This is a genomic window from Mycobacterium sp. NGS24, from assembly GCF_059813065.1.
Window position 1 is genome coordinate 230,687 of sequence record NZ_JCALDW010000002.1, and the last position, 115,343, is coordinate 346,029.

At 67.3% G+C, this 115,343-nt stretch carries 80 protein-coding genes, 1 pseudogene and 1 riboswitch (2 of these 82 running past the window's edge); of the genes and pseudogenes, 35 read left to right on the forward strand and 46 right to left on the reverse strand.

Annotation, left to right across the window (positions count from 1 at the left end; translation table 11 throughout):
* The 4 genes from trpB to AC5Y6Y_RS04040 all read right to left on the reverse strand — a co-directional run.
* On the reverse strand, positions 1-607 hold the start of the coding sequence (gene trpB / locus AC5Y6Y_RS04025) for a tryptophan synthase subunit beta (RefSeq protein WP_463825212.1). 647 nt of this gene lie to the left of the window's left edge; 607 of the gene's 1,254 nt are visible here — the first part of the coding sequence; the start codon lies at positions 605-607; the stop codon falls past the left edge of the window.
* A gap of 35 nt (positions 608-642) precedes the next feature.
* Positions 643-1,461: an indole-3-glycerol phosphate synthase TrpC gene (trpC, locus tag AC5Y6Y_RS04030; RefSeq protein ID WP_463825211.1), complete on the reverse strand. Its 819-nt coding sequence runs from the start codon at positions 1,459-1,461 to the stop codon at positions 643-645.
* Positions 1,462-1,551: 90 nt separating this feature from the next.
* On the reverse strand, positions 1,552-2,205 hold the full coding sequence (locus tag AC5Y6Y_RS04035) for a TIGR02234 family membrane protein (RefSeq protein WP_499919103.1): 654 nt from the start codon (positions 2,203-2,205) through the stop codon (positions 1,552-1,554).
* Positions 2,198-3,748 (reverse strand): anthranilate synthase component I, encoded by a 1,551-nt coding sequence (locus tag AC5Y6Y_RS04040; protein WP_499919102.1) that lies wholly within the window; start codon positions 3,746-3,748, stop codon positions 2,198-2,200. Before AC5Y6Y_RS04040 ends, AC5Y6Y_RS04035 begins: the two co-directional genes overlap by 8 nt.
* A 64-nt stretch (positions 3,749-3,812) precedes the next feature.
* Between AC5Y6Y_RS04040 and AC5Y6Y_RS04045 the strand changes: the two genes are divergently transcribed.
* Positions 3,813-4,268: a peroxiredoxin gene (locus tag AC5Y6Y_RS04045; RefSeq protein ID WP_463825208.1), complete on the forward strand. Its 456-nt coding sequence runs from the start codon at positions 3,813-3,815 to the stop codon at positions 4,266-4,268.
* A 9-nt stretch (positions 4,269-4,277) separates the two neighbouring features.
* On the opposite strand, the gene AC5Y6Y_RS04050 is transcribed toward AC5Y6Y_RS04045, so the two are convergent.
* Positions 4,278-5,369, reverse strand: coding sequence for a calcium:cation antiporter (locus AC5Y6Y_RS04050; protein ID WP_463825207.1), 1,092 nt, complete (start codon positions 5,367-5,369; stop codon positions 4,278-4,280).
* A 332-nt stretch (positions 5,370-5,701) separates the two neighbouring features.
* On the opposite strand from AC5Y6Y_RS04050, the gene AC5Y6Y_RS04055 reads away from it, so the two are divergent.
* Entirely contained in the window at positions 5,702-7,198 is a 1,497-nt protein-coding gene (locus AC5Y6Y_RS04055) for a serine/threonine-protein kinase (RefSeq protein WP_463825205.1), read from the forward strand.
* On the opposite strand, the gene hisI is transcribed toward AC5Y6Y_RS04055, so the two are convergent.
* The 8 genes from hisI to hisD form a co-directional block, all read right to left on the reverse strand.
* Positions 7,195-7,539 carry a phosphoribosyl-AMP cyclohydrolase gene (hisI, locus tag AC5Y6Y_RS04060; protein ID WP_463825204.1) on the reverse strand — a complete coding sequence of 115 codons (345 nt, stop codon included), beginning with the start codon at positions 7,537-7,539 and terminating at the stop codon, positions 7,195-7,197. The genes AC5Y6Y_RS04055 and hisI overlap by 4 nt on opposite strands.
* Complete coding sequence (gene hisF, locus AC5Y6Y_RS04065; protein ID WP_463825203.1) at positions 7,536-8,297, reverse strand: imidazole glycerol phosphate synthase subunit HisF; 762 nt, start codon at positions 8,295-8,297, stop codon at positions 7,536-7,538. The genes hisI and hisF overlap by 4 nt, the downstream gene beginning before the upstream one ends.
* Before the next feature lie 83 nt (positions 8,298-8,380).
* Positions 8,381-9,181: an inositol monophosphatase family protein gene (locus AC5Y6Y_RS04070; protein ID WP_463825202.1), complete on the reverse strand. Its 801-nt coding sequence runs from the start codon at positions 9,179-9,181 to the stop codon at positions 8,381-8,383.
* Positions 9,182-9,187: 6 nt separating this feature from the next.
* Complete coding sequence (gene priA, locus AC5Y6Y_RS04075; protein ID WP_463825201.1) at positions 9,188-9,922, reverse strand: bifunctional 1-(5-phosphoribosyl)-5-((5-phosphoribosylamino)methylideneamino)imidazole-4-carboxamide isomerase/phosphoribosylanthranilate isomerase PriA; 735 nt, start codon at positions 9,920-9,922, stop codon at positions 9,188-9,190.
* On the reverse strand, positions 9,919-10,542 hold the full coding sequence (gene hisH / locus AC5Y6Y_RS04080; RefSeq protein WP_473139658.1) for an imidazole glycerol phosphate synthase subunit HisH: 624 nt from the start codon (positions 10,540-10,542) through the stop codon (positions 9,919-9,921). Before hisH ends, priA begins: the two co-directional genes overlap by 4 nt.
* On the reverse strand, positions 10,539-11,159 hold the full coding sequence (gene hisB, locus AC5Y6Y_RS04085; protein ID WP_463825199.1) for an imidazoleglycerol-phosphate dehydratase HisB: 621 nt from the start codon (positions 11,157-11,159) through the stop codon (positions 10,539-10,541). The genes hisH and hisB overlap by 4 nt, the downstream gene beginning before the upstream one ends.
* Positions 11,156-12,286, reverse strand: a complete 1,131-nt coding sequence (locus tag AC5Y6Y_RS04090) for a histidinol-phosphate transaminase (protein ID WP_473139657.1) — start codon at positions 12,284-12,286, stop codon at positions 11,156-11,158. The genes hisB and AC5Y6Y_RS04090 overlap by 4 nt, the downstream gene beginning before the upstream one ends.
* Positions 12,283-13,599 (reverse strand): histidinol dehydrogenase, encoded by a 1,317-nt coding sequence (gene hisD / locus AC5Y6Y_RS04095; protein WP_499919163.1) that lies wholly within the window; start codon positions 13,597-13,599, stop codon positions 12,283-12,285. The genes AC5Y6Y_RS04090 and hisD overlap by 4 nt, the downstream gene beginning before the upstream one ends.
* A 119-nt stretch (positions 13,600-13,718) precedes the next feature.
* Here hisD and AC5Y6Y_RS04100 point away from each other — a divergent pair, with 119 nt between their 5' ends.
* Positions 13,719-14,132 carry a nitroreductase family deazaflavin-dependent oxidoreductase gene (locus tag AC5Y6Y_RS04100; RefSeq protein WP_473139656.1) on the forward strand — a complete coding sequence of 138 codons (414 nt, stop codon included), beginning with the start codon at positions 13,719-13,721 and terminating at the stop codon, positions 14,130-14,132.
* Between the two features lie 24 nt (positions 14,133-14,156).
* On the opposite strand, the gene AC5Y6Y_RS04105 is transcribed toward AC5Y6Y_RS04100, so the two are convergent.
* Genes AC5Y6Y_RS04105 through nadA form a run of 4 tightly spaced genes read right to left on the reverse strand, consistent with a single transcriptional unit; the run spans position 14,157 to position 18,721 of the window.
* On the reverse strand, positions 14,157-15,182 hold the full coding sequence (locus AC5Y6Y_RS04105; RefSeq protein WP_473139655.1) for a zinc-dependent alcohol dehydrogenase: 1,026 nt from the start codon (positions 15,180-15,182) through the stop codon (positions 14,157-14,159).
* A gap of 49 nt (positions 15,183-15,231) precedes the next feature.
* The gene (nadC, locus tag AC5Y6Y_RS04110; RefSeq protein ID WP_499919100.1) at positions 15,232-16,089 is read right to left on the reverse strand and encodes a carboxylating nicotinate-nucleotide diphosphorylase; all 858 of its coding nucleotides are present in this window, start codon (positions 16,087-16,089) and stop codon (positions 15,232-15,234) included.
* The gene (locus AC5Y6Y_RS04115) at positions 16,089-17,678 is read right to left on the reverse strand and encodes an L-aspartate oxidase (RefSeq protein ID WP_499919099.1); all 1,590 of its coding nucleotides are present in this window, start codon (positions 17,676-17,678) and stop codon (positions 16,089-16,091) included. The genes nadC and AC5Y6Y_RS04115 overlap by 1 nt, the downstream gene beginning before the upstream one ends.
* Positions 17,675-18,721, reverse strand: a complete 1,047-nt coding sequence (nadA, locus tag AC5Y6Y_RS04120; RefSeq protein ID WP_463825193.1) for a quinolinate synthase NadA — start codon at positions 18,719-18,721, stop codon at positions 17,675-17,677. Before nadA ends, AC5Y6Y_RS04115 begins: the two co-directional genes overlap by 4 nt.
* A gap of 46 nt (positions 18,722-18,767) precedes the next feature.
* Here nadA and AC5Y6Y_RS04125 point away from each other — a divergent pair, with 46 nt between their 5' ends.
* Together AC5Y6Y_RS04125 and AC5Y6Y_RS04130 are read left to right on the forward strand one after the other, a co-directional pair.
* A complete protein-coding gene (locus AC5Y6Y_RS04125) occupies positions 18,768-19,484 on the forward strand; it encodes an NUDIX hydrolase (RefSeq protein WP_499919097.1) in 717 nt (238 codons plus the stop codon).
* 203 nt (positions 19,485-19,687) lie between these two features.
* On the forward strand, positions 19,688-21,028 hold the full coding sequence (locus AC5Y6Y_RS04130) for a lipase family protein (protein ID WP_463825191.1): 1,341 nt from the start codon (positions 19,688-19,690) through the stop codon (positions 21,026-21,028).
* A 3-nt stretch (positions 21,029-21,031) separates the two neighbouring features.
* Here the strand turns inward: AC5Y6Y_RS04130 and AC5Y6Y_RS04135 are convergent, their stop codons facing one another.
* The 3 genes from AC5Y6Y_RS04135 to bioB all read right to left on the reverse strand — a co-directional run bounded on the left by AC5Y6Y_RS04135 (position 21,032) and on the right by bioB (position 23,304).
* Complete coding sequence (locus AC5Y6Y_RS04135; protein ID WP_499919161.1) at positions 21,032-21,745, reverse strand: DUF2567 domain-containing protein; 714 nt, start codon at positions 21,743-21,745, stop codon at positions 21,032-21,034.
* Between the two features lie 282 nt (positions 21,746-22,027).
* Entirely contained in the window at positions 22,028-22,255 is a 228-nt protein-coding gene (gene bsaP, locus AC5Y6Y_RS04140) for a biotin synthase auxiliary protein BsaP (protein ID WP_463825190.1), read from the reverse strand.
* A complete protein-coding gene (gene bioB / locus AC5Y6Y_RS04145) occupies positions 22,255-23,304 on the reverse strand; it encodes a biotin synthase BioB (protein WP_499919095.1) in 1,050 nt (349 codons plus the stop codon). Before bioB ends, bsaP begins: the two co-directional genes overlap by 1 nt.
* 177 nt (positions 23,305-23,481) lie before the next feature.
* Between bioB and AC5Y6Y_RS04150 the strand changes: the two genes are divergently transcribed.
* From AC5Y6Y_RS04150 to AC5Y6Y_RS04175, 6 genes are all read left to right on the forward strand, one after another.
* Positions 23,482-23,625 (forward strand): hypothetical protein, encoded by a 144-nt coding sequence (locus AC5Y6Y_RS04150; protein ID WP_463825188.1) that lies wholly within the window; start codon positions 23,482-23,484, stop codon positions 23,623-23,625.
* Between the two features lie 65 nt (positions 23,626-23,690).
* Positions 23,691-25,520 carry a hypothetical protein gene (locus AC5Y6Y_RS04155; RefSeq protein WP_463825187.1) on the forward strand — a complete coding sequence of 610 codons (1,830 nt, stop codon included), beginning with the start codon at positions 23,691-23,693 and terminating at the stop codon, positions 25,518-25,520.
* Between the two features lie 4 nt (positions 25,521-25,524).
* Entirely contained in the window at positions 25,525-25,890 is a 366-nt protein-coding gene (locus AC5Y6Y_RS04160) for a hypothetical protein (protein WP_463825186.1), read from the forward strand.
* Positions 25,887-27,254 carry a hypothetical protein gene (locus AC5Y6Y_RS04165; RefSeq protein ID WP_499919094.1) on the forward strand — a complete coding sequence of 456 codons (1,368 nt, stop codon included), beginning with the start codon at positions 25,887-25,889 and terminating at the stop codon, positions 27,252-27,254. Before AC5Y6Y_RS04160 ends, AC5Y6Y_RS04165 begins: the two co-directional genes overlap by 4 nt.
* A gap of 30 nt (positions 27,255-27,284) precedes the next feature.
* Positions 27,285-29,468, forward strand: a complete 2,184-nt coding sequence (locus AC5Y6Y_RS04170) for an adenylate/guanylate cyclase domain-containing protein (RefSeq protein ID WP_499919093.1) — start codon at positions 27,285-27,287, stop codon at positions 29,466-29,468.
* On the forward strand, positions 29,455-30,849 hold the full coding sequence (locus tag AC5Y6Y_RS04175; RefSeq protein WP_499919091.1) for a mechanosensitive ion channel domain-containing protein: 1,395 nt from the start codon (positions 29,455-29,457) through the stop codon (positions 30,847-30,849). Before AC5Y6Y_RS04170 ends, AC5Y6Y_RS04175 begins: the two co-directional genes overlap by 14 nt.
* A gap of 41 nt (positions 30,850-30,890) precedes the next feature.
* Here the strand turns inward: AC5Y6Y_RS04175 and AC5Y6Y_RS04180 are convergent, their stop codons facing one another.
* From AC5Y6Y_RS04180 to AC5Y6Y_RS04200, 5 genes are all read right to left on the reverse strand, one after another.
* On the reverse strand, positions 30,891-31,592 hold the full coding sequence (locus AC5Y6Y_RS04180) for a GAF and ANTAR domain-containing protein (RefSeq protein ID WP_463825182.1): 702 nt from the start codon (positions 31,590-31,592) through the stop codon (positions 30,891-30,893).
* A 179-nt stretch (positions 31,593-31,771) separates the two neighbouring features.
* The gene (locus AC5Y6Y_RS04185; protein WP_499919090.1) at positions 31,772-32,275 is read right to left on the reverse strand and encodes a 2'-5' RNA ligase family protein; all 504 of its coding nucleotides are present in this window, start codon (positions 32,273-32,275) and stop codon (positions 31,772-31,774) included.
* Complete coding sequence (gene bioD, locus AC5Y6Y_RS04190; protein ID WP_463825180.1) at positions 32,275-32,949, reverse strand: dethiobiotin synthase; 675 nt, start codon at positions 32,947-32,949, stop codon at positions 32,275-32,277. Before bioD ends, AC5Y6Y_RS04185 begins: the two co-directional genes overlap by 1 nt.
* Complete coding sequence (locus tag AC5Y6Y_RS04195) at positions 32,946-34,091, reverse strand: 8-amino-7-oxononanoate synthase (RefSeq protein WP_499919088.1); 1,146 nt, start codon at positions 34,089-34,091, stop codon at positions 32,946-32,948. The genes bioD and AC5Y6Y_RS04195 overlap by 4 nt, the downstream gene beginning before the upstream one ends.
* Before the next feature lie 5 nt (positions 34,092-34,096).
* Positions 34,097-35,410 (reverse strand): adenosylmethionine--8-amino-7-oxononanoate transaminase, encoded by a 1,314-nt coding sequence (locus tag AC5Y6Y_RS04200; RefSeq protein ID WP_499919087.1) that lies wholly within the window; start codon positions 35,408-35,410, stop codon positions 34,097-34,099.
* 190 nt (positions 35,411-35,600) lie between these two features.
* On the opposite strand from AC5Y6Y_RS04200, the gene AC5Y6Y_RS04205 reads away from it, so the two are divergent.
* From AC5Y6Y_RS04205 to AC5Y6Y_RS04240, 8 genes and pseudogenes are all read left to right on the forward strand, one after another.
* Positions 35,601-36,035 carry a hypothetical protein gene (locus AC5Y6Y_RS04205; protein WP_499919086.1) on the forward strand — a complete coding sequence of 145 codons (435 nt, stop codon included), beginning with the start codon at positions 35,601-35,603 and terminating at the stop codon, positions 36,033-36,035.
* Between the two features lie 335 nt (positions 36,036-36,370).
* A pseudogene (gene ripD, locus AC5Y6Y_RS04210) lies at positions 36,371-37,051 on the forward strand (NlpC/P60 family peptidoglycan-binding protein RipD); the annotation flags it as partial.
* A 381-nt stretch (positions 37,052-37,432) separates the two neighbouring features.
* Positions 37,433-39,577 (forward strand): acetyltransferase SucT, encoded by a 2,145-nt coding sequence (sucT, locus tag AC5Y6Y_RS04215; RefSeq protein ID WP_463825175.1) that lies wholly within the window; start codon positions 37,433-37,435, stop codon positions 39,575-39,577.
* Between the two features lie 53 nt (positions 39,578-39,630).
* Complete coding sequence (gene glgX / locus AC5Y6Y_RS04220) at positions 39,631-41,811, forward strand: glycogen debranching protein GlgX (protein ID WP_463825174.1); 2,181 nt, start codon at positions 39,631-39,633, stop codon at positions 41,809-41,811.
* A gap of 3 nt (positions 41,812-41,814) precedes the next feature.
* Positions 41,815-44,115 carry a malto-oligosyltrehalose synthase gene (gene treY / locus AC5Y6Y_RS04225; RefSeq protein WP_499918251.1) on the forward strand — a complete coding sequence of 767 codons (2,301 nt, stop codon included), beginning with the start codon at positions 41,815-41,817 and terminating at the stop codon, positions 44,113-44,115.
* Positions 44,108-45,832 carry a malto-oligosyltrehalose trehalohydrolase gene (treZ, locus tag AC5Y6Y_RS04230; RefSeq protein WP_499918250.1) on the forward strand — a complete coding sequence of 575 codons (1,725 nt, stop codon included), beginning with the start codon at positions 44,108-44,110 and terminating at the stop codon, positions 45,830-45,832. The genes treY and treZ overlap by 8 nt, the downstream gene beginning before the upstream one ends.
* On the forward strand, positions 45,829-46,206 hold the full coding sequence (locus AC5Y6Y_RS04235) for a nuclear transport factor 2 family protein (RefSeq protein ID WP_463825171.1): 378 nt from the start codon (positions 45,829-45,831) through the stop codon (positions 46,204-46,206). The genes treZ and AC5Y6Y_RS04235 overlap by 4 nt, the downstream gene beginning before the upstream one ends.
* 358 nt (positions 46,207-46,564) lie before the next feature.
* On the forward strand, positions 46,565-46,852 hold the full coding sequence (locus AC5Y6Y_RS04240) for a DUF4190 domain-containing protein (RefSeq protein ID WP_463825170.1): 288 nt from the start codon (positions 46,565-46,567) through the stop codon (positions 46,850-46,852).
* Positions 46,853-46,856: 4 nt separating this feature from the next.
* Here the strand turns inward: AC5Y6Y_RS04240 and AC5Y6Y_RS04245 are convergent, their stop codons facing one another.
* Positions 46,857-48,182, reverse strand: a complete 1,326-nt coding sequence (locus AC5Y6Y_RS04245) for an aminotransferase class I/II-fold pyridoxal phosphate-dependent enzyme (protein WP_463825169.1) — start codon at positions 48,180-48,182, stop codon at positions 46,857-46,859.
* 40 nt (positions 48,183-48,222) lie between these two features.
* Between AC5Y6Y_RS04245 and AC5Y6Y_RS04250 the strand changes: the two genes are divergently transcribed.
* Positions 48,223-48,870: a pyridoxamine 5'-phosphate oxidase family protein gene (locus tag AC5Y6Y_RS04250; protein WP_473139651.1), complete on the forward strand. Its 648-nt coding sequence runs from the start codon at positions 48,223-48,225 to the stop codon at positions 48,868-48,870.
* On the opposite strand, the gene AC5Y6Y_RS04255 is transcribed toward AC5Y6Y_RS04250, so the two are convergent.
* Entirely contained in the window at positions 48,839-50,092 is a 1,254-nt protein-coding gene (locus tag AC5Y6Y_RS04255; protein ID WP_473139650.1) for an oxygenase MpaB family protein, read from the reverse strand. The two genes, AC5Y6Y_RS04250 and AC5Y6Y_RS04255, sit on opposite strands and share 32 nt — an antisense overlap.
* A gap of 76 nt (positions 50,093-50,168) precedes the next feature.
* Between AC5Y6Y_RS04255 and AC5Y6Y_RS04260 the strand changes: the two genes are divergently transcribed.
* The gene (locus AC5Y6Y_RS04260; protein WP_463825166.1) at positions 50,169-50,807 is read left to right on the forward strand and encodes a TetR/AcrR family transcriptional regulator; all 639 of its coding nucleotides are present in this window, start codon (positions 50,169-50,171) and stop codon (positions 50,805-50,807) included.
* Positions 50,808-50,838: 31 nt separating this feature from the next.
* Here the strand turns inward: AC5Y6Y_RS04260 and ilvA are convergent, their stop codons facing one another.
* The 6 genes from ilvA to AC5Y6Y_RS04290 all read right to left on the reverse strand — a co-directional run bounded on the left by ilvA (position 50,839) and on the right by AC5Y6Y_RS04290 (position 60,751).
* Positions 50,839-52,131, reverse strand: coding sequence for a threonine ammonia-lyase IlvA (gene ilvA / locus AC5Y6Y_RS04265; RefSeq protein WP_473139649.1), 1,293 nt, complete (start codon positions 52,129-52,131; stop codon positions 50,839-50,841).
* 33 nt (positions 52,132-52,164) lie between these two features.
* Positions 52,165-52,602, reverse strand: a complete 438-nt coding sequence (locus tag AC5Y6Y_RS04270; protein WP_463825164.1) for a nitroreductase family deazaflavin-dependent oxidoreductase — start codon at positions 52,600-52,602, stop codon at positions 52,165-52,167.
* Positions 52,603-52,630: 28 nt separating this feature from the next.
* Positions 52,631-54,397, reverse strand: coding sequence for an NAD-binding protein (locus AC5Y6Y_RS04275; RefSeq protein ID WP_473139648.1), 1,767 nt, complete (start codon positions 54,395-54,397; stop codon positions 52,631-52,633).
* Positions 54,398-54,703: 306 nt separating this feature from the next.
* Complete coding sequence (locus AC5Y6Y_RS04280; RefSeq protein ID WP_463825162.1) at positions 54,704-56,569, reverse strand: lysophospholipid acyltransferase; 1,866 nt, start codon at positions 56,567-56,569, stop codon at positions 54,704-54,706.
* Positions 56,570-56,705: 136 nt separating this feature from the next.
* The gene (gene dnaE / locus AC5Y6Y_RS04285) at positions 56,706-60,245 is read right to left on the reverse strand and encodes a DNA polymerase III subunit alpha (protein ID WP_473139647.1); all 3,540 of its coding nucleotides are present in this window, start codon (positions 60,243-60,245) and stop codon (positions 56,706-56,708) included.
* Positions 60,246-60,313: 68 nt separating this feature from the next.
* The gene (locus AC5Y6Y_RS04290) at positions 60,314-60,751 is read right to left on the reverse strand and encodes a type II toxin-antitoxin system Rv0910 family toxin (RefSeq protein WP_463825160.1); all 438 of its coding nucleotides are present in this window, start codon (positions 60,749-60,751) and stop codon (positions 60,314-60,316) included.
* A 77-nt stretch (positions 60,752-60,828) separates the two neighbouring features.
* Here AC5Y6Y_RS04290 and AC5Y6Y_RS04295 point away from each other — a divergent pair, with 77 nt between their 5' ends.
* The 5 genes from AC5Y6Y_RS04295 (at position 60,829) to AC5Y6Y_RS04315 (ending at position 68,532) form a co-directional block, all read left to right on the forward strand.
* The gene (locus AC5Y6Y_RS04295) at positions 60,829-62,685 is read left to right on the forward strand and encodes a serine/threonine-protein kinase (protein ID WP_473139646.1); all 1,857 of its coding nucleotides are present in this window, start codon (positions 60,829-60,831) and stop codon (positions 62,683-62,685) included.
* Positions 62,682-64,529 (forward strand): serine/threonine-protein kinase, encoded by a 1,848-nt coding sequence (locus AC5Y6Y_RS04300; protein ID WP_473139645.1) that lies wholly within the window; start codon positions 62,682-62,684, stop codon positions 64,527-64,529. The genes AC5Y6Y_RS04295 and AC5Y6Y_RS04300 overlap by 4 nt, the downstream gene beginning before the upstream one ends.
* Positions 64,529-66,175, forward strand: coding sequence for a hypothetical protein (locus AC5Y6Y_RS04305; RefSeq protein WP_473139644.1), 1,647 nt, complete (start codon positions 64,529-64,531; stop codon positions 66,173-66,175). Before AC5Y6Y_RS04300 ends, AC5Y6Y_RS04305 begins: the two co-directional genes overlap by 1 nt.
* A 66-nt stretch (positions 66,176-66,241) precedes the next feature.
* A complete protein-coding gene (locus AC5Y6Y_RS04310) occupies positions 66,242-66,874 on the forward strand; it encodes a hypothetical protein (protein WP_463825156.1) in 633 nt (210 codons plus the stop codon).
* On the forward strand, positions 66,871-68,532 hold the full coding sequence (locus tag AC5Y6Y_RS04315) for a coiled-coil domain-containing protein (RefSeq protein ID WP_473139643.1): 1,662 nt from the start codon (positions 66,871-66,873) through the stop codon (positions 68,530-68,532). The genes AC5Y6Y_RS04310 and AC5Y6Y_RS04315 overlap by 4 nt, the downstream gene beginning before the upstream one ends.
* 7 nt (positions 68,533-68,539) lie before the next feature.
* On the opposite strand, the gene AC5Y6Y_RS04320 is transcribed toward AC5Y6Y_RS04315, so the two are convergent.
* A complete protein-coding gene (locus AC5Y6Y_RS04320; RefSeq protein WP_463825154.1) occupies positions 68,540-69,343 on the reverse strand; it encodes an SDR family NAD(P)-dependent oxidoreductase in 804 nt (267 codons plus the stop codon).
* Positions 69,344-69,347: 4 nt separating this feature from the next.
* Positions 69,348-70,364: an SDR family NAD(P)-dependent oxidoreductase gene (locus AC5Y6Y_RS04325; protein ID WP_463825153.1), complete on the reverse strand. Its 1,017-nt coding sequence runs from the start codon at positions 70,362-70,364 to the stop codon at positions 69,348-69,350.
* A 70-nt stretch (positions 70,365-70,434) separates the two neighbouring features.
* On the opposite strand from AC5Y6Y_RS04325, the gene AC5Y6Y_RS04330 reads away from it, so the two are divergent.
* Entirely contained in the window at positions 70,435-71,112 is a 678-nt protein-coding gene (locus tag AC5Y6Y_RS04330) for an MliC family protein (protein WP_473139642.1), read from the forward strand.
* 10 nt (positions 71,113-71,122) lie between these two features.
* Here the strand turns inward: AC5Y6Y_RS04330 and AC5Y6Y_RS04335 are convergent, their stop codons facing one another.
* The gene (locus AC5Y6Y_RS04335; protein ID WP_473139641.1) at positions 71,123-72,007 is read right to left on the reverse strand and encodes an RluA family pseudouridine synthase; all 885 of its coding nucleotides are present in this window, start codon (positions 72,005-72,007) and stop codon (positions 71,123-71,125) included.
* A gap of 34 nt (positions 72,008-72,041) precedes the next feature.
* Complete coding sequence (gene lspA / locus AC5Y6Y_RS04340; RefSeq protein ID WP_463825150.1) at positions 72,042-72,656, reverse strand: signal peptidase II; 615 nt, start codon at positions 72,654-72,656, stop codon at positions 72,042-72,044.
* 52 nt (positions 72,657-72,708) lie between these two features.
* Between lspA and AC5Y6Y_RS04345 the strand changes: the two genes are divergently transcribed.
* A complete protein-coding gene (locus AC5Y6Y_RS04345) occupies positions 72,709-73,650 on the forward strand; it encodes an asparaginase domain-containing protein (RefSeq protein WP_473139640.1) in 942 nt (313 codons plus the stop codon).
* On the opposite strand, the gene AC5Y6Y_RS04350 is transcribed toward AC5Y6Y_RS04345, so the two are convergent.
* Complete coding sequence (locus AC5Y6Y_RS04350; RefSeq protein WP_473139639.1) at positions 73,615-75,015, reverse strand: DNA polymerase IV; 1,401 nt, start codon at positions 75,013-75,015, stop codon at positions 73,615-73,617. The two genes, AC5Y6Y_RS04345 and AC5Y6Y_RS04350, sit on opposite strands and share 36 nt — an antisense overlap.
* A gap of 180 nt (positions 75,016-75,195) precedes the next feature.
* Here AC5Y6Y_RS04350 and AC5Y6Y_RS04355 point away from each other — a divergent pair, with 180 nt between their 5' ends.
* Positions 75,196-76,848, forward strand: a complete 1,653-nt coding sequence (locus AC5Y6Y_RS04355; RefSeq protein ID WP_473139638.1) for a PE domain-containing protein — start codon at positions 75,196-75,198, stop codon at positions 76,846-76,848.
* A 25-nt stretch (positions 76,849-76,873) separates the two neighbouring features.
* Here the strand turns inward: AC5Y6Y_RS04355 and ileS are convergent, their stop codons facing one another.
* The 4 genes from ileS to AC5Y6Y_RS04375 form a co-directional block, all read right to left on the reverse strand.
* The gene (gene ileS / locus AC5Y6Y_RS04360) at positions 76,874-79,993 is read right to left on the reverse strand and encodes an isoleucine--tRNA ligase (RefSeq protein WP_473139637.1); all 3,120 of its coding nucleotides are present in this window, start codon (positions 79,991-79,993) and stop codon (positions 76,874-76,876) included.
* Positions 79,994-80,299: 306 nt separating this feature from the next.
* Entirely contained in the window at positions 80,300-80,521 is a 222-nt protein-coding gene (locus tag AC5Y6Y_RS04365) for an Rv1535 family protein (RefSeq protein WP_473139636.1), read from the reverse strand.
* 259 nt (positions 80,522-80,780) lie between these two features.
* Positions 80,781-80,950, reverse strand: a riboswitch (M-box (ykoK) riboswitch).
* Positions 80,951-81,282: 332 nt separating this feature from the next.
* Positions 81,283-82,401: an NAD(P)H-dependent flavin oxidoreductase gene (locus AC5Y6Y_RS04370; RefSeq protein WP_473139635.1), complete on the reverse strand. Its 1,119-nt coding sequence runs from the start codon at positions 82,399-82,401 to the stop codon at positions 81,283-81,285.
* Between the two features lie 24 nt (positions 82,402-82,425).
* The gene (locus tag AC5Y6Y_RS04375; RefSeq protein WP_463825142.1) at positions 82,426-83,010 is read right to left on the reverse strand and encodes a carboxymuconolactone decarboxylase family protein; all 585 of its coding nucleotides are present in this window, start codon (positions 83,008-83,010) and stop codon (positions 82,426-82,428) included.
* A gap of 173 nt (positions 83,011-83,183) precedes the next feature.
* Here AC5Y6Y_RS04375 and pks2 (AC5Y6Y_RS04380) point away from each other — a divergent pair, with 173 nt between their 5' ends.
* Entirely contained in the window at positions 83,184-89,366 is a 6,183-nt protein-coding gene (gene pks2, locus AC5Y6Y_RS04380; RefSeq protein ID WP_473139634.1) for a sulfolipid-1 biosynthesis phthioceranic/hydroxyphthioceranic acid synthase, read from the forward strand.
* A 66-nt stretch (positions 89,367-89,432) separates the two neighbouring features.
* The gene (locus AC5Y6Y_RS04385) at positions 89,433-90,875 is read left to right on the forward strand and encodes a condensation domain-containing protein (RefSeq protein ID WP_473139675.1); all 1,443 of its coding nucleotides are present in this window, start codon (positions 89,433-89,435) and stop codon (positions 90,873-90,875) included.
* Positions 90,876-90,881: 6 nt separating this feature from the next.
* Here AC5Y6Y_RS04385 and AC5Y6Y_RS04390 read toward each other — a convergent pair whose 3' ends face one another.
* Positions 90,882-98,966, reverse strand: a complete 8,085-nt coding sequence (locus tag AC5Y6Y_RS04390; protein ID WP_473139633.1) for a type I polyketide synthase — start codon at positions 98,964-98,966, stop codon at positions 90,882-90,884.
* A gap of 725 nt (positions 98,967-99,691) precedes the next feature.
* Between AC5Y6Y_RS04390 and pks2 (AC5Y6Y_RS04395) the strand changes: the two genes are divergently transcribed.
* The 4 genes from pks2 (AC5Y6Y_RS04395) to AC5Y6Y_RS04410 all read left to right on the forward strand — a co-directional run bounded on the left by pks2 (AC5Y6Y_RS04395) (position 99,692) and on the right by AC5Y6Y_RS04410 (position 112,370).
* Positions 99,692-105,967, forward strand: a complete 6,276-nt coding sequence (gene pks2, locus AC5Y6Y_RS04395) for a sulfolipid-1 biosynthesis phthioceranic/hydroxyphthioceranic acid synthase (RefSeq protein WP_473139632.1) — start codon at positions 99,692-99,694, stop codon at positions 105,965-105,967.
* Between the two features lie 211 nt (positions 105,968-106,178).
* Positions 106,179-107,468: a condensation domain-containing protein gene (locus AC5Y6Y_RS04400; RefSeq protein WP_463825137.1), complete on the forward strand. Its 1,290-nt coding sequence runs from the start codon at positions 106,179-106,181 to the stop codon at positions 107,466-107,468.
* Positions 107,469-107,525: 57 nt separating this feature from the next.
* Positions 107,526-108,797, forward strand: a complete 1,272-nt coding sequence (locus AC5Y6Y_RS04405; RefSeq protein WP_463825136.1) for a glycosyltransferase — start codon at positions 107,526-107,528, stop codon at positions 108,795-108,797.
* 87 nt (positions 108,798-108,884) lie between these two features.
* Positions 108,885-112,370, forward strand: a complete 3,486-nt coding sequence (locus tag AC5Y6Y_RS04410) for an MMPL/RND family transporter (protein ID WP_463825135.1) — start codon at positions 108,885-108,887, stop codon at positions 112,368-112,370.
* 6 nt (positions 112,371-112,376) lie between these two features.
* Here the strand turns inward: AC5Y6Y_RS04410 and AC5Y6Y_RS04415 are convergent, their stop codons facing one another.
* The 3 genes from AC5Y6Y_RS04415 to AC5Y6Y_RS04425 all read right to left on the reverse strand — a co-directional run.
* Positions 112,377-114,134: an AMP-binding protein gene (locus tag AC5Y6Y_RS04415; protein WP_463825134.1), complete on the reverse strand. Its 1,758-nt coding sequence runs from the start codon at positions 114,132-114,134 to the stop codon at positions 112,377-112,379.
* A gap of 53 nt (positions 114,135-114,187) precedes the next feature.
* A complete protein-coding gene (locus AC5Y6Y_RS04420; RefSeq protein ID WP_473139631.1) occupies positions 114,188-114,967 on the reverse strand; it encodes a glycosyltransferase family protein in 780 nt (259 codons plus the stop codon).
* A 75-nt stretch (positions 114,968-115,042) separates the two neighbouring features.
* Positions 115,043-115,343, reverse strand: the 3' portion of a protein-coding gene (locus tag AC5Y6Y_RS04425; RefSeq protein ID WP_473139630.1) for a glycosyltransferase. Its footprint extends 935 nt past the window's final position; the window shows 301 of its 1,236 coding nt (coding positions 936-1,236); the start codon falls outside the window, past its right edge; its stop codon occupies positions 115,043-115,045.

Genomic DNA, 115,343 nt, shown 5'->3' on the forward strand with positions numbered 1-115,343 from the left:
CGTTGGTCACCCAGTCCCGGAACGCTTCGTTGATGGCGTCCTTGAGGGTTCGCGATCCGGTCTCCACCGAGACCACCTGCGCACCGAGCAGTCGCATCCGTGCCACATTGAGCGCCTGGCGCGCGGTGTCGACCGCGCCCATGTAGATGATGCAATCCAGGCCCAGCAACGCGCACGCGGTGGCGGTGGCCACACCATGCTGGCCGGCGCCGGTCTCGGCGATCACCCGGGTCTTACCCATCCTGCGCGCCAACAGCGCCTGACCCAGGACATTGTTGATCTTATGAGAACCGGTGTGGTTCAGGTCTTCTCGCTTCAGGAAGATTCGGGCGAACCCGGCGTGCTCGCCGAGTCGGGCCGTCTCATACAGCGGCGACGGGCGACCCGCATAGTGCGCCTGCAGTTTGTCCAGCGTGTCCAGGAAATCCTGGTCCACGCGCTCCTTTTCGTAAGCGACCGTGACCTCTTCGATGACGGCCATCAACGCTTCGGGCACGTAGCGGCCACCGTATACGCCGAAATGCCCACCCTGATCAGGATCGTGATGGGTGCGTTCGACGACGGCCGCACTGGTGCGCGGAATATCCGGGTTGGACAAATCTGCCATCACAAAGACTCAGTGCGCCCGCGGCACATCAACGGCTAGCGAGACGGTTTCGGACAGGACGGATGGGTACCCGCGGTCACCAGGTCGGCGACCGCCGCGCGCGGGTCACCACTCTTGACCAAGCCCTCGCCGACCAGGACGGCGTCGGCACCTGCTCCGGCGTATGCCAGCAGGTCACCGGTATGACGCACACCGGATTCGGCGATCCTTATCACGTTGCTGGGCAACCCTGGGGCGATGCGCGCGAAGCAGTCCCGGTCGACCTCCAAGGTCGCCAGATCCCTGGCGTTGACGCCGATTACGTTGGCCCCGGCCTTCAATGCGCGGTCAGCCTCTTCTTCGGTGTGCACCTCGACGAGCGCGGTCATGCCGAGCGACTCGGTGCGGTCGAGCATGGACACCAGCGCGGACTGGTCCAGTGCGGCGACGATCAGCAACAACATGTCGGCACCGTGCGCGCGCGCCTCGTGGATCTGATAGGGCTGCACCACAAAGTCTTTGCGCAACACCGGAATCGACACCGCGGCACGCACCGCGTCCAGGTCGTCGAGGGAGCCGTTGAAGCGTCGTTCCTCGGTCAGCACGCTGATGATCCGCGCGCCGCCGTCCTCGTAGGCGCGGGCCAGCTTGGCCGGATCGGCGATGGGCGCCAACGCCCCCTTCGACGGGCTGGCGCGCTTGACTTCGGCGATGACTCCGATGCCCGGTTCGCGAAGTGCGGCCATCACATCAAGTGGTTTCGGCGCGGCGGCGGCGGCGGCCTTGATCTCGGAGAGACTCACCCGGGCTTCGCGCGCGGCAACGTCGGCCCGGACTCCCTCGAGGATGGAGTCAAGCACGGATGCCGGACTCATGCCTGCCGTGTTCCTTTCCCCGTGACCCAACGCTCGCCAGCACGTTTCGCCGACGTGCACAAAGGGTAGCGACCGTCGGGACAGGGTCCGTCACCGCCCCTCGGTGTCCGGCCCGTCGGGCCGATCGGTGGGGTCCTGACCTTCGTCGAGGGCGTCCCAGATCATGCGTTCCGACAGCGGCGTCTCATCGGGCTGCGCGGCGTCGCGCCGCGCGATTGACCGACGGGCGCCGGGCGCCAGATATTTTGTGCCGCCTGCGGGCGTCGGGCCGGCGGTCTTGGCCGCGCGCAGATACAACGCGGCCGCAATCAGCGTGCACACCGCGGTCAGAACCGTGATCACCGCACCGGTGTAGTGACGCGAGCTGCCCACCAGGGTGACCATCGGTACGTGCGCGAGATCCGCGGCGCGCGCCGCCACATCCGGAACCGCCCACAAGCTGACGCCGAGATAGCCGATGGCAAAGCTGGATATCGCCAGCAGCGCCGCCAGCGCCCGCAGCTGCCAGCCCCGTACCGCCAGTGCTGCGGCCGCGGCGGCCAGGTTGACGATCGCCAACGGCAGCAGCGCGGTCGACCAGGTAGCGCCGGTCAGCGCGACGTCGCGGGGCTGTCCCAGCCCGTCGAATGAACGGATGACCACCCACGTCAGCCGAGACGCCGCCCACAGCGCTGCGGCGGCGACTACCAGTAGCAGCTGCGCGATCCCGGTCGTCAACCGGGCGCGGCGGGCGGTCTCAGTCACTGCTACCCGGGTCGGGCGTCGTGTCGGGGACGGTCAGCGTCCCGGCGGCTGCGATGGCGTTGAGCACCGCCCGGGCCTTGTTCCTGGCCTCGTTGTATTCGTACTCGCCGTTGGAGTCGGCCACCACGCCGCCACCGGCCTGCACGTATGCCGTCCGGTCCCGCATCAGCGCGGTGCGGATGGCGATCGCGAAGTCGGCGTTGCCGGCGAAGTCGAGGTACCCCACCACGCCGCCGTACAGGCCGCGGCGGGTCTTTTCGACTTCCTCGATCAGCTCCATCGCCCGCACCTTCGGCGCGCCCGACAGGGTGCCGGCCGGGAAACACGCCGTCACCGCGTCGAGCGCGGTCCGGCCCTCAGCCAGCTGCCCGGTCACCGTCGACACCAAATGCATCACGTGGCTGTAGCGCTCGATGTGGCTGTAGTCCTCGACCCGCACGGTGCCCGGGGTGCAGACCCGGCCCAGGTCGTTGCGGCCCAAGTCGACCAGCATCAGGTGTTCGGCGAGTTCCTTGTCGTCGGCCAGCAGTTCCTTTTCCAGCAGGACGTCTTCCTCGTCGGTCTGTCCGCGCCACCGGGTGCCGGCAATCGGATGTGTCGTGGCACGGCCGTCCTGCACGGTGACCAATGCCTCCGGGCTCGATCCGACGATCGAAAAATCCACTGCCCCTTCACTATTGGGGACCTGTAACAGATACATGTAGGGGCTGGGGTTGGTGACCCGCAGCATGCGGTACACGTCGATCGGGTCGACGTCGGTGTCGACCTCGAAGCGCTGCGAGGGCACCACCTGGAACGCTTCCCCGGCGGCAATCTGCTCCACCAGGTGCTCGACGATCGCGCTGTACTCCTCGACCGTGCGCTGGGCGCGGTACCGCGGTTCGGGCTTGCTGAAAGTGGACACCGTCGAGGGCAACGGCTGACCCAGGGCCGCGGTCATCACGTCCAGCCGCGCCACCGCGTCGTCGTAGGCCTCGTCCACCCGCTCGTCGGTGGCGTTCCAGTTGACCGCATTGGCGATCAGGGTGATGGTGCCTTCGTGGTGGTCGACGGCGGCGACGTCGGTGGCCAGCAGCAGCAGCATGTCCGGCAGCCCCAGGTCGTCGACGGCCAGCTCCGGCAGGCGCTCCAGCCGGCGCACCATGTCGTAGGCGAAGAAGCCGACCATGCCGCCCGACAGCGGCGGCAAACCCGGCAGAGCGGCGGTGGCCAACACCTCCAGCGTGGCGCGCAGCGCATCCAGCGGGTCGCCCCCGGTGGGCGCGTCCTTGGGTGCGGCGCCCAGCCAGACCGCGTGCCCGTCTCGCACCGTCAACGCCGTGGGCGCGCCGGCACCGATGAACGACCAGCGCGACCACGACCGACCGTTCTCAGCGGATTCGAGCAGGAAGGTCCCGGGCCGGTTGGCGGCGAGTTTGCGGTACGCCGAGAGCGGAGTTTCGCTGTCGGCCAAGACTTTGCGAGTCACCGGAACCACCCGGTGCTCTGCCGCCAGCACGCGGAAGTCCTCCCGAGTGGTGGTGGCTGCGAGGTTGGCGTGCACCGAACCATCCAATCAGATGAGGTGGCTCAGACCCCGGGCCGACGGCCCGCGTAGCGTGACGGTCATGAAAATTGGTGACACCGTGGCCGACTTCGAGCTGCCCGATCAGACGGGTACGCCGCGCAAGCTCAGCGAGCTGCTCGCCGACGGGCCGGTGGTGCTGTTCTTCTACCCGGCGGCCATGACGCCGGGGTGCACGAAGGAGGCCTGCCATTTCCGTGACCTGGCCGCCGAGTTCGCCGCACTCGGCGCCAACCGCGTCGGCATCAGCACCGACGAGGTGCAGAAGCAGGCCAAGTTCGCTGATTCCCAGCGGTTCGACTACCCGCTGCTGTCGGACGCCGACGGCGCCGTGGCGACCCAGTTCGGCGTCAAGCGGGGCCTGCTGGGCAAGCTGATGCCGGTCAAGCGCACCACCTTCGTCATCGACACCGACCGCACCGTGCTCAACGTGATCGCCAGTGAGATCAGCATGGACAGTCACGCCGACAAAGCGCTGCAGACGCTGCGCGGCCGCTGACGCCTGCCGCTACGGGCTCATCGCGAGGAAGAAGCACGCGGCCAGCAGCACCAGATGCACCTCGGCCTGCAACCGCGTCGCCCGGCCGGGAACCACCGTCAGAACGCTCACCACGACGGTCAGCGCCAGCAACACCAGCTGGGTGGCGCCCAGTCCCAGCACCAGCGGCCCACGGATCCAGATCGATGCCAGCGCGATGGCCGGGATGGTGAGCCCGATGCTGGCGATCGCCGACCCGTAGGCCAGGTTCAGGCTGATTTGCAGCCGGCCCTGCGCCGCCGCACGCACCGCGGCGAGGGTTTCCGGCAGCAGTACCAGCGTGGCGATCACCACGCCGACGAAGGAATGCGGAAAACCCGCCGATGCCACCATCCGCTCGATGATGGGCGACTCCACCTTGGCCAGGCCCACCACCGCTACCAGCGCCACCAGCAGCAGGCCCAGACTGGCCAGCGCCGCCTTGGTGCTCGGCGGATCGGCGTGCTCGTTGTGGTCGTCACGCTCGTCGGCACCCTGCTGGCGCACCGGCAGGAAGAAGTCGCGGTGCCGCACGGTCTGGGTGAAGACGAACATCAGATACAGCGCCAGTGACGCGACCGCGGCGAAGGCGAGTTGGCCGGCGGAGAACTGCGGGCCGGGATGACTGGTGGTGAACGTGGGCAGCACCAGACCGAGCGTTGCCAGTGTCGCGATGGTGGCCAGCGCCGAACCGCTGCCCTCGGCGTTGAACGTCGTCACGCCGTAGCGTCGGGAGCCGACCAGTAACGACAAGCCGGCGATGCCATTGGTGGTGATCATCACCGCCGCGAAGACGGTGTCGCGGGCCAGCGTCTCCGCTTTGTCCCCACCCGAGGCCATCAGCGTGACGATCAGCGCCACCTCGATGACGGTCACCGCGACCGCGAGCACCAGCGACCCCAGCGGCTCACCGACCCGGTGCGCGACGACCTCGGCGTGGTGGACGGCGGTCAGTACAGCACCGCCGAGCAACACGGCCTCCACCGCGCCCAGCAGCGGCCCGATATCCTCACCCCAGGTGAGGGCCAGCGAGATGACGGCGATCAGCGGCGTCAGCACGTTCCAGGACACCAATCTGCGCATCTACCATCCTCTCGTCAGTGCAATCAAAGTGCTTGCTGCAGAACGTCATCAGCCCTGAGACCGCCGGGTGGACCCACTCACGTCACGGAATCACGTTGGGGCGCACTGCGCATCAGCGCAACACCGTCCGCCTCGTTCGAATCACTGACGAACAGAACAGATTTCACCCCATGAAAGGCATGTCACCGCCCCATCGACGCGCGCATCGGTGCAACTCACGGCGCCCCCGATCCTACCAGCGGAGCTGCGACGATCTTCCGCGCGCCGAAACGGGGCACACCGCTGCGGGCATTGCCCGGCGAACGGGCCGGGTCGCTCAGTAGCATGCTCACATGCCGACAAGCGACGGTCCCGGCGAGGGCTTGACAGCGGGTGAGCTGTTCGCCGGATACACCATCGTGCGACGGCTGGGCGCCGGCGGCATGGGCCAGGTCTACCTGGCTCAACACCCCCGCTTGCCGCGACGTGACGCGCTGAAGATCCTGCCCGCCGAGCTGACCTCGAATTCGGAGTACCGCCAGCGTTTCAACCGCGAGGCCGAGTTGGCAGCCAGCCTCTACAACCAGCACATCGTCGGCATCCACGATCGCGGCGAATACCAGGGGCAGCTGTGGCTCTCGATGGACTATGTGGAGGGCACCGACGCCGCGCGACTGCTGCACGAGCACTACCCCAACGGGATGCCGCTGCCGGAGGTGGTGCAGATCATCTCGGCCGTGGCCGACGCGCTCGACTACGCGCATTCCCGCGGCTTGCTGCACCGCGACGTCAAACCCGCCAACATCCTGCTCGGTGACGCCCAACCACGACGACGGATCGTGCTCGCCGATTTCGGTATCGCCCGCGAGCTCGGCGCGAGCAGCAATCTGACCGCCACGAATATCACTATGGGCACCACTGCCTACTGTTCGCCGGAGCAGCTGCAGGGTCTGGACCTCGACGGGCGCGTCGACCAGTACGCGCTGGGGTGCACCGCATACCAGCTGCTCACCGGTGTTGCACCGTTCGACCACACCAGTTCGGCGGTGATCATCAGCCAGCATCTGTCCGCGCCGCCGCCGTTGCTCGGTGCGCGACGGCCCGACCTCGCCTACCTCGACGGCGTCATCGTCAGGGCGATGGCCAAGGACCCGGCGGCACGCTTTGCCTCGTGCACGGAGTTCGCGGCCGCACTCGGCGCCCCGCCCGGCCTGGTGCCGGTGCCTCCGATGGCGATGAACCCGCCGGTGCCGATGATGCCCCCGCCCCCGCGCGGCGGCGGGCACGCGACGTTGATCGTGACGCTGGCGGCCATCACCCTGGTCGGCATTGCGGTGATCCTCGGTGTGTTCGTGATGACCGAGAAGCCCGGCAGCCGCGGGGCCGATGCGTCCAGTCAGACCAGCGTGACCTCGCGACCACCGGCCCCGCCCGGCAGTCCGGTACCAACGGCGGCCAAACAGGTGCCGCATCTGACCGGCCAGGTCACCGACGAGAACCACGTCTTGAACAAGAGCGAGCATTTCTCGGTGGAGGTCGCCCTCGACCAGCTCCACGCCCAGCGCGGCACCATGCTCTATGTGGTGTACGTCAGCAACTTCGGTGGTGTTGCCCCGGATGAGTGGGCGGCACGGATCATGCGCAGCAACAACTTCCAGGACCATGACGCCATCCTCGCCATCGCCACCGAATCGGCGAGTTTCGCCTTCCAGGTCCCACCGGCGGTCAGCAAAGGCGCCATCAATGTTGACGAGATTCGTCAGGAGCGCATCAAACCCGCGGTGGCGCAAGGCAAGTGGGCCAAGGCTGCACTCGAGGCCACCGCGGGCCTGAACGTCGGCTCCCGCTAATCGGATTCCAGCAGCACTTCGGCGTCGAAACAGGTGTGGTCACCGGTGTGGCACGCGCCGCCCACCTGGTCCACGGTCAACAGCACGGTGTCACCGTCGCAGTCCAAACGCACCGAGTGCACATGCTGGGTGTGCCCCGATGTCGCGCCCTTGATCCACTGCTCACCGCGCGATCGCGAAAAATAGGTGGCCTCACGGGTTTTCAGAGTTCGGGCCAGCGCGTCGTCGTCCATCCAGGCGACCATCAACACATCGCCGGTGCCGCGTTCCTGCACCACTGCGGCGATCAGTCCGTCGGCGTTGCGCTTGAGCCGCGCGGCGATTCGTGGGTCCAGGGTCATCGCACCGTGATCTCCCGCTCGGCCATCGCGGCCTTCACCTGGCCGATGGTCAACTCCCGGAAGTGAAAGACGCTGGCCGCCAACACCGCATCGGCACCTGCGGCGACCGCGGGTGCAAAGTGGTCTGCTGCTCCGGCGCCGCCGCTGGCGATCACCGGCACGGTGACCGCGGCGCGCACCGCGCGCAGCATGGGCAGGTCGAATCCGGCTTTGGTACCGTCGGCGTCCATCGAGTTCAACAGGATCTCGCCCACACCCAACTCCGCACCGCGGGTCGCCCACTCCACGGCATCGATGCCGGTGCCGCGGCGCCCGCCATGCGTGGTGACCTCCCAACCCGACGGCGTAGGTGCCGATCCGGCCGGCACCGTGCGCGCGTCGACGGACAACACGATGCACTGCGAGCCGAACTGTCTCGACATTTCAGCCAGCAGGTCGGGCCGGGCGATGGCGGCGGTGTTGACTGACACCTTGTCGGCACCCGCGCGCAACAACATGTCGACGTCGGCCACCGCGCGCACGCCGCCGCCCACCGTCAGCGGGATGAACACCTGCTCGGCGGTGCGGCGCACCACGTCGAGCATCGTGGCCCGTCCCGACGAGGAAGCGGTCACGTCGAGGAAAGTCAGTTCGTCGGCGCCCTCGGCGTCGTAGGCGGCCGCCAGTTCGACGGGATCACCTGCATCCCTGAGGTTCTCGAAGTTGACGCCTTTGACGACACGACCGTCGTCGACGTCCAGGCACGGGATTACCCGCACCGCGAGGCCACCTGTCCCCTCGCGAGCAGACGCAAAAGCTCCATTTTCATCGGCGTGTCGGGGACTTTTGTGTCTGCTCGGCATCAGAAGTCTTCCGGTTCGCCGGTGCCGCGCAGGGTCTCCAGCATCTCCCCGTGCACACCCGGTGCGGCGGCCAGGGCGGACCGCGACGACGGGGTCCACGGTTGGCCGGCCAGGTCGGTGACGACACCGCCCGCGGCCCGCACCAGCGCGACGCCCGCCGCGTGATCCCACACATGGCTTCCGAAACTTATTGCCCCGCCGAGTATTCCGTCGGCGACGTAGGCGAGGTCGAGCCCGGTGGAGCCGTGCATACGCAACCGGGAGGACACCCGGCTGAGGTTCTCCAGCACGGTCAGGCGGTACTGGCCGGGGAACCGGCCGCGCGAGTCGGCGCTGAAGGATCCCGCGGCAACCAGCGCGTCGCCCAGTTCGGAGTGCGCCAGCGGGGGCCGCGGCACTCCGTTTCGCAGCAGCGGACCGCCCGCCACCGCGGTATACCGCTGGCCGGTGAACGGCAACCAGGTCAGCCCCGCCACCGGCTCACCCTCGCGCAGCAGCCCCAGCAGAATCCCCGCCAGCGGCGACCCCGCGGCGTAGTTGAACGTCCCGTCTATCGGGTCCAGCACCCACACCCACGGCGAGTCGAAGTCCGCGCCGCCGAACTCCTCGCCGTGCACCTCGATTCCGGTGGCCGCGACCAGCGCGTCGACGACCTGCCGTTCGATCGCCAGATCCACCTCGGTGGCGAAGTCATTGCCCTTCTTGGCGACTGCCGAATCGGCACGGTGGCCGGCCAGGAACGGTTCGACCGCGTCGTCGAGGATGGCCGACGCTTGAACCACCAACGCGTCCAGATCCATTGCGAGTCAATCCTTTACCGCGGCGAGCGCCTGTGGCAGCGTGAAACGACCGGCGTAGAGGGCTTTGCCCACGATGGCGCCCTCGACGCCCCGATCGGTCAGGGTCGCGATGGCACGCAGGTCGTCCAGGCTGGACACCCCGCCGGAGGCGATCACCGGCGCGTCGGTGCGCTCGGCGACCCGGGCCAGCAACTCCAGGTTCGGCCCGCCCAGCGTTCCGTCTTTGGTGACATCGGTGACCACGTAGCGCGAGCATCCTTCGCTGTCCAGGCGGTCCAGCACCTCCCACAGGTCGCCACCGTCGGTCTCCCAACCGCGTCCGCGTAACCGGTGCTCGCCCTCCACAATCTGAACATCCAGGCCCACGGCGACCTTCTCGCCGTGCTCGGCGATCGCCCGCGCACACCACTGCGGGTTCTCCAGCGCCGCGGTGCCCAGGTTGACCCGCGCGCAACCGGTCGCCAGCGCCGCCGCCAGCGAGTCGTCGTCGCGGATACCGCCGGATAGCTCCACCTGCACATCGAGTTTGCCCACCACGTCGGCGAGCAACTCCCGGTTGGAGCCGCGACCGAACGCGGCGTCGAGGTCGACCAGATGTATCCAGTCGGTGCCGTCGCGCTGCCAGCCCAGCGCGGCATCCAGCGCGGAGCCGTATTCGGTTTCACTGCCGGCTTTGCCCTGGACCAGGCGCACGGCTCGGCCCTCGACCACGTCGACGGCGGGCAACAGGATCAGCGTCATCGCGACAGCCCCTCGACCCAGTTACCCAGCACGGCCGCGCCGGCATCGCCGCTCTTCTCCGGGTGGAACTGGGTCGCCGACAACGGCCCGTCCTCGACCGCGGCTAGAAAAGGCACCTGATGTGTCGCCCAGGTCAACATCGCTGCGGGTGATCCTTCCCACCGCTGTGCGGCGTAGGAGTGTACGAAATAGAACCGGGTGTCTTCGGCCAGACCGTTGAAGAGCGTGCTGCCGGGCGCGGCCTGCACGACGTTCCAGCCCATGTGGGGGATCACCGGGGCGTCCAGCCGGGTCACCGCGCCGGGCCACTGCCCGCAACCCGTGGTCTCCACGCCGAACTCGACGCCGCGGGCGAACAGGATCTGCATGCCCACGCAGATACCCAGTACCGGGCGTCCGGCCGCGACCCGCTCGGCGATGATGCGTTCCCCGTCGACTTTGCGCAGACCCGCCATGCAGGCTTCGAATGCCCCGACCCCGGGCACTACCAGTCCGTCGGCGGCCAGCGCTTCCTCGGCGTCGGCGGTCACCTCGACCCGGGCGCCGGTGCGCTCCAGCGCCCGCTGAGCCGACCGGAGGTTGCCCGAACCGTAGTCGAGAACAACGACTTGCGCTGTCACAGAACACCTTTGGTAGATGGCACGCCCGAAACCCGGGAGTCGAACTCGACGGCGTGACGCAGCGCGCGGGCCACCGCCTTATATTCGGCCTCGGTGATGTGATGCGGGTCGCGACCGTAGAGCACCCGCACGTGCAGCGCGATGCGGGCGTTCATGGCCAGCGATTCGAACACGTGCCGGTTGATGACGGTGTGGTACGGCACCGCATTGCCGGCAATCGTGAAGTGCTGCAGATGATCCGGCTCACCGGTGTGTACGCAGTACGGGCGGCCCGACACGTCGACAGCCGCGTGCGCCAGCGTCTCGTCCATCGGGATGAACGCATCACCGAACCGGCGGATGCCCTTCTTGTCGCCCAACGCCTCCCCCAGCGCCTGGCCCAGGGCGATCGCGGTGTCCTCGACCGTGTGGTGCGCCTCGATCTCGACGTCACCCTTGGTGCGCACGGTCAGGTCGAAGCTGGCGTGGCTGCCCAGTGCGGTCAGCATGTGGTCGAAGTACGGGACGCCGGTGTCGATGTCGACCTGGCCGGTGCCGTCTAGGTCGAGCTCGATGACGATGTCGGACTCTTTGGTGCGGCGTTCGATACGCGCGCGCCGAGGTTCGTGGACTGTCACGATGCTCCTATACAAGGCTGCGGGGCCGGGGCCAGTTCGGTGGCGGCGATCCGGGCGCTCGCCGCCAGGAAGGCGTCGTTCTCGTGGGCCAGCCCCGTGGTGGCGCGCAGATAACCCGGGATGCCGACGTCGCGGATCAGCACGCCGGAATCCAGGTAATGCTGCCACGCGGCCGGCGCGTCGGCGAATTCACCGAACAGCACGAAATTGGCGTCACTGGGGATCACCCGAAAACCCATGCCGGCCAACGCGGTCGACACCCGCTCGCGTTCGGCGATCAGGGCGGCGACGCTGCCCAGGGTGTCATCGGCGTGCCGCAGGGCGGCCCGCGCGGCGGCCTGGGTGACCGAGGACAGGTGATACGGCAGGCGCACCAGCAGCATGGCCTCAACCAGGGCGGGTGTGGCCACCAGGTAACCCAGCCGGCCGCCGGCGAAGGCGAATGCCTTGCTCATGGTGCGGGTGACGACGAGTTTGGTCGGGTACTGCTCGACCAGCGTCACCGCGCTGGGCTGCGCGGAGAACTCGCCATAGGCTTCGTCGACGATCAGGATCCCGGGCACCGCATCGAGCAGCCGGCGCAGTTGCGGCAGTGTGATGCTCTGTCCGGACGGATTATTGGGGCTGGCGATGAACACCACATCGGGTCGGCGGTCGGTGACCGCGGCGACGGCGGCTTCGATATCGAGGCTGAAGTCGTCGGCGCGGGCGGTTTCCAGCCATTCGGTGCGGGTGGCGTCGGAGATGATGGGATGCATCGAGTACGACGGCACGAATCCGATCGCGCTGCGCCCGGGGCCGCCGAAGGCCTGCAGCAGCTGCTGCAGGATCTCGTTGGATCCGTTTGCCGCCCAGACGCTTTCGGGGCCGACCGGAATACCGACCTGGGCGCTGAGGTAGGCGGCCAAATCGGTGCGCAGCGCCACCGCGTCGCGGTCGGGATACCGGTGCAGATCGGCGGCCGCTGCACGCACCGATGCTACGACGTCATCGACCAGCGCCCGGGTGGGGGGGTGCGGGTTCTCGTTGGTGTTCAGCCGTACCGGTACCTCCAATTGCGGTGCGCCGTAGGGAATTTTGCCGCGCAGGTCAGCGCGCAGCGGCAAGTCGTCCAGGGTCGGCTTCATGACTCGAACCGTCGCCGGACGGCCTCGCCGTGGGCGGGCAGATCCTCGGCCTGGGCCAGCGCGACCACGTGCCCGGCAACATCCTTCAGAGCTGATTCGGTGTAGTCGACGACGTGAATGCCGCGCAGGAAGGTCTGCACCGACAGGCCGCTGGAGTGCCGTGCCGAACCCGCGGTGGGCAGCACGTGATTGGACCCCGCGCAGTAGTCACCGAGACTGACCGGGGCATAAGGCCCGACGAAAATCGCTCCGGCGGAACGGATTCGGCTTGCCACTGCCGTTGCGTCGGCGGTCTGGATCTCCAAATGCTCGGCGGCGTAGGCATTCACGACCTGGACGGCGGCGTCGAGGTCGTCGGTCAGGATGATCTTCGACTGCGGCCCGGACAGCGCCGCCTCGACGCGTTGCCGGTGCACGGTGGTCTGCAGCTGGTTGGCCAGTGCGGCGTCGGTGGCGTCGGCCAGTTCGACGCTGGGCGTGACCAGCACGCTGGCGGCCATCTCGTCGTGTTCGGCCTGGCTGATCAGATCAGCGGCGACGTGCACCGGGTTGGCCGTCTGGTCGGCCAGGATCGCGATTTCGGTGGGCCCGGCCTCGGCGTCGATTCCGACCAGGGACCGGCACAACCGTTTGGCGGCGGTGACATAGATGTTGCCGGGACCGGTGATCATGTCGACCGGAACGAGCTCCGGTCCACCCGTGTCGAGGCCGCCGTACGCCAGCAACGCCACGGCCTGCGCCCCGCCGACCGCCCACACCTCTTCGACACCCAGCAGCCCGGCCGCAGCCAGGATGGTCGGGTGGGGCAGCCCGCCGAACTCCGCCTGGGGCGGGCTGGCGATCACCAGCGAGTCGACCCCGGCCGCCTGCGCCGGCACCACGTTCATCACCACGCTGGACGGGTAGACCGCGTTTCCGCCGGGCACGTACAAGCCGACCCGCTCCACGGGGACCCAGCGTTCGGTGACCGTCGCGCCCGGACCCAATGTGGTGGTGGTGTCGGTGCGGCGCTGGTCGGCGTGCACGGCACGCGCCCGCTCGATCATCACCTGCAACGCGTCGCGCACATCGTCGTCGAGTCCGACGATCGCGGCCTCCAGCGCACCTTCGGGTACCCGGACCGCCGCAGGTCGCACGCCGTCGAACTGCTCGGCGTACTCCAGGGCCGCCTCGACACCACGCTCAGCGACCGCCTGCACGATCGGGCGCACCCGGTCCAGCACCGATTCGACGTCCACCCCGGCGCGCGGCAGATCGGCCCGCAGCCGCGCGGCCGTCAGCTCCACACCCCGCAGATCGATACGGGACAGCAGCGCAGGCTCGCCGGTCGGTGTAGTCGTCACGCCCACCATTGTCCCAGAGCAGCTCACATCGATATTCCACCGGTAGTGTGCCCGGTGGAAGTCAGGCCCGGTAGCGGAGGGAGCCAGCTATGCCCGGTCGGGATCAACACCCCAACAACGCCCCCGGCGTCCCGATGATCTACCCGGTGTGGTTCGAGAACCTCCAAGTCAGATACCTCAACCCGGCGCTCAAACCGATCGTCCGCTACCTGCCCGGCACGGCGACGATCGAGCACCGCGGACGCAAGTCCGGCAAGCCGTACCGGACCATCGTTACCACCTACCGCAAAGGCGGTCTGTTGGCGGTCGCGCTGGGTCACGGCAAGACCGACTGGGCGAAGAACGTGCTGGCCGCCGGTGAAGCCGACGTGCATTACACCCGTCGGGTGGTGCACATCACCAATCCCCGGATCCTGCCCGCCGGTTCCGAGGCGGCCGGGCTGCCCTGGTTGGCGCGACTGCAACTGCGCCGGATGGCGGTCCTGGTCGGCGACGTCGCCTGAGCCGCAAGTGCCGAAGGCCGCGAGTCAAATCCTGGTGAAGACCGTCTTGCCGGTCATGGTGGGCCACGCGGCAGCGGCTTCTTCCCACGGCACCACGCGGTCGACGGCCGCCGACAGATCACATCCGTCGGCGATCAGCCCGAGCACGGACGGGATGGCCGCGCGCGCATTGACCCGGCCGGTGACGAACCTGACGCCCCGGGTATACAGGTGCAGCAGCGCCATCTCGACGTTCTGGTGATAGATGCCGGTGTCGGTGCACACGCCGTCCGCCCACGTCGCGCGCAACGTAGCGGCAAGTAGCTCCGGATCGGCCGAGGTGTTCACCGTCACCGGATAGGGATCCCACTCTTTGGCCGGTTTCGGCCGGTCGTGCGTAGTCGCGCCAAGCTGTTGTGCCGCGCTCAACCGCTGCGGGTCGGTGTCGACGTAGTCCACCTGGGCGCCGAGCGCTGAAGCGAACGCCACCGCATACAACCCGATGGACAACCGGCCGACCACCAGCACTCGCCGGTCGGCCTGGTCCAGCAGGGCTAGTTCGCTGGCGAAGGGACCGACTGTGCGCCAGCCGTCGGGAATGTTGTCCGACAGCGAGGCGACGGCCACCGGATCGACCCCGGCCGGAACCGGGATCAGCATCGCATCGGCGTAGGGCACCAACACCAGATCCGACATGAACCCGCCACCGTCCAGGCCGGCGATCGGTCCCATCCCGTACATCGCCATCAGCGGCAGCGAACCGCAGGAGCCGGTCGCCCCGCGGCGACACTCCCGACAGGTGCCGCAGCTGATCTGAAAAGGGACCACCACCCGGTCCCCGACTCGCACGCTGGACACCTCCGCGCCCACCGCGACGACCTCGGCCACGCCTTCATGACCCACCGCGTAACCCGGCGGAAGCGGGAGCCGACCAGCGCAGACAGCGACGTCGAGGTCGCAGCAGGCGACGGCCAGCGGACGTACCAAGGCCTGTCCGGGCGCTGCCAGCACCGGGTCGGCGACCTCGCGCCACGCGTAGTGCCCGGGCTCCGCATGTGTCAATTGCCGCATCGCACCATCCTTGCCCGGTCACCTCATGCGCTGAAGCCCATGCCCGGCGCTACATGTCCAGGCCGACGTCCAGCACGCGCACCGAATGCGTCAACGCCCCGACGGCGAGGTAATCCACGCCTGTGCCGGCGTACGTCGCGGCCGTCTCCAGGCTGAGCCCACCGGAGGATTCAAGGAGAACCTCTGGCGCGCGGGCGTCGCGACGCTGCACCGCCGTCTGCGTCTGCCACACCGGGAAGTTGTCCAGCAGGATCAGCTCGGGCTTCTCGGGCAGCACCTCGTCGAGTTGCTCGAGGGAATCCACTTCGACCTCGCAGCACATCTCGGGTGCGGCGGCCCGCACGGCGCGCAACGCCTCCACCACCGATCCGGCCGCTGCGACGTGGTTGTCCTTGATCAGCGCCGCATCGCCCAGACCGAGCCGGTGATTGACGCCGCCGCCGACGCGCACCGCGTACTTCTGCAATGCCCGTAGACCCGGCAGGGTCTTGCGGGTGTCGCGAATCTTGGCCTTGGTGCCGCTGACGGCCTCCACCCACGCTGCCGTCACCGATGCGATCCCGGACAGGTGACAGACCAGGTTCAGCATGGTCCGTTCGGCGGTCAGCAGTCCCCGCGTCTCGGCCCGCACCGTCAGAAACGGCTCGCCCGCGTCGACTTTCGCCCCGTCCTCCACCCGGTGCAGCACCTGGTACCCACGGCTGCCGATCACCTCGTCGAGCACCAGCAGCGCCACGTCCACCCCGGCGACCACGCCGGGCTCCCGGGGCACCATCGACGCGGTGGCCACGTCGTTCGCCGGCACGGTGGCCAACGTGGTGGTGTCCGGGCCGTAACGCAGGTCTTCGACCAGGCCCCGCCGGATGGTCTCCCGAGCGTCGATCAGCTCGGCGTCGTCCAGCATCATCAGCCCACCGCCGCCAACGCTTCGACCTGGACAGAATCGGTCGGCTGCTCGCCGTCGAAGGCCAGCCGGACCAGAATGCTGCGCCCGGTCTCGGTGGCGGCCGACGGATGTTCGGCGCGGTGGTGGCATCCGCGGCTTTCGGCGCGGGCCAGCGCGGCGGCGGTGACCGTCCGGGCGGCCAGCGCCAGGGCGACGTCCTCGGCGCCGCGCCGGTCTGTCACATCCCGGACCGGTGCGGCGCCCAGCTTCCCGGCCAGCGCCTGCAGCCCGGGGGCGTCGCGGACCACCGAGGCATCCCGGCTCATCGCCTGCTGCAGGTCGGCGCGCTCGGGCGCGGTGTGGACGATCGGTGCGGGCAGCTTCGCGCGCGGATGTCCCGTCGCCGCCGCGTGTGCGACGGCGGCAGTGCCGGCCCGTGCGCCGACCACCAGACCTTCCAGCAGGCTGTTGGAGGCCAACCGGTTGGCGCCGTGCATGCCGGTGCGCGCCACTTCCCCGGCGGCGAACAATCCGGGCAGTTCGGTCCGGCCGTAGACGTCGGTGACGACGCCGCCGCAGCTGTAGTGTGCGCCCGGAATGATCGGGATGGGTTGGCGCACCGGGTCGATGCCGGCCGCGCGGCACGCGGCGGTGACCGTCGGGAACCGTGCCGGGAAGCCGGCGATGGCTCGGGCATCGAGGTAGGCGCACGGCTCGCCGGTGGCTTTCAGCCGCGCGTCGATGGCCGCGGCGACGACGTCGCGCGGGGCCAGGTCGCCCATCGGGTGGATACCGGCGGTGATCGAATTGCCTTGTTTGTCAATCAGTTTCGCGCCTTCACCGCGGATCGCCTCGGTGATCAGCGGTCGCCGGCCCCCGCCGTCGGGGGTGTAGAGCATCGTCGGGTGGAATTGGATGAATTCGAGGTCGGCGATCGCCGCGCCGGCCCACAATGCCAATGCGATGCCGTCACCGGTGGAACCGACCGGGTTGGTGGTCGCGCTGTAGAGATGCCCGAGGCCACCGGTGGCCAATATCACCGACGGCGCATGGATGATGCCGCAACCATCGGCACGCCCGACCAGCACCCCGGTGACCGCGTCACCGTCGTGCAGCACCCGCAGTGCGACGTGGCCGTTGCGGATGTCCAGCAGGCGGGCCGCATGATCGAGGGTGCGCTGCACCTCAGCGCCGGTCGCATCCCCGCCGGCATGCACGACGCGTCGTCGCGAGTGCCCGCCTTCGCGGGTAACATCCCACCGGCCCGGCACCACCTCGTCGAATCGTGCTCCCGCGCAGACCAATTCGGTCACCGCCCGGTAGCCGTCGGCGACGATCGAATACACCGCCTCAGGGTCGCACAGGCCCGCGCCCGCGGCCAGGGTGTCGGCGACGTGGGCGTCGACCGAGTCGTCGTTGTCCGGCAGTACCACCGCGATGCCGCCCTGGGCGTAGTGGGTGGCGGTCACCGCCCGCGTCTGCGTCGCTTTGTTGAGGACCACGACGCGGCCTCCCGCGCGGTGCGCGGCCAGCCCGGCGGCCAGTCCCGCGACGCCCATGCCGATCACCACGACGTCGGCGGAGTCCTGCCAGACCGGGCCAGTCGTCATTCGCCACCGCCCGGCTGGCCGATCGCGATCATCCGCTGCACGCTGCGGCGCCCCGCCGCCGCGATGTCCGGGTCGACGTGGACTTCGTCGGCGCCGTCCAGCAGGCAGCGCAACAGTGCGGCCGGGGTGATCATCTTCATGTACTTGCACGACGCGCGGTCGTTGACCGCCTGGAACTCGACTTCCGGTGCGGCCCTGCGTAGTTGGTGCAACATGCCGACCTCGGTGGCCACCAGCACCTTGCGGGCGTGGGTCTGGTGGGCGGCGTCCAGCATTCCGCCGGTGGATAGGATCTTGACTCGGTCGGCCGGGAAAGCTCCTTCCCCGGCCAGATACAAAGCCGAAGTGGCGCAACCACACTCGGGATGAACGAACAGCTCCGCGTCCGGGTTGGCGCGGGCCTGCTCGGTGAGCTCGTCACCGTTGATCCCGGCGTGCACGTGGCATTCGCCGGCCCACACATGCAGGTTCTCCCGACCCGTCACCCGGCGCACGTGGGCGCCCAGGAACTGGTCGGGGCAGAACAGCACTTCGCGGTCGGGGTCGATGGAGGCCACCACCTCGACCGCGTTGGACGACGTGCAGCAGATGTCGGTGAGGGCCTTGACCTCTGCGGTGGTGTTGACATAGGAGACCACGACCGCCCCGGGATGGTCGGCTTTCCAGGCGCGCAGTTCGTCGGCGGTGATCGAATCGGCCAGCGAGCACCCGGCGCGCTGATCCGGGATGAGTACCGTCTTGGCCGGGCTCAGGATCTTGGCGGTCTCGGCCATGAAGTGCACCCCGCAGAACACGATGGTGTCCTCAGGCGCGTCGGCCGCGATGCGGGACAGGGCCAGCGAGTCCCCCACGTGGTCGGCGACGTCCTGGATCGCCGGCAGCTGGTAGTTGTGGGCCAGGACGGTCGCACCGCGCAGCCGCGCCAGGCGGCGGATCTCGGCAGCCCACTGCGCGTCGCCCTCGATCCCGGTGTAGCCGGTCGCCGTGCTGACGATGCGGGCTGCCAGCTCATCGGCGATGTCCATGCGATTCAAGACCGTCATGGGGGCTCCTTTCGCACCCGGAGGTTTTCGACTTATAATCGAAAACATGCCTCATGGTAGCACCGCACACGAAGTGCTTGCCGTCGTGTTCCAGGTTTCACTGGGTGCCGGCAGCACTGCAAAGGGGTTACAGGCACAAAAACCGCAGTTGAACGTCCTGCTGTGGCAGCGCGCACAGGAACCGCAACAGGGTGCGTGGTCACTGCCCGGCGGCCGGTTGCGCAACGACGAGGACATGACCACCTCGGTTCGTCGCCAACTCGCCGAGAAAGTGGATCTGCGCGAAATCTCGCATCTGGAACAGCTGGCCGTGTTCTCCGACCCCGAGCGCGTGCCGGGCACCCGCATGATCGCCTCCACCTTCCTGGGTCTGGTGCCCTCCCCTGCCACGCCGGAACTGCCGCCCGACACCCGCTGGCACCCGGTCAACTCGTTACCGGAGATGGCGTTCGACCACGGCCCGATGGTGGCGCACGCCCGCACCCGACTGGTGGCCAAGATGTCGTACACGAACATCGGATTTGCCCTGGCGCCGAGGGAATTCGCGTTGTCCACCTTGCGCGATATCTACGGTGCCGCCCTGGGCCACCAGGTCGATGCGACCAACCTGCAGCGGGTGCTGGCCCGCCGTAAGGTCATCACCCAGACCGGCACCATCGCCCAGTCCGGACGCAGCGGCGGCCGCCCAGCGGCGCTGTACCGATTCACCGACTCCCGGCTGCGGGTCACCGACGAGTTCGCCGCGCTGCGGCCGCCCGGCTGAGCGGCCTTGTGACGGGCACCACGGCGTGCTGACTTCGGATCGGCGTAACCGGCCTGTACTGTCTTTAAGAGTTGTTTAAGAAGCTACTGGCGCAGAGTGAGCATCAACGCTGCGCTTCGACAGGCTGACGGCGCGCCCGTCCCGCGGTATCGGGGCCGGTGGCACGCGTACACCGAAGCCGATCGGCCTCGAAGGGAGCCTTGATGGTGGAGCTGGCCAATGTGGCAGGCGCAACGGGTGCGGAGTGGATCGGCCGCGCTCCGCACGAGGAGTTGCAGCGCAAGACCCGCCCGCTGCTGCCGTCCGACGACCCGTTCTATCAGCCGCCCCCCGGCTTCCAGCACGCCGAACCCGGGACCGTGCTGCGTTCGCGCGACGTCGAACTGGCCTTCATGGGCCTGATCCCGCAGTCCATGACGGCTGTCCAGTTGCTCTTCCGCACCACCGATCTGAACGGCAACCCCGAGGCGACGGTGACCACGGTGCTCGTCCCGGCGGAGGTGGCGCCCGGCAAGACGACGCCGGTGCTGTCCTACCAGTGCGCCATCGACGCGGTGGCGTCGCGCTGCTTTCCGTCGTATGCGCTGCGGCGGCGGGCGAAGGCGCTCGGATCCATCAGTCAACTCGAGCTGCTGCTGATCACCGCGGCTGTGGCAGAAGGCTGGGCGGTTTCGGTGCCCGACCACGAAGGTTTGCGCGGCGCCTGGGGCGTGCCGTTCGAACCCGGTTACCGCATCCTGGACGGGCTGCGCGCGGCGCTGAACACCGAGCGGCTCGGTTTGTCGCCGTCGGCGCCGATCGGCCTGTGGGGTTACTCCGGCGGCGGGCTGGCCAGCGCGTGGGCAGCCGAGATGTGCGGTGAATACGCCCCCGAGTTGAACATCGTCGGGGCGGTCCTGGGCTCCCCCGTCGGCAACCTGGGCAATACGTTCCGCAGGCTCAACGGTGGCCTGTTCGCCGGTCTGCCCTCCCTGGTGGTCGCCGCGCTCACGCACACCTACCCCGGTCTGGACGCGGTGATCAAGGAGCACACCAGCGAAGAGGGACGTGCCCTGCTCGACCGGCTGGAGACGATGACCACGGTGGAAGCCGTCGTCAAGATGGCGCACAAGAACATGGGCGACTACCTCGACGAACCGCTGGAACAGACACTGTCCAGACCGGCGGTGGTGCACGTCTTCGACAACATCAAGCTCGGGGCGGCCATCCCCACCCCGCCGGTGCTGATCGTGCAGGCCGTCCACGACTATCTGATCGCCGTCGACGACATCGACGAGCTCGCCGAGACCTACATCGCCGGTGGCGCCAGCGTCACCTACCACCGGGATGCGTTCAACGAGCACATGTTCCTACACCCGCTGTCGGCGCCCATGGCACTGCGCTGGTTGATCGACCGGTTCGCCGACCGGCCGCTGACCGACCACCTGGTGCGTACGACGTGGCCCACGATGTTCAACCCGATGACCTATGCCGGCATGGCGCGGCTCGGTGTGATCGCGGCCAAAGTGATCACCGGCCGCAAGATCCACCGCCGGCCGCTCTAGTTCTTACGTCAGCGGGCCCTGCGGGGTCATCGGCTTCGGAGCGGGCGGGGGTCCCGCCGGGGGCATCGGCGCAACCCAGTGCACCCGGTGCTGCGGCGGGTAGCCGCCCAGGTCGTCGCGGATCGTCCCGGCCGCCAGGACCGCATAGACCAGGGCCACCGTCGCGGTCGGTGAGAGCAGGGTGACCACGATGTGCGCAGCCGAGTGGCCGAAGAACACCGGGGGCGCCTGCGTCACGTAGGTCAGCGAGTGGTCGGCCTTCGACAACGGAACACTGTCGAAATCCAACGCACCGTAACGCAAATGGACCAGCAGCGCCCCCACCCCGGCAGCGACCGCGGCCGCGCCGACCAGTCCGAGGCACAGCGCGGCGACCATCTGCGGACCGCGATGGTCGCGCCACTGCCACGCCGCCACCGCGGCCACTACCGCGACGACCCCCAGCAAACTCACCAAGAGCATCGGCGCGATGAAGAAGTTCCGCGGCTCACCGTCCAGGCCGCCCAGGTATTCGTGCACCCGCTCGCCCTTGCGGGTGACGGCCACCACGGCGTGGACAGCCGGAGCAATCCACGCCCACAGCGCGCCGACGAGCACGCCGGCCGCCGTCAGGACAGCCACCACGGTCAGCAGCGCGCGCCGGCGCGTGGTCCGCGGCGCGACCCGGCCGGGATCCGCACCCGACGGCTGCTGCGGCGTCACCGCCACTCCGTCCATCACCTGCACTCACCTCCGATCGCAGACGCCCCGCGAGCATATCGTTGTCGCGGTATCAGCCTGGGGGCGCGGCGTCGTCGGCTCCGGGCCTTTGCCGGTCCCCAGCGCCCTCATATGTGCGCTCATCAGCCCCATTTGCCGGCATTTCGGGGCCGGTCGCGCGAGGCGAGCGCCTCTCGCGCCCGGGGGCGGCACCGTCGACGACGCCACCGATTGCGGGCCTCACTGCGTCGGTGACGCCGGCCCACGGCTGCGCCGGCACAGCCAGAGACATGTGAGCTGTCAGCGCTGCACGTCCAGGTCGGCAGAATCCACCAGTCCGTGCCGCGAACACTTGGCCCACCAACCGTCGGGCCGAACCTGCACGATCATCCGCCGCCCGCACGCGGCGCAGAACCGGGGCGGTTCCAGGCCCAGTTCGGCTGCGGTGGGCACCGCGGTGCCGGCTTGCACACCGGTATAGACGTTGTAAACGCCCGCCCCCACCGGGTCCGGCAGATCGCGGCCCATTACAGACTTGCGTTGAGCGCCTTGAGCGGCATCTGCAGGTCGTTAAGCAACTCGAGGTCGGCTTCAGCGGGCCGACCGAGCGTGGTCAGGTAGTTGCCGACGATCACCGCGTTGATCCCGCCCAGGATGCCCTGCTTGGCGCCGAGGTCGCCCAGAGTGATCTCGCGGCCGCCGGCGAACCGGAGCATCGTGCGCGGCAACGCCAGCCGGAACGCACCGACCGCCTTGAGCGCTTCGCTGGCCGGCAACACTTCCAGGTCACCGAACGGCGTGCCGGGCCGCGGATTGAGGAAGTTCAGCGGCACCTCGTCGGGGTTCAACTCGGCCAGGTCGGCGGCGAACTCGGCGCGTTGTTCCAGCGTCTCGCCCATGCCCAAGATCCCGCCGCAGCACACCTCCATGCCGGCGTCGCGCACCATCGAGAGCGTCTGCCAGCGCTCTTCCCAGGTGTGGGTGGTGACGACATTGGTGAAGAACGACCGTGCGGTCTCGAGGTTGTGGTTGTAACGGTGCACCCCCATCGCCGCCAACCGATCCACCTGCTCGGCCGTCAACATGCCCAGCGAGCAGGCGATCTGAATCTCCACCTCGTTACGAATCGCCTCGATGCCGGCTGCGACCTGGGCGAGCAACCGCTCGTCGGGTCCGCGCACCGCGGCCACGATGCAGAATTCGGTGGCCCCGGACTTCGCGGTCTGCTTGGCGGCCTCCACCAGGCTGGGGATGTCCAGCCAAGCACTGCGCACCGGCGACTTGAACAAACCCGACTGGGAACAGAAGTGGCAGTCCTCCGGGCAGCCGCCGGTCTTGAGGCTGATGATGCCCTCCACCTCGACCTCGGGACCACACCAGCGCATCCGCACCTCGTGAGCCAGGGCCAGCAGCTCCTCGAGCCGGTCATCGGGCAACTGCAGTACCTGCAGCACCTGGTCCTTGCTGAGCCCCGCACCGCCCTCCAGCACCTGCCGGCGGGCGACGGCCAGGATGTCCGCGTCGGCGTCGCGATCCAGGCCGGCCTCGGTAGACGGTCGAATTGGCGCTTGGGTCACCAGGTACTCCCCTGCTTCTTGATCGGGCCCGCGCGCGTTCCGGCCGCGGCGGCCCGAATCGAAAGATGTTCAGGCTAGGTTAACGGTCCCGGCCCCGGCGGACCCGGAGCGGGCTCGCAGTGCCGCACTGACACAGTTGCCGGGATACAAGTCCATCCGGCAGGGTAGAGAACCACTATGACCGACGAAAACGTCATCTACCTGGCTGACCACGGGGTCTGGCTGGCGATTCCGGCACTGACTCCTGCGTTGATTGTCGTAGGCGTGGTGTTGTATATCGCAATGCGGAACCGGCGAAGCTCGAGCGAAAAGCAGGATTGACCAGTGTTGCAATGGGGCATTAAAGATTCGTCCTAATCAGCGGCGCAAAACGGGAGGCGATCGCGATGGAAATGGCAGTTGTGGCGGAGGCGCCGGCAGCACGCGGTGCGGAACTGAATCAGGTCATCGGCCTGTCAGTTGCCGCACTGGTGATCACGCTGATCATGCTGGGTATTGGTTGGGCTCATCGCACCCACCGGATCAGTTGGCTGGACAAGTTCGCCAACTGGCTCGGCGTCAAGTTCAAGCGTCCGGCCTGGGTGGCACTGCCGGTGTTGGTATACACCACGTCCATCATCTGCGCGCTGTTCGGCTTCATCTGGGACGTCAGCTGGCACATCGGTGAAGGTCGCGACCCCGGTCCGCTGGCAAACCCGGCGCACTACTTCATCATTATCGGGTTGTTCGGCATCTTCCTGGCCGGCATGACCGCGATCGCGCTCCCGTTCGACAAGCCCGGTCCCGCCCCGGTGCGGATCACCGAACACTGGCACGCCCCCGTCGGCGGCATCTTGATGGCCGGTTGTGGCATGTACGCCTTGTTCGGTTTTCCGCTTGACGACATCTGGCACCGCATCTTCGGCCAGGACGTCACTCTGTGGGGTCCCACCCACCTGATGATGATCGGTGGGGCGGGCCTGTCCCTGTTCTCCGTGCTCATGCTCGAGTACGAAGGCGGGCGGGCGCTGCCCGACGCGCCGCCGGAGAAGCCGTTCGTCCGGTTCCTGCGTTACCTGTCCTGCGGTGGACTGCTGATCGGCCTGTCGGTGTATCAGATCGAGTTCGACTTCGGCGTCCCGCAGTTCCGCCTGGTATTCCAACCGATGATGATCGCCGGCGTCGCGGCGCTCGCGCTGATCGTGGCGCGCATGACGCTGGGGAAGGGCGCGGCGATCATCGCAGCGCTGTTCGCGATCGCGCTGCGCGGCGCGGTGGCCTTCACGGTCGGTCCCGTCCTGGGCGCACCACTGAACTGGTTCCCGCTGTACCTCGGCCCCGCGCTGGTGGTCGAGATCCTGGCGCTCACCCCGCTGTTGAAGCGTCCCATCGTGTTCGGCGCGGTCACCGGCCTGCTGGTGGGCACCGTGGGCCTGTGGCTGGAGTCGCTCTGGATCGGCGCCGTCTATCACTACCCGTGGCCGGTCAGCATGTGGGGCGAGGCCCTGGCGATGGCAGTGCCGGTCGCGGTGCTGATGGGCGTCTGCGGAGCGATGACCGGAATGGTGCTGACCGGGCAGAAACTGCCCGGCCGTGCCATCGGCATCGGATTCGTCGCCGCCACGGTTCTGGTCATCGGAGTGGCGGTGGCCAACGGGTTGCACATCGTCATCCCGAGCCAGAACACCGCGACCATCACGCTCACCGACCTGCCCGGCGAACCCGGCAAACGGATGGTTTCGGCGGACGTGCTGATCAACCCGCCGGACCTGATCCAGGACGAGCCCTATTGGCTGTCGACCACATCGTGGCAGGGAAAAATGGTCAACGACCGCGGTCTGGTCATCAACCGGCTCGAGAAGGTGGGTCCCGGGCACTACCGCACCACCAAACCCATCCCGGTATGGGGTTCGTGGAAGACGCTGTTGCGCGTGCATGACGGCTACACCATGACCGCGGTGCCGATTTATGAACCGGCCGACGAGGCGATTCCTGCACCGGAGGTGCCCGCCCAGCCGGTCATCACCCGGCCGTTCGTCCTGGAGAACACCATCCTGCAGCGCGAACGCGACCCGAACGCGCCCGAATGGCTGTTCACCGGAGGCTCGATCCTGGTGCTGATCTTCACCCTGATGGTGATCACGGCGCTGACGTGGGGCGCCGGCCGGATCAACAACGAGACCACCAAGCCCCGGCAGCCGGAAGAGGAAAAGCACCCCCTTCCTGAAGCGGCATAGCTCGATGACAGTCAAGCGTGCCCTCGCCGCGGCGTGGGCGGGGTTGCTCATGTCGGCGCTGATCGCCTGCGGTGGCAATTCGACGAGCAATTCCGCCCCGGCGGCGCTGGAACTCAACGTGACCATCGCCAACGGACAGATCTCCCCGACCAACGCCACCCTGCAGGCCAAGGTCAAGCAGCAGATCACCCTGCACGTCACCAGTGACGCCACCGACGAGCTGCACGTCCACTCGGTCCCCGACCACAGGTTCCAGGTCGCGGCCGCGCCGAACCAGACGTTCCAGTTCAGCGTTGACGTGCCCGGCAGCGTCGACGTGGAGTCACACCACCTGCACAAGACGATCGCGACCATCCAAGTCCAACCGTGACCGACAGCCGCTCGGCGTCGGTGCTCGCGCACGGCCTCGGCGGGTCCAACGATCTCCCGGTTCCGTACACGTTCGCCCTCATCGGCGCGGCCTGGGCGCTGACGTTCACCTTCGCCCTGGTCGCGCTGGCCTGGAAGCGGCCGCGGTTCGATCCGGCCAAACCGGGTCGTCCGTTACCGGAGGCGGTGACCGCCGTGGTCGATGCCCGCATCACCCGGTGGGTGGCTGCCGGTCTGGCGTTGCTGTTCGCCTGCTGGGTGCTGGCCGCCGGGCTGTGGGGTCCGCAGACGCAGGCCAACGGCCTGCTCGGGGCGTTCTATGTGTTGCTGTGGGTCGGGTTGGTCGCGCTGTCGCTGTCCTTCGGCCCGGTCTGGCGAGTTGTCTCCCCGGTGCGCACGGTGTATCTGCTGGTGCGACGCTGCCTGCCGGAGCGCCTGCGTCGAACCCGACTGGCCTATCCGGAGAGCTGGGGGTACCGTCCGGCCGCGATCGGGTTGTTCGCATTCGTCTGGATGGAACTGGCGAGCCCGGATCCAGCTTCGTTGACCGCGGTGAAGACATGGTTGCTGATCTATGCGGTGGTGCTGTTCGTCGGGGCGTGGCTGTGCGGGCAGCGCTTCCTAGCCCGGGCCGACCCGTTCGGCGTGTACAGCATGGCGGTGTCGCGACTGTGCCCGTTCTGGCGCAACACCGAAACCGGCAAGATCGTGATCGGCAACCCGTTCGACCACCTGCCGTCACTGCCGGTGCGCCCGGGAGTGGTGATGGTGCTGTCGGTGTTGCTCGGCTCCACCGCCTTCGACAGCTTCTCGGCGGCGCCGGCCTGGCGGAATTTCGCGGACGGCATCGCCCGCGGTATGCACGGCGTGCCGGAGACGCTGACCTCCTCCGCGCTGCGGACAGCCGGGTTGATCATCTTCATTTCGATTGTCGCGCTTACCTTTTCGCTGGCGGCACGCGCGACCGGCGGGGTGGACGCCGGGCAGCGCCGCGAGTTGCCCGGGCAGCTGGCGCACTCGTTGATCCCGATCGTGGTGGGCTATATCTTTGCGCACTACCTCACTTACCTGGTGGAGCGTGGACAGCAGGCCGTCATCGCGCTCGCCGATCCGCTGGGACGCGGCTGGAATCCGTTCGGGCTGGCCGACCAGCACGTCGCTTACGTGTTGTCGATGCATCCGGCGGTGCTGTCGACGATCAAGGTGGCGTGCGTGGTCACGGGTCACATCGTGGCGGTCATCGCAGCGCACGACAAAGCGTTACGTCTGCTCCCCAAAGACCACCAGCTCACCGGTCAGCTCACCATGATGCTGGTCATGGTTGGTTACACCTTCATGGGCTTGTATTTGCTGTTTGGTGGTTGAGAGGGTGAGCGGCAAGGGAAAGGAACCTCATTGACCTCGCCGAGTTCGACCGAAGAGATTGCTGCGGGCGACCCGCCCCCGACCGGCCGACGATGGCGGCGCCCGCACGTCGCGTCGTGGTTCAGTCTGCAATCCAAGGTGATGGCGATGTTGCTGGTCGCCAGCTTGATGTCGTTGGGCGTGATCGGGGTGGTCGGATACATCGCCGCTCGCAACGCGCTGTTACCGTCGGCCTCGGACCGGATGACACAGTTGCGCGAGTCGCAGAAGCGAGCCGTGGAGACGCTGTTCTCCGATCTGGCCAATTCGCTGGTGATCTACAGCCGCGGGACGACGGCACTGGAGGCGGTTCAGGCGTTCACCGCGGGTTTCGACCAACTCGCGAACGCACCCGTGGATCCCGCACAGCAGCAGGCACTGGTCACCTACTACAACGATCGGGTGATCAAGCCGGTCGAAAGCGCGACCGGCACCAAACTGGACCTCGATGCCCTGCTGCCCGCCAGCAACGCACAGCGGTACCTGCAGGCCCATTACACGGTGGCGCCGAATGCCTCAGCGCTCGACGACGCCGGCGACGGCAGCGCCTGGTCGGCGGCCAACGCCCGCTTCAACGAGTACTTCCGCGAAATCGCAACCCGCTTCGAGTATCGGGATGCATTGTTGCTCGACGCGCGCGGCAATGTCGTCTATAGCGTGCGCAAGAATCCCTCGCTCGGCAGCAACATCGCCACCGGCCCGTACCGTCAGTCCAATCTGCGCGGCGCCTTCGAGCGGGCGATGGGTGCGAACTCATCGAATTTCGTGTGGATCACCGACTTTCAACCCTATGCGGCGCAACTCGGCCAACCCGTCGCATGGCTGGTGGCGCCGATCGGAACGCCCGGTAAGGCCGCGGGGGTGCTGGCGCTGCCGCTCCCGATCGCCAAGGTGAACCGCATCATGACCGCCGACCGCAACTGGCTGGCCGCCGGAATGGGCAAGACCGGTGAAACCTACCTCGCCGGCCCGGACAGCCTGATGCGCTCGGACTCGCGGTTGTTCCTGGAAGACCCGCAGCAGTACCAGACCGAGGCGATATCGGCAGGCACGCGGCCCGACACCATCGAAGAGGCGATGCGTTGGCGCGGAACGACACTGGTTCAGCCGGTGGCGACCGACGCGGTGCGTGCCGCGCAGCGCGGCGACACCGGCACCATGATTGACAGAGATTATCTGGGCCGGCGCGAACTGGTCGCGTACGCCCCGCTCTCGCTGCCGAATTCCGACCTGCACTGGACGATACTCGCGTCGCGAGAGACCTCCGAAGCTAACGCCCGGTTCCTCTCGCTCACCAAGACAATCGTAATCGCTACTGCGGCAATGGTTTTCGTGATATGCGTGGGGGCACTGCTGGTAGCCCAGATCTTCGTGAGACCCATCCGGCGGTTGCAGGCCGGAGCCCATCAGATCAGCGCAGGCAACTACGACGTCGCCATACCGGTGACATCACGCGACGAGATCGGCGAACTGACCGAGGCTTTCAACGACATGAGCCACAACCTGCAGATCAAGGAAGAGCTGCTCTCGGAGCAGCGCAAGGAGAACGACCGGTTGCTGGGGTCGCTGATGCCCGAGCCGGTTGCCCAGCGATACCGCGAGGGCGAACAGACCATCGCGCAGGAACATCAGGACGTCACTGTCATCTTCGCCGACTTCGTCGGACTGGACGAAGTTTCCAACCACCTGTCCGGAAACGAATTGGTCGGCATCGTCGACGACCTCATCCAGGAGCTCGATGCAGCAGCGGAAGCGCTTGGCGTGGAACCGATTCGAACACTGCACAACGGTTACCTGGCCAGTTGCGGACTGAATTTCCCGCGACTGGACAGCGTGCACCGCACCGTCGAGTTCGCGGTGGAGATGCAGGCCATCATCGAGCGGTTCAACAGCAAGACCGGTTACCACGTGTCGCTGCGCGCCGGCATCAACACCGGTCACGTCATCAGCGGGCTGGTCGGGCGGTCCAGCATCGTCTACGACATGTGGGGCGCGGCGGTCAATCTGGCCCACAGCGTGCGTGGCAGCACCACACGGTCGGGGATCTACGTGACCTCTCAGGTGTACGAGGCGATGCGCGACATCCGGCAGTTCACCGAAGCCGGCGTGGTCAGCGTCGGCGGCCGGGACGTGCAGATCTGGAAATTGTCGGAGGACTCTGATGACCAGCACTGACACGTCATTCCTCTGGTGGGCCACCGCACTGGTGGTCGGTCTTCCGCTGCTGCTGATCGCACTGACCGAGTGGCACCACAGCCTGGTCCGCGGCGCCAGCCCACTGGCCCGGCCGGTGTTGCTGCTGCGCAGCTACCTGGTGCCGCTGGGGGCACTGTTGGTGCTGCTGGTCCAGGTCGCGAAGCTGCCCGCCGACGTCCCCTCGGTTCGACTGCTGGCCACGGTCTTCGGCTTCGTACTGCTGGTGCTGCTGCTCTCCGGGCTCAGCGCGACCGTGTTCGAGGGGGCCCCGCAGGGGTCGTGGCGCAGGCGGGTGCCAGACATCTTCCTGGACGTGACCCGATTCCTGCTGATCGGCGTGGGGCTGGCGGTCATCCTTTCCTACGTCTGGGGAGTGCGCGTCGGCGGTATCTTCACCGCGCTGGGCGTGACGTCGGTGGTCATCGGCCTGATGCTGCAGAATTCCGTCGGCCAGATCGTGTCGGGTCTGTTCATGTTGTTCGAACAGCCGTTCCGCATCGGTGACTGGCTGGACACCCCGGCCGCGCGCGGGCGCATCATCGAGGCCAACTGGCGTGCCGTGCACATCCAGACCGGCCAGGGACTTCAGATCACTCCGAACTCGGTGCTGGCCACGACGTCGTTCACCAATTTGAGCCGGCCGGCCGGTGCTCACATGCTGGTCATCACCGCCGCGTTCGCGGCGGCCGACCCGCCGGAACGGGTGTGCGCGCTGCTGACCCGGACCGCCGATGCGCTGCCGCAGCGCCGGACCGACTTCGACAGCACCGCCCTGCCCATCGGCACCGGCCAGTACCGCGTCACCATCGGATTGCGCTCACCGGCCGACGACTCCGCAGCGCAAGCCACCTTTCTGCGCTGGTTGTGGTACGCCGCCCGCCGCGAGGGGTTGCGCCTCGACGAACAGGACGACGACTATTCGACGCCGGAAAGGGTCGACTGGGCGTTGCGCACGGTGGTGGCACCTGCGTTGCGCCTGACCCAGAACGACCGGCAGGCGTTGGGCACGTACGGCAGGATCGTGCGGTACGCGGCCGACGAGATCGTCGAACACGCTGATCGGGTGCCGTCGAGCATGACGTTCCTTATCGAGGGCAGCGTGCGGTTGACCGCGGTCGCCGACGACGGATCGCCCGTGGTGATCGGCACCATGGACGAAGGTTCGTTCCTCGGTGCGACCGCGCTGACCCGTCAGCCCAATCTGGCCGACGCACGGGCGATCGGCGAAGTGACCGCGCTGCAACTAGATCGCGAGCATCTCGCTCAATTCGTGATGGGCAGGCCGGTGCTGCAGCAGGAGCTGGGCCGCGCCATCGAGAATCGGCGCGCCAGAGTGGAACAGGCGTGCGCGCAGGCGTAACGCGCGATCGCTGTCACGATCATGCCGCTGCCGCGGACGCCTCAGGACGGACGGTCCAGTCCCGCCTCGTGCTGTTCGACGATCCACCGCGCTATCTCGATGAGTTTGATGTTTCCGCGCTGCGACGTCTTGATGAGTAAGTTGAATGCCTGCAGGCCAGTGAGATTCATCCGCTGCATGATGATGCCTTTGGCTTGGCCGATGATGTCACGGGTGGTCAAGGCCGCGTCAAAGTGGGTGGCGGCGGCGGAGCCGGCGAGCGCTATCGAGGCATGCTGGGCCAGCACGAGTCCTATGTGGACCGAATCTTCGCCGAACACTCCGGCTTCGGCGGCGTACAGATTGAGCGCGCCCAGGTTCTGCTGGTTGACGAACAGCTGGAACGACAGGACGCTACCCATCCCCCGGTCCCGTGCCGCCCGGGCGTAGCGCGGCCACCGTTTCTCGCTGCTCAAATCGTCGACGAGCACTGTGTGGTGCTCTCGTAGCGCGTCCAGGCACGGTCCTTCATTCAGTGCGGTCTGCATCTCGTCCAGTTCGGCGACCCGTGGATCGGTCGGAACTTCAGCGCGCACCGCGCCTGCCTCGATGAGTGAAATCCCGGCCCACCGAGTGCCCGGCACCAGCGCGACCGCGCCCTCGACGATCGCGGCAAGGGTCTCACCGACGTCGGTCTGACCCTGCATGTGGACCGCCAGGTCGCCGAGAAGCGACGCGAGATCCTGCGCAGCTTCTCCGGCCATACCAAAAACCCTAATCCACGTCGTAGAACGTCGCCTGGAGCGCCCCCGGCAGCCGGTTTCAGGACCGCCGAGGGCTGAGTGGTCCTGACATTCCGGACTGCCGTACCACCTGCCTGGCGGATACCCGGCTTCGGGACGAGTACGCCTGACGCAGGAGCCCCACGATCGCGGACGGTCCGCTAACCGAGCAGGTAGTCGACCCGCTGGTCGCCGTCCCAGCGGCGTAGCGCGGCGAACTGACCGACCAGCTGCGGTGGCCGGGTCACCAGGGGCAGCGCCTGCCCCAGTTGGGCGCTACCGACCCGGCGGGCCAACGTGACGTGCGCGGTCCACTGTCCAGGCAGGCTGTTGGGCATCGGGATCAGGTGCGCGTTGCACAACCGGTGCACCTCGGCATGCAGCCGCAGCAGCTCCCGGCTGGGCACCACCAGCCGGGTCAGCACCACCGGGTCCCGGCCGAACAACACCGGCGCACCGATCAAGCAGCGCAACGGCAACCGCCGCGCGACGGGTCGCAACAGTTCGTCGACGATGGGGTCGATGCGTTCGGCGACCACCACGGTGACATGCGGACGGCCCGGCGGGATGCGGACGTCGACGCTCGAGGCCGCCAGGTCGTCCCACATCCTGCGGAGGACGGCCTCGGTGTCGGGGTCGAACAGCAGCTCGATCGAATGGGCCATCAGCGCAACAGATTTCGTACCCATGCGGCATCGAACGCGGTAGTGCTGATGGCGGCGAAGTCGGCGCGCGACGCGGCTCCGGCGGGCAGCACCGCGCGAACAGTAGCCAGTTGGTTCAGCGCTTCCCGATTGGTTGTTTCCACCAGCCCCGGTTGCGCCGACCAGCTGCCGATCACCAGACCAGCGCACGAAATATGCTGTGCCGCAAGCGCTTCCAACGTCAATGCGGTGTGGTTGAGGGTGCCCAGACCGGCGCGGACCACGACCAGGACCGCGGCGCACAGATCGACGGCGAGGTCGCGCAGGGTGACGCCACCGGCTGCGAGTTCAACGAGCAGTCCACCGGCGCCTTCGACCAGGGTCAGACGTCCGGGGCGGTCCAGGTCGCGGATCAGACGCAGCACCTGATCACGGGTGGGCAACTGCAGACCCGCCTGCTGGGCCGCGGCCATCGGTGACATCGGCAACTCGTAGCGCGCCAGCCCGGCAAGTTCGGTCACCCCGGACAGCCTGCGGATCTCCGCGAGGTCGTCGTCACCGTCGCGGATGCCGGTCTGGGCGGGCTTGCACACCGCGACATCGATGCCGGCCTGGCGGGCGTGCGACGCCAGGGCGGCGGTGGCAACCGTTTTCCCGACACCCGTGTCGGTCCCGGTGACGACCAGAACGGTCAAGCGCGCGCCTGCAGCACATCGGCGAGCACGCGCCGCGCCAACTCCAATTCCTCGACGCTCAGCGACGCCCGGGCGGTCAGTCGCAGTCGCGACGTGCCGGCCGGCACCGTCGGCGGCCGGAAGCAGCCCACCTTGACCCCGGCGTCCAGGCACGCCGCCGCCGCGGCCACCGCCACCTCCGGATCGCCCAGGATCACCGACACCACGGCCGACTGCGGGACCTGCTGGACAGCGCAGACCCGGGCCAGCTCTGCTGCATGAGCAAGCACTGCGTCTGGTCGCCAGGTTTCCGTCTTGAGGAGTCGCAATGCCGCCAACGCAGCACCCACCGCTGCCGGCGCCAGGCCGGTGTCGAAGATGAACGGACGCGCCGCATCGATCAGGTGTGCGCGCACCTCGGCCGGACCGAGCACCACCCCACCCTGGCTGCCGAGTGCCTTGGACAACGTCGTGGTCACCACGACGTCGGGCGAACCGGCCAGTCCGACCTCGTGCACCAGCCCGCGGCCCCCGCCCCGCACGCCGAGCCCATGGGCCTCGTCGACGATCAGCAGCGCCTGGTTCCGCCGGCACACCGCGTGCAGCTCGCGCAGCGGGGCCAGTGCCCCGTCGGCGCTGAACACCGAGTCGGTGACGACGACAGCGCGTTCCTCGGTGCGCGACCCCAGCGCTGCATCCACCGCCGCGACGTCGCGACTGGGCGTGACCACCACGCGCGCCCGCGACAACCGGCAGGCGTCCACCAGGGAGGCGTGCGAGTAGGCGTCGGAGACCAGCAATGTCCCTGGGCCGGACAAGCTGACCACGGCTCCCAGGTTGGCGGTGTACCCCGAGGAGAACACCAATCCAGCAGCTGCGCCGACGTACTCAGCGAGCTCGGTCTCGAACTGCGCGTGCAATTCGGTGTCCCCGGTGACCAGGCGGGATCCCGTCGCACCGGCACCCCATATTCGCAACGCCTGCACGCCCCCGTCGATGACCGCCGGGTGCTGGGACAGTCCGAGGTAGTCGTTGGAAGCCAGATCGAGCTCGGTGCCCACCGCGGGGCGGGGACGCAGCGAGCGACGCAGCCCGGCCGCGCGGCGCTGCGTTTCCACCGCCGCCAGCCAGGCCAGCGGCGAGGTCTTGATGGGGGCCTGCATGGCGTTCAGCCTACGAGGCCCGCGACCTGCACCATCGCCGAGGTGATTCGCTCGATCTCGGCGGGGCCGCAGATATAGGGCGGCATGGCATAGACCAGGTTGCGGAACGGGCGCAGCCACACCCCGCAGTGCAGCGCCGCCGGCGTGGCCACCGCCAGATCCACGGACCGGGCGCACTCGATGACTCCGATTCCGCCGCACACCCGCACGTCCACCACCCCGGGCAGCGCCCGTGCCGGCTCCAACCCGGCCGTGAGGCCGACGGCGAGCTCGTTGACTCGGGACCGCCAGTCCTGGGCGAGCAGCAGCTCGACGCTGGCCACCGAGACCGCGCAGGCCAATGGATTGGCCATGAAGGTGGGCCCGTGCATCAGTGCACCCGCCGACCCGGTGCTGATGGTGTGCGCGATTTCGGTGGTGCACAGTGTCGCGGCCAGGCTGAGGTAGCCGCCGGTGAGGGCTTTGCCCACGCACATGACGTCCGGGCTGACACCGGCGTGGTCGGCGGCGAACAGTGCGCCGGTGCGGCCGAATCCGGTGGCGATCTCGTCGAAGATGAGCAGCACGTCGTGACGGGTGCAGATGTCGCGCAGGTCTGCCAGGTAACGCGGATCGTGAAACCGCATACCCCCGGCGCCTTGCACCAGGGGTTCGACAATCACCGCGGCCAGCTCGGCGGAGTGCGCGGCGAGCTGCTCTTCAAACGCTGTGCTGTAGGCGGCGTCGTGGTCGCGTGGCACCTGCGGGGCGAACACCTGGTCGGCCAGGACGTCGGTCCACAGCGAGTGCATCCCGCCGTCCGGGTCGCAGACGCTCATCGGGGTAAAGGTGTCGCCGTGGTAGCCGCCGCGCCAGGTCATCAGCCGGTGTTTGGCCGGCCGGCCTCGGCTGCGCCAGTACTGCAGCGCCATCTTCACAGCGACCTCGACCGACACCGAACCGGAATCGCTGAAGAACACCGTTTCCAGTCCCGGCGGGGTGATCTGCACCAGCAGCCGGGCCAGCCGGGCCGCCGGTTCGTGGGTCAGGCCACCGAACATGACGTGGTTCATCGTGCGCAGCTGGGCGGTCATGGCCGTGTCGAGCACCGGGTGGCCGTGGCCGTGTATCGCGGTCCACCAGGAACTCATGGCATCGAGCACCTCGATCGGGCGGCCGTCCCGGATCAATGTCAGCCAGGCGCCGCGGGCGGCGACGGCGACGACGGGCGGGATCGCTTCGCTGCCGATGGTGCTGTAGGGATGCCACAGATGAGCTGCGTCGATCGCGCTGATCTGCTCGGGAGTCAACCCCGGGCCGGGAAAATCGGCCGCTGCCACGGAGATCGACAGTAGTCCAGCAGTCCCGCCGGGTTTTGCGTCTGGTGTGCAGCCACGGCTTCGGTAGTGAAGTCAGGGCGCAGAATGTCCGATTTTCCGCCGTCACCTCACTGGCAAAGCCCTGACTTCACACTCAACACGTGACCGGACTCCCCGCGTGGAGTCGCGATATGCCCGGCCATCGGGAAGCATGCTTGGCGTGGCCGCACCGAATGAATCCCTCGACACGGGCGACGACGCGCCGCCGTCGTACGACGAATCACGCCCCCGCGTCATCCGGCTGCGCTTGGCCCCCTGGGACGTGGTCACCATGTTCGTGCTGCTGGCGTTGCTGATCGCCGCTCTCACGATGACCACCTGGCCGACGCGGCTGTTCGCCTTCACCGACAACGTCTGCCAGGGCGAGGACTGCCCGCCGGTGCCGTTCGGCGTGAATTACTACATTTTCCCGCTGGTGTGGGGTGGCATCGGCGCAGCCGGTACCGCGGCGTTGGTCGGTCCCTTCGTGTCGCTGGTGAAGGGCTGGTTCATGTCGTTCTGGCCGATCGTTGCGGTCGGCGTCCTCAGCCTGGCGTCGGTCCTGGGCCGGGCTCTGACCGATTTCAGCGCCACCTTCGGGCGCTGAGTTCCCGACGGCAACATCACGCCCCGGCAACACATCTGCCAGCGAAATCCTCACGGCTATTACGAGATTGGCCGGTCCCGTCACCGTCTGGTCACGTTCTCACAAATTCTCTTTCGGCTCCCTGGCCAACACTCTTCTCTGTTGTCAAAGTGGCTGTAGTGACTGGTGTGAATACAACGGGCTTACCGACTGGTTCACCGCACCAAGTGTCATCCAGCGGCGCTCGGCCCCGACGTGGCGGCCGGATCGCGTCCGTCGGGGAACGACGGCGGATGCGCGCGGTCACCGCGCTGAGGCACCGAGGGGCCAACGGGCCCCAGAAAAGAGGCAACGAGATGAAACGCGTTTACGCCTTCGCGATCGGCCTGATGATGCTGGGAGCGCCGATGGCAACCACAGCAGGACTCGCGTCCGCTGATCCGTATACCAGGCCGGCCGATTCCCAGCAGGCCGTCGACACGGTGATCGCCCGCGGTCTTTCGCAGCGTGGCGTGCCGTTCTCCTGGGCCGGCGGCGGTGTCACCGGGCCCACCCGCGGCACCGGTTCCGGGATCAACACCGTCGGCTTCGATGCCTCCGGTCTGATGCAGTACGCCTACGCCGGTGCCGGGCTCAAGTTGCCCCGGTCCTCGGGTCAGATGTACCGGGTCGGCGAGAGGGTCGCGCCGCAGCAGGCCCGCAAGGGTGACCTGATCTTCTACGGCCCTGAGGGCACCCAGGCCGTCGCGATGTACCTGGGCAACGGCCAGATGCTCGAGGTCGGCGACGTTGTCCAGGTTTCCCCGGTGCGCAGCAGCGGCATGGCGCCCTACCTGGTCCGGATTCTGGGTGCGCAAACGGCCCCGGCGCCGTTGGCCCCCGCGCAACAGGCACCCGTCCAGCAGGCGCCGCTGGCCCAGTCTCCGGCGCAACAGGCTCCGCTGCAGCAACAGCAGTTGCCCGCCCAGCAGGCACCGTTGCAGCAGGCGCCCGTCCAGCAGCTGCCTGGGCAGCAGGCGCCGGTGCAGCAGCTGCCTGGGCAGCAGGCGCCGGTGCAGCAGCTGCCTGGGCAGCAGGCGCCCTTGCAGCAAGCCCCGGTGCAGCAGCTGCCCGGCCAACAAGCGCCACTGCTGCAGGCTCCCGCGCAGCAGGCGCCACTGCAACAAGCCCCCGCCCAGCAGTTACCCGGGCAGCAGGCCCCGCTACAGCAGACCCCCGTGCAGCAGCTGCCCGGTCAGCAGGCTCCGCAGCAGCAGCTGCCCACCCAGCAGGTGCCCGGCCAGCCGGTACCGACGCCGCCCTTGCAGTTGGTGCCGGCTGCGCCCGCCCGGTAGCCTCCCCTCTCCCGGCAGGCTCCCGGCGACCGCCACTTGCTCCGGCAGGAGCAAGTGGCGGTTTTCGGTAAGTTAGCGGTGATCATGCAGACTTCGACCCCGCCTAGCGCACCGGCCGCCGACCCGGCGTCGGGCGCGATGGGCACCCGTTCGTCGGGGTTCTACCGCCACGATCTCGACGGTCTGCGCGGCATCGCCATCGCGCTGGTTGCCGTGTTCCACGTCTGGTTCGGCCGGGTGTCCGGCGGCGTGGACGTCTTTCTGGCCCTGTCCGGGTTCTTCTTCGGTGGCAAGGTGCTGCGCGCCGGGCTGGGCGGGTCGCTGTCGCCGGTGACCGAGTTCGTCCGACTGGTGCGCCGGCTGTTGCCGGCGCTGATCGTCGTGCTGGCCGCGTGTGCGCTGCTCACTGTGCTGGTGCAGCCGCAGACACGGTGGGAGACCTTCGCCGACCAGAGCCTGGCCAGCCTCGGCTACTACCAGAACTGGGAGCTGGCCAATTCGGCCTCGGACTATCTGCGTGCCGGGGAGGCTGTCAGCCCGTTGCAGCACATCTGGTCCATGTCGGTGCAGGGCCAGTTCTACGTCGCGTTCCTGATTCTGATCGCTGGTTGCGGTTATCTGTTCAGAGCCCCGCTGGGCAGACATCTGCGGACCTTGTTCGTGGTGGTGCTGAGCGCGCTGACGGTGGCGTCGTTCGTCTTCGCCGTCGTCGCTCATCAGGCGAACCAGTCGACCGCGTACTACAACAGCTTCGCCCGCGCGTGGGAACTGTTGCTGGGCGTGCTGGTCGGCGCCCTGGTGCCCTATCTGCGCTGGCCCATGTGGTTGCGCACCGGTGTCGCCACCGCGGCGCTGGCGGCGATTCTGTCCTGCGGCGCCCTGATCGACGGTGTCAAGGAATTTCCCGGCCCGTGGGCGCTGGTGCCGGTCGGCGCCACGATGCTGATGATCCTGGCCGGGGCCAACCTGGCCGCCGATCCCGCCACCGGCGGCAAGATGCCGCTGCCCAGCCGCCTGCTGGCGGCACGGCCGCTGGTGACGCTGGGCGCGATGGCCTACTCGCTGTACCTGTGGCACTGGCCGCTGCTCATCTTCTGGCTGTCCTACACCGGCCACAAGCACGCCAACTTCGTCGAGGGCCTGGCCGTGCTGCTGGTGTCCGGGGTCCTGGCGTACCTGACTTCCCGGCACATCGAGGATCCGTTGCGCTACCGGGCATCTCCTCAGCCATCTCACGAGGCCACCTGGCAGGTTCGACTGCGCCGCCCGACCATCGCGCTGGGATCGGTCGTGGCACTGCTGGCCGTGACGCTGACCGCCACGTCGTTCACCTGGCGCGAGCACCTGGTCGTCGAGCGGGCCTCGGGCAAGGAACTCAGCGGGCTCAGCGCCGCCGACTACCCCGGCGCCCGGGCCCTGACCGAGCACGTCCGGGTGCCCAGTCTGCGGATGCGGCCCACTGTGCTGGAGGTCAAGGAGGACCTGCCCGCCTCCACCCGCGACGGCTGCATCAGCGATTTCGTCAACCCGGCAGTGGTGAACTGCACCTACGGCGACACCGACGCGCCCCGCACCATCGCGCTGGCGGGCGGGTCGCACGCTGAACACTGGCTCACCGCGCTTGACCTGCTGGGCCGCATTCACCACTTCCGGGTGGTGACCTACCTGAAGATGGGTTGCGCGCTGTCCACCGAGCAGGTCCCACTGATCATGGGCAACAACGCGCCGTATCCGCAGTGCCGCCAATGGGTGGAGACGACGATGGCCAAGCTGGTCGCCGACCGTCCCGACTACGTGTTCACCACCACCACGCGCCCCTGGAATATCAAGTCCGGCGACGTGATGCCCGCCACCTACATCGGCATCTGGCAGACGTTGTCCGACAACAACATTCCGATCCTGGGCGTGCGGGACACCCCCTGGCTGGTCAAGGATGGCCAGCCGTTCAACCCGGCCGACTGCCTGGCCAAGGCCACCGGATCGCACTCGTGCGAGATCAAACGCTCCGAGCTGCTTTCCGAGCGCAACAGCACGCTGGACTTCGTCGGGCAGTTCCCGCTGTTGAAGCCTCTGGATCTGTCCGACGCGATATGCGAGCCGGACACCTGCCGAGCGGTCGAGGGCAACGTGCTGATCTACCGTGATCCGCATCACTTGACCCCGACGTACATGCGCACTTTGGCGCCCGAGCTGGGCCGGCAGATCGCGGCGGTCACCGGCTGGTGGTGAGGGGTCTTCCCGCATACCGTCCGGTGTGACCCCGACACCGTTAAGGTCGAGTGATGGCCGGGACCGACTTCGCGTTTGACGGCGCCGACGAGTCGCCGTCGGTGAAGATGGTGTGGCCCGGCGCGCCGTTTCCGCTCGGCGCCACGTATGACGGTGCCGGCACGAACTTTTCGTTGTTCTCCGAAGTTGCCGACCGGGTCGAACTGTGCCTGATCGCCCGTGACGGCACCGAGACCCGGATCGAACTCGACGAGGTCGACGGCTACCTCTGGCATTGCTATCTGCCGACTGTTACACCCGGGCAGCGCTACGGATTTCGCGTACACGGACCGTTCGATCCGGCGGCGGGCCATCGCTGCGATCCCAGCAAGCTGCTGCTCGACCCCTACGGCAAGGCGTTCGTCGGCGATTTCACCTTCAGCCAGGCGCTGTACTCCTATGATCTGGCCGTCGCGGCCCAGGACCCGTCGGAGACCGGAATTCCGCCGATGGTCGACTCGCTCGGCCACACGATGACCAGTGTGGTGATCAACCCGTTCTTCGACTGGGCATCGGACCGCGCGCCCTGCACGCCCTACCACGAGACCATCATCTACGAGGCGCACGTCAAGGGCATGACGCAAACCCATCCCGGCGTCCCCGCCGAACTGCGCGGCACCTACGCCGGGCTGGCGCACCCGGTGATCATCGAGCATCTCAAGTCGCTCAACGTCACCGCCATCGAGTTGATGCCGGTGCACCAGTTTCTGCACGATCACCGGCTGGTCGATCTGGGTTTGCGAAACTACTGGGGCTATAACACATTCGGCTTTCTCGCCCCGCACTACCAGTACGCGGCGACCCGCAAGCCGGGCGGCGCGGTCGCCGAATTCAAGTCGATGGTGCGCGCCTTCCACGAGGCCGGCATCGAAGTCATCCTCGACGTCGTCTACAACCACACCGCCGAAGGCAACCAGCTCGGACCGACCATCAACTTCCGAGGCATCGACAACGCCGCCTATTACCGGCTGGTCGACGGAGATCTGCGGCACTACAAGGACTTCACCGGCACCGGCAACAGCCTCAACATGCGCCACCCGCACACCCTGCAGCTCATCATGGACTCGCTGCGCTACTGGGTGCTCGAGATGCATGTCGACGGCTTCCGGTTCGACCTGGCGGCCACGCTGGCCCGCGAGTTCTACGACGTCGACCGGTTGTCGGCGTTCTTCGACCTGGTGCAGCAGGACCCGGTGGTCAGCCAGGTCAAGTTGATCGCCGAGCCGTGGGATGTCGGTGAAGGCGGTTACCAGGTCGGCAATTTCCCAGGTTTGTGGACCGAGTGGAACGGGAAATACCGCGACACTGTGCGCGACTATTGGCGGGGCGAACCCGCAACCCTGGGTGAGTTCGCTTCCCGGCTAACGGGTTCGTCGGACCTGTACGAGGCGACGGGGCGACGCCCTTCGGCCAGCATCAATTTCGTCACCGCGCACGACGGCTTCACGATGCATGATCTGGTGTCGTACAACGAGAAACACAACGCCGCCAACGGCGAAGACAACCGCGACGGTGAAAGCCACAACCGGTCCTGGAATTGCGGCGTGGAAGGCCCTACCGACGACCCGGAGATCACCGAGTTGCGGTGTCGTCAAATGCGCAACTTCTGGGCAACGCTGATGGTCAGCCAGGGTACGCCGATGATCTCGCACGGCGACGAGATCGGCCGAACCCAATGGGGAAACAACAATGTGTACTGCCAGGACTCCGAATTGTCCTGGATGGACTGGTCATTGGTGGAACACAACGCCGACCAGCTGGCGTTCGCCCGCAAAGCGACGACGCTGCGCAAGAGACACCCGGTGTTTCGGCGCCGACGCTTTCTGAAGGGACAGCCGATCCGCAGCGGTACCGGAGTGCACGACATCAACTGGCTGACGCCGTCCGGGCAGGAGATGACCGCCCAGGACTGGGACAACGACTTCGGTAAATCGATCGCGGTGTTTCTGGACGGTCAGGCGCTGGCCGAACCCAACCGTCGTGGCGAACGGGTGGTCGACGACTCATTTCTGTTGTGCTTCAACGCTTATCACGAAGAGGTGACCTTCGTAATGCCCCGCGAAGAATATGCCCGAGAGTGGATCGTGGAACTCGACACGACCTGTCCTACCGGCGCGTCCGAGCGGGTGTTCCGAGATGGCGAAGAGCTGGTAGCCCCCGGACGCTCCATGTTCGTGCTGCGTAAGACGTTGTGACGCATGCCTTTTCCAATTTCGGCAACGTATCGGTTGCAGTTGCGCGGCGAATCCAGCGGTTTTGCGTTCACCCTGGCCGACGCCGAGGACCTGTTGGACTACCTCGACGAACTCGGGGTGTCACACCTGTACCTGTCCCCCATCCTGACCGCAGCCACCGGTTCCTCGCACGGCTATGACGTCACCGATCCCACGACGGTGTCCGCGGAGCTGGGCGGGCCGGAGGGCCTGGCCCGGCTGGCCGCGGCGGCGCGCTCACGCAACATGGGACTGATCGTCGACGTTGTGCCCAACCATGTCGGCATCGACGATCCGCAGCAGAACGACTGGTGGTGGGATGTGTTGCGGCACGGGAAAGATTCGCCGTACAGCTCCTACTTCGACATCGACTGGTCGCTGGACGATGCCGGCCGAATTGTGCTGCCGCTGTTGGGTTCCGACGACGACGTCGCCGACTTGAGTGTCGACGGCGATCTGCTGCGGCTGGGCGACCTGGCGCTGCCGATCGCCCCCGGCACCGGCGACGGCGCCGGGCCGGACGTGCACGACCGGCAGCACTACCGCCTGGTGGGCTGGCGGCGCGGCGTCGTCGGCTACCGCCGCTTCTTCTCGATTACCTCGCTGGCCGGGTTGCGCCAGGAGGATCAGACGGTATTCGACGCCAGCCACGCCGAGGTGGCTCGCTGGTTCCGGGACGGACTCGTGGACGGGGTACGGATCGACCACCCCGACGGGTTGGCCGATCCGGCAGGATATTTGGCGTGGCTGCGCACGCTGGTAGGGCCCGAGGCGTGGATCGTGATCGAGAAGATCCTGGGGGTCGACGAGGCGCTGGAGCCGACCCTGCCGGTGGCCGGCACCACCGGATATGACGTGCTGCGGGAAGTGGGCGGTGTGTTCGTCGACCCCACCGGTGCCCCGGCGCTCACCGCGCTCGTCGAATCCGCCGGGATGTCCTACGCCGACATGCCCCAGATGTTGGCCGACCTCAAAATCCGGGCCGCCACCGACACGCTGGCCAGTGAACTGGCCCGGTTGCGGCGCAGCATCGTGGCGACCGCGGGGTCGGACGATCCGCTGCTGTCCGACGCGGTGGCGGCGCTGCTGACCCATATCGACGTCTACCGGTGCGACTACCGCGGGCTGGCCGCTCTGCTGCCCACCGCGCTGGCCGAAACCCAAGCCGCGCGACCGGAGTTCGGCCCGGCGCTGCAGGTGCTGGCCGCCGCACTCGCCGACGGCGGTGAGGCCGCCACCCGGCTGCAGCAGTTGTGTGGCGCGGTCACCGCCAAGGCGGTCGAAGACTGTCTGTTCTACCGCGATGCGAGGCTGGTGTCACTGAACGAAGTCGGCGGCGAGCCGCACCGATTCGGCGTCGGCGCCGGCGAATTCCACCAGAGCGCCGCGACCCGCGCCCGGCTGTGGCCACGCGCCATGACCACGCTCACCACCCACGACACCAAACGAGGCGAGGATGTCCGGGCCCGGATCGGCGTGCTGTCCCAGGTGCCCTCGCTGTGGACGGAGTTCGTCCGACGCTGGGAGGTCCAGGCCCCGTCGCCCGAGCCGGCGACTGGACAGTTCCTGTGGCAGAACATCTTCGGGGTGTGGCCGGTGACCGGCGAGGTGACCGACGAACTTCGCGACCGGCTGCACGGCTACGCCGAAAAAACGATCCGCGAAGCAGCGTGGCATACGACGTGGAACGATCCGGACACCGAATTCGAAGACGCCGTGCACCGGTGGGTGGACACCGTCCTGGACGGTCCGGTGGCCGGCGCGCTGACCGAACTGGTGGTCCAGCTCAATCCGCACGCCGCCAGCGACGCGCTGGGCCAGAAGCTGTTGGCGCTCACCGTGCCCGGCATACCCGACATCTACCAGGGCACCGAATTGTGGGACGACAGCCTGGTGGATCCGGACAATCGTCGCGAGGTCGATTACACGGCCCGCCGTGCTGCGTTGAAAGAGTTGCAACATCCAAAGATTCGGGTTGTCACCACCGCGCTCCGGATGCGGCGCACGCGGCCGGATTGCTTTGTGGACGGTGACTACGTACCGGTGCTGCCGGTCGGTCAGGCCGGCGACCACGTGGTGGCGTTTCGCCGTGGCCCCGACATTCTGGTTGCGGTGACCCGCTGGACGGTGCGGCTGGCCGACACCGGCTGGGGTGACACGGTCCTGCCGCTGCCCGACGGTTCCTGGACCGATCGGCTGACCGGCGCCATGGCCAGCGGTCCGACGTCGGCCGGTGAACTGTTCGCGGACCTGCCGGTCGTCCTGCTGGAGCGTGACCGTGGCTGAATTCCGGGTCTGGGCGCCCATTCCCGAGCAGGTGCGACTTGACGTCGACGGTGCCGTGCACGACATGGCCCGTTCCGACGACGGATGGTGGCACGCCGACGTAGCCGCGCCACCGGAAGCGCGCTACGGCTTCCTACTCGACGACGACCCCACCGTGCTGCCCGATCCGCGCTCACCACGCCAGCCCGACGGGGTACACGAACGCTCCCAGTTGTGGGATCCGGCGACGGCGGTCTGGACGGACAGCGACTGGGCCGGCAAACGGGTCGAGGGTGCGGTGATCTACGAGCTGCACATCGGCACTTTCACCGACGGCGGCACCTTCGACTCGGCGGTGGACAAGCTGGACTACCTGGTCGATCTCGGCGTGGACTTCGTCGAGGTGATGCCAGTGAATTCCTTTGCCGGAACCCATGGTTGGGGTTATGACGGCGTCCTGTGGTACAGCGTGCACGAACCCTACGGGGGGCCCGACGGGTTGGTCCGGCTGGTCGACGCCTGTCACGCGCGGGGCTTGGGGGTGCTGATCGACGCGGTGTTCAACCACCTCGGGCCGTCCGGTAATTACCTGCCGCGGTTCGGCCCGTACCTGTCGTCGGGCAGTAACCCCTGGGGTGAGGGCATCAACATCGCCGACGCCGACTCCGACGAGGTGCGCCGCTACATCATCGGCTGTGCGCTGCGTTGGATGCGCGACTTCCACGCCGACGGGTTGCGACTGGATGCGGTGCATGCACTGGTGGACACCACCGCGCTGCATATCCTGGAGGAGCTCGCCACCGAAACTGATTGGCTGTCACAGCAATTGGGGCGTCCGCTGGCACTGATCGCCGAAAGCGACCTCAACGACCCGCGGTTGATCACTCCGCGCGATCAGGGTGGTTACGGGATCACGGCACAGTGGGCCGACGACGTCCACCACGCCATCCACACCTCGGTATCCGGGGAACGGCAAGGCTACTACGCGGACTTCGGCGCGGTGGCCACGCTGGCGCAGACCCTGCGCCACGGCTTCTTCCACGCCGGCACGTATTCGTCATTCCGTCGCCGCCGGCACGGCCGTCCGCTCGATCCCGCCCGGGTGCCGGCAACCCGACTGTTGGCCTACACCTGCACCCACGATCAGGTGGGCAACCGTGCGCTGGGAGACCGTCCCTCGCAGAACCTGACCGCGGGGCAACTCGCCGTCAAGGCCGCTTTGGTGCTCGGGTCGCCGTACACGGCAATGCTTTTCATGGGTGAGGAGTGGGGAGCGTCGACTCCGTTCCAATTTTTCAGTTCGCACCCCGAACCCGAGCTCGCGCAGGCCACCCGCGACGGCCGCAAGGCGGAGTTCGCCGAACACGGCTGGGACGCCGACGACATCCCCGACCCGCAGGATCGGCAGACGTTCCTGCGCTCGAAGTTGGATTGGGCCGAAGTCACCTCCGAGCAGCACGCACGGCTGCTGGATTTCTATCGAGAGCTGATTGCGTTGCGGCACAACGAGGCCGATCTGTCCGACGCGCAGCTCGATCATCTCGTCACCGACTACGACGAAGAACAGCAGTGGATCGTGCTGCGCCGCAACCAGTTGGCCATCGCCTGTAACCTCAGTGCCGGGCCGGTGAGCGTGCCGGTGACGGGCGAACCAGTGTTGGCCTGGGACACGCCTGACGTCGGCACCGACGCGACCCGGCTACCCGGTCATTCGGTGGCAGTGCTGCGCTGTCCATGAACACCCGCACCGCGCGCGAGGTAGTCGAGCTGTACAACTTGGTCGTGTGGAATCAGCGTGACTTCGCGCTGGCCGAAGAGCTGATGGGCGCCACGGTGATTCGCCACGACGTGGGTGAGGCGACCACCCTCACTCACGAGCAGGCGGTCAACCGAATCGTCGAACACTGGGCGATGTTCGAGACCATTCGCTTTGACCTGAACCTGGTGATCGCCGGTGACGACGGCGAACACGTCGCGGTGGTCTACCAATCCCCGATGACATTGAAGGATGGCACCGCGGTGGACATCGGGAGCATCGAAATCTTCCGGGTCGTCGACGGCCGGATCACCGAAGTATGGAACTGCGGCTACAAGCAGGGCATCTGGGCATGACTCTGCCCGCCCGCCGCAGCGGATTTTCGCGGGCAACACATCTTTGCCCACCTCATCGCGACTTTCTCACCTACCAGCGACAATTCGCGTCCGAAAGTGTGCCGGTCGCGGTTGTGCGGATGGTCCCGCAGTCAGGCCACGACGGCGCATCGTCGCTGTGAGGTGGGATTGTCGCTCGGAGCTGGGCGAAGCCGAGCCCATTCCCGGCGCGGTGACGGCTGGGGCGCGTGGGGACAGTGAGCCGACCACCGACCACCGTCGACGGTCGCCCCCATCGGCCCCAATGCACCGCACGCGTTGCCCGCGACGGTGCGAAACCGCCAAGGATCTACCAAGCGCGGTGCCCGACGCTATTGGCATGACGACGATCGCCCCGCAACCGGCCACCGCCACGTTCGAGACCCGCTCAAGCAAGCGGTGCAAGACCAGCAACCTGGCCATCCTCAGCCTGGCCTTCGGCGTTCTGCAGTACTTCTTCCTATTCATTCCGTGCTGGCTGGTGACGATCCCCTTCGGGGTGAACGCGCTGTATGAGACCGACGTAAGCGACCGCACCGGGCGCCGGTTCGCCATCGCCGGCATCACGCTGTCGGCGGCCCAATTCGCTGTTTACGCGTTCGTATTCGTGTGGTTGCTGCTCACTTGATCGGTCACACGCTGGGTCGCCCGGTGCCCTGGACCGCATCGGCGATGGCATCCGCCAGCGGCTCGATGTCGTCATGGCTCAGCTCGGCGATGGTGACGCGCATCCCCGGCGGCGCGTCGATCCGGAACCGGGTGCCCGCAGCCGCCGCCCAGCCTGCACTGAGTAGCCGGGTGATGGCCGCCGTCTCGTCCGGAACCGGCACCCAGACATTGAGCCCCGATCGCCCCTGCGCGGCTACGCCGCGCTCGGCCAGGGCGTCGCACAAGGCGTTGCGGTTGTTGGCGTACCGGTCCCCGGCGGCGATCACCAGGTCCGTCACCTCCTCGTCCAGCCACATGCGCACGGCCAGGTCCTGCAGCAGATGACTGACCCAGCCCGGCCCCAGCCGAAGCCGCCCATGCACCCGTTCGACGGTGCGGCGGTCCCCCGCCATGACCGCCAGGCGCAGGTCCGGCCCGTACGCCTTCGACGTCGACCGCACGAACGCCCAGCGGCGCGTCGCACCGGCCAGCGGGTGCAACCGGGCACCGGAGATGCCGGCGCAATGGTCGTCCTCGATCACCAGCACGTCGCTGGTCTTGCCCGCCAGCAACCGGCGCAGTGCGGCGGCACGCTCCTTGGACAGCGCCGCCCCGGTCGGGTTCTGCGCACGGGGGGTGACGATGACCGCCTGCACCCCGCGGCGCAGCGCGCGCGCCATGCTCAGCACCAGTGGCCCGTCGTCGTCGACCTGCACCGGCTCGGCCGAAAGACCAAGAGCTGCAATCAGATCGAGCAAGTTGGCCCACCCCGGATCCTCGACGGCAACCCGGTCGCCCGGGCGCAGATGAGCGGTCAGCGCCCGCTCGATGCCGTCCAGCGCACCGCTGGTGACCGCGAGGTGCTCGGCGCTGACACCATCGGCGGACAGGTCGGCGCGGGCGTGATCGAGCAACGCGCTCGACATGGCCGGCTTCCCGTACAACACCGGTGCACCCGGCGGCGGGGCCAGCTGGGCCGCGGCGATCGGCAGCAGCTTGGGACTGGGGTTGCCGCTGGACAGGTCGCGCGCGCCGTCGGGAACCTCGATGCCGAGCAACGAACGGGAGGTGGTCGCGGGACGGTGCCGCACCCGGGTGCCGCGCCGCCCCGCGGTCTCGATCGCGCCGCGATCGCGCAGCAGCCGGTAGGCGGCGGCCACGGTGTTGGGGTTCACGCCCAACTGGGTCGCGACTTCCCGGATCGACGGCAAGGTGTCGCCGGGGGCCAGGGCGCCTTGCGAGATGCCCTCTTCGACGCTTGCGGCAATCGAGTCGGCGCCGGTTCCGGATATGTTGTATCGTACTGGCACGTTAATCATTATGTACTAGTACAACATTAAAGGCAAGCCGATGGCCACCGCATATCAACCTGCTCCGCACACAACTCCCAGCCGGTACCGGGATCGGGCCCGCTACGACCACGAGACCGTGCACCGCATCCTGGACGAGTCGCTGATCTGCCACCTGGGCTACGTCACCGACGGCCGTCCGGTGGTGCTGCCGACCACCCACGCGCGGGTCGGACAGACCCTCTACCTGCACGGGTCATCCGGTGCCGGTCCCATGCTGGCCGCCCGCACGGCCGGGATCGGCGTCTGCGTCACCGCCACCGTGGTCGACGGGCTGGTGCTGGCCCGGTCGGCGATGCACCACTCGCTGAACTACCGCTCGGTGGTGGCGATGGGCACCGCACGCCTGGTGCACGACCCGACAGAGAAAGCACACGCCCTGACCGCACTGCTGGACCACATCCGACACGGCAGGGCCGCGGACTGCCGGCCCCCGAACGCGCGTGAACTCGCCGCCACCGCGGTGCTGGCCCTCGACCTGGTCGACGTGTCGGCCAAAGTGCGCGCCGGCGGAGTGGCCGACGAGCCGGAAGATCTGGTCCTGCCGCACTGGGCCGGGGTGATACCACTGTGCCTGGCCACCGGAACACCGGTACCGGCCGCCGAACTCGATCCGGCTACCCCACTGCCGCCGTATCTGCGGCCCTGACCCCGGCCGTCAGGTGCGCGGCGGCTCCGCCGATGGTGACCCCGCCGTCACCGATGATGGTGCGCAACAACGCTTCCTGCTCGCGCTGGCCGCGGGCGGCCGCACGGTCGAGGCCGTCCGGCCGGGTCAGGGCGAGGACACTGCGGACCAGATTGACCGGCAGCCGCAACAGCGGGAACCACGGCGGCATGTACACCGGCAAACCCAGCGCGCGCATGGCGCGCGGCCCCAGGAACCCGCTCGTCAGCGACAGGTGTTGGGCCCAGGCCAAGCGGCGGCGCAGGCCCGGCAGCGTGCGATAGTGCCAGGTCAGCGGGTCATCGACCATCGGGACCGCGAGCTGTTTGGTGGACTCGTCGGGATCGGAGAGCGCCGTCAGGGTGTGGAAGAGCACCCGGATCCCATCGCGAAAATTCCTTGGCAGCCAGTCGTCGTCGACCCCGATCAGCCAGCCGGCGTAGCGGGTCAGATGCGCGATCGCGTCGAGGTCACCCGGCGTCTGCAGAATGCCCATGCCGAGGGCACCGGCAGTCGGGGCGATCAGGGCGCCCACCAGCGTGGCGGCCATATCGGTCTGGTTGACCGGCAATCCCCAGTCCGCTGCTCGCCAGTCCGGCATCGCCGCCACGTGTCGACGAACCAGGGCGTGGATCAACCGGACCCGAAGCGTCGAACAGTAGCCGACACCGTGCGGGACCATTTCCCCGTCGTCGATGACATCGATGGCCCAGCGCATCGTCTCGGCGAAGCGCCGGTTCGAGCCTTTCTCCAGCGCGCCGGTGCGCACCAGAGTCTTATTGAATCCCGAGAACTGGTACCCGCCGAGCAGCGAGACGTCGCGCGCGATGTACATGCCGTCGGCGCCGCCTCGGCGCAGCGCGCGCTGCCCACGGCGCATCACTTCCCAGTCGACCCAGTCCGGTGTCGCCTCTACCTGAAAAAAGAAGTCGCGCAACGGTTCCGGTGCTTGCGGCACATTCGCGATGCCCTCGGTGAGGGCACGTTCGAACAACGAGCGCCCGTGCGTCAGATCCGTCGACGCCATCCAATCGACCAAGCGGTCCATCGGCGGGTCACCGACGGTCAGCCGTTCACCGAGATGGCGCCATTGCTGCGGCGACGGCCCCCGCACTCCCAGCGCCATCGCCAACAACCGAACGGCCGCGGGGACACTTCGGGGCCGGTCGGGGTGGCGGGTGGGAATGGGCGTCTGGGCAGTCATTTCGCCCCTCCTGAGGGAAACCGAGTTTTGGATAACGGCTGTGATCCGAATGTAGAGCGCGGGTAAGGTGCTGTCAATGAAGCGCGCGGGGGTGGTTCGCGACTACGGCGGGATCAGCGCCGACGACCGTCGCGCCGAACGCCGTCGCAAACTGCTGGCAGCAGGCCGGCAGATCTGGGGTGAATCGGGAGTCGCGGAGGTGACCGTGCGCGGCGTGTGTACCGCGGCCGGCCTCATCCCCCGCTACTTCTACGAGCAGTTCAGCAACCGGGAGGCACTGCTGTTCGCCGTGTCCGACGACGTGCGCGATCAGCTCCTCGATGCGCTGCTCCTGGCCGGCGTGGCCAATCCCGGCACCTTGACGGACAAACTGCGGTCCGCGCTGCAGGCCTTCCTCGACATCATCGCCGCCGACCCGCACATCCACCGCATCGCCACCGGCGACGTGAGCACCGTCGCCGGGCTGGCCGAACACCGCACCAGCATCCTGGAGATGATCACCGATTCGGTCATCGAGCAGGCTCCGCGGGTGCTCGCCACGCAGCCGCCCCCGCCTGACCAATTGCGCCGCGGCGCCCAGTTCATGGTCGGCGGCGTCAATCAGATCATCGATGCCTGGCTGCGCGAGCCGGTCGAGAGCACCGACGGTTTGGCGACGATCTGCGCCGATCTGTGCGTCGCCGTGGTCCGCGGCGTCGTCACACCCGCGGACTGATCGTCACGCCCGCGGACTCGCCGGAACGGCCTCAGTGCACCAGGTAGCGGAAAGCCGGTGAACCGGGCAGCAGCGTTTCCACGTGCATCTCGGTGTCGCGGATGCGCGCCAGCAGACCATCCAGATCCGCGGCCGATCCCAGCTGGATGCCGACCAACGCCTCACCCGTCTCGCGGTTGTTGCGTTTGACGTACTCGAACAGGGTGATGTCGTCACCTGGGCCGAGCACCTGGTCGAGGAACCGCCGCAGCGCCCCGGGTTCCTGCGGGAAGTCGACCAGGAAGTAGTGCTTGAGACCGAGATGGACCAGCGAACGCTCCAGCACCTCACCGTATCGGGAGACGTCGTTGTTGCCGCCGGAGATCAGGCACACCACCGTCGAGCCGGCCGGGACGTCGGCCTCCAGCAGGCCGGCCACCGACAAGGCGCCCGCGGGCTCGGCGATGATGCCTTCGTTCTGATACAGGTTGAGCATCGCGGTGCACACTGCGCCTTCGTCGACGGTGGTGATCGACACCATGTCGCCGGCCGCCGCCAAAGCCGCATACGGCAGGGCGCCCGCGCGCGCCACCGCAGCGCCGTCAACGAACTGATCGACGGCATCCAGCGTGACCGGCGCACCCGCGGCCAGCGCAGCCATCATCGCAGCGGCACCGGCCGGCTCGATCCCCAGCACCGACGTGGTGGTGGTGCGTTCGGCGAGGTAGGTGGTGATGCCGGCGATGCAGCCGCCGCCGCCCACCGGAACCACCACCAGGTCGGGTTCAACTCCCAGCGCGTCCAGGATCTCGACGGCGATGGTGCCCTGGCCGGCCATGGTGCGCAGATCGTCGTACGGCGGCACCAGGGTGGCGCCGGTGCGGGCCACGTCCAGGCGGGCGGCCTCGGCGGCCAGGTCGTAGGTGGACCCGCCGACGATCAGCTCGATGAACTCGCCGCCGTGATAGAGGATCCGGTCGCGCTTCTGCTTGGGCGTCTTGGCGGGTACGTAGACGCGGCCGTGCACCCCCAGCGACCGGCAGGCGAAGGCAAAGCCCTGGGCGTGATTCCCGGCCGACGAGCACACCACGCCGGCGGCCAGCTCCTCCTCGGACAGCTGCACCAGCAGGTTGTAGGCCCCACGCAGCTTGTACGAGCGGACCACCTGCAGGTCTTCGCGTTTGAGAAAGACCGTGGCGCCGGTGATCTGGGACAGCCGGTCGCTGAGCTGCAACGGAGTGGGTGTGACCACCGGCGCGATCCGCTTGGCCGCGCCGTCGATGTCGGCCGCACACAGCGGCAGACCGGTGGGGTCAGACAGGCTCCTGCTCAGTTCGGCGGACACCGGTCAATGGTGCCATGCCACGGCAACGCCAGCTCAGTTCACCGGGGTGAGCACAAACACCGGAATCTGGCGGTCGGTCTTGGTCTGGTAGTCCGCGTAGTCCGGGTACGCCGCGACGGCACGCTCCCACCAGACGGCCTTCTCGTCGTCGAAAACCTCGCGGGCGTCGTAGTCGCGCGTGACGGTGCCGTCCTGCAACTCGACCCGGGGGTTCTTCTTGACGTTGTAGTACCAAACCGGGTTCTTCGGGGCGCCGCCGAGCGAGGCGACGATCGCGTACTCGCCGTCGTGCTCGACGCGCATCAGCGGAGTCTTGCGCAGCTTGCCGGTCTTGGCGCCGACCGTGGTCAGCAGGACGACTTTCATGCCCTTGAGTTCGGTGCCTTCGGTTCCGCCGGATTCGGCGATCTTGTCGGCCTGCTCGCGGGACCAATCCCAGGGGCTGGGTTCGTATTCACCTTCTAACGGCATGCACCCACTCTAGGCCCGCGCCCGACCGTCATCGCAGACTGCGCACCCCGGCCATCTCGGCACGGGTCGCCGGTCGCGCCGCGGCAGCGACTCGATCGGGTTGCCCCTTGCGCAGGGTGGCCAGCAGTTCCCGGTAGGGCCCCACCAGGTACACGGTGTCGCCGGCGATGAGCCGGGCGTCGCGGCGCGGCAACAGTTGCGCCGCTGCGTCGTCCCGGGTGATCGCAATGACGCGGATCTGGTTCGACATCTCGAACATCTGCTGACCGTCGAGTTCGCTGCCCGGCTGCACGTGCATTCCGCCGACCAGAAACGACCGGTTGCCGACCGAGAACGTGCCCAGCACCTGCAGGCCGATCGCTGCGCCGACGAACCACGGCACCGCCATTTCGACGGTGGATCTGACGTTTTCGAAACCGAAACGCTGCGCCACCGCAGACCCGAGCTCGTGGTCGTAGACGCGGAGCACCAAAGGTACTCGGCCCCAGCGGTTTCGCCCGCCCTCCCCCTGCGAGCCGAACAACCCGCGCAGCACAATCCCGGTCTCGATGTTGATCATGTCACTGCGGGTCAACACCGCCACCGCACGGGCGCGATCAGCACGCGCCGCAGCCAGGACCTTCGGCATGGTGGCGTCGCCGAAGATGACGGGCACGTCGAGTTCGTTCATCGCCGACAGATACGGGTTACCGGGGTCGCGTTCGATCACCGCGACGTCGTGACCGGCCGCGGTGAGGTCGCTGACCACCCGCATCCCGAGCCCGCTCAACCCGACGACGATGACGTGGCTGCGCAGATGCCGGGCCCGCGGCCGCCCGGACGCCATCACGAAGCGGCGCGACAGCAGCACATCGGCGACGAACGCGACCAGCAACGCGGTGGTCGTCACGCCGCCCAACATCAACATGGCGGCGAAGATCCGCAACCAGGTGGGCTGCTGCGCGAAGCTGAAGTCCCCGTAGCCCGTGGTGGTGATGGTCTCGTTGGTGAAGTAGAACGCGTCGACCCACGACATTCCGGGATGGGTGTAGGAGAAGTGCAACAGCGTCGTCGACCCGGCGATCAAGCAGACCAGCGCCGCGATCACCGGGTAGAACGCCGGGTTGACGTCGCTGGGCAGAGCGCGCAGCGACGCCAGCGACCGCCGTAGGCGCGACGGGCGGGTACGTGTCGTCTCGGTCCGAGGCACCCGGATGCCGTAGGCGGCCGCATCGTCCCGAGTGCCGATCATCGACATCCAGTCGCCGGCACGCACCGTCAAGTCGCGGCCCGGGCAGGCCACGACATCGCCCGGGGTGCAACTGTTCTCGCCGCGGACGACGGCGACGGGCGCCAACTGCCCGAAGATGTCGCGGATGGTCGCGTCGCGGGTCGCGTCGGCGCCGAACACAACGAAGTCGATACCTGCCACCTGCAGGGGATGTGTGGTGCGCGCCAGGCACGCTTCCACGACCGCGGGTGCGGTGAGGGTCGCGACGTCGAAGATCGCGCTCGGCCCCTCGTCGGCGGCCACCGCTTCGCGCAGCACGTCGTTGGTCAGCCGGGCCACCACGCGTACGTCGGGATTGGCCCGGCGGGCCAGCAGCGCGATTTCCAGATTGATCGCGTCGTCGTCACCTGCACAGACCACGGCGGTGGCCGTCGCAATTCCGGCCCTGGCCAGTTCACCGTTGACCTGCTTACCGGCCAGATCTGCAGCGCTGAGCCGCACGACGCTGGCACCCGCGCGTACCAGTTCGTCGATGACCGTCGTAGCCAGCGCGTCGTCGCCGCTGACGATCACGAGCTCGTGCATGGGAACCTCCTCGACGCGCCGGCCTGGCTCATCGTCGCGCGAGATATACCGAGATCCGAGTGGCTCCGCTTCGATTACGCTGCAGGCGTTAGCTTTTGCCGTTCATGTGCTACTGGCGGCTTTCACCACTGCTGTTGCCGCGAGACTACCAGCGGGATTCCCCGCGGACAGTTCCGGCGCTCGTCGGGTTTGCCTGCTCAATTACGTTGCACCGCAGCACCATTCGATAGCTCGACGCACGACTCACCGCCAACTGGGGATCGCCTGCGGGTTCCCTGCCACCTTGCTGACGAGAGCGCAGGACGATCAGCGCGTCCGGGCCAGTTCGGCGATCACGTTGACCCGCCGGGTCGCAGTGGCGATCTCGTCGGCGAACTCCCGGCGTCGCTTGGCCAGGTCGGCCTGGTCGGGACCGTCCACCAGCTCCCGATGCCGCGCCAGCCGCAGTGCGGTCTTGAACAGCTCCATCGACCGGGACTCGGCGTTGGCGATGCGGCGCTGCAGTTCCCACTGCTTGCCCACCTCCAGGCATTCGGTCAAAAACGCATCCTCGTCCAGCGCTTCGTCTTCGAGGGCGGCCAACCGGTCGGCGACGATGTGATAGGCGTCCAGGAACGGGCGCAGCACCAGGTGCGCCAACAGCAGATCCGCCGACTCCAGCAAGTGCCGTACCTCGGCGGCGCTGACCGCTTTGGTGGTGTCTTCGACCGGGCCGATCAGGCGCACTTCGGCGGCGAGTTCCATCTCGAACTGCGCGCGCGCCGAGAACAGGAACTCGAACTTCAGCAGCTCGCGCAGTTGCAGCGCCTCGTCGCGGACAGATGCCGGCGAAACCGTGCCCTCGGTCGGGCATTCCGAGGCCGCCAGCAACGCCAGCTCGGCGATGGCCCGGTCGACCAGGATGTGGATGGCGGTGTTGCGGTAGAACGCCGCGACCAGGTGCTGGTCGGCGCCGATCCCCCACACCGCCTCGGTGCCGGCGTCGTACACGCTGACCACGCCGGAAGCCACCATCTGGTGCAGGGTCCAGCGGATCGTCGACTTGTTGGTCAGGTCCGCCGCCCCGGCCACCGCCCATTCACGGGCGGCGATGTAGCTCGCCAACGGCCGCACCGTGGCGAGTACCTCGCTGATCGACAGCGAACGGTCCGCGCCCAGCAGGGCCAGGCTCACCACCGCAGTCGGTGTGACCGGGGTGGCGCGGTTGATCCGGTGTTCGACGTCCAGCGCGATGCGTTCCACGACGGTGCCCGTGCCCGACGGGTCCGCCCGCAGCTCCTCGAGACGCTTGCGCAACGGCAACGGTTCGCCGAAGTCGAGATAGGCCCGGCCCAGTCGTTCGCCCTGCTGGCGGGACAGCCGGACCAGGAACCGGAAGTCCTCGGGACGTTTCGCCGCGCCGTAGGCCTCGGTGGTCATCGCTTCGACCTCGTGCAGCTGGTCGTACACGATCGACGTCGGCACCAAATACACTTCGGGTCCGTCGATTTCGTCGACGGCGTCGGTGAGGTAGCGCAGGATGCCGAACACCGGCGGGCGCAACTTGCCGGTGCGGGTGCGTCCACCTTCGATCGACCAGGTGAGGTTGGTGTGGTTCTGCACCAGCTGCGCGGTGTAGGCCCGCAGGACGAACCGGTAGACCGGAATGTCCTTGGTCTGCCGGCGGATGAAGATGGTGCCGGTGCGCTTGGCGAAGCCGCCCATCGGGAAGAAGTTGAGGTTGGCGCCGCCGAAGGTGAAGGCCGACGACAACCGGTTGGCCGCGATCTCCTCCGGCAGCAGCATGCCGTCCAGGTAGGAGCGGTGCGAGAACGCGAACGCCAACGTGGCCTTGCGGTCCAGAGCGCGCAGCTGCGCGATCTGGTCCTCGTCGACCAGCACGTCGTAGGCCCGCATCAGCCAGCGGCTGAATCCCCGCCAGGCCTGCACCGCGCGCTCGTCCAGGGACGCCGCCACTTCGCGCAGGTAACCCGCGGCCTCCACCCGCACGCTCTCCGGGTCGCGGCCCAGCTCGCCGGCCAACGCGTCGAGCCGCTCGCCGAACCACTGCGCATCCAACAGCTGGGTAACCGCGTCCGGGTCGGTCGCCAGCGGCGTCGTGGCTTCGTCGACAAGCCCGGTGCGCTGCAACAGCTTTCGCACCCCGCTGCGACCGACTTCGCGTGCAGTCACTCTTACTCCCTCGCTGTCAGGCCGGTTGCGGCGCGGTCATAACGGTGAGCGTACGTCCGTGGCCCGCCGAATAGGGGCTCAATCATCCCGCCGAGTCCGTATCCCGCGACGCGTCAAGGCGTGTCCCGGGGTCGGTCTAACCACCCAGGCAACCGGGGCCGAGCAACTCCTTGAGGTCCCCCATCAACGCCGGCGACGGCGTCACCCGCAGCGACTGGTCCAGTTCCAGCGTGGTGATCCGCTCGCCACTGATCAACCGCAGATGCACCTGCGAGGTGCCGGGGTGGCGGGTCAGCACCTGCTTGAGCGCGCTGACCTTGTCCACCGTGCACTGCCGGGTCGGCAGGCTCACCGCCAGCGGCCGGTTGGGTTGGGCGTTCGAGAAGTCGGGCACCACCAGCTCGTTGGCGATCAGGCTGATCCGGTCGTCACGCACCGCGACCTTGCCGCTGACCAGCACCACCACGTCGTCGGCGATCTCGGCGCCGAAGTTAGAGTACGTGTGCGGGAAGAACATCACCTCGATACCGCCGGTCAGGTCCTCCAATTGTGCTGATGCCCAGGGCATTCCGTTCTTGTTCACCCGTCGGTTCACCGACGCCAGGATGCCGCCGACCCGCACCTGCGCGTCGTTGGGGACGTCGCCGTCCAGGATCGCCGGGATCGCGGTGTCGACCTGGGTGGCCAGCAGGTGCGCCACCCCGTTGAGCGGGTGGCCGGACACGTAGAGCCCCAGCATTTCGCGCTCCAGCGCGAGCTTGTGTTTGTCTTCCCATTCGTCGTCGGGCACTTTGATGGCGAAGACGGCGTCGCCGGCACCGTCGCCGTCGGCGCCGCCGAACAGGTCGAACTGGCCCATCGCCTCGGCCTTCTTGGTGCCCAGCACACTGTCGACGGCGTCGGTGTGCACCAGGAAAAGGCCCTTGCGGGCATGCCCGAGCGAATCGAACGCGCCGGCCTTGATCAGCGACTCGGTGACCTTCTTGTTGCAGGCCGAGATGTCGATCTTGTTCAGGTAGTCCGAGAAGTCGGTGTATTTGCCCTTCTCGTTGCGGGTCTTGATCAGCGAGCCGACGACGTTGGCGCCGACATTGCGCACCGCGCCCATCCCGAAGCGGATGTCCTTGCCGACCGAGGCGAAGTTCACCAGCGACTCGTTGACGTCGGGCGGCAGCACGGTGATGCCCAACCGGCGGCAGTCGGCGAGGTAGACCGCGGCCTTGTCCTTGTCGTCGCCGACGGAGGTGAGCAGACCCGCCATGTATTCGGCGGGATAGTTGGCCTTGAGATAAGCGGTCCAGTAGGAGACCAATCCGTAGCCGGCGGCGTGCGACTTGTTGAAGGCATACCCGGCGAACGGAAGGATGGTGTCCCACAACGCTTTCACCGCTTTTTCGGAGAAACCGTTGGCGGTCATGCCTTCGTAGAAACCCTTGTACTCGGCCTCGAGCACCTCGAGTTTCTTCTTGCCCATCGCTTTGCGCAGCGCGTCGGCCTTGCCCATCGTGTAGGAGGCGACCTTCTGGGCGATGAACATGATCTGCTCTTGGTAGACGATCAAACCGTAAGTCTCGGAGAGGATTTCGCGTAACGGTTCCTCGAGCTCGGGATGGATCGGTTTGATCGCCTGCCGATTGTTCTTGCGGTCGGCGTAGTCGTTGTGTGCGTTCATGCCCATCGGTCCGGGGCGGTACAGCGCCAGTACCGCGACGATGTCGTTGAACTCGGTGGGCTGCATGCGGCGCAGCAGGTCGCGCATCGGGCCGCCGTCGAGCTGGAACACGCCGAGCGTGTCGCCGCGGCCCAGCAGTTCGTAGGTCAGCTTGTCGTCCAGCGGCAGCGTTTCCAGGTCGAGGTCGATGCCCCGGTTGGCCTTGATGTTCTCGATCGCGTCGCCGATGATCGTCAGGTTGCGCAGGCCCAGGAAGTCCATCTTCAGCAGGCCGATGGCCTCGCACGACGGGTAATCCCAGCCGGTGATGATGGCGCCGTCCTGCGGTCGCTTCCACAGCGGAATCGCCTCGGTCAGCGGCTCGCTGCTCATGATCACCGCGCACGCGTGCACCCCGGCGTTGCGGATCAGCCCCTCCAGGCCGCGCGCGGTCTGGTAGATGGTGCGCACGTCGGGGTCGGTCTCGATCAGGCTGCGGACCTCAGCGGCCTCCTTGTACCGCTCGTGGGCCGGGTCGGTGATGCCCGACAGCGGGATGTCCTTGGCCATGATGGGCGGCGGCAGCGCCTTGGTGATCCGGTCGGCGATCGCGAATCCGGGCTGCCCGTAGTGGATTCGCGCCGAATCCTTCAGCGCCGCTTTGGTTTTGATGGTGCCGAAGGTGATGACCTGGGCGACCCGGTCCTGACCCCACTTGTCGGCGGCGTAGCGCACCATCTCACCGCGCCGCCGGTCGTCGAAGTCGATGTCGATGTCCGGCGCCGACGGGCGCTCGGGGTTGAGGAACCGCTCGAACAGCAGACCGTGCGGGATGGGGTCGATGTTGGTGATGCCCATCGCGTAGGCGACCAGCGAACCCGCCGCCGAACCACGGCCCGGCCCGACCCGGATGTCGACCGACCGCGCGTAGTTGATCAGGTCCGCGACGATCAGGAAGTAAGCCGGAAAGCCCTTGTCGCAGATGACTTTGATCTCGTAGTCGGCCCGGTCGAGGTAGTCCTGGCCCACGCCGGCCGGGAAGCGCCGCTGCAGGCCGGCCATCACCTCGTGGCGCAGCCACGACGCCTGGTCGTGCCCCTCGGGCACCGGGAAGACCGGCATCCGGTCCCGCGGCGTCCACACGTCGGCGTAGGACTGGACCCGTTCGGCGATCAGCAGGGTGGAGTCGCAGGCCCCGGGCACCTCGTCGTCCCAGAGTCGGCGCATGTCGGCGGCGGACTTGAGGTAGTAGCCGTCGCCGTCGAACTTGAACCGGTTGGGGTCCGAGAGCGTCTTGCCGGTTTGCACGCACAGCAGCGCCTCGTGGTTGTGCGCGGCGTCACGGGTGACGTAGTGGCAGTCGTTGGTGGCCAGGGGCGGGATACCGAGCTGACGGCCGATGTCGAGCAGACCTTGCCGGACCCGCTGTTCGATCGAGATTCCGTGGTCCATCAGCTCGAGGAAGAAGTTGTCCGCGCCGAAGATCTCGCGCCACTTGGCGGCGGACTCCAGCGCTTCGCGGTCATGGCCCAGCCGCAACCGGGTCTGCACCTCGCCGGACGGGCAACCGGTGGTGGCGATGATGCCCTCGGCATGCTCGGCGATGAGTTCGGCGTCCATGCGCGACCATTTGCCCAGCTGGCCTTCAAACGACGCCAGGGACGACAGCTTGAACAGGTTGCGCAGGCCGGTCGCGTTCTCGGCCATCATCGTCATGTGGGTGTAGGACCCGCTGCCGGATACGTCGTCGCCCTTCTGCCCGGGATCGCCCCAGGTGATGCGACGGGTGTCAAAGCGCGAGCCGGGCGCGATGTAGGCCTCGACCCCGATGATCGGCTTGATCCCGGCCTTGCACGCCGAAGTGTAGAACTCGCTGGCGCCGAACATGTTTCCGTGGTCGGTCATGCCGATCGCGGGCATGCCCAGCCGGGCGGCCTCAGCGAACATCGGGGAGATCTTCGCGGCACCGTCGAGCATCGAATACTCGGTGTGGTTGTGCAGGTGCACGAACGACGACTCACTCATAGGGAGGCAAGTCTATGACCGCGCACCGACACGGTCCCGGCGTGTCGCAGCACGTGTCTTGGCCGGTTTCAGCCGTACAACTCGACGAAGTTGTCGAGCGACTTTTGCACGTCACCCTTGGCCGCGCGGGCCGCGACTTTGCCGATCGGACCGAACAGCGCGGGGCCGCCCAGGTCAACGGACAGGCCAAGGGTGGCGCCGTCCTTGGATTGCGTCACCGTCAGCGTGACCTTGTACTTTGCTCCGCCCTTGCCGTCCCCGGCCATCGCGACCTTGTGCGGCGGATCCCACTTGGTGATCGTCCAGGTCACCCGGTTGCGCAGGCCTTTGGAGCGCGCGACGCCCACCACCTGCGTGCCTTCGGTGATGTCGTCGACGTCGGGCAACTCGCTGCGCCAGCCCTCGTGCAAGACCAGCCAGTCGCCCAGGGTCGACAGGTCCGAGACGTGCTCCCACATTTCCTGCGGGGTCATCGGTACGTCCAGGGTCAGGTCAACGGATGCCATAGCGGTGAGCGTAACGCCAGCGCGACCGGCGGCCCTCCACCCCGGATACGCTCAGCGGCGAAGCGGAGGGCAGGTCGGTGGTCGAGAATCGGGCGGGGTCGCAGTTCGGGCCGTATCGGTTGGTGCGGCTGCTGGGTGCCGGCGGTTACGGCGAGGTGTACGAAGCTGAGGACACCGCCATGCACCGCGTGGTGGCGTTGAAGCTGCTGAGCAGCACCTATTCGCAAAACCCGGTGTTCCGCGAGCGGCTGTTCCGGGAGGCCCGCACCGCCGGCCGGCTGCGGGAACCACACGTGCTGCCGATCCACGGTTGCGGCGAGATCGACGGCCAGGTCTACATCGACATGCGACTGGTGCGCGGCGTGGATCTGGACACCGTGCTGCGCCGGGACGGCCCGCTCCCGCCGGCGCGGGCAGTGAATCTGGTGCGCCAGGTCGCGGCAGCCCTGGACGCCGCGCACGCCGAGACGGTGTTACACCGCGACGTCAAACCGGCGAACATCCTGCTCTCCGGTGACGACTTCGCCAGCCTGGTCGACTTCGGCCTGGCCAGCGCGGCCGGCGACGCCCGGCTGACCGGCACCGGAAAGGCGGTCGGCACGTTCGATTACGTTGCTCCGGAACGGCTTTGCGAGAATCCAGTGATCGACCCGCGCTGCGACGTGTACTCGCTGGCGTGCGTGCTCTATGAACTACTGACCGGGGCACCACCGTTTGCCCAGCACCAGGATCTGACCGCGCTGATCAACGCCCAGCTGACCGCCCCGATCCCGCGGCCCAGCCAGCAGCGGGCCGGCATCCCCGCCGGGTTCGACGAGGTCATCGCGCGGGGCATGGCCAAGCATCCCGACGACCGTTATTCCAGCGCGGGTCAGCTGGCCGCCGCCGCGCACAACGCACTGGGTCCGGCCGCGACCACCCGCGAGTGGACCACCGCGCCGCCGCCGGTGCCGCTGCCCCCGCCCGTGCCGGCCGCGCCACCGCCGTGGGTGCCACCCGAGCGCCGAAAACCGCGCCGTCGCAGGGTGGTCGCCGTCGCGGCGGCCATCATCGTCGCGGTGGCGGCCGCGGCGGCCGTCGTTGTTGTCACGCGCCGGGATGCTGCCACCGGGCGCGCGGCGACCAGCACGCCGCGGCCGTCCTCGACGGTCCCGACGGTGCTGAAATTCCCGGACCTGGTGCAGGCCCGCGGGGTGGCCGTCGGTCACGACGGCAGCGTCTACGCGGTCGAGCTGAGCAGCCACTCCCCCAATGGCCGGGTGCTGAGGTTGCCACCCGGCCAGCCCTCGCCTACCGAGCTACCGTTCGGTGAGCTGTACGGCGAAGGGGTCGCGGTGGACCCGGCGGGTGCGGTCTACGTCGCCGACTTCCACGCATCCGCGGTGTGGAAGTTGGCGCCGGGCGGTCGTGGGCCTGCTCCGCTGACGTTCGGGCACCTGGGCAGACCGGTCGGGGTGGCGGTCGGCGCCGACGGCACCGTCTATGTCACCGACGCCACGCTTCGGCAGGTGCTGAAGCTGGCCCCCGGCGCGACGAGTGCCACCGCCCTGATGCCGACCACACCGCTGAACATGCCAGCCGGAATCGCGGTGGACAGCACCGGGAACCTTTACATCGCCGATGTGGAGGAGCGGCGGGTGTTGAAGCTGGCTGCCGGTGCCGACACCCCCGCCGAACTGCCGTTTCCCGGCCTGCAGCAACCGTACGGTGTGGCTGTGGACAAGAACGGCAACGTCTACGTCACCGACATCGACGGCCGCGGGGTCTTCAAGTTGGCCAGCGGTGCGAGCACTGCCACCCAGGTCGCCTTTCCCACCCTCAACTACCCGTTCGGTATCGCCGTGGACGACGCCGGCGATCTGTTCGTCGTCGACTGTCACCGCGGCGACGACTGCGCGACCGGCAAAGTCCTCGAATTGGGTGCCGCGCAATGACTGCCAGCTTCCTCCCGGGGTCGCGGTTCGGCCCGTATCAGCTGCGCCGGCTGCTGGGCAGCGGCGGATTCGGTGAGGTCTACGAAGCCGAGGACACGGTCATGCACCGGGTGGTGGCGCTGAAGTTGCTGTCCAGCAGCTACTCGCAGAACCCGGCTTTCCGGGAGCGGCTGTTCCGGGAGGCCCGCACCGCCGGACGGCTGCACGACCCGCACGTGGTGCCCATCCACGGCTGCGGTGAGATCAACGGTCAGCTCTACATCGACATGCGCCTGATCGACGGTACGGATCTGCAGAGCACCCTGGAACGTGGCGGCGCGCTCAGCCCGGCCCGGGCGGTGCACGTGGTGCGGCAGATCGCCGCGGCACTGGATGCCGCGCACGCCGAAACGGTGATTCACCGCGACGTCAAGCCGGCCAACATTCTGCTCGGTCCCGACGACTTCGCCTGCCTGGTGGACTTCGGCCTGGCCAATGCCGCCACCGACACCAAGCTCACCAGCGAGGGCACCACCATCGGATCGTTCGCCTACCTGGCACCGGAACGTCTGGCGTCCGGCCAGGTCACGCCGGGTGCGGACATCTATGCACTGGCCTGTGTGCTGTATGAATGCCTGACCGGGGCCGCACCGTATGAGAGTCGCACCGAAATACCCGCTCTGGTCGCCGCGCACCTGACCTCCCCGCCGCCGCGCCCCAGCCAGGACCACCCGGGGATCCCGATCGGTTTCGACGAGGTGATCGCGCGTGGAATGGCCAAGGACCCGCAGGTTCGCTTTCGCAGCGCCGGTGAACTGGGTGCGGCCGCTCAGCACGCGCTGAGCACCCCGGTGCAGCCCTGGACTCCGCCGCACGCGGTCCCCACCCAACCGTGGACACACCCGGGCGCGCCCACTGCGCGCACGCCAATGAAGTTGCACCGCAAGCCCCGTCGCCGTGCAGTGCTGGCCGTGGGCGTGATCGCGCTGGTAGCCGCCATTGTCGGCGTCGTCGCGGTCGTGGCCACGCCCGACACGACCCGGCATGCTGCGCCCAACACCAGCGCATCGCCGACGCCCGGCGGCTCCGGCTCGCCGTCCACCAGCGCCGCCCCCGCCCTGAACGCCACCCGATTGCCGATTATCGGAACCGGTCAGCTCGCGGGCGTGGCGATCGGCCCGGCCGGGGAAATCTACGTCGTCGACACCAGCAGCCCCAGGGTGTACAAGCTGACCGCCGACTCCGATGCGCCCGCTGAGGTGCCGTTTCGCGGACTGGTCCGGCCCAAACGGGTGAGCGTGGACGCAGCCGGCAACGTCTATGTCGCCGATGTCCCCCGGGACGGCGCCGGGAGGATTCTGAAATTGGGGCCCGGCGCCGGTGATCCGGTCGAGTTGCCCTTCGGCCGCATGCTTCCCCATGGCGTCGCAGCTGATGCTGCGGGGACTGTCTACGTTGCCGCAAACGACCGGGTGCTGGCGCTCGCGCCGGGTGCCGCGACCCCCACCACGCTGCCGTTCGGTACCGGCATTTTCGAGGACGTGGCGACGGACGGCGCCGGCAACGTCTACGCCCTGCAGGCGGGCCGGGTGCTGAAGTTGGCCCTAGGCGAGAGCAACCCGACCCAGCTGCCGTTCGGACAGCTGGGCAGGGCGCAAATCGTCGTGGTGGACGCCAAGGGCGACGTATACGTGGCCGACAACGCCGACAACATGGGTCGGCTGATCAAGCTGTCCGCGGGTGCCTCGTCCCCGACCCTGCTGTTCGCGCCGGAGAATCAGTCCTTCGGTGGTATGGCGATCGACGCGGCGGGCGGCATCTACGTGACCGAGAACAACCGGCTGCTCAAAGCCGCGGTGGGCTGATGACGGAGCCCAGCGATCTGAAATCGCTACTGGCACAAGGTGGCCCGCTCGATCCGGTCCGTGCGGTGCACCTGGTAGGCCAAGTCGCGGCGGCGATCGACGATGCGCACGCCCACCGCAGAATCCACCGCGACGTCAGCACCGCCAACATTCTGCTGGCGCGCGACGGTTCAGCCTATTTGGCCGACCTCGGCGGAGCGACGCCCTCGGCAGACCGGACCCGGGTGCTGGTCACCGACACCGACGCGGTCTACCGCGCCGACATCGCCGCGCTGGCCGGGGTGCTTTACGAGTGCCTGACAGGGCAACCGTTCGACCCGGCGACGCCGGTCGAGCGGCGAGCCGGAATCCCGGCTGAGTTCGACGCTGTCATCGAGCGCGCAACGGCAGCCGATCCCGCCAACAGGTACCGCAGCGCCGGCGAATTCGCCGCTGCCGCGCAGCGCGTCCACCCGCCGATCCCGCCCCCTGCGCCGCCGAACAGCAACCCGGCACCGCCGTCCGCGGCGGCCACCCGCACGTTCACCCTCCCGCCTCCTGGCCAGTCATCCAATAATCATGTCCCGCAACCTATTCCGATGTACGGACAGTCACCTACCGTATCGTTTCCGCACTCCCGGCCGATGCAGCTGCCGATACCGCCACCACGACGGCGCCGCTACATCGGCCCGGCTGTCGCCCTCGTCGCCGTGATCGCCGTGGTGGTGACCGGCGCAATCGTGATCCCCAAGGTCGTGCACCGCAACGACTCGACGGCATCCACCACCAAGGCCGCCCCGCCGCGGCGCACCTACACGGCGCAGCCGACTGTGCTGCCATTTCCCGAGATGTTCCCGACGAAAAGTGTCGCTGTCGACGGCTCCGGCAACATTTACGCGCTGGCCGCGGTGATCCCGCATCCGGGCATCAGCATGTTCGAACCCGGCCCGCTGCAGCTCTGGAAGCTGGCGCCGGGGGCCAGCGCGGCGACCCCGGTGGAAGTTCCCGGGGTGAATTTTCGCTCCGCGACGGACCTGGCGGTCGATAAGGCCGGCAATCTTTTCTACAGCGAAGGCGCCCAGGTTTACCTGTTGGAGGCGGGCAAATCCAGCCCGATTCGGTTGCCGTTTCGGGGATTCACCTCGGTCAGTGGCATCGCGGTCGACGATGCGGGCAACACCTACGCAGTCGGTGCACTCATGGACGAGGGCCCGAATGTGAAGTACGGGGCGCGCAAGCTCGCACCGGGACAAAACCGACCGACCGACTTGTCTTTCGAGGGGCTCCATCTGCCCCGTGGAATTGCGGTCGCCAAAGACGGCACCGTCTACGTGTCCTCGAATATCAGAGGTACCGGACGTGGCCAGGTCTTCAAACTCCCCGTCGGCGCCACCGCTGCCGTCGTGGTGCCCATCCCCGGACTCATCGAGCCGAATCACATCGCGTTCGACGACGCCGGGGACATCTTCGTCGGCGACGGCTTCGGCAAGGGTTTCTTCCAGTTGCCGCCCGGACGCGATCCGGTGCAGGTGGCGCTGGGTTCTCATGCCATGAGTGTGGCGGTGGATTCCGCAGGTGCGGTCTACGCGCTGACCGCGGCGCGCACGAACCGGTCCGATCAGCTGGTGAAACCCGGACAGGTGCTCAAGATCGTGCCGGACCGATAGCCGCTGCGCTCCCACCGCGATTTTTGCCGCGATTTTTATCCGGGCCCGTTTGATACGGTCCGAGCCATGAGCTTGCACGAGCGTCATTTTGTGGCGGAAGGGGCCCTCCCTCCCGCGCGCGACTTCCTGACGTCGGCGGGATTCGGCGGTGTGGCTGCCCTGACGGTGGCGATCATTCTGGCGGTCATCGCATTCATCGCCGCGCGCCGGGCCGCCAAACGTGAAGCGCTGCAGCAGGACCAGCGTGACCGGCATCATCAGGAGCTTCGCGAAGACGCGCAGCGCAGCGCGGCCCTGGACCGCTGCTGGCAACGGCTGGTGTGGGTGGTGGAGACCGCGGGGATCGAACCGGCAGCACACGAGAACGCCACCCTGGGTCTGGGGCCCGAGCTGGCACTGGAGATGCTGCGCGGGCTGCTGCGTGACGCCGAGTTCCTCGGGGACGAGACGCTGGCCCGGTCGGTGACGGTGTACCTCAACCAATTCTCCCTGGTGTTGGCGCAGCAGGCTGGACCGCTGTCTCAGCTCGCGGCGCGGCAATCTCCGCCGCGACGGGACGCGCCGGCTGCCCGCGAGCCCCGGGAATCCCAGCCGTCGGTCCCGCCCGCTGACCAGCCCCCCGCCCCCGACCAGCCCCCGGCACCCACCGATGAGGCCGCTATCGAACCGGCCGGCAAAGGAAGGCGCCGGCACGGGTGAGCACCACACGACAACACATCGAGGATCTCGACCCCGCGGAGTGGGCGGCGTTGACGCTGCGCGCCGCCGCGGATTCGGTCGCCGCCGCCGAGCGGCTCGGACAGCAACCGCCCGCGGCATTGCTGGCGCTGGCGGCGATGAGCGAGCGCGACCTCGTCGAGCACCGAAATCGATCCGGCCCGGCACGCAAGCGGCTCTCGCCGGTGATGCGACTGGTCGAGGCCGACCACATGCGGGTCGCGGCCGAGGCGCACGCGCGGGAGGCGCAGCAAGGCCGCAAAGACGCCGAGGCGGCCGTGGCGATGGCCCGGGCGCAGGCTGAACAATCGGCGCGGGTGGCCACCGCGGCGCGCGAGCGGGCACGCGAAGTGCAGGCCCAGGCCGCGCGGCAGGAAGAGCAGTGGGCGGCCGAGCGGCAAGCCGCGCAGCAGGCCTTCGAAACAACATTGGAAACAACAAAGGCTGAACGCGCCGCCGAGCGGGCCGCCGCGCAGCGGGCCCTGGAACAGGTACGCGCCGAACTCGCTCAGGTGCGCGCCGACACGGCCGCCGAACTCGCCACGGCCACCGAGCAGGTCACCGCCGCGGAAAGCCGCGCCGAACAGCGCATCGCCGAGCGCACCGCGGACCGGGCGACCGGGCGCCAGGCGTTCGAGCAGGTGCGCGCCGAGCTGGAACGGGTGCGCGCCGATGCCGCGGCCGAGATCGCCGCAGCCAACGAGCGGGCCACAGCCGCCGAAGCCCGTGCTGAGCAGCGCATCGCCGAGCGCGCGACTGCCCGGGAAAGCGCCGAGCGCGCGTTGGAGGAAGTGCGCCGCGAACTCGACCAGATCCGGGCCGATGCCGCGGCCGAAGTCGCCTCGGCCCGCGGGCAGGCCACCGGTGCGATCACCGCCGCGCACCGGGCAGCCGAAGCTGAGGTGGCCCGGGCCAAGGCAGAGCTCGAGCAGCTCCGCACCGCCGCCGCGGCCGAGATGACCCGGCTCAAAGCGGAGACCGAGCAGGTGCGCACCGCGTCGGCCGCAGAGTTGACTGAGGCGCGCGCGCAAGCCGGCCAGCAGCTCGCCGCCCTGCGCGAAGCAGCGCAGGCCGAGGTGGCGCGTGCCCGCGCCGAGGCCGAGAATGCCGGCGCGGCCGTGGCCCGCGCTTACAGCGAGATCGAGCAGTTGCGCGCGACTTCGGCGACCGAACTGGCGGCGGCCCGCGAGCAGGCCGCCGCTGCTCAGGAAGCGGCGCGGGTGCGCGAGCCCGGTGTGGCGGCGGCGAACCTGTTGGCGCTTCCGGTGCCCCCGCTGGGGGTGGCCGCCCACACCAGGTCCATCGAGTTGGCGCTGGCCACCGTGCGCGAACTCGACCGCATTCTGGAAGCGGGCCCGGCCGAGGATGTCGAGACGGTGCGCAACCTGGTGGATACGGCGCAGGCGGAGGCACGAGACCTCGCCGAGCAACTGCACAACCTGCCCTCGCACTACTCCGCGTCCTGGCAGGCCGAGGCGGCAGAAGAGTACGCAGGCGCCGCAGCCGCAGCTTATGGTGCTCTGCTGCAACGCATTTCGGTTTTGGTTGACCAGCTACGCCAGCAGGACGAGAACGCGAACGCCGAGGTGATCTCGACGGTCACCAACTGGCTGGACGCCCACCCGTGGCGACAGGGCTGACGCCCGGTCAGTGACTCGGGCCGCCGCGCAGCCGGTTGCCGATCCGGATGCCGGGCAGCAGCAGGCTGCGCGGCAGAATCCTGCCGCCGGTGCTGACGATCTTGGGCACCACACCGGGCACCACCCCGCGCTTGCCGGCGAGCATGCCCGCAATGGCCTGCTCGGCGACGTCCTTCGGGGACACCTGCGCGATCGGGATGCTGAACCGCTCGGCGCTGGCGATTTCAGCCCACTCGGTCGGAACCGGGCCCGGGCACAGGGCGGTCACCGACACGCCGGTACCGTGCAGCTCCTCCTGCACGGCCTCAGAGAACGTCAGCACGAACGCCTTGCTCGCTGAATACACCGCCATGAACGGAATCGGCTGGAAGCCCGCGATCGAGGCGATGTTGAGCACCGCACCGGCGCCCCGCTTGACCATTCCGGGCAGCACGGCGCGGGTCAGCTCCATCAACGCCAGTGCATTGAGGGTGACCTGCTCGCTTTCCCGCTCCTCCGGCAGCTCGTAGAAGCGCCCGCTGGTGCCGAAGCCCGCGCTGTTGCACAGCCCGGCGATCGGCTCGTTGCGCAGCCGTTCGGCCAGCTTTGCGCGGGATTCGTTGTCGGACAGGTCAAGTGGGAAGACCTCCACGTCGACGCTGTGTTCCGCACGCAGTTTTTCGGCCAGCTCGTCGAGGCGTTCGCGGCGCCGCGCGACCAGGATCAGCGGAAAGCCCCGGCGGGCCAGCCCGTTGGCCAGTTCGGTGCCGATGCCTGAGGAGGCGCCGGTGATGACGACGGTCGATTGCTTGCTCGGTTTGGGAAGGCTCACGACATCACCAGTGGATTCCGCGGGTGGCCTGCAGGAACGTTTCGCTGCGCTTGTCGAGATCCTTTGTGTCGGTATCGCTTTCGCTGCCTTTGGCAGCAGACGAGTCGTCGAACATGCCGAATGCGCGGTTGCGCACCCGGTCCATGACGGCTGGGTTGACGGCGTCGGCGACGGCGGCGAACTGCCCGAACGGCGAGCTGGCCCGCCGCGGCCGGTGGATCAGCGCGTCGGTGATCACGCCGGCGGCCTGGTCCGGCGTGAGTGCCGGGAACTTGTCGTACATCTTGGTCGGGCTGATCATCGGCGTGCGCACCAGCGCCATGTGCACGGTGGTGAACCGGACGTTGTCGCTGACGGTCTCGGCCTGCAGCGCGTCGCACAGGCTGTCCAGCGCGGCCTTGCTGGCGATGTAGGCGCCGAACCGCGGTGCCCGGGTCTGGACGCCGACCGAGGACACGTTGAGGATGTGCCCGAAGCCGCGTTCGCGCATCCCTGGGACGAATTTGAGGATCAGCTGCACCGCGCCCAGGTAGTTCAGCTGGATGGTGCGCTGGTAGTCGTGGATCCGGTCGTACGACAGGGCCAACGATCGCCGAATGGACCGGCCCGCGTTGTTGATCAGGATGTCGACGCCGCCGAGGTCCTCGATGACCTTATCGGCCATCTCGGCGATGGCGTCGACGTCGGACAGGTCGCACGGGTAGACGTGGGCGGTACCGCCATTGGCGCGGATGTCGTCGGCGACTTTGTCCAGGTTCTCTTTGGTGCGCGCGACGAGCGCCACGATGCCGCCCGCCTCGGCGATCTTGTGTGCGGCCGCCTCGCCGATGCCCGAGGACCCGCCGGTGATCAGCGCGATCTTTCCATCGACCGCCTCTTCGAGTGTGCGGCCTTGCACGGCGTCGCGCAGATTCCGCCAGTAGAAGGGCCGATATCGCCCGGCGGAGTTCGGCGTGTTGATGATGTTCGACACGGCCGCGAACGGTTTTTCAACCAGGTTCGTGAGATCACCGAGGTTCATTGACAGTTGCTCCTGAGGGCAGTGTGGACGGTGTGACACAGGTCATAAAGCCAACCTAGGATATCGACCGATGAATAGGTACCGAATGCCGATGTCGGGCAAGCTCGTCTCAGTCGTCGCCGTGATCGCGGCCACCGTGCTGCTCGGCGGGTGCGGTTCGCGACCGTCGCACCCGGACTCGTCGACCGCGAGCGCCGCACCGGGCCTGTCGGCCAGCATCACCACCACCTCGCCGACACCGGCCCTGGACTGCGCCCGATCCACCGTCAAAGCTCAGCAGCTGGTGTGTAACGACCCGGAACTGACCGTCCTGGACCGCCGGGCGCAGACGGCGTATCAGCAGGCACTGGCACGCCCCGGGGCTGACCAGTCCACGCTCGCGACCGCGCAGAACGCTTTCATGACAGTGCGCGACGGCTGCACCGACCGCGTCGACGTCCGGACCTGCCTGGTGGAGGCCTACCAGACGCGGCTGGTCGAGTTGGCGATCGCCGACCCGGCCACGGTCGCCCCGCCGGTCGTGACCTACAACTGTCCGCCCGGGGACGGTCCGTTGACCGCACAGTTCTACAACGATCTGGATCCCAAGGCGGCGGTGTTGAACTGGAAGGGCACCCGGATCATCCTGTTCGTCCAGCCGTCGGGCAGCGGCGCCCGCTACAGCCGGCAGGGCTCCGAGTACTGGGAGCACCAGGGCGAGGTCAGGCTGAACCTCAACGGCATCAACTTCGTGTGCCACACCCAGTGAGCGGGACGTGTCAGCCCTCAGCGCGTAACACGCTCAACGCGTGTTCCAGGTCGGGCGGATAGGGGCTGACGATCTCGACACGCCGGCCATCGGCCGGATGCGCGAAAGCCAACGACCGCGCATGCAGCCATTGACGTTGCAGGCCAAGCTTTTTCGCGAGTTTCGGATCGGCGCCGTAAACCAGGTCACCGCAACAGGGGTGGTGCAGCGCGGCGAAGTGCACCCGGATCTGGTGGGTGCGGCCGGTTTCCAGGTGCACGTCGAGCAGGCTGGCGGCCACGTGTGCTTCCACGGTGTCGTAGTGGGTGATGCTGTGCCGGCCGGTGCTGGTGACCGCGAACTTCCACTCCGGGCCGTGGTGCCGGCCGATCGGCGCATCGATGGTGCCGCTGGAGGGGTCCGGATGTCCTTGCACCAGTGCGTGATACCGCTTGTCGACGGTGCGCTGTTTGAACGCGCGCTTGAGCACGGTATAGGCCTGCTCGGAGCGCGCCACCACCATCACCCCGGACGTGCCGACGTCCAGACGGTGCACGATGCCCTGCCGCTCGTGCACCCCCGAGGTGGTGATGCGGTAGCCCGCGGCGGCCAGGCCGCCCAGCACGGTGGGCCCGGTCCAACCGACCGAGGCGTGGGCGGCCACCGCGGCGGGCTTGTCGACGGCCACGATGTCGTCGTCGGCATACAGCACTGTCAAGCCCTCGATGTCAACGGGCCTGTTTTCCAACGGTTTCGGCGGTTCGGGTAGCCGCACCTGCAGCCAGGCACCCGAAGTGAGTCGGTCGGATTTCCCGGCTGGTACGCCGTCGAGTTCGACACCACCGTCTTCGGCGATGGCCGCCGCGGCACTGCGCGACAGTCCCAGCAGCCGGGCCAGCCCGGCGTCGACGCGCATGCCCGCCAATCCTTCTGGGACCGGCAACGTGCGCTCAGTCACCCGCGTTCTCGGGTTCCGGCGGAATAGCGTTGTCGCCGTTGACTTTCCGTCGACCTGTGGTGTCGAAATCGAAGCCGAAGATGGACAGCACCACCAGCAGGATGGCGCCACCCACCACCGACGGGTCGGCGACGTTGAACACCGGCCACCAGCCCACCGACAGGAAATCCACCACATGTCCGCGCAGCGGGCCCGGCGCCCGGAAGAAGCGGTCGACCAGGTTGCCCATCGCACCGCCCAGGATCATCCCGAGCCCCAGCGCCCACCAGGGCGAGACCAGCCGCCGGCCCATCCAGAAGATGCCGACCACGACACCGGTCGCGATCAAGGTAAGCACCCAGGTGTATCCGGTCGCCATCGAGAACGCGGCACCGGAATTGCGCACCAGCGTCCAGGTCACCGTGTCACCGATGATCGACACCGGCTGACCGGGAGGCAGCAGTTTGACCGCCAACACCTTAGTCACCACGTCCAGCGCGAGCACCACAGCCGCAACCGAGACGAGCAGCCGCAACCGCCGCGGCGCGGCAGCCCCGGGTGCGCGCGGTTCCTCGGCGTCACCGGCTGAAGTCAGCGGATCTGCGGATCCGGTTGGTTCGTCAGGCACCTCACCATCATCCCCCAGCAGTGCCGGGGCGGGCGTGCGGGATGATGCCGGGATGGGGCGCGTCGCCGTGATCACCACCGGAGGGACGATTTCGACGAGCACCGGCGCCGACGGGGTGCGCCGGCCCGCCCGCTCGGGCGCGCAACTGTTGTCGGGATTCGACGTCGATATCGACCTCGACGTCGTCGACGTGCTGGCGGTCGACAGTTCCGAACTCGTTCCGCCGGACTGGGATCTGATGCGCGCGGCCATGCATCGGGCGGTCGCCAGTGGAGCCGACGGGATCGTCGTCGCCCATGGCACCGACACCATGGAGGAAAGCGCGCTGTGGCTCGAACTGACCCACGCCGGCCCCGTCCCAGTGGTACTGACCGGCGCGATGCGCAGCGCGGACGCGCCGGACGCCGACGGCCCGGCCAATCTGCGCGACGCCGTCGCGGTGGCGGCCAGCCCGGTGGCTCGCGACCTGGGGGTGCTGGTGTGCTTCGCCGGCCGGGTGTTGCAGCCGCTGGGTTTGCGCAAGGAGGTCACCCAGGATCTGAGCGGTTTCGCCGGGCAGCTGGCCGGCACCGTGTTGGACAACGATCTGGTTTTGACGCACCCCAAGCAGCGGACGTTTCTCGGCGAGCTGGCGGCCGCTGACGCGCCGCGCGTCGACATCGCGGCGGCCTACCTGGGCAGCGACGCGGTGGCGCTGGACGCCTTCGCCGCCGCGGGTGCCCGCGCGGTGGTGCTGCAGGCGCTGGGATCCGGCAACGCCGGACGCGCGGTCGTCGACGGTGTCCGGCGCCTGTGCCGCGCCGGGGTGACGGTCGCGGTGTCCACCCGGGTGCCCAACGGCGGGGTGAGCGCCGGTTACGGCCCCGGCCACGATCTGGTGCAGGCCGGCGCGGTGCTGGTGCCGCGGCTGGCACCGCCGCAGGCCCGGGTGCTGCTGATGGCGACGCTGGCCGCCGGCCTACCCGTGGGCGACATCCTCGACCGCTGGGGTTGACCGAACGTGCTCGCGCAGTGCCTCGACGTAGTCGGGCCAGTCCAGGCTGTCGACCGGGTTGGCGGCCGCGAGGTCGGCGGTGTCGAGGGGGAAAGTTCTGGCCTGGCCCGGTCCCGTGCCGCGCGTTTCGAACCGCACGGTGACGACGCCGTGGCCGGCGCCCTGCACCCAGCCGTGCCCGAAGTCGCGGTGCGCAACGTCATCACCGATCCGCCAGGACCCGCCGTCCTGCCCGGTCAGCAGCACCGCACGCAGGGTCTCGAAATCCTGATGCGCTTCAGCCGGTTCCGGCGGCAGGTCCAGGTCGGGAAACAACGACTGCTGGCGCACGTCGCTGAGGCCGGAAAAGCCCACACCGAGCAGACGAATGGGCCCGATCTGCAACGGATCGAGCAGCAGCCGGCGGGCCACCGACACCAGCGCACCGGGTTCGGTCGTCGCGTAGGGCAGCGTCGCCGAGCGGGTCAGCGTGCTCATGTCCGACTTCTTCAGCTTCACCGTGACCGTGCGGGCGCCGCGACCGTCTTTGAGCAGCCGACGGTGCGCGTGCTCGGCGATCGGCTCGATCGCGTCGCGCAGCTGGTCCAGCGTGGTCAAGTCGGCCGCGAAGGTGGATTCGGCGCTGATCTGCTTGGCCTCGGCACGCTCGGCGACGGGACGGTCGTCGATGCCCTGCGCTAACCGGTGCAGCGCGGGCCCCACGGTGGCACCGAGGATGTCGGCGACCTCCGCGTCAGCCAGCGCTGCGAGCTGCCCGATGTTCTCGATGCCCAGGCGGTGCAGTTTCTCCTCGGAGACCGGGCCGATCCCCCACAGCCGCCGCACCGGTAATCCGCTCAGCAGCTCTTGCTGCTCGGAGCGGCGGACCACCCGGACACCGTCGGGTTTAGCCAGATCGGAAGCGATCTTGGCGATCTGCTTGCCTGACCCAGCACCCACCGAGGCGACCAGACCGGTCTCCTCACGCACCCGTCGGCGCACCGTTGCACAGAACGTCTGCACCTCGTCGGCCGACGCACCGGCCAGCTGGGCCGGTTCGCCGAACGCCTCGTCGAACGACAGTTGCTCGACGACGGGGACCAGACTGCGCACCGCGTCGAAGACACGGCGACTGGCCACGCCGTACACCACGCCGCGGGGCGGCAGCACCACCGCGGCCGCACCGACCTGCCGGCGAGCCTGATGCATCGGCATCGCCGAGCGCGCGCCGAACACCCGCGCCTCGTAGCTGGCACCGGCCACCACTCCCCGACCGCCCAGCCCGCCGACCAGTACCGGCCGGCCCTTGAGGGTCGGCCGGGTCAGCTGCTCCACCGATGCGAAGAACGCATCCATGTCCAGGTGCAGCACCCATCGGGACTCCACGGTTGTCGATGCTATGGGGCTGAGCGCGAGCGCTCAGAACGGCTCGGCGCGGCCGCGGTGCCGGGAGGTCTTTAGTTAACCTAAAATATAATATTAAACGCATGTTTAATTAGCTTTATCGATGGTGATCCCCCCTCAGCGGATGCCGGTTAACGTTGACACGGGTCGAGGGAGATCGCTATGTCACTTGTCGTTGTGCCGGAATGGGTCCAAGCCGCCGCTCAAGATCTCGCAGGCGTGAACGGATCACTATCCGAAGTCTCCCAATCGCTGGCCGGCTTCACGACCAATATCGCGCCCGCGGCCACCGATGAAGTATCAGGTGCGGTCGCCGCGCTCTTCGCCGAATTCGGCGAGGAATACCAGGCGGTCAGCGCCCAGGCGCGCGCGTTCCACGCGGAGTTCGTCCGGGTGCTCAACGCGAGTGTCGGCGCCTACCTGGGTACCGAAGCTGCCGCAGCCGCCGCGTTGCCGGCAGCGTCCATTCTGGATGGCCTGACCGGTGCGCTGGGCAACCCCGCCGCGCTGCTGGGCGGCTCCGGCGGATTGCTGGGCGGACTCGGTCTGTTCAACCCGGGCGGGTTACTCGGTGGTCTTGGTCTGCCGTCGCTCAATGCGCTGCTGCCCGGCGTTTTCGGGCCGGCGCCCGGTCCGACGCCGGTGAGCCTGACGGCGATCACCGGACCGTACGAGAGACTGTTCGCCAACACGATCGCCAACCTGCAGAGTCTCGGAAACGGCTTGGCCGCCAACCCGTTCCCGTTCTTGCGCCAATTCATCGCCAATCAGATCAGCTACGGCCAGATAATCTCCACCGCGTTTGCCAATGCCGGGCAGCACTTGAGCAGCGGGGCCGCGAATATGGTATTGGCGGACCTGGCACCCATCGCGTCGATACCGGCACGAATCGGGCAGAACTTCGTGAATGTGCTGGGCACGCTTACCGACTTCTCGTATTCCGTCGGAACAAATATCAACCCGTTGACATCACCGATCGCCCTCAGCCAGTTGGAGCTTGGCGCCGCGTTCTTCGGGTTCCCGATCGCGCTGGGTATAGATTTCATCGGCTCACCGATCACCACGGCCAACGCGATGTATTCCGTCGCGTCGGCCTTCGGCAGTGCAATACAGAGCGGCGACGGTTTCGGGGCGTTAGTTGCGGTCCTCACCGCCCCGGCGGTCGTCACCGACGGCTTCCTCAATGGTCAGGTGATGTGGAGTGTCGGCCTACCGGGGGTCACCCTGCCGCTCGGGCTCGGTGCGCTTAGCGGCGTGACTGTGCCGCTGACCGCGCAGATTCCGCTCGGCGGAATCCTGACCCCCCTCGACGTCACGACGCTTGTGGTGAATCCGCTGGGCAGTCCGACCCCGCTGCTGTCGGTGCCCCTCGGCGGGACGCCGACCGGCGGCATCCTGCCCGGTCTGCTGCTCTACGCACCGCAACAACTGGCCGAAGCCATCGGCGCACCGCATATCAGCGGTCCGCTGGTGCCCCTGCCGGAAGTCGTGTTGCCGGGCATCGGTTCCCTGCCGAACCTGGGCGGTCTACTGGACGGGGTGCGCAGCCTGCTGCCCGACGTCGCCCTGCCGGACTTGGGCGGGCTGCTCGGCGGGCTGGGAGGCCTGCTGCCGGGTCTCGGTGGCCTGCCAAACCTGGGCGGCCTGCTGCCCGGTCTCGGCGGCCTGCTACCGGGTCTCGGCGGCCTGCCAGACCTCGGTGGCCTGCTCGGCGGCGGTGGCCTGCTCGGGACCGGCGGCCTGCTCGGCGGCGGTGACCTGCTCGGGACCGGCGGCCAGACGGGCGGGGGCGGCCTGCTCGGCCTCCTCGGCTAACACGCCCCCCGCACCGGCGCGGAACCTATCCGGTCGCGCGGGTTATCGCCACCCGCACCCCGTCGCCGATTTCCGTCGCATCCGCGGGCTCACCGAATTCGAACCTGGTAGCCAGGATCTCGCCCGCGATCAGGTCCCGGTGCGTGGCGGCCCACTCCTCGCGCTCGGCAGGTACCGCAATCACCACGCTGATCCGGTCGGACACGTCCAGCCCGGTCGACTTGCGCAACTCCTGTAGTTCCCGGATGCGGTCCTTGGCCCAACCCTCGGCTTCCAACTCCGGGGTCACGGTCCCGTCGAGCACCACCAGGCCGGCGCCGCCGGGCAGCGCCGCGGTGAATTCCGGGTCGGCCGCGACGAGGCGCGAACTGTACTCCTCAGGCTGCAGCACCGCCGGACCCGCCGTCAGCGTGCCGTCCGGGTTCACCACGCCCTGGCCCGCTTTGACCGCCTTGATCGCAGCCTGCACGTCCTTGCCCAGACGAGGTCCGGCCACCCGGGCGTTGACGGTCAGCTCGAACCGTCCGTAGGTGTCGATCGCGTCGGTGAGCTCGACCTGTTTGACGTTCAACTCGTCGCCGATCAGGTCGGTGAACGGCGCCAGGGTCTCCGGATGCTCCACTGCCACGGTCAGTTTCAGCAGTGGCAGGCGTACCCGCAGCTTCTTGGCCTTGCGCAGCGAGGACGCCGCCGAACACACCTCCCGGACCTGGTCCATCGCCGCGACCAGGTCCGGATCCGCGCGCAGCTCACCGGCCTGCGGCCAATCGGTCAGGTGCACCGAGCGCCCGCCGGTCACGCCTCGCCAGATCATCTCGGAGATCAACGGCAGCAGCGGCGCGGCCAACCGCGCGGTGACCTCCAGCACCGTGTGCAGCGTGTCGATCGCATCGGCCTCTTCGACCCAGAACCGCGAACGCGACCGTCGCACATACCAATTCGTCAACGCCTCAGTGAACTGGCGCAACTGTTCGCAGGCGCCGGAGATGTCGCAGACATGCAGCGCCGCGGTCAGGTCCTCGCGCAGCACCGCCAGCTTGGCGAGGATGTAGCGGTCCAGCACATTCGCCGAATCAGTGCGCCAGACACCGACTTTCGGCGCGTACAGCGCCAAGAAGCTGTAGGCGTTCCAGAACGGCAACAGCACCTGGCGCACCCCGTCGCGGATACCCTGCTCAGTGACGATCAGGTTGCCACCCCGCAGGATCGGCGAAGCCATCAGGAACCACCGCATCGCGTCGGAGCCGTCCCGGTCGAACACCTCGGTCACGTCGGGATAGTTGCGCAGCGATTTGCTCATCTTCTGGCCGTCGGAGCCCAACACAATCCCGTGTGCCACGCAGGTTTTGAACGACGGCCGGTCGAACAGCGCGGTGGCCAGCACGTGCAGCGTGTAGAACCAGCCGCGGGTCTGCCCGATGTATTCCACGATGAAGTCACCGGGATAGTGACCGTCGAACCAGTCCTGGTTCTCGAACGGGTAATGCACCTGCGCATACGGCATGGAACCGGAGTCGAACCACACGTCGAGCACATCGGAGATGCGGCGCATCGTCGATTGCCCGGTCGGGTCGTCGGGATTGGGTCGGGTGAGCTCATCGATGAAAGGGCGGTGCAGATTCGACGGCCGCACCCCGAAATCGCGTTCCAGCTCATCCAGGCTGCCGTAGACGTCGATGCGGGGATAGGCCGGGTCATCGGACTTCCACACCGGAATCGGGGTGCCCCAGTACCGGTTTCGGGAAATCGACCAGTCGCGCGCGCCCTGCAGCCACTTGCCGAACTGGCCGTCCTTGACGTGTTCGGGGTACCAGGTGATCTGCTGATTCAGCTCGACCATGCGGTCCCGGAACTGGGTCACCCGCACGAACCACGACGACACCGCGCGGTAGATCAGCGGGTTACGGCAGCGCCAGCAGTGCGGGTAGGGGTGCTCGTAGGTTTCGTGCCGCAGCAGCACCGCGCCATTCACCGCAGCGGGCCCGCTCTGGTTCTTCAGATCGCGGATGATCTGCGGGTTGGCGGCAAAGACGTGCTGGCCCTGGTAATCCGGCACGGTCGCATCGAATCGGCCTTTGGCGTCGACCGGGGTGACCGCCCTGATCCCGGCCGCATCCCCCACCGCCATGTCGTCCTCGCCGTACGCCGGAGCCATGTGCACCAGACCGGTGCCGTCCTCGGTGGTGACGAAGTCGGCCGGCAAGACCTGAAAGGCGTTGGGCGAGTCCAGGAAATAGGCAAACGGCGGTAGATAGCGGGTGCCGAGCAGCTCCGAGCCACGCAGTGTCCCAAGCACTTCGGGCTCCTCGCCCAGTTCGCGCGCATAGGCGGACAGCCGCGGCTCGGCCAGCAGGTAGCGTCGCTCGCCGGCCTGCACATGCACGTATGTCACGTCCGGGTGCACCGCGACCGCGAGGTTGGAAGGCAGCGTCCACGGCGTCGTCGTCCAGATCAACAGATAGGTGCCGTCCAGCGGGCCACCCTGAACGCGGAACCCGACCGTCAGAGCCGGGTCCTGCCGGCTCTGGTAGACGTCGTCGTCCATCCGCAATTCGTGGTTGGACAGCGGGGTCTCGTCGCGCCAGCAGTACGGCAGCACCCGGTAGCCTTCATAGGCCAGGCCTTTGTCCCACAGCTGTTTGAACGCCCAGATCACCGACTCCATGTAGCTGAGGTCCAGTGTCTTGTAGTCGTTGTCGAAGTCGACCCAGCGGGCCTGGCGGGTGACGTACTGCTGCCACTCGTCGGTGTAGCGCAGCACCGACGCGCGGCAGGCGTCGTTGAACGCGGCGATCCCCATCGAGTCGATCTGGGACTTGTCGGTGATGCCCAGCTGTCGCTCAACCTCCAGCTCGGCGGGCAATCCGTGGGTGTCCCAACCGAATCGGCGCTCCACCTTGTCGCCGCGCATGGTGCGGTAGCGGGGCACGATGTCTTTGACGTAGCCGGTCAGCAGGTGTCCGTAGTGCGGCAGACCGTTGGCGAACGGCGGACCGTCGTAGAACACGTATTCGGTTGCGCCGTCCCGATTTGCGATGCTGGCACGGAAGGTGTCGTCGCGGAACCAGTAGTCGAGCACCTCGAGTTCGAGGGCCGGAAAATCAGGCGCCCCGGCAGCGAGTTTCGGATAAACCCGATCGGTCACGTACGTCGTCTCCCTCTAGCCACCTCTGGCCGGGGACGACGATGCGCTGGTGCGCAAGCGCCGCGGTACCACCCCGCTTGCCACGCTGGCGCGTGACCGCTCAAGAGGGCTGTGACGGGCCCACCCGTTCGGTTCTACTGGGCCGTACCGGCTGTTCTTCCGAAGGCTCCCCGGTGATGGCCGGATCAACGCCAATTGGATTCTAATGGCGAATGGAACTGCACGACTCCGAGGGACTGGCTCACCGCAGGACGCGCCTGCAGTCGGCTAGTCCCTCGGAGTCCGCGGTTGGTCGATATCCATGCGTCACGCCTGGACTTCGAGCACACCAATGCGCCACAGTGCGGCGTAGACGTGCCGCAGCGGCACGGTGAGCAGGCGGGCGGCGCCGTCGACCAGTGGGTCGTTGCCGGCGCCGGCGACGTCGATGCGGCGGGCCGGCTTCGTGGGCGCGGGTACGTCGCGCACGAGGTGCAGCCGTGGTGCGGCGGTGAGGGTGGTGACTTCGTCGTACAGTGCAGCGGTCATGATCGCCTCCTAGCGGTTGACCAAACGTTGACAGGTGGACCTCAAAGGAATCTTGGTAAGTCCCGTCCCGCAACGGTTCCGGTCGGAGGAAGTGAGCGACTCAGCCGCACACGTCGCGCCGAAGACCGGTCAGGGACGAAACATCCGGATCTCGACCCGGACTGCCACTGGAACTCATGCGTCCCTCACCTCCTCTCAGCCACGACACACATGTTGTCTGGGTGCACGAAGGAGAACAGAATCCGACCATCGTCGGATATCCGCACCCCTCTCGTCAGAGCTTTGGCACTACCCGACGTGTCCGGTAAACCGGAAGCCACCTGGGCTCAACCCTTAAGCCGGGAAGAGCTGTCCTGACCCGGGGCGTCTTTCGACGTTCGGGGTCAGTGGCCTATGTTCGTGTAGCCGCCTCACCTAACGAGGTGCTTGCCTGACCGATAATGCACCACAGGCCCTGCCCGGTCAACGCGCCATCCCGCAGTTTCGCGATCTTTATGTCATCTCCATGCGGGCACACAGCTGTCTCGCAGCCTTGAGGCACCCTGACCTGGGGCGACTGCGACGTGTTCAATGTCACAGTGCGGGTCCCTGTTGGGCGCGAGCGCCCTCAGATGTGCGGTCAGAGGCCGCACTTTGCGGCATTTCGGGGACGCTCGCGCTGAGCGGGTGAGCGGCCCCGTGTCAGGCCACGAGCGACCCCATATGTGCGCTCAACGCCCGCAATCAGCGGCATTCGAGGGACGCTCGCGGCAAGGATGGGGTCAGTCGGCCAGGCTTTCCAGCCGCCCGACGGTGTCGATGTACTCCTCGACCATGTCCAGCACCACCGCGCGGGTGGGCCGCACCCGGTCCAGGGAACCGACCACCTGTCCGACGAAGTAGGTCGCCAACTCGCGTGCCTTCGCGCCCGGATGTGCCGCGGCCTGATTGATCCGCACCTGCGAATCGGTGACCAGGGCGGTCTGCAGTGGCATTCCCAGCGGCGCGGGGGTGTCGGGCCGCTCCCATTCATCGGTCCAGGCGGTGCGCAGCATCCGCGCCGGCTTGCCGGTCATCGAGCGCGACCGCACCGTGTCCGAGGAGGTGGCGGCCAGGAACTTGTCCTTGACCACCGGCGCGGTCTCAGCTTCCTCGGTGGTCAGCCACACCGATCCGCACCACACGCCTTCGGCGCCCAAGGCCAGCGCCGCGGCGATCTGGCGGCCCCGGGCGATGCCACCCGCGGCCAGTACCGGAGTGGGCGCCACCGCGTCGACCACTTCGGGCACCAGCACCATGGTGGCCACGTCACCGGTGTGTCCGCCGGCCTCGGTGCCCTGGGCAACGATCAGGTCTACCCCGGCCGCGGCGTGCCGGCGCGCATGTTCGGTCGTTCCAGCCAGCGCGGCGACCAGCACGTCGTGGCGGTGCGCCCGCTCGACAAGGTCGCGCGGCGGCGGCCCGAGCGCGCTGGCGATCAACCGGATGTTGTGGGCGAACGCGACCTCCAGCAGAGGCTCGTAGCCCTTGGGCGAGATGTTCAGACCGCCACGCACCGGTTCGTCGTCGGCGGCCTGACCTACCTCGTACCGGTTCAGCAGCTCATCGACGAAGGCGCGATGCTCCTCCGGCAGCAGGTCTTGGGCCTGCCTGGAGTTGATCCCACCGGTGTCGGCGCCGACGTACTTGGGCGGCAACAACAGATCGACGCCGTAGGGCTTGCCGCCGGTCTGCTCCTCGATCCAGGTGAGTTCGCTGTCCAGACGTCTGGGACTGTGCGCGGTGGCGCCCAGGACGCCGAACCCGCCCGCATTGGTCACCGCGGCCACCACATCGCGGCAGTGGCTGAAGGCGCAGATCGGAAACTCGACGCCGAGCATCTCGGCAACCCTGGTTCGCATGCCGCCGACGCTACGCCGCGACCACTACCCGTTCGAGGGCGCTACGCCGTCCGGTGGCCAGCTGGCCACGCCCTCTTCCAGGGGCACCTGCAGGCTCCGCAGGACGGAGGCAACCATCCGCCATGCGCCGATGGCGGTCACGAGTTCGATGAGAACCGTTCTGTCGGTGCTCAATTCGGCCTCGCAGGCCGCCCAGCTGGATTCGCTGACCACGCCGTCGGTCACGATGTCGTCGGTGGCGGCGAGCACCGCCCGCTCGGTGGGCCCGAACCCGTTGTAGGCCTGCCAATCCCGGACGCCGAGCAGATCCTCGGGCGACACTCCCAGGCGGGAGGCGACCCGCCAGTGCTGGGTCCACTCGTAGTCGCATCCGGTGAGCCAGCCGATACGCATGATCACCAGCTCACGCAGTCGGCGGTCCAGGTCGCCGTGCCACAGCATCATGGCCAGCATGTCGTTGAATACCCGCGCCAGCCGCGGATGGTTCAGCAGCGTCTGGAAGATGCTGAGTTCGGCCATGTAGTCGGGTACGCCCGCCTCGTCGGCGGCGGCTTTGGCTTCGTCGACGGGCAGCAGGGGGATGCGGGCGGGCTTGTCGGCGCGGGTCATCTGAACTTCACGTATTCAGCGGGGACAGCAGCGCCAACCACGGCTGGAACACTACTCGCCCGAAGTGACGCGGTGCGCGAATCAAACCATCGGCGCGTTGATCCCGACGACGAGGTCCCTGCGCACGGAAGATGGCCACGAAGCCCGGTGCAGGACGGCGAGGTGGCACGACGATGGAGCCCAGACAGGTCACTCCGGTGGCTGTCATCGGCATGGCCTGCCGACTCCCCCGCGGCATCGATTCCCCGGCCAAGTTCTGGGACGCGCTGCTGCGCGGCGACGACCTGGTGGGCGAGGTGCCCGCCGACCGCTGGGACGCCGACGCCTATTACGACCCCGAGCCGGGGGTGCCCGGCCGGTCGGTCTCGCGCTGGGGTGGCTTCCTGGACGACGTCGGCGGTTTCGACCCAGAGTTCTTCGGCATCAGTGAACGCGAGGCCACCGCGATCGACCCGCAGCACCGGCTGCTGATGCAAGCCTCGTGGGAGGCTGTCGAACACGCCGGGCTGCCCCCGACGTCGCTGGCAGACTCGCTGACCGGCGTCTTCATCGGGATGTGTCACGACGACTACGCCCACGTTACCGACGCGGCCGGCGCCCTGGGCGACGCGTACGGGTTCACCGGCACCGCGTTCAGCATGGCTTCGGGCCGGGTGTCCTACGCCCTGGGTCTGCGGGGGCCGTCGATCACGGTGGACACCGCGTGCTCGTCGAGTCTGGTTGCGGTGCACATGGCGTGCCGCAGTCTGCATGAATACGAGAGCAACCTGGCCCTGGCCGGCGGGTGCATGGTGATGCTGGAACCGCAGATGTTCGCCTCCGCCTCCGGGCAGGGCATGCTCTCTGCCACCGGACGGTGCCGTCCGTTCGACGCCGGCGCCGACGGGTTCGTCCGTTCCGAAGCGTGTGCGGTGGTGCTGCTCAAACGGCTGCCCGACGCGCTGCGCGACGGCGACCGGGTCCTGGCCGTAGTGCGCGGCACCGCGACGAATCAGGATGGCCGCACTGAGACGATCACGATGCCGTCGTTGCACGCGCAGGTCGCGGCGTACCGCGCGGCGTTGTCGGCGGCCGGCGTCGACCCGGGCACCGTCGGGATGATCGAGGCGCACGGCACCGGCACACCGGTCGGAGATCCGATCGAATACCGCAGTCTGGCAACCGTGTACGGGGTTGACGGGCATCGGTGCGCGCTGGGTTCGGCGAAGAGCAACCTCGGGCACACCGAGGCGGCCGCCGGCGTGGTGGGGGTCCTCAAAGCGGTGCTGTCTCTTCAGCACGCAGTGGTGCCACCGCTGGCGCACTTCACCGCACTGCCCGACGACCTGGCTGCTATTGACACCGGACTGTTTGTGCCACAACAGGTTACGCCGTGGCCCGGCGGTATGCCACGGCGGGCCGCGGTGTCGTCGTACGGCATGTCGGGAACTAATGCGCACGCCATCCTCGAGCAAGCGCCTATGGTTTCGGTCCCTGCTCGGGAGGAGTCACGCTCGCGGATCTTCGCGTTGTCAGCCAGCTCACCCGACGCGCTGCGCCAGACAGCGCGCCGGACCGCGGATTGGGTGGCGACGCAGCAACCCTCAGCCACGGACTTGGCCTACACGCTGGCGCGGCGGCGCGCGCACCGCACGGTGCGCACCCTGCTGTCGGCCACCGACAACGCCGAATTGGTCGCGCGGCTGCGTGCCGTGGCCGGTCGCGATGACCCGCTGCGACCTGCGGCGGGCCGTGATGACCGCGGTCCGGTGTGGGTGTTCTCCGGGCAGGGTTCGCAGTGGGCGGCGATGGGCGCGGACCTGTTGGCTACCGAACCGGCTTTCGCGGCGACGGTGGCCGCCGCCGAACCGCTGATCGCCGCCGAAGCGGGTTTCTCGGTGACCGCGGCCATGACTGAAGACATGGTGACCGGCATCGACCGGGTGCAGCCGACCCTGTTCACCATGCAGGTCGCGCTGGCCGCGGCGATGCAGGCCTACGGTGTCCGGCCGGGTGCGGTGATCGGGCATTCGTTGGGTGAAGTGTCGGCCGCCGTTGTCGCAGCGGCACTTTCGCTCGAGGACGGTGTCCGCGTCATCTGTCGCCGCTCGCGGCTGTGTATGCGGCTGGCGGGTGCGGGCGCGATGGCAGCGGTGGAGTTGCCCGCGCCGCAGGTCCGCGACGAGCTTGCCCACCGCGGCATCACAGATGTGGTGATCGCCGTGGTGGCCGCACCGCAGTCCACCGTGATCGGCGGCGCTACCGACGTGGTGCGTCGACTGGTCGCGGGGTGGGAACAGCGCGACATCCTGGCCCGCGAGGTCGCCGTCGACGTGGCCTCGCACACTGCGCAGGTCACCCCTATCCTCGACGAACTGGCCGAGGCACTGGCCGAGCTGAATCCGCAGCCACCGCAGCTCCCCTACTACTCGGCGACCTCCTTCGACCCACGCGAACGCCCCAGCTGCGACGGGCGCTACTGGGTGGACAACCTGCGCCACACCGTGCGGTTCTCCGCCGCGGTCAAGGCTGCGCTCGCCGATGGGCACCGGGTATTCGGCGAGCTCTCACCGCACCCACTGTTGACCCGAGCCGTCGAGCAAACCGCGCAGAGTCTCGACATGCCCGTGGCTGTGATCCCGGCGATGCGCCGTGAAGTGGCCATGCCCGACGGGTTACGCGGCCTGCTGGCCGATCTGCACGGCGCGGGTGCCGCAGTGGATTTCGCAACGCTGTGCCCCGAGGGGCGTCTGGTGGACGCGCCGCTGCCGGTCTGGAGCAACCGGCGTTTGCTCATCACCGCCGCGAAACCAGCCGCCAACACCGTTGCCGCACATCCCCTGCTGGGTGCACACGTGCGCCTGATGGAGAGACCGGAACGGCACGCGTGGCTGGCAGAACTCGGCACCGACGCATTGCCGTGGCTGGGTGATCATCGAATCAACGGCGTGGCGGCCATGCCGGGTGCGGCGTATTGCGAGATGGCTTTGGCCGCGGCCACCGCGGTGCTGGGTGGGCGGGCCGAGGTCCGTGACATCCGCTTCGAGCAAATGTTGTTGCTGGACGGCGTGACACCCGTCGGAGCTTCGGCGACCGTGGAACCTGGCGGCGCTGTCACGTTCGTCGTCGAAACGGAGTCGGGCGGTGACAAGTCCCGCCGGGCCACCGCGACCCTGCACCGTACCGAGGACGACTCACCGCAACCGCACGACCTCGACGCGCTGCTCGCGGCCCACCCACAACGGGTCGAGGGCACCAAACTCCGAGAATGGTTCGGCGAGCGAGGGATTCGGTTCGGCACGGCATTCACCGGTTTGGATGTGACACACGTCGCCGCGGGTGTCGTCGGCACCGTCCTGGGTGAGATCGCCGTGCCCCATCCGATCCGCACGCGGCAAGCGGGATACACGATGCATCCCGCCTTGCTGGATGCCTGCTTTCAGTCGGTGGCAGCGCATCCCGCCGTGTACGGCATGGATTCTGGCGGGCTGCTGCTGCCGCTGCGGGTACGCCGGTTGCGTGGTTACGCTTCGTCTTCGATGCCGCGGTACTGCCTGACCACGGTGACGACCTGCGTCGCCGGTGTCGAGGCCGACATCGACGTGCTGGATGACCGCGGCGTTGTGCTGCTGGTGGTCCGCGGGCTCCTGATGGGCACCGGAAACTCGGCGGCCGCCGACCGAGACCGGTTGCTCGACCAGCGACTGCTGGCCATCGACTGGCAACGACAGAAACTGCCCGAACCCGCAGGCGCCGGTGGAACCTATTTGCTCCTAAGCTTTTCCGACGACGACCCGCTGCCCAGCGAGTTGGCCGACACCTTGCGACAACGCGGAGCGCGATGCACCGTCTGCCGATGGACGGACGACCCCGCGCCACTGCACAGTGAGTTGGCCGCCGACGAAACTGGCAGTGTCGTGGTGATCGCCGGACCTGAAACCACCGACCCGCTGAAGACCGAACCCGTCCGCCGGCTCGTCCACGTCGCCCGCGAACTCCCTGAGGTCCGCGGTGCTGCGCCCCGGCTCTATGTGGTGTCCCGGAATGCCCTACCGGTTCTGGACGGCGACGCCGTCAACCTCGCTCAGGCCGGCCTGCGCGGGTTGCTGCGGGTGATCGGCGCCGAGCACCCTTATCTACACCCCACCCAGATCGACCTCGACGACAAGACCGCTGCGGACCTGGTTACCTGTCAACTGCTTTCGGGCACAACCGAAGACGAGACCGCGTGGCGGGACAACGTATGGCTGACGGCACGATTGTGCCCGGCGCCGCTGCGCCCGGACGAGCGGATGACGACGGTGATCGACCCGCGGCACGACGGCATGCGGTTGCGGGTCCGCATCCCGGGCGACCTGCAAACCGTCGAGTGCGTCAAAGACGACCGCAGACCGCCGGGAGCCGGGCAGATCGAGGTCGCGGTCCGCGCGTCCAGCGTCAATTTCGCCGACGTGCTGGCGGCGTTCGGACGTTATCCGTCTTTCGACGGCGAGCAGCCGGAATTAGGTCTCGACTTCGTCGGCGTGGTGAGTGCGGTCGGAGCCGGAGTGACCAACCTGGAGGTCGGTGATCGAGTCGGCGGTATGGCGCCGGGTGGGTGTTGGGGAACCTTCGTCACCTGCGATGCCCGGCTCGCCGCGAAACTGCCGCCCTGCCTGGATGACGGCCAGGCCGCTGCCGTCACCACCGCCTATGTCACCGCGTTCTACGGTCTGAACGAACTCGCTCGCGTGCGCGCCGGCGATAAGGTGCTTATCCACTCCGCCACCGGCGGTGTCGGCCAGGCCGCGGCGGCGCTCGCCCGTGCTGCCGGAGCGCAGATCTTCGCTACGGCCGGCAGCCCACAACGCCGGGAATTGCTGTGCGGCATGGGGATTGAGTATGTCTACGATTCGCGCAGCACGGATTTCGCCGAGCAGATCCGAGCCGATACCGACGGCTACGGTGTTGATGTCGTGCTCAACTCGCTGACAGGTACCGCGCAGCGCGCCGGCATAGACCTGCTCGCCTTCGGCGGCCGGTTCATCGAGATCGGCAAGCGCGATATCTACGACGACACGAGGTTGGGGCTCTACGCGCTCCGGCGCAACCTGTCGCTGCACGCCGTCGACTTGGCTCTGATGACCGCCACCCAGCCGTGGCGCATCCAGAAGCTGCTATCGGACGTCTACCGGCTCGTCGCGGACGGTCTGAAGCAGCCGCAGCGCTCCCACTATCCACTTACCGACGCCGGCAACGTGATTCGGACGATGAGCGCCGCCGAGCACACCGGAAAACTCATCCTTGACGTTCCCGGGGCAACGACATGCGCTGCCCGAGTGCCGCCGGAACAGGCACCGGTGTTCCGGCGCGACGGCGCCTACCTGATCACCGGCGGACTCGGTGGGCTCGGCTTGTTTCTCGCCGAACAGATGGCCGGCGCGGGTCGCATCGTGCTCAATTCACGGACGCTGCCCTCCCAAGGAACGCTGGAGACAATCGAACTCATCCGATCTACCGGCGCGGACGTGGTGACGGTGTGCGGCGATATCGCCCACCCCGCCACCGCGGCCCGCCTGGTCGCCGCGGCAACGGCCACCGGCCTGCCCTTGCGCGGTGTGTTGCATGCGGCCGCCGTGGTCGAGGATGCGACGTTGACGACCATCACCGACGACCTGCTGGAACGCGTTTGGGCGCCCAAGGTCCGCGGTGCGTGGAACCTCTACCAGGCGAGCAGGACAGCCCCGCTGGACTGGTTCTGCCTATTCTCGTCGGCGGCGGCGCTGCTGGGCTCTGCGGGGCAGGGCGCGTATGCGGCGGCCAATAGTTGGCTGGACGGCTTCGCGCACTGGCTGCGGGCGCACGGTCGGCCCGCCACCGCGATCGCGTGGGGCGCGTGGGCCGAAATCGGCCGTGGCGCAACGCTGGCGGATACGGGCACCACGATGATCGCCCCCGACGACGGCGCGTACGCCTTCCAAGCCCTGCTGGGCCATACCCGTTGCTACTCCGGCTACACCCCCACCACCGGTTCAGCGTGGCTTTCCGCGCTCGCGGCACGCAGCCGATTCGCCGAGATGTTCAGTGCTGCCGGGCGGCGACACGACGGATCAGAGTTCCGCACCGCGCTGCTGGAGTTACCGGCCGATGAGTGGGCGGGCCGGCTGAGACGGTTGGTGTCCGATCAGCTTGGCCAGATCCTGCGCCGCAGTGTCGATCCGGACCGGCCGTTATCGGACTACGGCCTGGATTCACTGGGGAATCTCGAGCTGCGTACCCGACTGGAGACCGACACCGGAATACGGTTGCGCTCCACCGATATCACCACGGTGCGCGACCTGGCCGATCGCCTGTACGGAAAACTCGCCCCGGTGCAGGACGCTCCGGTGTCAATGTGAGGGTCCCCGGCGGATACGAAATACCCTGAGAATTCGCCGGACTGACAGGAGCGCGCGGTGGTGGTGATGGGTCAGCTGGGTCTGGGGACAGTCCGCGACTGGGCCCCGGCTCCGGGTTCGGTCTGGTGGTGGCGTCCCGCGCCGGCTTCGGTGAGAGCGGCACGGCAGGCGCCGACGAGTGCCGTCCCGCCCAGTTACATCCAGGCTCGACATCTGCGCGGCTTCCGGGAACAACAGCAGCGCGGGCTGCACATGTCGCGGCTACTGGTGATCGCCTTCGACATCGGCGGCCAGTGCGACATCCGCGCGATGACCTACGTGCTCAACGCCCACCTACGCCGAAACGACACCTACCACAGTTGGTTTGAGTTCACCGCCCGAGACCACATCGTCCGGCACACCATCGCCGACCCCGCGGACATCGAGCTCACGCCTGAACAACACGGCGAAATGTCGGCGACGCAGTGGCAGGACCAGGTGCTGGCGACACCAAATCCGCTGCAGTGGGACTGCTTCCGCTTCGCGGTCATCCAGCGCCACGACCACTTCACCGTCTGCATCAGCGTCGACCATCTGCACGTGGACCCGATGTTCATCGGCGGCATCTTCTGGGAGATCAGGGAGATGTATTACGCACTGATCGACGGCGACGGTCCCATCGCCTTTCCGCCGGCCGGCAGCTACACCGACTACTGCGTGCGCGAGAGCGCCTACACCGCGGGGCTGTCCCTGCGCTCCCCCGAAATCCGGCAGTGGATCGACTTCTTCGACGACAACGACGGAACGCTGCCGAGCTTCCCGCTACCGCTCGGCGACACAACGATGCTCACCAGCGGTGAGTTGCTCTCGGTGCGACTGCTGGACGCCCAGCAGACCGCCCGGTTCGAATCCGCATGCACCGCGGCCGGCGCGCGGTTCAGCGGCGGCGTGTTCGCGTGCGCCGCACTCTGCGAATACGAGCTGACCGGCTCGGAGAGGTATTGCGCCGTCACCCCGGTCGGCACCCGTAGCACCGCCGCAGAGTTCATGACCACCGGATGGTTCATCGGCCACGTCCCGTTCGCCGTCCACGTCGGCGACTCCTTCGGCGAGACCGCCCGCAGCGCCCAGACCGCTTTCGACTCCGGCACCCACCTGGCCCGAGTGCCGTTCGAGCGTGTCCTGGAACTCGCCCCCTGGTTGCGCCGACCGCCCGCGCAGGGCAGCTTTCCCATGCTGTCGTTCCTGGATGCCGGCGTACCGCCGCTGTCCGCAGTCATCGCTACCCAACTGGACCGGATGAACATCCAGGCGTTCAGCGACGGTCGAATCGCGGCACGAGTATGCATGTGGGTCAACAAGTTTCATGAGGAAACCACCGTGACGGCGTCATTTCCCAGCAACCCGGTGGCCTATGAGTCCATCGATCGGTATCTGCAGACGCTGAAGCAGGTCTACCTGCGGGTGGCCGAGGGCCGCGAATTCGCGGTGCCCCGCAGCCCTGTCCAGCTGCGGTCGCAGCGGCCCTGACGGGGGCTACCAGTCGATCTCCGGCGTCAGACCGAATTCGGCGAACGTACTCACAATGAGTTCGCGCAGAACGTCTTTGGTGTTCGGCTGACCGAGCAGGTACGCGGAAATCCTGATGAAGATCTTGCCGCGGTCCCGCCCGGAAACCAGCAGCAGTTGTCCCCCCATGCGCTCGAGTGTGCTCTTCTTCATGCCAGGTTCGAACGGTCGCATGTGCGCTTCGTCGGCGTCGGTGCCGTCGGGCCGGTTCAGCGCCGGGGGCAATTCGCCGATGTTGGAGACAGTCACCGGCAGCGTGGCGCCACCGGCTGCCACCCCCGCCAGGCGCCGGACCACCCGCTTCGGTGTCAGCGGTGTCAGCGGGAGGGGCGCCAACCATTCGTTGTCGGAATTGTCCATCGCCTCGAGGATGGTTTGGGTGATCTTGAGGTGCAGGTCCCGAAGGTCCGTCGCCACGGGTGTGGGATCGACGGCGACGTCCACAGCTGTGATCGCGTTGCCGCGGATGTCTCCGTTGGTTCGCAGGTTCGCCACCAGCCGCAGCGTGACCGCTCCGTCGTCATTCACCCTTCCGACCCGCACCGCGAGTCGGCATGCGACCCCCGCCACCAGCGAATGGCTGCTGGCACCAAGGGTTTTCGCGAGGTTATCCCACTCCGCGAGCCCGATGTACGCCGTCAGGGCAGGCATCTCGATAGTCTGATCCGCATCGGCCGAGAGCTGGGCAGGCGGCGCAGCTTTGATCGATGATGTCAGTTCCTTGCGGTCACGCCGCGCCCGTCGCGCCACCGCCACCAGCGCATGACCGACATCGGGGAGTTCTTTGACGGTTTGCCGGAAGTCCTCGCGCAGCGCGCGCCTGCGGGGACGCGACCCCGCGGGTGGATACCCCAGGTCGTGTGTTCTGCCCTCGGCGGCATCAGCGATCGCCTGGCCGAATGCGATGGCGTCGACGACAGCATGGGAAACCACCAGACTGACGGCCGTGCCGCCGTCCTCGAGCGGTAGGACCCCGAGATGCCAGCCGGGACCCCATTCCGGGTCGATGGGTAGCCGCGCCCGCTCGTCGGCCCACTCGCTCACGTCGGCGCGCCGCCGCGGCGTAGCGACGACGTCCATGTCTTGCGGCGCCGGCGCCAACACCCAGCGGTCGCGCGCGAACGGCAATGGCGACCGCTCGACCAGGCGACCGAACATCCCCGATCCGAGGTTCTGGTGGAAGCGCCGCAGCGCGTCGAGGTCAGCACCGCGGTTGTAAATCCAGGTCACCTGAATCAGGGCACCGTGCACCGCCCGGGTTGCGAGAAATGCTGCCTGGTCGAGGTATTCGAGCAGATTGTCCGCGGGCTGGTCCTCGACCGTGGTGGGCTGAAGTGTCGAAGCGGCCGGCGCAGCGGCATCGGTGAGCAGTTCCCGCAAGTGGCCGGCGAGCGACGACGGGGTCGGGTGCTCGAAGACCAGGGACGCAGGCAAGGTCAGCCCGGTTTGCGCGCTGAGGGTATTGCGCAGTTCCAGTGCGGTCAGCGAGTCGATGCCGAGATCTTTAAACGCAAGCCCGGTGTCGAGGGCTTCCGGATCGTGGTGGGCCAACACCGCGGCGGTGGCGTTGGTCACCAACGCGGTCAGCGTATCGAGCTGCTGTTCCGCGGTTTGGCCGGCCAGCTGATCCCGGACCCCGGGTTCAGGCGTCACCCGGTCGATTTCGCTGCCACTCGCGCGTGCCGTCAATTCGGTCAGGAACGGATGTGAGCGACGTACGGTGAACGCGGGCAGGAACCGATCCCATGTCACATCCGCGAGGGTGATCAAGGTGTCGTCGGCGTCGATGGCCTGCCGCAGTCCGGCCAGCGCAGTCGTCGGTGGGATCGGATTGACACCGATTCGCTGGAAGATGTCCAGCACCTCGGCGGGCATACTGCTGGCCTCGTCCGCCCACAGGCCGTAAGCCGGTGCCACTGCCCTGATTCCATTGCGGCGCAACCGAATTGCCAGCGCATCTATGTGAGCGTTGGCGGCGGCGTAGGCACCTTGCTGGGCGCCGCCCCAAGTCGCAGCCGCAGACGAGAACAGGATGAAGGTCTCGGGTGGGTCTTTCTCCAGCAGTTCAACCAGATTGTCCGCACCGACCGCCTTCGCGGCGTAACTGTCGGCGAGCTCCTCAGCGGTCGTGTCGGAGATGGAGTTCCATCCGATAGCTGCCGCCGCATGCACGACGGTCCGCAGCGGACCGTGGGCGGCGCGGATGCCGGCAAGCGCGGCCGCCAACGCCGTCCGGTTGCTCACATCCACCGAATACGCTGCGACAGTCACCCCGCGGGCCTGCAATGTCTGGGCCAGTTCAGCGGTCTGCGGGTGTTCGGTAGCGTTGCGACTTACTAGCACAATGGGATTGGCGCCGGCCTCGGCGAGCCAACCGACCAGGTGCTTACCCAGCCGCCCGGTAGCACCGGTGATCAGAGCCGCTCCCGAAGCCGTCCAGCTGCCGGCACGTTCTTGCACCAACGGCGCCGCGACCAATCGACGCGCGCTCACGCCCTGTTGCCGGATCGCGAGTTGGTCTTCGTCCTGCACGCAGCTCAAAATCGCGTACAGGTGGGCGATGTCGCGCGGTGTCGCGCTCGGCGGGAGATCAACCAATCCGCCCCACAGGTCCGGGTGCTCGAGGCACACCGACTGTCCCAGCCCCCACGCAGCGGCCTGGCTCGGACTCGGCGGGTCATCGTCGGTGGATACCGTCGCACCGCCCTGGGTGATGACCCACAACGGAATTCCGAGACCGGAATCGCAATGTGCTTGCGCAAGAGAATGTGTGGAGAGCAGACCAACCGATAGGCCCGAGAAGTCGGGGTGTGGTCGTTCGTCGGTGGCCAGGAACGAGACGATCCCGTCATAGTGGGCCCGCGCACTGGCCGTCTTCAACAAGGCGGACAACGACTCTCGGCCGAGTTCGCTCGGATCTACCGTGAGCACGTCGGTCGCGAACTTCTCGGCGATACCGGCGACCCAGGCATCGTGGGCTTGTTCCGGGAACGCCAGCACCAGCCAGCGACGACGAGTGGTCGGGAAAGTGTTCGGGGTCACTGCACGCCAGTCGACGCGGTAGCGCAATGTGTTCGCCGCTGACCGAACGCCGACGTCGCCGCGCCACTGCCGCAGGGCGCGCACGACAGCTTCCAGGGACGACCCGGTTACCTGGTCGCCCAAGCCCAATACCTCAGCGAAGGCGTCAACCGCCTCGGCGTCGACGGCTTGCCACAGCGCGCCTTCAACACTGGTGTCCAGTCCGGCGGCTCCGGACACCGGAGTGGGCGTCGCCCAATAGGAACGGTGCTGGAAGGCATACGTGGGTAGCCCAACGGCTCGGGCGTCGGGGTAGAGCGCCGCCCAGGACGGCGATTTGCCGTGGTTGTGGAGTTGACCCAGCGCGGCAGCCACGGTGTCCAGGTCCGACCGGTCGCGATGCAGCATGGTGAGCACCGCCGAGCCGGGCCGCTCGGGGGTGCCGGCCAGTGTGTCGGTGATCGCCGCAGCCAGCACCGGGTGCGGCGACAATTCCACAAACAAGCGCTCGCGCTGGCCCAGCAACTCGGCGACCACGTCGTGGAACCGAACCGGCTCCCGCAGGTTGCGATACCAGTAGTCGGCGTTCATCTCGGTGGTGTCGAGCGGCTGACCCGATCGCGCGCTGTCCACGGTGGAATACAGCGGGATGCGTGCCGGCGACGCGGACACCCCGGCCAGCTCCGTCAACAGATGGTCCCGCAGCCGCTCCACCTGGCTGCCGTGCGACGCGTAATCCACTGCGATGGAACGTATTTGAATATTGTCACGTTCACACGCCGCAGTGAGTTGCTCGAGTGCGACGGGGTCGCCACTGACAATGGTGTGCGACGGCCCGTTGATCGCGGCGATGCTGACAGCTCCGTCCCAACGTTGCAGCCGGGGCTGAAGCTCTTGTGCGGGAAGCACAATGGAGACCATCCCGCCGCTGCCGGACAGTGTGGTGAGCGCCTGGCTGCGCAGCGCCGCGATCTTGGCAGCGTCCGCAAGCGACAACGCACCGGCAACGTAGGCCGCCGCGATCTCGCCCTGCGAATGCCCCACTACCGCATCCGGAACGATCCCGTAGGACTTCAGCAATTCGGCCAGCGACACCATGATCGCGAACAGGACGGGTTGGACAACGTCCACCCGCTGCAGCGACGGCGCGTCGGGCTCCTCACGCAAGACGCCGAGCACCGACCACCCGGTGGCGGGGCGCAGAGCTGCATCGCACTCGTCGAGGCTGCGCGCGAATTCGCGGTGATGGTGGTACAGCTCCAAGCCCATGCCGGCGTACTGGGCGCCTTGGCCGGGAAAAACGAACACCGTCTCCGGCGGTTGGTGGTGTGCGGCGAGGTGGTGGCGCGACACGTGCGGATGGGGCAGGTCGGCAATCAGCGCTTCCAGGCCCTCCACCAGTTCGCGGCGGGGATCTCCGCCGAGGCCACTTGCGGTGATGGCGGCCCGGTACGGGTGGTGGGTACGGGTGGTGGCCAGGCTGAAGCCGAGATCGGTCAGTCCGGTTTCGGGGTGATCGTGCAGGTAGTCGCGCAACCGGTGGGCTTGACCGGCCAGGGCCCGCGGACTGCGCGCCGAGACCGGCCACACCAGTACCGGGGTTGCCGCACTGGCCGACGCGTCGGAATCTATTGCGGCGTCAGGGGCCTGCTGCACGATGACGTGCGCGTTGGTGCCGCTGATGCCGAAGGAGGACACCGCAGCCGTACGGGGATGATCCGTGACCGGCCATGGCACCGCCTCGGTCAGCAGCCGGACCGCTCCACCGGACCAGTCGACACGTGGATTGGGTTGATCGACGTGCAGCGTCTCGGGCAGTACGTCGTGATTGAGCGCCTGAACCATTTTGATCAGCCCGGCGGCGCCCGCCGCGGCCTGAGTGTGCCCGATGTTGGACTTGATCGACCCCAGCCACAGCGGACGCTCGGGGTCGCGGCCGGCACCGTAGGTGGCTATCAGTGCGCCCGCCTCGATCGGATCGCCGAGGGTGGTGCCGGTACCGTGGGCCTCCACGACGTCGACCTGATCCAAGCCGATGCCGGCGTTGGCGCCCGCCTGGCGGATCACGTTCTGCTGCGCGGGACCGTTGGGTGCGGTCAGGCCGTTGGAGGCGCCGTCCTGGTTGATGGCAGATCCCGCGATCACCGCCAGCACCGGATGGTTGTTGAGTCGGGCGTCGCTGAGCCGCTCCAAGACCAGGACCGCTGCGCCTTCACCCCAGCCCGTGCCGTCGGCGTCGGCGGAGAACGCTTTGCATCGCCCGTCCACCGCCAAGCCCCGTTGCCGGGCGAACTCGGTGAAGATCAGCGGCGTCGTCATCACCGTGACCCCACCCGCCAGCGCCAGAGTGCTCTCGCCGTTGCGCAGCGACTGGCACGCCAGATGGGTGGCGACCAGCGACGAGGAGCACGCGGTGTCCACCGTGATGGCCGGACCCTGCAGACCCAGTGCGTAGGCCACTCGCCCGGACGCCACACTGGTGGACTGGCCGGTCAACGCGTACCCCTCCGCGCCGCCGGCAGCCTCCGCGCCGTACGGCTGCGACCAGGTGCCGACGAACACCCCGGTTTGCGAACGCACCAACGAGGCCGGGTCGAGTCGGGCGGTTTCCAGGGCCTCCCAACACACTTCCAGCAGCAACCGTTGCTGGGGATCCATGGCCTGGGCCTCGCGCGGCGAGATGCCGAAAAACTCCGCGTCGAACCCGGCCGCCCCGGCCAGGAACCCACCGGCACGGGTATAGGTCTTGCCGACGGCGTCGGGATCGGAGTCGAACAAATCCGTCAGATTCCAACCGCGATCGGTCGGGAAACCCACCATTGCGTCGGTGCCGCCAGCCACCAGCTCCCACAACGCCTCGGCCGAGTCCACTCCCCCGGGAAACCGGCAGGCCATGCCTACCACTGCTATCGGCTCGTCCGACGCCGTCTGCGCGGGCACCGGCGAACCCGCCGCGACCGAACCGCCGAACAGCTGCCCGAGGTAGGCGCCCAACGCCGCCGGGGTCGGATAGTCGAAGGCCAGGGTGGGTGACAACGGCAACTCGGTGACGGCTTTGAGGCGGTCCAGCAGATAAGTAGCTTTCACCGAGTCGAAGCCGAGGTCCTGAAAAGCGGATTCGGCATCGATGTCGCTGGTGCTGGAATGACCCAGTACCGCAGCCGCCTGCTCGCAGACCAGCCCCACCAGCAGCTCGTGCTGCTGATGTCGCAGCGCGCGCAGCCGTTGCGGCAAACCCGCGTCCGCGGCGGGGCGCACGTCAGTCTCGGCGGCCGGGTGCGGCTCCGGACGTGCGATCAGCGCGTCCCAGCGGGTGAAATCATCGCGCCCATAACGCTGTACGCACTCCCTCCGCCTGACCTTGCCGCTCGTGGTCAGCGGAATGGAATGAGGCGGCACCAGAACGAGATCGGCCACACTCAGACCGTGCGCTTTTGCTATTGCCGACGTGATTTTGCGTCGGACGGCCCCCACCCGCGCGGCGGCGTCTTCGGCATCCGGGCGCACTTTGAACTCGACGATGGTGACCAGTTTCTCGACGCCGTCATCGCCGGTGACCGAGATCGCAACGCAGCGACCGGCGGTGATCTCCTGGATCGTCGCCTCGATGTCGTCGGGAGAGTGGTTACGCCCGTAGACGATCAGCAGATCCTTGATGCGGCCGATGATGAACATCTCGCCACCGGAGAAGAAGCCCAGGTCCCCGGTCCGCAGCCAGGGTCCGGCCGGGGTGCCGGCGGCGGCGTCGACCAGTGTTGCACCGAACGTGCGTGCCGACTCGTCGGGCTTCTGCCAATAACCGTCGGCGACGTTCTCGCCGTGCGTCCAGATTTCCCCGACCGTTTCCGCCGGACATTCGATGCCGGTCTCGGGGTCCACGATGCGCACGATCGGCGACTGGGGCGTGCCGTAACTGACCAGCGGCGTGCCCTCGCCGGGTGCGCAGCGCTTCGCAACACCGGCCGTCAGTTGTTCGGACTCGAAGTACACGATTTCCGGCGGCCCGACTGCTTCACGGGTCGCCACGTACACGGTGGCCTCGGCAAGACCGTAGGACGGCCGCAGCGCCTTGGGCTGCAGATTGAATCGGGCAAAACGTTCAGCAAAGCGTTGCAGCGTGGCAGGCTGCACGCGTTCGGCGCCGTTGAGGATGTTGCGCACGTGACCCAGGTCGAGTCCCGCCAGGTCGTCGTCCGACGTCTTCGCCGCCGCCAATTCAAAAGCGATGTTGGGGCCCGCGGTGAATGGCTGGGTGTGGGTAGCCAACAACTGCATCCAGCGTGCCGGTCGCTGCAGGAACGCGGGCGGGCTGGAGAGCACACCGTGCACCCCGGCAACGATCGGAATGCTAATGCCCACAATCAAACCCATGTCGTGGAAGAACGGCAGCCACGACACGACCGTCGTATCCGGCGGCGCAATCCCGCCGTCCTCCCGGTAGTAGCTGGCGATGATCTGTTGGGTGTTGACCACCATGTTCTGGTGCGAAATCACGACGCCCGCCGGGGTGCGGGTGGATCCGGAGGTGTATTGCAGATAGGCGATGTCGGGCAGATCGGGGATCTCGTGTGGGGCTGGATCAGCGGTGTCGAGATCCAGCAAATCGAGTTCGATCATTGCCGGAGCGGTTTTCCCCGGCTCGATGTGTTCGGCGATGCTGCCGGCCACCGAGGACGTGGTCAGAATCGCAGTCGGCGACGCGTCGCCCAGGACCGAACTGGCGCGCTCGTCGCTGGCGCCACCTTGCGGAGCCGACAGCGGTACCGCGATCTGACCGGCTTCCAATGCGCCGAGAAACGCGACGACGTAATGCATTCCCTGCGGCGCCAACACCACCGCGCGATCGCCGGTCGCCCCATAGGTCCGCAAGATCCGCGCGACATTGCGGATCCGCCGATACAACTGCGACCAGGTCAGAGTTTCTGCGCTGCCTTCCGGGTCCTGCTCGTAATCCACGAAAGTGAACGCCGGCTCGTCGGGCCGCAGTTCGGCATATTCGCGCAGCAGAACGGGGATGGAGGGCTCGAACACGGCTCGACGATACCGTGATGATTTGGCCGGGGAGGGCAAAGCTTGATCTGGATTTAGCGCCCTGTCTTCGCCCTCTTCACCTCCCCGCAGATAGCCGATGAAAATCTTCCAAAAGCCGCACACGCTGTTGCAACAACGCCTAATATGGCCTCACCGACTGCACCTCTACGGCGCTCAACCCGCTGTAGCCCGCAGCCCCTCCGCTGGGGGCGAACCAGTCGGCCGCCCGGGTCCGAGCAAACTCGGCGTATGCGGCCTTCCTCATTACGATGTGTTGTAGATCACATGTCTGGGCTGGTGAGCGTCCCCCACCCCACCTGCGGGCCCAAATCCCGGTTCTCGAGCGCGCTGACCTGTACACACGCCGTACTGCACTGTCGCACAACAAGTATGAAAGCCCCAGCTCAGCCGGTCGATGTCCGCACCTGGCCGGCGACAGGCCGCCGAGATGCGTCCAGATCCGGACGAAGGTCAGGTGCCCACGTGCACTGCAACATAAAATTTTTGTACGATCGCACGATTTTTCCACGCGTGCGCAACGAACCAGCTACGCTTTGGACGCATCAAGTTCTTCAGGCTGCTTCGCTGCGGGGGTCGATAGGTGGCTGGATTGCGGCACTGCAATGTTGCAGGCCCATTAAAGGTCCAGCGAAATTTACCGAAGCGCTGATAAGAGCGTGCGGCGGTGATAGGAACTTGGGGATAGGCAGAGAGGTGGAGGGTTAGTGGCTAGGACGGGCGTCACTCCGGTAGCTGTCATTGGGATGGCCTGCCGGATGCCGGGGGGCATCAATTCACCAGACCTGCTGTGGGACGCACTGCTCCGCGGCGACGACTTCGTCACCGAGATTCCTGCCGACCGTTGGGATAACGACTACTACTACGACCCCGAGCCGGGAGTGCCCGGACGCTCGGTCTGCAAGTGGGGCTCGTTCCTGAAAGACGTCGGCGATTTCGATCCCGAATTCTTCGGCATCAGTGAAAAAGAAGCCACTGCGATGGACCCGCAGCACCGCCTGCTGCTGGAGACCGCGTGGGAAGCAATGGAGCATGCCGGCCTCACCAAGGACACCATCGCCAAACAGACCGGTGTCTTCGTCGGCGTGAATTATGCCGACTATCAGCAAGTTCAGATGGCCTCGGACGCCTTCGACGGTCCGTACGGAAACCCGGGATCGCTGTTCAGCATGGCATCCGGGCGCATCTCCCATGCCCTGGGCCTCGCAGGGCCTGCATCCACGATCGATACTGCGTGTTCTTCCGGATTGTTCGCAATTCACCAGGCTTGCCGCAGCATCAGCGACGGCGAGAGCGACATGACGTTCGCGGGCGGCGTCAACGTGATGCTGGAGCCGCGCAGGTCGGCATCGGCCTCAGCGGGCGGCATGCTGTCCGGGACCGGGCGTTGCCACGCCTTCGATGCCAACGCCGACGGTTTCGTTTCCGGCGAGGGTTGCGTGCTGTTGCTGCTCAAGCGTCTTTCGGATGCGCAGCGCGACGGGGACCGGATCTTGGCTGTCATTCGTGCGACGGCGGCCAACCAGGACGGCCGCACCCCGAACATCACCATGCCCTCCGGGGAAGCGCAGGCAGCGCTGTACCAGACGACATTGCAGGCCGCGGGTGTCGACGCCGGCAGCATCGGCATGGTCGAGTCGCACGGAACCGGCACACCGGTCGGTGACCCGATCGAGTACACCAGCCTCTCGAAGGTGTACGCCAAAGACAACAGGGTCGCCATCGGCGCGTCCAAGACCAACTTTGGGCACACCCAGGCGGCTGCCGGCGCACTCGGGATGATGAAGACGGTCCTCGCCCTTCAGCACGGCATCGTGCCGAAGAACCTGCACTTCGAGTCGCTGTCGGACGAGCTGGCGCAGATCGACACCAAACTCTTCCTGCCGGTGGAAAACACCGAGTGGCCGCTGGCCGGCGATGGTCCGCGCCGCGCAGGCGTGTCGGCGTGGGGAATCTCCGGCACCAACGTGCACGCCATCGTGGAGCAGGCACCCGCTCCGACCTCGCCCAATGGCATCGCCACCACCCCGGCCGGCGATGACACCCTGCTGCTCCCCCTGTCGTCTTCCTCTGCAGACGGCCTGCGCCGGACCGCTTCGCGGCTGGCCGACTGGGTCGAGGCGCACGCGACCGAATTCGCCGCGCGGGACTTGGCATACACCCTGGCGCGCCGCCGTGGTCACCGTTCGGTGCGGACCACCGTGCTGGCCCGGAACACCGTGGAGATGGTGACCGCGCTGCGCGAGGTCGCCGACAGCGAAGCGCTCTACCCAGAAGTGGTGGGTCAGGAGGAACGCGGTCCGGTCTGGGTCTTCTCCGGTCAGGGATCCCAGTGGGCCGCCATGGGTGCGGATCTGCTGGCGAACGAGCCGGTCTTCGCGGCGAAGGTCGCCGAGATCGAGCCGTTGATCGCCGCCGAGTCCGGTTTCTCGGTGACCGAAGCGATGACCGCGCCCGACAAGGTGACCGGCATCGACCGCGTGCAGCCGACCCTGTTCACCATGCAGGTAGCGCTGGCGGCGACGATGAAGTCCTACGGTGTGAACCCGGCCGCAGTCGTCGGCCATTCGATGGGCGAGTGCGCGGCGGCCGTTGTCGCCGGGGCGCTGTCCCTGGAAGACGCCACACGCGTAATCTGCCGCCGGTCCCGGCTGATGACCAAGATCTCCGGTTCCGGAGCCATGGCGTCGGTGGAGCTGCCTGCCCAGCAGGTGCTTTCGGAGCTGATGGCCCGTGGCATCAACGACGCGGTGGTCGCGGTGGTTGCTTCGCCGGAGTCCACCGTGATCGGCGGTGCCACCGAGAGCGTTCGCGAGATGATCGCAACGTGGGAGGACCGCGACGTGATGGCCCGCGAAGTGGCCGTCGACGTGGCGTCGCACTCGCCACAGGTCGACCCGATTCTGGATGACCTGTACGACGCGCTGGCCGACATCGAGCCGTTGACCCCGGAGATCCCCTACTACTCCGCGACCTCCTTCGACCCGCGCGAGGAGCCGTACTGCGACGCCAACTACTGGGTGGACAACCTGCGCCACACCGTCCGGTTCTCGGCGGCGGTGCAGGCGGCGCTCGAGGACGGTTACCGCGTCTTCGGTGAACTGTCGCCGCACCCGCTGCTGACCCACGCCGTGGACCAGACCGCACGCAGCCTCGACATGACGGCCGCAGCGCTGGCCGCCATGCGGCGCGAGCAGCCGCTGCCGTTCGGTTTGCGCGGCTTCGTCGGCGACCTGTTCGCGACGGGTGCGACCGTCGACTTCTCCGTCGTGTACCCCTACGGCCACCTCATCGATGCTCCGCTGCCCGCGTGGACTCACCGCACGCTGCTGCTGAGCCGCGACGGGCACAGCTCGCGCGCGCTGAGTTCAAGCGTCGCCGTGCACCCGCTGATGGGTCAGCACGTGCGGCTGCCGGAGGACCCCGAGCGACACGTCTGGCAGGCCGAGATCGGCACCGACGCGCTGCCGTGGCTGGGCGACCACCAGGTGCACGGCACCGCCACCCTGCCCGGTGCCGCCTACTGCGAAATGGCGCTGGCCGCGGCCCGCACCATCTTCGGCGACGGCGCCGTGGTGCGCGACATCCGGTTCGAGCAGATGTTGCTGCTCGACGAGGAAACTCAGGTCACCCTCACCGCGACGGCTGAGGTGCCCGACGAGCTGAACTTCGCTGTCGAGACCAACGAGGACGGGGTCTCGGCGCGCCGGGCTTCCGCCGTGCTGCACGCCGCCGACGAAAACCCCGCGCCGGCACCGCAGGACATCGAGGCCCTGCAGTCGGTGCACCCGAGTGCCGTGCAGGGCGGCGACCTGCGCGACGCCCTGGACCTGTGCGGCATTCAGTACGGGCCCGCCTTCACCGGCCTGTCGGTCGCACACACCGCGGAAGAAACCGGCACCTCGGTGCTGGCCGAAATCTCCCTGCCCAGCGTCATCCGCACCCAGCAGACCAACTACGGGGTGCACCCGGCACTGCTCGACGCGTGCTTCCAGTCGGTGGCCGCGCACCCCAGCGTCGCGATCGCCAGTCTCGGCGGTTTGCTGCTTCCCCTGGGCGTTCGTGAGCTCCGGCTGCACGGACCCGTCCACACCGCCAAGTACTGCCACTCCCGGGTGACTTCGGCGACCGGCGGAGCGGTCGAGGCCGACCTCGACCTGCTCGACAAGCACGGCGCCGTGGTGCTGACCGTCCGTGGACTGCAGATGGGCACCGGTGTATCGGCCAGTGGCGAGCGGGCTCGCGTGCTGGGCGAGCGGCTGCTCACCGTCGAATGGCAACAGCGGCAACTGCCTGACGTGGCCGCCACCGAGCCTGGCTCATGGCTGATCGTCAGCACCTCTGAAGCCGCCGATCTGATGGCGACGTCGCTCACCGACACGATGAAGCTGCACGAGGCGGAGTCGACGACGTTGTCCTGGCATCTGGATGGCGACCACGCCGCGATGGCCGAGCGGCTGCGCGACCAGCTCAACCGTGGCGGCTTCACCGGACTGGTGGTGCTGACCGCGCCGCGCAACGGCACCCCGGACAGCGAATCACCGCGCCGCGGTAGCGATTACGTCCACCACCTGGTTCGCATCGCGACGGAGCTGGCGGAGGTCCAGGGTGAGGCGCCGCGGCTATTCGTCGTCACCCGGGGTGCGCAGATCGTGCTCACCGAAGACGTCCCGAACCTCGAGCAGGGCGGATTGCGCGGGTTGCTGCGGGTCATCGGCGCCGAGCACCCGCACCTGCACACCACCCACATCGACATCGACGAGCAGACCGACGCCGAGCAGGTCGTGCGTCAGTTGCTGCTGGCCGGCACCGACGAAGACGAGACGGCGTGGCGTAACGACGAGTGGTACACCGCTCGCCTGTGCCCCGCGCCGCTGCGCCCCGAGGAGCGGCAGACCACCGTCGCGTCTCATCAGAGCGACGGGGTGCGCATGCAGATCCGCACGCCGGGTGATCTGCAGACGCTGGAGTTCGCCGCCTTCGACCGGGTTCCCCCGGAGCCCGGGCAGATCGAGGTCGCGGTCACCGCGTCGAGCATCAACTTCGCCGACGTGCTGAACGCTTTCGGCCGCTACCAGAGCCTCGACGGGATCCTGCCGGCGCTGGGCACCGACTTCGCGGGTGTGGTGACTGCGGTTGGCCCCGGCGTCACCAACCACCAGGTCGGTGACCACGTCGGTGGCATGTCTCCGCACGGCTGCTGGGCCACCTTCGTCACCTGCGATGCGCGCCTGGCCACCAAACTGCCGGCCGGGATGACCGATGCGCAGGCCGCAGCTGTGACCACCGCCCACGCCACCGCCTGGTACGGCCTGAACGACCTGGCCCGCATCAAGGCCGGCGACAAGGTGCTGATCCACTCGGGGACCGGCGGTGTGGGGCAGGCCGCGATCGCGATCGCCCGGATGGCCGGTGCGGAAATCTTCGCGACCGCCGGCAGCGAGCAGCGTCGACAGCTGTTGCGTGACATGGGAATCGAGCATGTGTACGACTCCCGCACCATCGACTTCGCCGAGCAGATCCGGCGCGACACCGACGGCTACGGCGTCGACATCGTGCTCAACTCGGTGTTCGGGGCAGCTCAACTCGCCGGCCTCAAGCTGTTGGCGCTGGGCGGGCGGTTCGTCGAGATCGGCAAGCGTGACATCTACGGCGACACCAAGCTGGGCCTGTTCCCGTTCCGCCGGAACCTGGCGTTCTGGGGTGTGGATGTGGGCATCATGTCCGTCAGCCACCCGCAGCAGGTCAGCGAGATTCTGAGCACGGTGTACCGGTTGACCGCCGAGGGCAAGTTGCCGATGCCCGAGGCCACCCACTACCCGCTGGCCGAGGCGGCAACGGCGATCCGGGTGATGAGCGGTGCGCAACACACCGGCAAGCTGATCCTGGACATTCCGCAGGCCGGACGCAGCAGCGTGGTCCTGCCCCCGGAGCAGGCGCCGACGTTCCTGCGGGACGCCTCGTACATCATCACCGGTGGCCTGGGCGGTCTGGGATTGTTCCTGGCCGAGAAGATGGCCGCGGCCGGAGCCGGCCGGATCGTGCTGAGCTCGCGGTCGCAGCCGACGCGAAAGGCTTTGGAGACAATCGAACTCATCCGTTCGATCGGATCCGACGTGGTGGTGATGTGCGGCGACATCGCGCAGCTCGACACGGCCCACAAGTTGGTGGCGACAGCGACGGCCACCGGGCTGCCGTTGCGTGGCGTGTTGCACGGTGCCGCGGTGGTCGAGGACGCCGTGCTGACCAACATCACCGATGAGCTGATCGACCGGGACTGGGCTCCCAAGGTGTACGGCGCGTGGAACTTGCACGAGGCGTGCGCCACGGCGGAGCTGGACTGGTTCTGCTCGTTCTCCTCAGCGGCCGCGTTGCTGGGCTCGCCGGGTCAGGGCGCGTACGCGGCGGCCAACAGCTGGTTGGACGCGTTCACCGCCTGGCGGCGCGCACAGGGCCTGCCCGCCACCGCGATCGCCTGGGGCGCGTGGGGTGAGATCGGCCGCGGCGCGGACTTCGCCGAGGACAGCGGCGCCGCGATCGCTCCGGATGAGGGTGCCTACGCGTTCGAGGCGCTGCTGCGCCACGACCGGGCGTACTCGGGCTACACCCCGCTCATCGGGACACCGTGGATCGCGTCGTTCGCTGCGCGGAGCAAGTTCCTCGAGATGTTCAAGACCGCGGGCGACAAGCGTTCTGGCTCGAGCAAGTTGCGCGCCGAGTTGTCCGAGCTGCCGCTGGAGGAATGGGCCGGCCGGTTGCGCCGGCTGCTGTCCGAGCAGATCGGGCTGATCCTGCGTCGCAACATCGACCCCGATCACCCGTTGTCGGAGTACGGCCTCGACTCGCTGGGCAATCTCGAGTTGCGCACGCACATCGAGGCTCAGACCGGCGTACGCATCACCTCCGCGGACATCACCACCGTCCGAGGATTGGCGGATCACCTGGTCGACAAGATGGCACCCAAAGAAGGTGTGTCCGCATGACTTGATGTGATCGCGAAATGACTTGTCCTGCAGGACTTCTAACATAGGAGGAAGCGTGTTCATAGGCGGAGGGTCTGAGCACGACAGCTTGCGTGTCGGTAACGCGTACGACTGGGACCCGGGTCAGGGCACCGTCATCGCGTGGGAGCCGACTGCCGGGTGCCTCGCGAAGGCACAGCAAGCTCCAGCTACTCCTGTGCCTCCGAGCTGCATGCAGGCGGGTCACCTTCGCGGTTACGTCGAGTTCCGCGACAAGGGGCTCGACTACTCGCGCGCGATCATGGGCTCGTGGGAAGTGCCCGGCCGCTGCGACATTCGCGCCATGACGTACGTCATCAACACGCACCTGCGCCGCCACGGCACGTACCACAGCTGGTTCGAGTTCAAGGATCCGGACAACATCGTCCGCCACACCCTGAAGAACCCGCGTGACATCAACTTCGTCGCCAAGACGTACGGCACGATGACGCAGCCCGACTGGGAAGCCCACGTGATGGCCACCCCGGATCCGTTGCAGTGGGACTGCTTCCGGTACGGCATCATTCAATACGAAGACAAATTCGCGTTGTACGCGGTGGTGGACCACCTGCACTGCGATCCGATGCTGATCGCCGGGTTGTACGTGGAGATCGTGATGAACTACAACGCGCTGGTCGAGGGCCGGGCCCCGATGACCATGCCGCCGGCGGCGAGTTACGACGATTTCTGCATCCGCGAAGCCGAAACCATTGCGTCCATGACGCTGGAGTCGCCGGAGGTGCGGACCTGGGTCGAGTTCGCCGAAGCCAACGGTGGGACGCTGCCCGACTTCCCGCTGCCCTTGGGCGACCAGTCGATCGCGTGCGGCGGTGACGTCCGCGTGGAGCAGTTGCTGGCCGCCGACCAGACGGCGAAGTTCGAGGACATGTGCCGCCAGGCAGATGCCCGGTTCAGCGGCGGGCTGTTCGCGTGCGCCGCCCTGGCGTACTACGAAATGACCGGCGAGCTCACGTATTACGGGCTCACCCCCACCGACAAGCGCAAGACTCCGGCGGAGTACATGACGGTTGGCTGGTTCACCGGGATCGTGCCCTTCACCGTGCCGATCGACCCGAACTCTTTCGAGGAGACGGCGCGCGCCGCCCAGGCATCCTTCGACGCCAACATGAACGTCAAAGAGGTGCCCTTCGATCGCGTCCTGGAATTGGCCCCGTGGCTGCGCAAGCCCGGCCCGCAGTTCACGATGATGAGCTACATGGATGCCGGCCTGCCGCCGCTGTCCGGCATCGTCGCGACCGCGCTGGACGGGGTGAACGCAGCGGCATACACCGACGGACGCAGCCCGGCGTACAAGTACTCGACGGTGTTCCGCCTGTTCGACGAGGTCTCGATCATGGTGTCCTACCCCAACAACCCGATCGCGCGGGAATCGGTGACCCGCTTCACCGACCAGCTGAAGTCGGTGTTCCAGCGGGTGGTGGCCGGCACGTTGGCGAACACTCCCGTTCGGGTGGCGCAATAGAGTCGACACGGCTCACCTTCGCTACGCGAAGAGATTTAACGGAGTTGATTACCGGCAATGAAAGCTGTCCTCGCCGTCCATGGCACCCGCGGCGACGTTGAACCCTGCGCTGCGGTCGGTGCAGAGCTTCAGCGTCGGGGGCACGAAGTGCAGATGGCGGTGCCGCCGAATCTCGTTCGCTTCGTCGAGTCGGCGGGCCTGAAAGCCGTTGCCTATGGCCCGGATTCGCATGCGCAGTTAGAGGAAGAGATCTTCCGCAGCTTCTGGCGGGTCCGCAATCCGCTCGGTGTGCTACGTCCGGGCGCGGAGTACCTCACCCGGGGCTGGGCTGAGATGGGTGAAACCTTGGTGGCACTGGCCAAGGATGCCGACGTCATCGTCTCGGGCCAGACTTATCAGGGTGTTCCGGCGAACGTCTGCGAATACCTCGATATCCCGTTGGCCGCACTGCACTACTTTCCGCAGCGCGTACACGGACACATCCTTCCGTTGCTTCCGCCGCCGGCAATCCGCACCGTGATGCGAGGGGTCTATGGCCTGTACTGGTTGATGACCAAGGGGCCCGAGAACGAGCAGCGCCGCGCGCTGGGCATGCCGACCACCAAGGTGTCGTCCGCGAAGCGGATCGGCCGGCACGGATGGTTGGAGATCCAGGGCTACGACGACGTGTTCTTTCCCGGGCTCAAGGAAGAGTGGGGTGACCAGCGTCCGTTCGTCGGCGCGCTGACGCTGGAGTTGCCGACCTCCTCCGACGACGAAGTCCTGTCCTGGATCGCCGACGGCACCCCACCGATCTACTTCGGCTTCGGCAGTATGCGGGTGGAAACCCCCGAGAACACAGTCGCTTTGATCAGCGAAGTCTGTGCCGAATTGGGCACTCGCGCTCTGATTTGCGGCGGTGTCACCGATCTGGGTGACATCCCGGTTCCCGACAACGTCAAACTCGTCGCCGACGCCAACCACGCCGCCGTCTTTCCGAAGTGTCGCGCCGTTGTTCACCACGGTGGCCCCGGCACTCTCGCGGCCGGGATGAAAGCCGGCGTGCCCACCCTGGTGCTCTGGATCAGCGCCGAACAGCCCCTGTGGGCAGCCCAGGTGGTCAAGCTCAGGATCGGCAAAGCGCGACGATTCGCCGGCGTCACCAAACAATCACTGCTGAAAGATCTGCGCAAAATTCTCGAGCCCAAGTACGTCAATCGCGCTCGCGAGATGGCGAAACGCATGACCCCGACAGCGGTCAGCGTGCAGAAGGCCGCGGATCTGATCGAGGAGAAGGTTCGTCAATCTGGCTCGGCAGTACCAGTACGCGGGAGCGGAAAGCTCTCATGACCGCGACAGGTGTAACGCTAACGTCACGATTGACGGCGGCGCCTCGTTACCCCACCGAGACCGGAATGACCTTGTAGGTTTGTAGGGGTGTCGAGCGGTTCTAGTGAGGCTGCCAAGGTCGGGGGGATCTACGACCGCCTAGGTCAGTTCGTGGTGCGGTATCCGTGGCTCACCATCGGAGCATGGATCGCCGTGGCGGTGGTGCTCTTCCTTTCCTTCCCGCCGCTGCAGGTACAAGCGGGAAAACACCCGCCCAGTCCGTTCCCTGACGATGCCCCGACGATGGTCGTCGCCAGAGAGATGGCCAAGGCGTGGAGCACGACACCCGACGGCAAGCAAGAAGAGAAAAGCGATTCGACCGCCGCAGCGGCGACGCCCACTGCCCTGCTGATGGTCGTCTTGACCAACGAGAAGGGTCTGACCCCCGACGACGACGCCACCTACCGAAAACTCGTCACCAAACTCAACGAAGACACGCAGGACAAGATGTCCGTGCAGAACGCCCTCGACGACCCGGAGATGCGCAAGCTATTGGTCGCCAAGGACGGCAAAGCGTTCATCCTGCCGGTGAATGTTCCTGGGGACCAGAACGATCCGGCCACCCTGGCCACCTACAAGCGGGTAGCTGCGATTGTCAAACAAACCGTGGCCGGCACGACACTGCACGCCGACCTCAGCGGGCCGTTGGCCACCATCTCCGACATCACCGACATCGGTCAGGAAGATATTCACTTCATCGAGATCGCCACCGTCCTCAGTGTGCTGATCATCCTGATCGTGATCTATCGGAACATCGTGACGATGTTCATTCCGCTTGCGACGATCGGCATTTCGCTGGCCACCGCCCAGGGCGTGCTCTCTGGCGCAGCTGAACTCGGCCTGGACACCAATTTGCAGGTCATCGTCTTCATGACCGCGGTCATGATGGGCGCCGGAACGGACTACGCCGTCTTCCTCATCAGTCGGTATCACGACTATTTGAGGCACGGCGACGATTCCGACATCGCGGTCAAGAAGGCGTTGATGTCGATCGGCAAAGTGATCGCCGCGTCCGCCGCCACCGTCGCGGTCACCTTCCTGGCGATGGTGTTCACCAAACTCGAAGTGTTCTCCGCGATCGGTCCGGCAATTTCGATCTCGATCGTGGTGTCGCTGCTGGCGGCAGTGACGTTCCTGCCCGCAGTGCTGGTACTCGCGGGCAGGCGTGGCTGGATCAAGCCGCGCCGCGACCTCACCACCCAACTGTGGCGGCGCTCGGGAATCCGCATCGTGCGCAAGCCGCGCATCCATCTGGCCGCCAGTCTTGTCGTGCTCATTGCCCTCGCCGCCTGCATGGGAGCCGTGCGTTACAACTACGACGACCTCAAATCGTTGCCGGACGAGGTCGACAGCTCCAAGGGCTACGAGGCGATGAACAAGCACTACCCGATGAACGCGATGACTCCGATGATGTTGTTCATCCAGTCATCCCACGACTTGCGGACACCGTCGGCGCTGGCGGATCTGGAGCAGGTGGCCGGTCGGGTCAGTCAAGTCCCGGACATCACGATGGTGCGCGGCCTGACGCGGCCCAATGGGGAACCGCTGGAACAGATGAAGGTGTCGTGGCAGGCCGGTGAAGTCGGTGGCAAACTCGACGAAGCTTCCAACCAGATCGAGAATCACGGGGGTGACCTGGACCGGTTGGTCGGCGGCGCGAACCAATTGGCGGACGCTCTCTCCCAGCTTCGCGACCAAGTCACCGGCGCCGTCTCCAGCCTCAGCGGAACAGTCGCGGCACTGACCGCCATGGAGCAGATGCTGGGCGGCGACAAAGCCATCAGCGCGCTGGAGCAGGGCGCACGGTTCACCGGTCAGATGAAGAACCTCAGCGACAGCTTGAACGCCTCGACCACGAATGCGGAGAACGTGGCCGCTTGGGCCGGGCCGATGGTCCGAGCGCTCTATGCCAGCCCCGATTGCAATATCGATCCGGCGTGTGTGAATTCACGCGCCGGCCTGGCGGCAATGGTTTCCGCCGATGACAACGGAACATTGCTGTCCATCAAGGCGATGGCGCGCAATCTGCAAGCGGCGGAACAAGCTTCGACTATTGGTCAAACGCTGGCCAAGATTCAGCAGATGCTGACTCAAGCCTCCGACGCCCTCAAGACCATCAAGAACCTGCAGTCCACCATGAACCAGGCCCAAGCAGGTTCCAATGCCCTCGCAGACGGTAGCCGTGCCTTGGCCTTCGGAGTCAAGGAGCTGGTAGATCAGACCCGACGGATCGGGTCGGGTCTGAATGAAGCGTCCGGGTTCCTGCTGGAGATGAAGCACGACGCCAGCAAGCCGTCCATGGCGGGCTTCCACCTCCCCCCGCAGATCACGACCAGGGAGGAGTACAAGAAGGGCGCCCAGCTGTTCATCTCGCCTGACGGTCACGCGGCGCGATACTTCATTCAAAGCGGGCTCAGTCCGTTCAGCACTGCCGCGATGGACCAGATCACCGCGATCGAGAAGGCAGCGCGCGCAGCCACACCGAACACCGAGTTGTCGGACGCGAAAATCATGGTCGCGGGAGTTCCGACGGGACTTCGGGACACTCGCGACTATTACAACGCCGACATGAACTTCATCATCATCGCCACCATCGTCATCGTGTTCCTGATCTTGGTGCTTCTGCTGCGCGCTATTGTCGCACCGCTGTATCTGATTGCCTCAGTGCTGCTTTCGTATATGTCGGCGTTGGGCATCGGCGTTCTGGTATTCCAGTTCCTACTGGGTAAGGAACTGCACTGGAGTCTGCCCGGGCTCTCGTTCATCCTGCTCGTCGCCGTCGGTGCGGATTACAACATGTTGCTGATCTCGCGAATACGCGACGAGTCGCCGCACGGGGTGCGCTTCGGCGTCATCCGCACCGTGGGAACCACTGGTGGCGTGATCACCTCGGCAGGGCTGATCTTCGCGGCATCGATGTTCGGCCTGCTGTCCGCCAGCATCAGCACCATGCAGGAAGCCGGCTTCATCATCGGCATCGGCATTGTGATCGACACCTTCTTGGTGCGGACCATTACCGTACCGGCCTTGGCCGCCATGATCGGTCAGAAAAACTGGTGGCCGTCGAAATTGGACGGCTCCGGAAACGACGTGCTCAACGAGAAGCTGCAGCAGACGTGGAAGAAGATCTCCCCCCATCTGATCAGGCTTCATTTGATTCCGGACCCGGCCAAGCGGAGACCGCCGCCGAAAACACGGACCCGCGCCACCGCGCCCGCCAACCGGCGGAAGCGACCGGCGGGCGCCGCTACCAAGAACCGCCGGCCGGGCCACTTCGAACCCAGCCACTCGCTTCCGCTGTTCGACCTCACCGGGGTGCGCAAACAACTCACCGATGATCTGCAGTGGGGAGCTTCAGCCCCGGTCAATTCCAACGGCAAGAAGAAAAAGAAGCACGAGGACGAATTCCTCGGTCATTCACTGCCGCTGTTCGGCTACAGCGTCATCCCCCAACAACCGGTCGTCGCAGCGACGGTGGGCAATGGCGCCGGCAACGGCGAATCGAATGGCAGCGGAAGCGCGCCTCTGACGTAATGCCGGCTAGGCATCCAGGCGGGCGAATACGTCCTGTTGGTACAACTCGACGCATTGGGATCGCCGGATCTTGCCGCTTGTGGTGATCGGAATCGAGCCGGGCGACACCAGCACCAGGTCCGAGACCTTCAGTCCATGAGACTTCGAAATCGCTGAAGTTACCTCACGTTTGACGTCGTGCAGGCGGTCCACCGATTCCGCGCTGTCGTCGCGCTTCTTGAGTTCGATGATGGCAACCAGCTTCTCGATGCCCTTGTCGGGAACGGCTATCGCGGCGCAGCGGCCCGAGGTGATCTCCTGGATGGTCGCTTCGATGTCATCGGGAGAATGATTGCGGCCGTAGACGATCAGCAGATCCTTGATGCGGCCAATGATGAAAAGCTCACCGTCAGAGACGAACCCGGAGTCGCCGGTCCGCAGCCAGGGGCCTTCGCGCGTTTCCGGTGCCGGGTCAACGATCTTTGCCGCGAAAACACGTTGTGTCTCTTCAGGTTTCTGCCAGTATCCGGCTGCGACATTGTCGCCGGACGCCCAGATTTCACCGACGGTTCCCTCTGGGCATTCCCGACCGGTGTCGGCGTCCACAATGCGAACGTCCATGGATTGGGGTGAACCGTAGCTCACCAATGGTGTGCCCGACCCGATCTCACACCGGACCGCGGTACCCTCGGGCAACTTGTCGCTGTCGAAGTAGCCGATTTCTGGCGGATTTCCAGGTTCGCGGGTGGCGATGTACACGGTGGCTTCGGCCATCCCATAAGACGGACGGTGTGCCTCCGGCGGAAAATTGAACGGTGCGAATCGGTCCGTGAATCGCTTGAGCGTCGCCGGTTGCACCCGTTCGCTGCCATTGAGAATGCTGTGCAGTCCCCCGAGATCGAGTCCGGACAGGTCCTCGTTCCTCGTCTTGCGCACGGCTAGTTCGAAGGCAAAGTTGGGGCCTGCCGAGACGGTGCACTCAGGCTCGGCCATGAGCTGCAACCAACGCAGCGGCCGTTGCAGGAAGCCCACCGGGCTGGATAGCACCGTGGTGAAGCCACCCAGGATCGGCATGACGATCCCCAGCAGCAGTCCCATGTCGTGATACATGGGCAACCAGGACACAATCGTCAGGCCCGGGGGCGCGACACCGCCCCGAGCCTTGAAGAAGTCCCCGATGATCTGCTCATAGTTGGCGAAGACGTTTCGGTTGTTGACCATGACGCCGGCAGGCGTACGGGTCGATCCGGACGTGTATTGCAGGTAAAGAAAATCCGGTTGTTCATTCCGCGCGGACCGTGACCGTGGCCCCGAAGGTCTCCGCCGTGAATCCAAGTCCAGCCCGTCAACCTCGACAATCGCCGGTTTGGTAGCCGGTCCGTTTGCCTCCACCACCTCTCGGACGTTCTCCGCCACGGTTGAGGTCGTCAAGATGACGGCCGGCGAGGTGTCGGCCAGAACCGAAACGGTCCGCTCGTCGTGGGCACCGCCGTAAGGTACCGACAGCGGAACCGCGATCAGGTTTGCCTGCATCGCAGCCAAGAAACTGACGAGGTACTCGAGCCCCTGTGGCGCCAGGATGAGCGCCCGATCGCCCGTCGAACCGTAAGCCTTGAGATCTTCGGCCAGGTTCGACACTCGCCGGTACAACTGCGCCCACGTCAATGAGGTACGAACGCCGTCCCAGTCCTGCTCGTAATCCACATATGTGAACGCCGTGTCGTTGGGCTGCAGACTGGCGCGCTCACGCAGCACGCCGGGAAGGGAGGACTCAACCACGGACATCACGTTACCTTCGACCCGTTGGTTTCCGTTCAGGAACCGTCAAGGTATCCAGATCAGTCGGCCGCCTGGCCAGTGGGGTTAATCAGCGGGATTGGCCTATGCCATTTGCGATCGTGAGCCAGGCCGATCTGGCGCATGATATTAAGCGCAGCGCCCGAGCCGTGCAGCCGCCGCAACCCTTGCAGCATCGCGATATTTGCCCACAACTCATACCGCCACGCGCCGTAGTGCGCGTTTGCGGTCTTGCGTCCAAAGTGGTTGATATAGGCCATTTCCGTGGTGTACACCCCGAATCCGGCCCGGCGTGCCCGGAACGCGAGGTCGAGGTCGGGCCCCCACCCGTACTGCTTGAAGTCCACCAGGTTCATACCGCCGGTTTCCTCCCAGCATTCGCGGGAGACCACCAGGGCGGTTCCCTCCACGGAGGGCACTACGCGATATTGCGGCCGCGGCCGGTAATCCGCGGCGTGGGGCTTCTGCTCGTCCATCGCGTACGGGTACCCGTGGTCGAACATCGGGCCGACGATCCCGGCGTCGTCGGGCAGCCTCGGATCGAGCAAGCCGGCGACGAAGCCTTTCGAGATCCGGGTGTCGTTATTGAGGGTCATCGCATGGGAGTAACCCTCTGAGAAGGCAATTCGAAAGCCGTATTCACTACCGCCCGTCCAGCCGAGATTCTCCCCGGGTGTGTCTACGCGTTCGTTGCCGATCCGGGGGTAATCGCCTCGATTGTCGACGATCAAGTAGTCGGCGCCTTCGCGTTCCAGATCGCCTACCAAGGCGTGCGTGTACTCGTGTTGCCCAAAGACCGGGACGGTGATCAGAACCGACACGCCAGCAACCGTACATTGACGGTAACCACTCCGGGCCGGCATAGCAGACCGAGCGGAACGGATGCGGGACTCATATCAGCGGAATCGTTTACCACGACCGGCCTGCTCGAGCAGGTCGGCCGCAGTCACGACGCTGGTAGTGGCTGTCGTCAGCTCTGCGGCAACGTCGCGGGCTCGGCCAACCGGCTGCGCGCTCAGGACCCGCCGCAGATCTTTCGTCAGAGTTTTCGCGGTCGTGCGTGAAAAGCGGCGAGCTTTACCAACTTTGAGCCGCCGCACCACCGTCGCCCATATCGGTTGGTCAGAAGCAACCCACAGGATCAGGGTCGGCACTCCGGCGCGCAGTCCCGCAGCGGTAGTGCCGGCGCCGCCGTGA

What these genes read in the sequence shown, in the direction of transcription:
- trpC (WP_463825211.1), bottom strand. Translation starts at nt 1,461, where the DNA reads ATGAGTCCGGCATCCGTGCTTGACTCCATCCTCGAGGGAGTCCGGGCC.
- AC5Y6Y_RS04045 (WP_463825208.1), top strand. Translation starts at nt 3,813, where the DNA reads ATGAAAATTGGTGACACCGTGGCCGACTTCGAGCTGCCCGATCAGACG.
- AC5Y6Y_RS04050 (WP_463825207.1), bottom strand. Translation starts at nt 5,369, where the DNA reads ATGCGCAGATTGGTGTCCTGGAACGTGCTGACGCCGCTGATCGCCGTC.
- AC5Y6Y_RS04055 (WP_463825205.1), top strand. Translation starts at nt 5,702, where the DNA reads ATGCCGACAAGCGACGGTCCCGGCGAGGGCTTGACAGCGGGTGAGCTG.
- hisI (WP_463825204.1), bottom strand. Translation starts at nt 7,539, where the DNA reads ATGACCCTGGACCCACGAATCGCCGCGCGGCTCAAGCGCAACGCCGAC.
- AC5Y6Y_RS04070 (WP_463825202.1), bottom strand. Translation starts at nt 9,181, where the DNA reads ATGGATCTGGACGCGTTGGTGGTTCAAGCGTCGGCCATCCTCGACGAC.
- priA (WP_463825201.1), bottom strand. Translation starts at nt 9,922, where the DNA reads ATGACGCTGATCCTGTTGCCCGCCGTCGACGTGGTCGAGGGCCGAGCC.
- AC5Y6Y_RS04090 (WP_473139657.1), bottom strand. Translation starts at nt 12,286, where the DNA reads ATGAAGCCGACCCTGGACGACTTGCCGCTGCGCGCTGACCTGCGCGGC.
- AC5Y6Y_RS04100 (WP_473139656.1), top strand. Translation starts at nt 13,719, where the DNA reads ATGCCCGGTCGGGATCAACACCCCAACAACGCCCCCGGCGTCCCGATG.
- AC5Y6Y_RS04105 (WP_473139655.1), bottom strand. Translation starts at nt 15,182, where the DNA reads ATGCGGCAATTGACACATGCGGAGCCCGGGCACTACGCGTGGCGCGAG.
- nadC (WP_499919100.1), bottom strand. Translation starts at nt 16,089, where the DNA reads ATGATGCTGGACGACGCCGAGCTGATCGACGCTCGGGAGACCATCCGG.
- AC5Y6Y_RS04115 (WP_499919099.1), bottom strand. Translation starts at nt 17,678, where the DNA reads ATGACGACTGGCCCGGTCTGGCAGGACTCCGCCGACGTCGTGGTGATC.
- nadA (WP_463825193.1), bottom strand. Translation starts at nt 18,721, where the DNA reads ATGACGGTCTTGAATCGCATGGACATCGCCGATGAGCTGGCAGCCCGC.
- AC5Y6Y_RS04125 (WP_499919097.1), top strand. Translation starts at nt 18,768, where the DNA reads ATGCCTCATGGTAGCACCGCACACGAAGTGCTTGCCGTCGTGTTCCAG.
- AC5Y6Y_RS04130 (WP_463825191.1), top strand. Translation starts at nt 19,688, where the DNA reads ATGGTGGAGCTGGCCAATGTGGCAGGCGCAACGGGTGCGGAGTGGATC.
- AC5Y6Y_RS04135 (WP_499919161.1), bottom strand. Translation starts at nt 21,745, where the DNA reads ATGGACGGAGTGGCGGTGACGCCGCAGCAGCCGTCGGGTGCGGATCCC.
- bsaP (WP_463825190.1), bottom strand. Translation starts at nt 22,255, where the DNA reads ATGGGCCGCGATCTGCCGGACCCGGTGGGGGCGGGCGTTTACAACGTC.
- AC5Y6Y_RS04150 (WP_463825188.1), top strand. Translation starts at nt 23,482, where the DNA reads ATGACCGACGAAAACGTCATCTACCTGGCTGACCACGGGGTCTGGCTG.
- AC5Y6Y_RS04155 (WP_463825187.1), top strand. Translation starts at nt 23,691, where the DNA reads ATGGAAATGGCAGTTGTGGCGGAGGCGCCGGCAGCACGCGGTGCGGAA.
- AC5Y6Y_RS04160 (WP_463825186.1), top strand. Translation starts at nt 25,525, where the DNA reads ATGACAGTCAAGCGTGCCCTCGCCGCGGCGTGGGCGGGGTTGCTCATG.
- AC5Y6Y_RS04175 (WP_499919091.1), top strand. Translation starts at nt 29,455, where the DNA reads ATGACCAGCACTGACACGTCATTCCTCTGGTGGGCCACCGCACTGGTG.
- AC5Y6Y_RS04180 (WP_463825182.1), bottom strand. Translation starts at nt 31,592, where the DNA reads ATGGCCGGAGAAGCTGCGCAGGATCTCGCGTCGCTTCTCGGCGACCTG.
- AC5Y6Y_RS04185 (WP_499919090.1), bottom strand. Translation starts at nt 32,275, where the DNA reads ATGGCCCATTCGATCGAGCTGCTGTTCGACCCCGACACCGAGGCCGTC.
- AC5Y6Y_RS04195 (WP_499919088.1), bottom strand. Translation starts at nt 34,091, where the DNA reads ATGCAGGCCCCCATCAAGACCTCGCCGCTGGCCTGGCTGGCGGCGGTG.
- AC5Y6Y_RS04205 (WP_499919086.1), top strand. Translation starts at nt 35,601, where the DNA reads ATGCTTGGCGTGGCCGCACCGAATGAATCCCTCGACACGGGCGACGAC.
- sucT (WP_463825175.1), top strand. Translation starts at nt 37,433, where the DNA reads ATGCAGACTTCGACCCCGCCTAGCGCACCGGCCGCCGACCCGGCGTCG.
- glgX (WP_463825174.1), top strand. Translation starts at nt 39,631, where the DNA reads ATGGCCGGGACCGACTTCGCGTTTGACGGCGCCGACGAGTCGCCGTCG.
- treY (WP_499918251.1), top strand. Translation starts at nt 41,815, where the DNA reads ATGCCTTTTCCAATTTCGGCAACGTATCGGTTGCAGTTGCGCGGCGAA.
- AC5Y6Y_RS04235 (WP_463825171.1), top strand. Translation starts at nt 45,829, where the DNA reads ATGAACACCCGCACCGCGCGCGAGGTAGTCGAGCTGTACAACTTGGTC.
- AC5Y6Y_RS04240 (WP_463825170.1), top strand. Translation starts at nt 46,565, where the DNA reads ATGACGACGATCGCCCCGCAACCGGCCACCGCCACGTTCGAGACCCGC.
- AC5Y6Y_RS04250 (WP_473139651.1), top strand. Translation starts at nt 48,223, where the DNA reads ATGGCCACCGCATATCAACCTGCTCCGCACACAACTCCCAGCCGGTAC.
- AC5Y6Y_RS04255 (WP_473139650.1), bottom strand. Translation starts at nt 50,092, where the DNA reads ATGACTGCCCAGACGCCCATTCCCACCCGCCACCCCGACCGGCCCCGA.
- AC5Y6Y_RS04260 (WP_463825166.1), top strand. Translation starts at nt 50,169, where the DNA reads ATGAAGCGCGCGGGGGTGGTTCGCGACTACGGCGGGATCAGCGCCGAC.
- AC5Y6Y_RS04270 (WP_463825164.1), bottom strand. Translation starts at nt 52,602, where the DNA reads ATGCCGTTAGAAGGTGAATACGAACCCAGCCCCTGGGATTGGTCCCGC.
- AC5Y6Y_RS04275 (WP_473139648.1), bottom strand. Translation starts at nt 54,397, where the DNA reads ATGCACGAGCTCGTGATCGTCAGCGGCGACGACGCGCTGGCTACGACG.
- dnaE (WP_473139647.1), bottom strand. Translation starts at nt 60,245, where the DNA reads ATGAGTGAGTCGTCGTTCGTGCACCTGCACAACCACACCGAGTATTCG.
- AC5Y6Y_RS04290 (WP_463825160.1), bottom strand. Translation starts at nt 60,751, where the DNA reads ATGGCATCCGTTGACCTGACCCTGGACGTACCGATGACCCCGCAGGAA.
- AC5Y6Y_RS04300 (WP_473139645.1), top strand. Translation starts at nt 62,682, where the DNA reads ATGACTGCCAGCTTCCTCCCGGGGTCGCGGTTCGGCCCGTATCAGCTG.
- AC5Y6Y_RS04305 (WP_473139644.1), top strand. Translation starts at nt 64,529, where the DNA reads ATGACGGAGCCCAGCGATCTGAAATCGCTACTGGCACAAGGTGGCCCG.
- AC5Y6Y_RS04310 (WP_463825156.1), top strand. Translation starts at nt 66,242, where the DNA reads ATGAGCTTGCACGAGCGTCATTTTGTGGCGGAAGGGGCCCTCCCTCCC.
- AC5Y6Y_RS04325 (WP_463825153.1), bottom strand. Translation starts at nt 70,364, where the DNA reads ATGAACCTCGGTGATCTCACGAACCTGGTTGAAAAACCGTTCGCGGCC.
- AC5Y6Y_RS04330 (WP_473139642.1), top strand. Translation starts at nt 70,435, where the DNA reads ATGAATAGGTACCGAATGCCGATGTCGGGCAAGCTCGTCTCAGTCGTC.
- AC5Y6Y_RS04335 (WP_473139641.1), bottom strand. Translation starts at nt 72,007, where the DNA reads ATGCGCGTCGACGCCGGGCTGGCCCGGCTGCTGGGACTGTCGCGCAGT.
- AC5Y6Y_RS04345 (WP_473139640.1), top strand. Translation starts at nt 72,709, where the DNA reads ATGGGGCGCGTCGCCGTGATCACCACCGGAGGGACGATTTCGACGAGC.
- AC5Y6Y_RS04355 (WP_473139638.1), top strand. Translation starts at nt 75,196, where the DNA reads ATGTCACTTGTCGTTGTGCCGGAATGGGTCCAAGCCGCCGCTCAAGAT.
- AC5Y6Y_RS04365 (WP_473139636.1), bottom strand. Translation starts at nt 80,521, where the DNA reads ATGACCGCTGCACTGTACGACGAAGTCACCACCCTCACCGCCGCACCA.
- AC5Y6Y_RS04370 (WP_473139635.1), bottom strand. Translation starts at nt 82,401, where the DNA reads ATGCGAACCAGGGTTGCCGAGATGCTCGGCGTCGAGTTTCCGATCTGC.
- AC5Y6Y_RS04375 (WP_463825142.1), bottom strand. Translation starts at nt 83,010, where the DNA reads ATGACCCGCGCCGACAAGCCCGCCCGCATCCCCCTGCTGCCCGTCGAC.
- pks2 (WP_473139634.1), top strand. Translation starts at nt 83,184, where the DNA reads ATGGAGCCCAGACAGGTCACTCCGGTGGCTGTCATCGGCATGGCCTGC.
- AC5Y6Y_RS04385 (WP_473139675.1), top strand. Translation starts at nt 89,433, where the DNA reads ATGGGTCAGCTGGGTCTGGGGACAGTCCGCGACTGGGCCCCGGCTCCG.
- AC5Y6Y_RS04400 (WP_463825137.1), top strand. Translation starts at nt 106,179, where the DNA reads ATGCAGGCGGGTCACCTTCGCGGTTACGTCGAGTTCCGCGACAAGGGG.
- AC5Y6Y_RS04405 (WP_463825136.1), top strand. Translation starts at nt 107,526, where the DNA reads ATGAAAGCTGTCCTCGCCGTCCATGGCACCCGCGGCGACGTTGAACCC.
- AC5Y6Y_RS04415 (WP_463825134.1), bottom strand. Translation starts at nt 114,134, where the DNA reads ATGTCCGTGGTTGAGTCCTCCCTTCCCGGCGTGCTGCGTGAGCGCGCC.